The organism is Cobetia sp. QF-1 (genome assembly GCF_002213105.1).
Taxonomy (GTDB): Bacteria; Pseudomonadota; Gammaproteobacteria; order Pseudomonadales; family Halomonadaceae; genus Cobetia; species Cobetia crustatorum.
Window position 1 is genome coordinate 230,687 of record NZ_NBVS01000005.1, and the last position, 115,343, is coordinate 346,029.

The 115,343-nt window shown below is 58.5% G+C and carries 95 protein-coding genes and 1 tRNA gene (2 of these 96 running past the window's edge); 60 read left to right on the forward strand and 36 right to left on the reverse strand.

Features of this window, described 5'->3' with window-relative positions:
- The 14 genes from CFN46_RS11530 to rluF form a co-directional block, all read left to right on the forward strand.
- Positions 1 to 619, forward strand: the 3' portion of a protein-coding gene (locus CFN46_RS11530) for a ParB/RepB/Spo0J family partition protein (protein WP_088743600.1). Its footprint begins 329 nt before the window's first position; 619 of the gene's 948 nt are visible here — the last part of the coding sequence; the start codon falls outside the window, past its left edge; its stop codon occupies positions 617 to 619.
- A gap of 383 nt (positions 620 to 1,002) precedes the next feature.
- Entirely contained in the window at positions 1,003 to 1,407 is a 405-nt protein-coding gene (locus CFN46_RS11535) for an ATP synthase subunit I (RefSeq protein WP_024951969.1), read from the forward strand.
- A 9-nt stretch (positions 1,408 to 1,416) separates the two neighbouring features.
- Positions 1,417 to 2,280 (forward strand): F0F1 ATP synthase subunit A, encoded by an 864-nt coding sequence (atpB, locus tag CFN46_RS11540; protein ID WP_024951968.1) that lies wholly within the window; start codon positions 1,417 to 1,419, stop codon positions 2,278 to 2,280.
- Between the two features lie 101 nt (positions 2,281 to 2,381).
- Positions 2,382 to 2,630, forward strand: coding sequence for a F0F1 ATP synthase subunit C (gene atpE, locus CFN46_RS11545; protein ID WP_011508579.1), 249 nt, complete (start codon positions 2,382 to 2,384; stop codon positions 2,628 to 2,630).
- A 64-nt stretch (positions 2,631 to 2,694) separates the two neighbouring features.
- Positions 2,695 to 3,165, forward strand: coding sequence for a F0F1 ATP synthase subunit B (locus tag CFN46_RS11550; RefSeq protein ID WP_024951967.1), 471 nt, complete (start codon positions 2,695 to 2,697; stop codon positions 3,163 to 3,165).
- Between the two features lie 13 nt (positions 3,166 to 3,178).
- Positions 3,179 to 3,721 carry a F0F1 ATP synthase subunit delta gene (locus CFN46_RS11555; protein WP_024951966.1) on the forward strand — a complete coding sequence of 181 codons (543 nt, stop codon included), beginning with the start codon at positions 3,179 to 3,181 and terminating at the stop codon, positions 3,719 to 3,721.
- A 16-nt stretch (positions 3,722 to 3,737) separates the two neighbouring features.
- A complete protein-coding gene (gene atpA, locus CFN46_RS11560; RefSeq protein WP_024951965.1) occupies positions 3,738 to 5,282 on the forward strand; it encodes a F0F1 ATP synthase subunit alpha in 1,545 nt (514 codons plus the stop codon).
- 67 nt (positions 5,283 to 5,349) lie between these two features.
- Positions 5,350 to 6,216: a F0F1 ATP synthase subunit gamma gene (gene atpG / locus CFN46_RS11565; RefSeq protein WP_024951964.1), complete on the forward strand. Its 867-nt coding sequence runs from the start codon at positions 5,350 to 5,352 to the stop codon at positions 6,214 to 6,216.
- Between the two features lie 56 nt (positions 6,217 to 6,272).
- Positions 6,273 to 7,646, forward strand: a complete 1,374-nt coding sequence (gene atpD / locus CFN46_RS11570) for a F0F1 ATP synthase subunit beta (protein ID WP_024951963.1) — start codon at positions 6,273 to 6,275, stop codon at positions 7,644 to 7,646.
- Positions 7,647 to 7,675: 29 nt separating this feature from the next.
- Positions 7,676 to 8,101: a F0F1 ATP synthase subunit epsilon gene (locus CFN46_RS11575; protein WP_024951962.1), complete on the forward strand. Its 426-nt coding sequence runs from the start codon at positions 7,676 to 7,678 to the stop codon at positions 8,099 to 8,101.
- Positions 8,102 to 8,396: 295 nt separating this feature from the next.
- The gene (gene glmU / locus CFN46_RS11580) at positions 8,397 to 9,767 is read left to right on the forward strand and encodes a bifunctional UDP-N-acetylglucosamine diphosphorylase/glucosamine-1-phosphate N-acetyltransferase GlmU (protein WP_088743601.1); all 1,371 of its coding nucleotides are present in this window, start codon (positions 8,397 to 8,399) and stop codon (positions 9,765 to 9,767) included.
- 186 nt (positions 9,768 to 9,953) lie between these two features.
- A complete protein-coding gene (locus CFN46_RS11585; protein ID WP_024951961.1) occupies positions 9,954 to 10,733 on the forward strand; it encodes a DeoR/GlpR family DNA-binding transcription regulator in 780 nt (259 codons plus the stop codon).
- Between the two features lie 11 nt (positions 10,734 to 10,744).
- On the forward strand, positions 10,745 to 12,592 hold the full coding sequence (glmS, locus tag CFN46_RS11590; RefSeq protein WP_088743602.1) for a glutamine--fructose-6-phosphate transaminase (isomerizing): 1,848 nt from the start codon (positions 10,745 to 10,747) through the stop codon (positions 12,590 to 12,592).
- 181 nt (positions 12,593 to 12,773) lie between these two features.
- Positions 12,774 to 13,922: a 23S rRNA pseudouridine(2604) synthase RluF gene (rluF, locus tag CFN46_RS11595; RefSeq protein WP_088743603.1), complete on the forward strand. Its 1,149-nt coding sequence runs from the start codon at positions 12,774 to 12,776 to the stop codon at positions 13,920 to 13,922.
- Positions 13,923 to 13,925: 3 nt separating this feature from the next.
- Here the strand turns inward: rluF and CFN46_RS11600 are convergent, their stop codons facing one another.
- Positions 13,926 to 14,621, reverse strand: coding sequence for a YitT family protein (locus tag CFN46_RS11600; RefSeq protein ID WP_088743604.1), 696 nt, complete (start codon positions 14,619 to 14,621; stop codon positions 13,926 to 13,928).
- Positions 14,622 to 14,647: 26 nt separating this feature from the next.
- Between CFN46_RS11600 and CFN46_RS17575 the strand changes: the two genes are divergently transcribed.
- The 3 genes from CFN46_RS17575 to CFN46_RS11610 all read left to right on the forward strand — a co-directional run bounded on the left by CFN46_RS17575 (position 14,648) and on the right by CFN46_RS11610 (position 17,548).
- Entirely contained in the window at positions 14,648 to 14,797 is a 150-nt protein-coding gene (locus tag CFN46_RS17575) for a hypothetical protein (protein WP_156941156.1), read from the forward strand.
- Positions 14,798 to 14,972: 175 nt separating this feature from the next.
- On the forward strand, positions 14,973 to 15,800 hold the full coding sequence (locus CFN46_RS11605; RefSeq protein ID WP_035159707.1) for a DUF72 domain-containing protein: 828 nt from the start codon (positions 14,973 to 14,975) through the stop codon (positions 15,798 to 15,800).
- A gap of 380 nt (positions 15,801 to 16,180) precedes the next feature.
- Entirely contained in the window at positions 16,181 to 17,548 is a 1,368-nt protein-coding gene (locus CFN46_RS11610; protein WP_024951957.1) for a sodium-dependent transporter, read from the forward strand.
- 383 nt (positions 17,549 to 17,931) lie between these two features.
- Here CFN46_RS11610 and CFN46_RS11615 read toward each other — a convergent pair whose 3' ends face one another.
- Positions 17,932 to 18,156, reverse strand: coding sequence for a PA3496 family putative envelope integrity protein (locus tag CFN46_RS11615; protein WP_088743605.1), 225 nt, complete (start codon positions 18,154 to 18,156; stop codon positions 17,932 to 17,934).
- Positions 18,157 to 18,322: 166 nt separating this feature from the next.
- Here CFN46_RS11615 and hexR point away from each other — a divergent pair, with 166 nt between their 5' ends.
- The 3 genes from hexR (at position 18,323) to CFN46_RS11630 (ending at position 22,826) form a co-directional block, all read left to right on the forward strand.
- Positions 18,323 to 19,189 (forward strand): transcriptional regulator HexR, encoded by an 867-nt coding sequence (gene hexR, locus CFN46_RS11620; RefSeq protein WP_024953349.1) that lies wholly within the window; start codon positions 18,323 to 18,325, stop codon positions 19,187 to 19,189.
- A 137-nt stretch (positions 19,190 to 19,326) separates the two neighbouring features.
- Positions 19,327 to 21,549: a DNA helicase II gene (gene uvrD / locus CFN46_RS11625; protein WP_088743606.1), complete on the forward strand. Its 2,223-nt coding sequence runs from the start codon at positions 19,327 to 19,329 to the stop codon at positions 21,547 to 21,549.
- A 167-nt stretch (positions 21,550 to 21,716) separates the two neighbouring features.
- Entirely contained in the window at positions 21,717 to 22,826 is a 1,110-nt protein-coding gene (locus tag CFN46_RS11630) for a TRAP transporter substrate-binding protein (protein ID WP_088743607.1), read from the forward strand.
- An 85-nt stretch (positions 22,827 to 22,911) separates the two neighbouring features.
- On the opposite strand, the gene CFN46_RS11635 is transcribed toward CFN46_RS11630, so the two are convergent.
- Positions 22,912 to 23,364: an acyl-CoA thioesterase gene (locus tag CFN46_RS11635; RefSeq protein WP_024953347.1), complete on the reverse strand. Its 453-nt coding sequence runs from the start codon at positions 23,362 to 23,364 to the stop codon at positions 22,912 to 22,914.
- Between the two features lie 530 nt (positions 23,365 to 23,894).
- On the opposite strand from CFN46_RS11635, the gene CFN46_RS11640 reads away from it, so the two are divergent.
- The 6 genes from CFN46_RS11640 to cysZ all read left to right on the forward strand — a co-directional run bounded on the left by CFN46_RS11640 (position 23,895) and on the right by cysZ (position 31,472).
- Entirely contained in the window at positions 23,895 to 24,776 is an 882-nt protein-coding gene (locus CFN46_RS11640; protein WP_176426467.1) for a PstS family phosphate ABC transporter substrate-binding protein, read from the forward strand.
- A gap of 113 nt (positions 24,777 to 24,889) precedes the next feature.
- Positions 24,890 to 27,025 (forward strand): ABC transporter permease subunit, encoded by a 2,136-nt coding sequence (locus tag CFN46_RS11645; protein WP_088743609.1) that lies wholly within the window; start codon positions 24,890 to 24,892, stop codon positions 27,023 to 27,025.
- Positions 27,022 to 28,779 (forward strand): phosphate ABC transporter permease PstA, encoded by a 1,758-nt coding sequence (pstA, locus tag CFN46_RS11650; protein ID WP_088743610.1) that lies wholly within the window; start codon positions 27,022 to 27,024, stop codon positions 28,777 to 28,779. The genes CFN46_RS11645 and pstA overlap by 4 nt, the downstream gene beginning before the upstream one ends.
- Complete coding sequence (pstB, locus tag CFN46_RS11655) at positions 28,776 to 29,615, forward strand: phosphate ABC transporter ATP-binding protein PstB (protein ID WP_084488202.1); 840 nt, start codon at positions 28,776 to 28,778, stop codon at positions 29,613 to 29,615. The genes pstA and pstB overlap by 4 nt, the downstream gene beginning before the upstream one ends.
- A 185-nt stretch (positions 29,616 to 29,800) precedes the next feature.
- Positions 29,801 to 30,526, forward strand: coding sequence for a phosphate signaling complex protein PhoU (gene phoU, locus CFN46_RS11660; RefSeq protein WP_088743611.1), 726 nt, complete (start codon positions 29,801 to 29,803; stop codon positions 30,524 to 30,526).
- Between the two features lie 220 nt (positions 30,527 to 30,746).
- On the forward strand, positions 30,747 to 31,472 hold the full coding sequence (gene cysZ / locus CFN46_RS11665; protein WP_024952849.1) for a sulfate transporter CysZ: 726 nt from the start codon (positions 30,747 to 30,749) through the stop codon (positions 31,470 to 31,472).
- Positions 31,473 to 31,611: 139 nt separating this feature from the next.
- On the opposite strand, the gene phoR is transcribed toward cysZ, so the two are convergent.
- From phoR to CFN46_RS11685, 4 genes are all read right to left on the reverse strand, one after another.
- Complete coding sequence (phoR, locus tag CFN46_RS11670) at positions 31,612 to 32,910, reverse strand: phosphate regulon sensor histidine kinase PhoR (RefSeq protein WP_088743612.1); 1,299 nt, start codon at positions 32,908 to 32,910, stop codon at positions 31,612 to 31,614.
- Positions 32,911 to 32,917: 7 nt separating this feature from the next.
- Positions 32,918 to 33,607, reverse strand: a complete 690-nt coding sequence (gene phoB, locus CFN46_RS11675; RefSeq protein WP_024952847.1) for a phosphate regulon transcriptional regulator PhoB — start codon at positions 33,605 to 33,607, stop codon at positions 32,918 to 32,920.
- Positions 33,608 to 33,768: 161 nt separating this feature from the next.
- Positions 33,769 to 34,659, reverse strand: coding sequence for a 4-hydroxybenzoate octaprenyltransferase (ubiA, locus tag CFN46_RS11680; RefSeq protein ID WP_088743613.1), 891 nt, complete (start codon positions 34,657 to 34,659; stop codon positions 33,769 to 33,771).
- 53 nt (positions 34,660 to 34,712) lie between these two features.
- Complete coding sequence (locus tag CFN46_RS11685; protein WP_254918480.1) at positions 34,713 to 35,441, reverse strand: chorismate lyase; 729 nt, start codon at positions 35,439 to 35,441, stop codon at positions 34,713 to 34,715.
- Between the two features lie 142 nt (positions 35,442 to 35,583).
- On the opposite strand from CFN46_RS11685, the gene CFN46_RS11690 reads away from it, so the two are divergent.
- The 3 genes from CFN46_RS11690 to CFN46_RS11700 all read left to right on the forward strand — a co-directional run bounded on the left by CFN46_RS11690 (position 35,584) and on the right by CFN46_RS11700 (position 37,788).
- The gene (locus tag CFN46_RS11690) at positions 35,584 to 36,768 is read left to right on the forward strand and encodes an NAD(P)/FAD-dependent oxidoreductase (RefSeq protein ID WP_024952844.1); all 1,185 of its coding nucleotides are present in this window, start codon (positions 35,584 to 35,586) and stop codon (positions 36,766 to 36,768) included.
- A gap of 249 nt (positions 36,769 to 37,017) precedes the next feature.
- A complete protein-coding gene (locus CFN46_RS11695; RefSeq protein ID WP_024952843.1) occupies positions 37,018 to 37,293 on the forward strand; it encodes an HU family DNA-binding protein in 276 nt (91 codons plus the stop codon).
- Positions 37,294 to 37,431: 138 nt separating this feature from the next.
- Positions 37,432 to 37,788, forward strand: a complete 357-nt coding sequence (locus CFN46_RS11700) for a hypothetical protein (RefSeq protein WP_024952842.1) — start codon at positions 37,432 to 37,434, stop codon at positions 37,786 to 37,788.
- Positions 37,789 to 37,876: 88 nt separating this feature from the next.
- Here CFN46_RS11700 and CFN46_RS11705 read toward each other — a convergent pair whose 3' ends face one another.
- Complete coding sequence (locus CFN46_RS11705; RefSeq protein ID WP_088743614.1) at positions 37,877 to 38,281, reverse strand: DUF2780 domain-containing protein; 405 nt, start codon at positions 38,279 to 38,281, stop codon at positions 37,877 to 37,879.
- Between the two features lie 196 nt (positions 38,282 to 38,477).
- Here CFN46_RS11705 and yccS point away from each other — a divergent pair, with 196 nt between their 5' ends.
- Entirely contained in the window at positions 38,478 to 40,730 is a 2,253-nt protein-coding gene (gene yccS, locus CFN46_RS11710; protein WP_024952840.1) for a YccS family putative transporter, read from the forward strand.
- A 100-nt stretch (positions 40,731 to 40,830) separates the two neighbouring features.
- Here yccS and recG read toward each other — a convergent pair whose 3' ends face one another.
- Both recG and CFN46_RS11720 read right to left on the reverse strand, forming a co-directional pair.
- A complete protein-coding gene (recG, locus tag CFN46_RS11715; RefSeq protein WP_088743615.1) occupies positions 40,831 to 42,972 on the reverse strand; it encodes an ATP-dependent DNA helicase RecG in 2,142 nt (713 codons plus the stop codon).
- Positions 42,973 to 42,985: 13 nt separating this feature from the next.
- Positions 42,986 to 43,957, reverse strand: coding sequence for a hydrogen peroxide-inducible genes activator (locus CFN46_RS11720; RefSeq protein WP_024952838.1), 972 nt, complete (start codon positions 43,955 to 43,957; stop codon positions 42,986 to 42,988).
- 71 nt (positions 43,958 to 44,028) lie between these two features.
- Between CFN46_RS11720 and CFN46_RS11725 the strand changes: the two genes are divergently transcribed.
- The gene (locus tag CFN46_RS11725) at positions 44,029 to 44,916 is read left to right on the forward strand and encodes an NAD(P)H-binding protein (protein WP_024952837.1); all 888 of its coding nucleotides are present in this window, start codon (positions 44,029 to 44,031) and stop codon (positions 44,914 to 44,916) included.
- Between the two features lie 205 nt (positions 44,917 to 45,121).
- On the opposite strand, the gene CFN46_RS11730 is transcribed toward CFN46_RS11725, so the two are convergent.
- The 4 genes from CFN46_RS11730 to gmk form a co-directional block, all read right to left on the reverse strand.
- A complete protein-coding gene (locus CFN46_RS11730; RefSeq protein WP_024952836.1) occupies positions 45,122 to 45,511 on the reverse strand; it encodes a RidA family protein in 390 nt (129 codons plus the stop codon).
- 231 nt (positions 45,512 to 45,742) lie between these two features.
- Positions 45,743 to 47,908 carry a bifunctional (p)ppGpp synthetase/guanosine-3',5'-bis(diphosphate) 3'-pyrophosphohydrolase gene (locus CFN46_RS11735; RefSeq protein ID WP_024952835.1) on the reverse strand — a complete coding sequence of 722 codons (2,166 nt, stop codon included), beginning with the start codon at positions 47,906 to 47,908 and terminating at the stop codon, positions 45,743 to 45,745.
- Between the two features lie 108 nt (positions 47,909 to 48,016).
- On the reverse strand, positions 48,017 to 48,268 hold the full coding sequence (rpoZ, locus tag CFN46_RS11740) for a DNA-directed RNA polymerase subunit omega (protein WP_024952834.1): 252 nt from the start codon (positions 48,266 to 48,268) through the stop codon (positions 48,017 to 48,019).
- Between the two features lie 331 nt (positions 48,269 to 48,599).
- Positions 48,600 to 49,256 (reverse strand): guanylate kinase, encoded by a 657-nt coding sequence (gene gmk / locus CFN46_RS11745; protein WP_088743655.1) that lies wholly within the window; start codon positions 49,254 to 49,256, stop codon positions 48,600 to 48,602.
- Between the two features lie 382 nt (positions 49,257 to 49,638).
- Between gmk and CFN46_RS11750 the strand changes: the two genes are divergently transcribed.
- Entirely contained in the window at positions 49,639 to 50,826 is a 1,188-nt protein-coding gene (locus CFN46_RS11750) for an MFS transporter (protein WP_024952833.1), read from the forward strand.
- A gap of 101 nt (positions 50,827 to 50,927) precedes the next feature.
- Here CFN46_RS11750 and CFN46_RS11755 read toward each other — a convergent pair whose 3' ends face one another.
- Positions 50,928 to 51,965, reverse strand: coding sequence for a GlxA family transcriptional regulator (locus CFN46_RS11755; protein WP_088743616.1), 1,038 nt, complete (start codon positions 51,963 to 51,965; stop codon positions 50,928 to 50,930).
- Positions 51,966 to 52,236: 271 nt separating this feature from the next.
- On the opposite strand from CFN46_RS11755, the gene CFN46_RS11760 reads away from it, so the two are divergent.
- Complete coding sequence (locus tag CFN46_RS11760; RefSeq protein ID WP_246116464.1) at positions 52,237 to 53,817, forward strand: BCCT family transporter; 1,581 nt, start codon at positions 52,237 to 52,239, stop codon at positions 53,815 to 53,817.
- Between the two features lie 285 nt (positions 53,818 to 54,102).
- Positions 54,103 to 55,683 (forward strand): BCCT family transporter, encoded by a 1,581-nt coding sequence (locus CFN46_RS11765; protein WP_088743617.1) that lies wholly within the window; start codon positions 54,103 to 54,105, stop codon positions 55,681 to 55,683.
- Positions 55,684 to 55,810: 127 nt separating this feature from the next.
- On the opposite strand, the gene CFN46_RS11770 is transcribed toward CFN46_RS11765, so the two are convergent.
- The 3 genes from CFN46_RS11770 to CFN46_RS11780 form a co-directional block, all read right to left on the reverse strand.
- On the reverse strand, positions 55,811 to 56,239 hold the full coding sequence (locus CFN46_RS11770) for an organic hydroperoxide resistance protein (RefSeq protein ID WP_088743618.1): 429 nt from the start codon (positions 56,237 to 56,239) through the stop codon (positions 55,811 to 55,813).
- 102 nt (positions 56,240 to 56,341) lie between these two features.
- Positions 56,342 to 57,196 (reverse strand): DUF3883 domain-containing protein, encoded by an 855-nt coding sequence (locus CFN46_RS11775; RefSeq protein ID WP_088743619.1) that lies wholly within the window; start codon positions 57,194 to 57,196, stop codon positions 56,342 to 56,344.
- A 24-nt stretch (positions 57,197 to 57,220) separates the two neighbouring features.
- On the reverse strand, positions 57,221 to 58,084 hold the full coding sequence (locus CFN46_RS11780) for a YicC/YloC family endoribonuclease (RefSeq protein WP_088743620.1): 864 nt from the start codon (positions 58,082 to 58,084) through the stop codon (positions 57,221 to 57,223).
- Positions 58,085 to 58,296: 212 nt separating this feature from the next.
- On the opposite strand from CFN46_RS11780, the gene rph reads away from it, so the two are divergent.
- Positions 58,297 to 59,043 carry a ribonuclease PH gene (rph, locus tag CFN46_RS11785; RefSeq protein ID WP_088743621.1) on the forward strand — a complete coding sequence of 249 codons (747 nt, stop codon included), beginning with the start codon at positions 58,297 to 58,299 and terminating at the stop codon, positions 59,041 to 59,043.
- 140 nt (positions 59,044 to 59,183) lie between these two features.
- Here rph and CFN46_RS11790 read toward each other — a convergent pair whose 3' ends face one another.
- Complete coding sequence (locus CFN46_RS11790) at positions 59,184 to 59,951, reverse strand: exodeoxyribonuclease III (RefSeq protein ID WP_024952820.1); 768 nt, start codon at positions 59,949 to 59,951, stop codon at positions 59,184 to 59,186.
- Between the two features lie 86 nt (positions 59,952 to 60,037).
- On the opposite strand from CFN46_RS11790, the gene pyrE reads away from it, so the two are divergent.
- The 4 genes from pyrE (at position 60,038) to rep (ending at position 64,121) form a co-directional block, all read left to right on the forward strand.
- On the forward strand, positions 60,038 to 60,712 hold the full coding sequence (pyrE, locus tag CFN46_RS11795) for an orotate phosphoribosyltransferase (protein WP_088743622.1): 675 nt from the start codon (positions 60,038 to 60,040) through the stop codon (positions 60,710 to 60,712).
- 54 nt (positions 60,713 to 60,766) lie between these two features.
- A complete protein-coding gene (locus CFN46_RS11800) occupies positions 60,767 to 61,327 on the forward strand; it encodes a YfaZ family outer membrane protein (RefSeq protein WP_088743623.1) in 561 nt (186 codons plus the stop codon).
- A 145-nt stretch (positions 61,328 to 61,472) separates the two neighbouring features.
- Positions 61,473 to 61,946, forward strand: a complete 474-nt coding sequence (gene trmL, locus CFN46_RS11805; RefSeq protein ID WP_088743624.1) for a tRNA (uridine(34)/cytosine(34)/5-carboxymethylaminomethyluridine(34)-2'-O)-methyltransferase TrmL — start codon at positions 61,473 to 61,475, stop codon at positions 61,944 to 61,946.
- Positions 61,947 to 62,042: 96 nt separating this feature from the next.
- Positions 62,043 to 64,121 carry a DNA helicase Rep gene (gene rep / locus CFN46_RS11810; protein WP_088743625.1) on the forward strand — a complete coding sequence of 693 codons (2,079 nt, stop codon included), beginning with the start codon at positions 62,043 to 62,045 and terminating at the stop codon, positions 64,119 to 64,121.
- 13 nt (positions 64,122 to 64,134) lie between these two features.
- Here rep and CFN46_RS11815 read toward each other — a convergent pair whose 3' ends face one another.
- Positions 64,135 to 64,677 (reverse strand): cytochrome c5 family protein, encoded by a 543-nt coding sequence (locus CFN46_RS11815; protein WP_051511018.1) that lies wholly within the window; start codon positions 64,675 to 64,677, stop codon positions 64,135 to 64,137.
- 142 nt (positions 64,678 to 64,819) lie between these two features.
- On the opposite strand from CFN46_RS11815, the gene CFN46_RS11820 reads away from it, so the two are divergent.
- Together CFN46_RS11820 and CFN46_RS11825 are read left to right on the forward strand one after the other, a co-directional pair.
- Positions 64,820 to 64,896 (forward strand) — tRNA-Arg (locus CFN46_RS11820).
- Between the two features lie 267 nt (positions 64,897 to 65,163).
- Positions 65,164 to 66,774 (forward strand): coniferyl aldehyde dehydrogenase, encoded by a 1,611-nt coding sequence (locus CFN46_RS11825; RefSeq protein WP_254918481.1) that lies wholly within the window; start codon positions 65,164 to 65,166, stop codon positions 66,772 to 66,774.
- 46 nt (positions 66,775 to 66,820) lie between these two features.
- Here CFN46_RS11825 and rnk read toward each other — a convergent pair whose 3' ends face one another.
- From rnk to typA, 3 genes are all read right to left on the reverse strand, one after another.
- Positions 66,821 to 67,234, reverse strand: coding sequence for a nucleoside diphosphate kinase regulator (gene rnk, locus CFN46_RS11830; protein WP_024952816.1), 414 nt, complete (start codon positions 67,232 to 67,234; stop codon positions 66,821 to 66,823).
- A 155-nt stretch (positions 67,235 to 67,389) separates the two neighbouring features.
- The gene (locus CFN46_RS11835) at positions 67,390 to 68,280 is read right to left on the reverse strand and encodes a WYL domain-containing protein (RefSeq protein WP_088743626.1); all 891 of its coding nucleotides are present in this window, start codon (positions 68,278 to 68,280) and stop codon (positions 67,390 to 67,392) included.
- 621 nt (positions 68,281 to 68,901) lie between these two features.
- A complete protein-coding gene (gene typA / locus CFN46_RS11840; RefSeq protein ID WP_088743627.1) occupies positions 68,902 to 70,710 on the reverse strand; it encodes a translational GTPase TypA in 1,809 nt (602 codons plus the stop codon).
- 628 nt (positions 70,711 to 71,338) lie between these two features.
- Here typA and glnA point away from each other — a divergent pair.
- The 7 genes from glnA (at position 71,339) to CFN46_RS11875 (ending at position 81,957) form a co-directional block, all read left to right on the forward strand.
- Positions 71,339 to 72,745 carry a glutamate--ammonia ligase gene (glnA, locus tag CFN46_RS11845; RefSeq protein ID WP_024952813.1) on the forward strand — a complete coding sequence of 469 codons (1,407 nt, stop codon included), beginning with the start codon at positions 71,339 to 71,341 and terminating at the stop codon, positions 72,743 to 72,745.
- A gap of 351 nt (positions 72,746 to 73,096) precedes the next feature.
- Positions 73,097 to 73,798 carry a DUF4124 domain-containing protein gene (locus CFN46_RS11850; RefSeq protein ID WP_254918482.1) on the forward strand — a complete coding sequence of 234 codons (702 nt, stop codon included), beginning with the start codon at positions 73,097 to 73,099 and terminating at the stop codon, positions 73,796 to 73,798.
- A gap of 277 nt (positions 73,799 to 74,075) precedes the next feature.
- Positions 74,076 to 75,158, forward strand: coding sequence for a nitrogen regulation protein NR(II) (gene glnL / locus CFN46_RS11855; RefSeq protein ID WP_024952811.1), 1,083 nt, complete (start codon positions 74,076 to 74,078; stop codon positions 75,156 to 75,158).
- A complete protein-coding gene (glnG, locus tag CFN46_RS11860; RefSeq protein WP_024952810.1) occupies positions 75,155 to 76,564 on the forward strand; it encodes a nitrogen regulation protein NR(I) in 1,410 nt (469 codons plus the stop codon). The genes glnL and glnG overlap by 4 nt, the downstream gene beginning before the upstream one ends.
- A gap of 193 nt (positions 76,565 to 76,757) precedes the next feature.
- Positions 76,758 to 78,095, forward strand: coding sequence for a deoxyguanosinetriphosphate triphosphohydrolase (locus CFN46_RS11865; protein WP_088743628.1), 1,338 nt, complete (start codon positions 76,758 to 76,760; stop codon positions 78,093 to 78,095).
- 204 nt (positions 78,096 to 78,299) lie between these two features.
- A complete protein-coding gene (locus tag CFN46_RS11870; RefSeq protein ID WP_088743629.1) occupies positions 78,300 to 80,051 on the forward strand; it encodes a BCCT family transporter in 1,752 nt (583 codons plus the stop codon).
- A gap of 169 nt (positions 80,052 to 80,220) precedes the next feature.
- A complete protein-coding gene (locus CFN46_RS11875) occupies positions 80,221 to 81,957 on the forward strand; it encodes a BCCT family transporter (protein ID WP_217897818.1) in 1,737 nt (578 codons plus the stop codon).
- Between the two features lie 178 nt (positions 81,958 to 82,135).
- On the opposite strand, the gene CFN46_RS11880 is transcribed toward CFN46_RS11875, so the two are convergent.
- The 7 genes from CFN46_RS11880 to tkt form a co-directional block, all read right to left on the reverse strand.
- A complete protein-coding gene (locus tag CFN46_RS11880) occupies positions 82,136 to 83,056 on the reverse strand; it encodes a nuclease-related domain-containing protein (protein ID WP_024952808.1) in 921 nt (306 codons plus the stop codon).
- A 53-nt stretch (positions 83,057 to 83,109) separates the two neighbouring features.
- The gene (locus CFN46_RS11885; RefSeq protein WP_088743630.1) at positions 83,110 to 83,607 is read right to left on the reverse strand and encodes a YbaY family lipoprotein; all 498 of its coding nucleotides are present in this window, start codon (positions 83,605 to 83,607) and stop codon (positions 83,110 to 83,112) included.
- Between the two features lie 43 nt (positions 83,608 to 83,650).
- On the reverse strand, positions 83,651 to 84,025 hold the full coding sequence (locus CFN46_RS11890) for a translation initiation factor Sui1 (protein ID WP_024952806.1): 375 nt from the start codon (positions 84,023 to 84,025) through the stop codon (positions 83,651 to 83,653).
- Between the two features lie 217 nt (positions 84,026 to 84,242).
- Positions 84,243 to 85,307: a class II fructose-bisphosphate aldolase gene (gene fba / locus CFN46_RS11895; RefSeq protein ID WP_024952805.1), complete on the reverse strand. Its 1,065-nt coding sequence runs from the start codon at positions 85,305 to 85,307 to the stop codon at positions 84,243 to 84,245.
- A gap of 119 nt (positions 85,308 to 85,426) precedes the next feature.
- Positions 85,427 to 86,590 carry a phosphoglycerate kinase gene (locus CFN46_RS11900; RefSeq protein ID WP_088743631.1) on the reverse strand — a complete coding sequence of 388 codons (1,164 nt, stop codon included), beginning with the start codon at positions 86,588 to 86,590 and terminating at the stop codon, positions 85,427 to 85,429.
- Entirely contained in the window at positions 86,587 to 87,717 is a 1,131-nt protein-coding gene (locus CFN46_RS11905) for a type I glyceraldehyde-3-phosphate dehydrogenase (protein ID WP_084488129.1), read from the reverse strand. The genes CFN46_RS11900 and CFN46_RS11905 overlap by 4 nt, the downstream gene beginning before the upstream one ends.
- A gap of 492 nt (positions 87,718 to 88,209) precedes the next feature.
- Entirely contained in the window at positions 88,210 to 90,204 is a 1,995-nt protein-coding gene (gene tkt, locus CFN46_RS11910; protein ID WP_024952802.1) for a transketolase, read from the reverse strand.
- 564 nt (positions 90,205 to 90,768) lie between these two features.
- Between tkt and metK the strand changes: the two genes are divergently transcribed.
- The 5 genes from metK (at position 90,769) to CFN46_RS11935 (ending at position 97,219) form a co-directional block, all read left to right on the forward strand.
- A complete protein-coding gene (gene metK / locus CFN46_RS11915) occupies positions 90,769 to 91,989 on the forward strand; it encodes a methionine adenosyltransferase (protein ID WP_088743632.1) in 1,221 nt (406 codons plus the stop codon).
- 161 nt (positions 91,990 to 92,150) lie between these two features.
- On the forward strand, positions 92,151 to 92,663 hold the full coding sequence (locus CFN46_RS11920) for a YgjP-like metallopeptidase domain-containing protein (protein WP_088743633.1): 513 nt from the start codon (positions 92,151 to 92,153) through the stop codon (positions 92,661 to 92,663).
- Positions 92,664 to 92,802: 139 nt separating this feature from the next.
- Positions 92,803 to 94,074 carry a sodium:proton antiporter gene (locus CFN46_RS11925; protein WP_088743634.1) on the forward strand — a complete coding sequence of 424 codons (1,272 nt, stop codon included), beginning with the start codon at positions 92,803 to 92,805 and terminating at the stop codon, positions 94,072 to 94,074.
- A 1,034-nt stretch (positions 94,075 to 95,108) separates the two neighbouring features.
- Entirely contained in the window at positions 95,109 to 96,188 is a 1,080-nt protein-coding gene (locus tag CFN46_RS11930) for a GGDEF domain-containing protein (RefSeq protein WP_176426468.1), read from the forward strand.
- A gap of 137 nt (positions 96,189 to 96,325) precedes the next feature.
- Entirely contained in the window at positions 96,326 to 97,219 is an 894-nt protein-coding gene (locus CFN46_RS11935) for a UDP-2,3-diacylglucosamine diphosphatase (protein ID WP_088743659.1), read from the forward strand.
- Between the two features lie 20 nt (positions 97,220 to 97,239).
- On the opposite strand, the gene CFN46_RS11940 is transcribed toward CFN46_RS11935, so the two are convergent.
- Positions 97,240 to 98,169 carry an AEC family transporter gene (locus tag CFN46_RS11940; RefSeq protein ID WP_088743660.1) on the reverse strand — a complete coding sequence of 310 codons (930 nt, stop codon included), beginning with the start codon at positions 98,167 to 98,169 and terminating at the stop codon, positions 97,240 to 97,242.
- Positions 98,170 to 98,485: 316 nt separating this feature from the next.
- Between CFN46_RS11940 and metF the strand changes: the two genes are divergently transcribed.
- Positions 98,486 to 99,337 (forward strand): methylenetetrahydrofolate reductase [NAD(P)H], encoded by an 852-nt coding sequence (metF, locus tag CFN46_RS11945; RefSeq protein WP_024952797.1) that lies wholly within the window; start codon positions 98,486 to 98,488, stop codon positions 99,335 to 99,337.
- Between the two features lie 252 nt (positions 99,338 to 99,589).
- The gene (gene sodC / locus CFN46_RS11950; protein ID WP_339378987.1) at positions 99,590 to 100,132 is read left to right on the forward strand and encodes a superoxide dismutase [Cu-Zn] SodC; all 543 of its coding nucleotides are present in this window, start codon (positions 99,590 to 99,592) and stop codon (positions 100,130 to 100,132) included.
- Positions 100,133 to 100,263: 131 nt separating this feature from the next.
- Here sodC and CFN46_RS11955 read toward each other — a convergent pair whose 3' ends face one another.
- Positions 100,264 to 100,515, reverse strand: a complete 252-nt coding sequence (locus CFN46_RS11955) for a YheV family putative zinc ribbon protein (protein ID WP_024953350.1) — start codon at positions 100,513 to 100,515, stop codon at positions 100,264 to 100,266.
- A 200-nt stretch (positions 100,516 to 100,715) separates the two neighbouring features.
- Positions 100,716 to 102,764, reverse strand: coding sequence for an oligopeptidase A (prlC, locus tag CFN46_RS11960; protein WP_088743636.1), 2,049 nt, complete (start codon positions 102,762 to 102,764; stop codon positions 100,716 to 100,718).
- A gap of 309 nt (positions 102,765 to 103,073) precedes the next feature.
- On the opposite strand from prlC, the gene CFN46_RS11965 reads away from it, so the two are divergent.
- From CFN46_RS11965 to CFN46_RS11975, 3 genes are all read left to right on the forward strand, one after another.
- Positions 103,074 to 104,417 carry a sodium-dependent transporter gene (locus CFN46_RS11965; RefSeq protein WP_024953351.1) on the forward strand — a complete coding sequence of 448 codons (1,344 nt, stop codon included), beginning with the start codon at positions 103,074 to 103,076 and terminating at the stop codon, positions 104,415 to 104,417.
- A gap of 71 nt (positions 104,418 to 104,488) precedes the next feature.
- Positions 104,489 to 105,031 (forward strand): gamma carbonic anhydrase family protein, encoded by a 543-nt coding sequence (locus tag CFN46_RS11970; RefSeq protein WP_024953352.1) that lies wholly within the window; start codon positions 104,489 to 104,491, stop codon positions 105,029 to 105,031.
- Between the two features lie 291 nt (positions 105,032 to 105,322).
- Positions 105,323 to 106,030, forward strand: a complete 708-nt coding sequence (locus CFN46_RS11975) for a metal-dependent hydrolase (RefSeq protein ID WP_088743637.1) — start codon at positions 105,323 to 105,325, stop codon at positions 106,028 to 106,030.
- 44 nt (positions 106,031 to 106,074) lie between these two features.
- On the opposite strand, the gene CFN46_RS11980 is transcribed toward CFN46_RS11975, so the two are convergent.
- Genes CFN46_RS11980 through CFN46_RS11990 form a run of 3 tightly spaced genes read right to left on the reverse strand, consistent with a single transcriptional unit; the run spans position 106,075 to position 110,761 of the window.
- Complete coding sequence (locus CFN46_RS11980) at positions 106,075 to 107,514, reverse strand: sigma-54 dependent transcriptional regulator (RefSeq protein WP_088743661.1); 1,440 nt, start codon at positions 107,512 to 107,514, stop codon at positions 106,075 to 106,077.
- Positions 107,515 to 107,543: 29 nt separating this feature from the next.
- Positions 107,544 to 109,994, reverse strand: a complete 2,451-nt coding sequence (locus CFN46_RS11985) for an ATP-binding protein (protein WP_088743638.1) — start codon at positions 109,992 to 109,994, stop codon at positions 107,544 to 107,546.
- The gene (locus CFN46_RS11990; RefSeq protein ID WP_088743639.1) at positions 109,991 to 110,761 is read right to left on the reverse strand and encodes an FCD domain-containing protein; all 771 of its coding nucleotides are present in this window, start codon (positions 110,759 to 110,761) and stop codon (positions 109,991 to 109,993) included. The genes CFN46_RS11985 and CFN46_RS11990 overlap by 4 nt, the downstream gene beginning before the upstream one ends.
- A gap of 424 nt (positions 110,762 to 111,185) precedes the next feature.
- Between CFN46_RS11990 and CFN46_RS12000 the strand changes: the two genes are divergently transcribed.
- Together CFN46_RS12000 and CFN46_RS12005 are read left to right on the forward strand one after the other, a co-directional pair.
- Positions 111,186 to 112,892, forward strand: coding sequence for an L-lactate permease (locus CFN46_RS12000; protein ID WP_088743640.1), 1,707 nt, complete (start codon positions 111,186 to 111,188; stop codon positions 112,890 to 112,892).
- Between the two features lie 96 nt (positions 112,893 to 112,988).
- Positions 112,989 to 115,343 carry the 5' portion of an FAD-binding and (Fe-S)-binding domain-containing protein gene (locus CFN46_RS12005; RefSeq protein WP_246116461.1) on the forward strand. The gene runs 570 nt beyond the window's last position, so only the first 2,355 of its 2,925 coding nucleotides appear in the window; its start codon is at positions 112,989 to 112,991; its stop codon lies beyond the right edge, outside the window.

Here is a 115,343-nt window from a genome sequence, read left to right on the forward strand (position 1 = left end):
CGAGATTATCGCGGGTGAGCGTCGTTGGCGAGCCTCACAACTGGCCGAGCTGGATACCATCCCTGCGGTTATCCGTGAGGGTATCAGTGACGAGGTTGCGCTGGCGTTAGCGCTGATCGAAAACATTCAGCGTGAGAATCTCAATCCCGTCGAAGAAGCGATGGCACTCAAGCGCTTGCTTGAAGAGTTTGAATTGACTCAGCAGCAAGTGGGGGATGCTGTAGGCCGCTCTCGTACCCAGGTCACCAATCTGCTGCGTTTGCTGACGCTGGAAGAAGAGGTGCAGACCCGGCTGGAACGAGGTGAGCTGGATATGGGCCATGCCCGTGCTTTGATCGGGCTCAGTCCGGCACGGCAGCGAAAGTTGGCACATGATGTGGTGGAGCGCGAACTGACTGTACGCCAGACCGAGGCTTTGGTGAAAAGCGTTCAGCAAGGCGAGCAGTCCAAGGCAACGCCAACGCGGCCGAATGCCGATATCCAGCGCCTTGAAACGAGTCTTTCTGAGCGGCTCGGCGCTGCAGTCAGCATTCGTCATGGCAAGAGCGGCAAGGGTAAGGTCACCATCTCTTATACAAGTCTCGACGAGCTGGATGGCATTCTCGGCCACATCAAGTAATCGTCAGAGTTATGTTGGTGCGCTCGCTCTGGAAAACTTTTGTTCTGAAACGCTGCGCGCCCCTGTGACCTATTGTCGCAGGGGCGCGAAAAGTATCTGTCTATTGTTCTTGAATAGAGCGCTTTTAGACGACAGGGTTGTGATTGACGCAACCCTTGGTCGCTCGCGGTGCAAGTGACTGTCAACGTAAGCCAACCGTCATCTGTTTCCTGCAAGATGGTGAGGCTTTGGTCGTAAGCTTGCGAAAGATCAAGGAATTTAGCCGACAGTTTGGTTGATGGCCGTGCAGTGCTCCCCTATAATCCGGCGAGTTTGCTCCTTGGCTGCGTGAAGCGTAGTCACCAGGAATGGCGCTTGCCATCACCGCGATACACAGGCCCAAGATGCACAAGACGACACCCGCTGCACTGCGACGCCCTCAGGTTGCACGACTTCTTTGGGGACAGGCGCTGGTGATTGTGCTTGCCATGTTATTGGCGGGACTGACAAAAGGGAGCAGTGCTGCTATCTCTGCCCTGAGTGGTGGATTAGTCTGCTTGCTGCCTAATCTGTTTTTCGCCTGGCGTTCGCTCCGTGTGACCGGTGCGCGTTACGCTCAGGCAATGGTCAAGGCCTTCTATCAGGCTGAGGCCGGAAAGTTCGGTTTGACGGCCGTATTGTTTGCGTTTTTCTTCATCGCAGTGCCGCCCTCAAACCCCGCTTTATTTTTTTGCGCTTACGTGGCGGCAATGGCAGTTCACTGGCTAGGTCCTTGGCTAGTGAAGCGAACACCGTACACACGAACCTGAGGCAGAGTCATGGCAGGCAATAACCCGAGCTCCTCCGAATATATTCGGCACCACCTGCAGAATCTAACGTTCGGTAATCATCCGGAGCACGGATGGTCGATGGCCCACAATGCTCAAGAAGCGACCGACATGGGTTTCTGGGCGATTCACCTGGATACCATGGGCTGGTCCATCGGCCTGGGGCTGATTTTCCTGTTCGTGTTCCGCAAAGTGGCCAAGACCGCGACGACTGGCGTGCCCAGTGGTCTTCAGAATTTCGTTGAGCTGATGGTCGAGTTTGTTGATCAGTCCGTACGTGAGACCTTCCACGGCCGCTCACGACTGATCGCACCGTTATCACTGACGATCTTCTGTTGGATCTTCCTGATGAACGTGATGGACTTGATCCCCGTCGACTGGCTACCGGGCGTTGCCGCCAAGGTTGGCGAGATGTTCGGCGCCGATCCGGCTCATGTGTTCTTCAAGGTGGTGCCGTCGACTGACATCAATGCCACGCTCGGCATGTCACTGTCTGTCTTCGCGCTGATCATCTTCTACTCCATTCGCGTCAAGGGCCTCAAGGGCTTCGTGGCCGAGCTGACCCTGCATCCATTCAATACCCCGAACAAGCTGGCGCAGATTGCCCTGATTCCGGTCAACTTCCTGCTCGAGTTCGTGACGCTGATCGCCAAGCCGATCTCTCTGGCACTGCGTCTGTTCGGTAACATGTATGCAGGCGAGCTGATCTTCATTCTGATCTCGCTGGTCGGTATCTGGCAGCTGCCGCTACACTTCCCGTGGGCAGTCTTCCATATCCTGGTCATCACCCTGCAGGCCTTCATCTTCATGATGCTGACCATCGTGTATCTGAGCATGGCTAGCGAAGATCACTGATGTTATTCGCCCCACGTCTTGACGGGCGTGGGGCAAGATTTCCGAGCTCTGCTCACACCCTCAACCCTTGACTTAAACTTGACTAAAACTGGAGTTCCACAATGGAAGCACAAGTTCTTGGCATGACCGCTATCGCCGTCTCCCTGCTGATCGGCCTGGGTGCCCTGGGCACCGCCATCGGTTTCGGTATTCTCGGTGGCAAGTTCCTGGAAGGCGCCGCGCGCCAGCCGGAAATGATCCCGCAGCTGCAGGTCAAGATGTTCATCGTCGCTGGTCTGCTGGATGCCGTGACCATGATCGGTGTTGGTATCGCGCTGTTCTTCACCTTCGCCAACCCGTTTGTCGGTTAAACCTCGGCTGGCCCAAGGCCGACCGTGATTTTGACCCAACAATCGTGAAGCGAGAGGTGCTGGCGTGAATCTGAACTTAACCCTGATTGGTCAGGCCATCGCCTTTGCGGTCTTCGTTTTCTTCTGCATGAAGTATGTTTGGCCGCCGGTCACACAGGCTCTGGCAGAACGTCAGAAGAAGATTGCAGATGGTCTGGATGCTGCCAGCCGTGCTACCCGTGACCTCGAACTGGCGCAGGAAAAAGCCAGCGAGACACTACGGGAAAGCAAGGATGAAGCAGCACGCATCATTGAACAGACCCACAAGCGCTCCAACCAGATGATCGAGGAAGCGCGTGAAAATGCACGTGCTGAAGGCGAGCGTATGGTTGCGCAGGCTCGTGCTGAAATCACCCAGGAAATCAATCAGGCCAAGGACGAGCTCCGTGGTCAGGTTGCATCTCTGGCAGTGATTGGCGCAGAGCGCATCCTGGAATCCTCCATTGACGAAGCCAAGCATCGCGAGCTGATTGACAAGCTCGCCGCTGAGCTCTGAGGAGTCTGATTCCATGGCTGAAACGTCTACCTCCACTGCAGCTCGCCCGTACGCCAAGGCGGCGTTCGAGTTTGCACGCGACCAGCAGGCGCTAGAGGTTTGGTCCGGAATGTTGTCGACAGCGGCACTTGTCGCTGTCGACGCAAACGTCAAGGCAGTGCTCGATAATCCGAAGCTCCCTACCGAGCACCGGATCGATATCTTCCTGGACGTCTGTGGCGACGCGCTGGATGACAGCGCACGCAATTTCATCCGGACTCTCGGCGAGCAGGACCGTCTATCGGCCCTGCCGTCCGTGGCCGAATTGTTCGAGGCTCAGAAGGCCGAGCAGGAAAAGCGTGTCGAGGTGACCCTGGTGTCAGCCTTTGCACTTGAAAGTGAGCAAGAAGAAAAGCTCGCTGCTGCCCTGCAAAAGCGTCTGAATCGCGACATCTCCATTACCACTCAGGTGGATAGTACGCTGCTCGGCGGCGTCATCATCCGCGCTGGAGATACTGTCATTGACGGCTCCATTCGCGGCAAGCTGGCGCGGCTTTCTGAAGCACTGAACTCCTGAGTCCGAGGGACATGGCATGCAGCAACTGAATCCTTCCGAGATCAGCGACATCATCAAGCAGCGTATCGAAAAGCTTGACGTCGCATCCGAAGCCCGTAATCAGGGCACCATCGTCAGCGTTTCCGACGGCATCGTACAGATCCACGGTCTCGCAGACGTCATGTTCGGTGAGATGATCGAATTCCCGGGTGGCGTCTTTGGTATGGCGCTTAACCTGAACCGCGACAATGTCGGTGCTGTCGTTCTGGGTGATTACCTGCAACTTGAAGAAGGCATGACCGTGCAGTGCACCGGTCGCATTCTTGAAGTGCCGGTAGGCCCGGAACTCGTCGGCCGTGTGGTCGATGCACTGGGTAACCCGATTGACGGCAAAGGCCCCATTGAAGCCAAGCTGACCGACGCGGTTGAAAAGGTTGCACCGGGCGTCATCGCTCGTGAACCTGTCGATCAGCCGGTACAGACGGGCCTCAAGTCCATCGATGCCATGGTGCCGATCGGCCGTGGTCAGCGCGAGCTGATCATCGGTGACCGTCAGATTGGTAAATCTGCCATCGCGATTGATGCCATCATCAATCAGAAGGGCAAGGGTGTTACCTGCGTCTACGTCGCTATCGGCCAGAAGCAGTCCACCATTGCCAACGTGGTGCGCAAGCTGGAAGAACACGGCGCGATGGAACACACCATCATCGTGGCTGCCGGTGCATCTGATCCGGCCGCGATGCTGTTCCTGGCACCGTATTCCGGCTGCACCATGGGCGAGTACTTCCGTGACCGTGGTGAAGACGCGATGATCGTCTATGACGATCTGACCAAGCAAGCATGGGCGTATCGTCAGATCTCCCTGCTGCTCAAGCGTCCGCCGGGCCGTGAAGCCTATCCGGGTGACGTCTTCTATCTCCACTCCCGTCTGCTTGAGCGTTCTGCACGCGTCAACGCCGATTACGTCGAACAGTTCACCAAAGGTGAAGTGAAAGGCAAGACCGGCTCACTGACTGCACTGCCGATCATCGAGACGCAGGGTGGCGACGTGTCTGCGTTCGTTCCGACCAACGTGATTTCCATCACCGACGGTCAGATCTTCCTCGAGACCAGCCTGTTCAACTCCGGTATTCGTCCGTCCATCAACGCGGGTCTGTCAGTCTCCCGTGTCGGTGGTGCTGCGCAGACCAAGATCATCAAGAAGTTGGGTGGTGGTGTTCGTCTGGCACTCGCACAGTATCGTGAGCTGGCGGCCTTCTCGCAGTTTGCTTCTGATCTGGACGAAGCGACTCGCAAGCAGCTCGAGCATGGTCAGCGTGTCACCGAGCTGATGAAGCAGAAGCAGTACTCTCCGATGTCCGTGGCCGATATGGCGATCTCGCTGTTCGCGGCCAACGAAGGCTACCTGAACGACGTTGACGTCTCCAAGGTGCTGGACTTCGAGAAGGCGCTGTTGGACTTCATGCGCTCAGAGCACGCGGATCTTCTGGACAAGATCAATCAGTCCGGCGGCTACGATGATGAGATCAAGAATGGTCTCAAGGCTGGCGTCGAGAAGTTCAAGGCGACCCAGAGCTGGTAAGTGGCATGGCCCGGTGCAACCGGGCCCTGTCGTTTCCCTTCGGGTGGCATGAATAGGGCAGATCGCTATGGCAGCTGCAAAAGAGATTCGCTCCCAGATCGGGAGCATCAAAAATACGCAAAAGATCACCAGCGCCATGGAAATGGTGGCTGCATCTAAAATGCGTAAAGCGCAGGATCGCATGGCGGCCAGCCAGCCTTATGCTCATCAGATCCGCAAGGTTGTAGGACACATCGCCCGGGCTAATCCGGAGTATCGCCATCCGTATCTGATGGAACGCGATGTGAAGCGTGTCGGTTATATCGTGGTCTCCAGTGATCGCGGCCTGTGTGGTGGCCTGAACGCCAATTTGTTCAAAGCCGTCACCAAGCATGCGAAAAGCTGGCGCGACCAGGGTGTCGAGGTGGACTTCTGTGCCCTCGGCTCCAAGGCCGGTACCTTCTTCCGCAACTACGGTGGCAACCTGCTTGCCGCCAAATCCGGCCTCGGAGATGCTCCGGGCGCCCAGGATCTGATTGGTAGCGTCAAGGCCATGCTGGACGCATTCGACGAGGGCAGCCTCGACCGTCTGTACGTGGTGTTCAATGAGTTCGTCAACACCATGACGCAGAAGCCGGTCGTCCGTCAGCTGCTTCCTCTCGAAGCTGATCAGAACGACGAAGAAACCGGTCCCACTACATGGGACTACCTGTATGAGCCGGATGCCGTCTCGTTGCTCGACAAGCTGCTCAAACGCTATGTCGAGGCCCAGGTCTATCAGGCCGTGGTCGAGAACATCGCCTGCGAACAAGCAGCGCGAATGATCGCAATGAAGAGTGCTACCGATAATGCCGGCGACCTGATCGACGACCTTCAGCTGGTCTATAACAAGGCCCGCCAGGCAGCGATCACTCAGGAAATCTCCGAGATCGTATCCGGTGCCGCTGCCGTCTGATGACAGCGTGGCAACAGGCAAGCAGGTTTCAATCGCAGGTTTAAGAGGAACCAGGAATGAGCGGACGTATCGTACAAATCATCGGCGCGGTGATTGACGTCGAGTTTCCGCGGGACGCAGTGCCCAAGGTCTACGAAGCCCTGAACGTCGCCGATAGTGAGACCGTGCTTGAAGTCCAGCAACAGCTGGGTGATGGCGTGGTGCGTACTATCGCAATGGGTTCGACCGAAGGTCTCAAGCGCAGTCTCGCAGTTGAGAGCACCGGTGCTCCGATCACCGTGCCGGTCGGCACGGCGACTCTGGGTCGCATCATGAACGTGCTGGGTCAGCCGATCGACGAAGCCGGTGACGTGGGTGCTGAAGAGCACATGCCGATCCACCGCGCAGCCCCGAGCTTCGCGGAACAGGCAGCCTCTAACGAGCTGCTGGAAACCGGCATCAAGGTCATCGATCTGGTCTGCCCGTTCGCCAAGGGCGGCAAGGTCGGCCTGTTTGGCGGCGCTGGTGTGGGCAAGACCGTCAACATGATGGAGCTGATCCGCAACATCGCCACCGAGCACAGCGGTTATTCCGTGTTCGCGGGTGTTGGCGAGCGTACTCGTGAAGGTAACGATTTCTATCACGAGATGAAGGAATCGAACGTTCTCGACAAGGTCGCATTGGTCTATGGTCAGATGAACGAGCCGCCGGGTAACCGTCTGCGCGTTGCACTGACTGGTCTGACCATCGCCGAGAAGTTCCGTGACGAAGGTCGCGACGTACTGCTGTTCGTCGACAACATCTATCGTTACACCCTGGCGGGGACCGAAGTGTCCGCACTGTTGGGTCGTATGCCGTCTGCGGTAGGTTATCAGCCGACTCTGGCGGAAGAGATGGGTGTCCTTCAGGAACGCATCACTTCTACCAAGACTGGCTCGATCACTTCCGTACAGGCCGTTTACGTCCCTGCGGATGACTTGACCGATCCGTCTCCGGCGACCACCTTCTCGCACCTTGACGCGACCGTCGTACTGTCTCGTCAGATTGCCGAGCTGGGTATCTATCCGGCGGTTGATCCGCTCGACTCCACCTCTCGTCAGCTCGACCCATTGGTCGTTGGTGAGGAGCACTACAACACAGCCCGTAATGTTCAGGGTGTGTTGCAGCGCTACAAGGAGCTGAAAGACATCATCGCCATCCTCGGGATGGACGAGTTGTCTGACGAAGACAAGCAGAGCGTGGCACGTGCGCGTAAGATCCAGCGCTTCCTGTCTCAGCCGTTCTTCGTGGCGGAAATCTTCACCGGCGCGCCGGGCAAGTACGTGTCTCTCAAGGACACCATCCGCGGCTTCCAGGGTATCCTGGACGGCGAATATGACGAACTGCCGGAGCAGGCGTTCTACATGGTCGGCACCATCGATGAAGCTGTCGAGAAAGCCAAGGGCATGTAATTTCCCTGTTCAGGCATGAGGAAACAGGTATGGCTATGAGCGTCCATTGCGACATCGTCAGCGCCGAGAAAGGCATCTTTTCCGGCCTGGTCGAGCGTCTCGTGGCTGCCGGCAGTGAAGGTGACCTTGGCATCATGCCAGGTCATGCTCCACTGCTGACTGTGCTGCTCCCCGGTCCGGTGCGTATCCAGCGCCAGGGCGGGGCTGAGGAAATCTATTACGTCAGTGGTGGATTCCTTGAAGTGCAGCCGAACCTCGTTTCAGTCCTCGCCGACACAGCGGTACGTGCCGACGACCTGGATGAGGCGGCAGCCCAGGAAGCCAAGGATCAGGCCTTGCAGGCCATGAATAACCAGGCTTCCGAACTGGAATACTCACGTGCCACGGCCGAATTGGCCGAAGCGATGGCTCAGCTGCGCACCGTGCGGCAGCTGCGTGATCGCTACAAGCGCTGAGGTTCACTGGGCCAACACGGCCAGTGGCATGAAAAAGGCGACCTTCGGGTCGCCTTTTTCATGCCTGATTTATGTCTAACAAGAGGTGAAAACTCTCACTTCAGCGCATATCAATAATGTGAGCCATTGGGATCACGATCAGCCGCCCGGTGGGATGTTCCCGCAGGAGTCGGCGCACGGCGACATCAGCGTGGGCAAACCTCGCCACTGGCAGGCAACCCACCAGCTGCTATGATGGCGCCAGTTTTTTTAGGGGCTTCAGGCATGAAGCGCCCATTTCTACAGGAGTTGAAAGATGAGCACTGCAGACCGCACCGATGTTGTCATCCTTGCCGCTGGCCAGGGCACCCGCATGCGTTCCAAGTTGCCGAAGGTGCTGCATCCACTGGCTGGCAAAGCCATGGTGCGGCACGTGGCGGATACTGCTGCAGGATTGAAAGGTGCGCGTCTGAATGTGGTCATTGGTCACGGTGGGGAGCGCGTACAGCAACAGTTGGCTGAGACGGGTGCCAGCTTCGCTGTGCAATCAGAGCAAAAGGGGACCGGCCATGCCGTGGCCCAGGCGCTGGAGGCGATCGGTGACGATAAGGTGTTGATCCTTTACGGCGATGTGCCGCTGATTCGTCGCGAGACGCTGGAGGCATTGCTGGCCGAAGTCAGTGAGCAGACGCTAGGGCTGCTGACGGTGATCCTCGATGATCCGACGGGTTACGGTCGTATCGTGCGTGATGCCGAGGGGCGCGTCAGCGCCATCGTCGAGCACAAGGATGCCACGCCGGAGCAGCTGGCAATTCAGGAAGGCAACACCGGCATTCTTGCCACCACCGGCGCGCAGCTCAAGCGCTGGTTGCCGGCGCTATCTGCTGATAATGCCCAGGGTGAGTACTATCTGACCGATATCATCGCCATGGCAGCAGGCGAAGGTGTCACCATTGCCACTGCACAGCCGGCCGCGGTCGAAGAAGTGCAGGGCGTCAACAATCGTCTGCAATTGGCTGGGCTTGAGCGTGCTTTCCAGCGCCGTGAAGCCGATCGACTGATGACCGAAGGCGCCAGCCTCGCAGATCCGTCACGTATCGATGTACGCGGTGAGCTAAGCATCGGTACTGATATCAGCATTGATGTGGGCTGCGTGTTTGAAGGCAAGGTCAGCATCGGTGACGACGTGGTCATCGGTGCCCACTGCGTGATCAGCAATGCCAGCATTGGCGCAGGCACGCATATCGCACCGCACAGCGTCATTGATGGTGCCGTGCTGGAAGGTGACAACAATGTCGGGCCGTTTGCGCGCCTGCGTCCGGGAACCGAGCTTGCGCGTGGTGCGCGCATCGGTAACTTCGTCGAGACCAAGAATGCTCAGGTGGGCGTGAATGCCAAGATCAATCACCTGAGCTACATCGGCGATGCCACACTCGGCGAAGCTGTCAACGTCGGTGCTGGCACCATCACCTGTAACTATGATGGCGCCAACAAGTTCCGCACTGAAATCGGTGCCAATGCCTTCATCGGTTCCAACTCTGCGTTGGTGGCACCGCTCAAGATTGGCGCGGGCGCGACAGTAGGTGCTGGGTCGACGTTGAGCCGTGACGTTGCAGATGGCGCGCTGAGCGTGGCGCGTGGCAAGCGTGTCGATAAGCCACAATGGCCACGCCCGACGAAGAAGTAAGTGGCGAGAAGTAGCTGTTAGGCATCGTGTGGTAACGCGTGCATGAGGCAGATACGACGGGGGATACCGAGAGGTGTCCCCCGTCGTGCATCCAGAGTATGGATCTCATCATGCAATGTTGTCTTTCGCTTGATGTTTCGTTTTACCTCTTTTATCTTTCGGTTCGAAACTTCATGGGAGTCCCCGATGTCAAAGCGACTGACACCACAACGGCGTCACCAGATCCTCGATCAGCTGGCGTGTGATGGTGAAGTCAGTGTCGAGGCGCTGGCGAGGGAGCTTGCCACTTCGGAGGTCACCATCCGTAAGGACTTGGCCTTTCTCGAGAAAAGCGGTTTGTTGCTGCGTCGCTATGGTGGTGCCGTAGCCATGCCACGTGAGTTGCTGGTACATGACGAGCCGGTGAGTGCCGCCAAACAGGCCATCGCTCGGTTGGCGGCCAGTCGCATTCGTGCCCATCAGCGCATCATCATCGACAGCGGCACGACCACTGTGGTGTTGATTCCCGAGCTCAAGGGTCGTGATGACCTGATCGTGATGACCAACTCGCTGAGCGTTGCCAATGCCATCCGCGAGTTGGAGAACGAGCCGGTATTGCTGATGACGGGCGGTACCTGGGATCCACATTCCGACTCCTTCCAGGGTCAGGTGGCGGAGCAGGTACTGCGCAGCTATGACTTTGATCAGGTCTTTCTTGGCGCGGACGGTCTGGATGTCGAGCGTGGCACTACCACCTTCAATGAGCTGATCGGCCTGTCACGCGTGATGGCCGAGGTGTCGCGCGAAGTGGTGGTGATGGCGGAATCCCACAAGCTGGGCCGCCGCATTCCCAATCTGGAGCTGGGTTGGTCCAGCGTCAGTACCCTGATTACCGATGACGCGCTGCCCAGTGCCGCGCGTGACCAAATTCGTGCCCATGGCGTCGAGGTACTTGTTGCCCCTCTGCCTGCGCACACCCCAGCATAAGGAGATTGCTCATGTGTGGAATCGTAGGCGCTGTCGCCAGTCGTAACGTTCAGAACATCCTGCTTGAGGGGCTGCATCGCCTCGAATATCGCGGCTATGACAGCGCGGGCATGGCAGTGCTCTCGGAAGAAGGGCGTCTGAACCGCGTTCGTGCACTGGGCAAGGTCGGTGCGCTGGAAGCGCGTCTGGGTGATTCGCCGCTCAAGGGTCGCGTGGGTATTGCTCACACGCGCTGGGCCACACATGGTGCCCCGACGGAAGCCAACGCTCACCCGCATCAGTCAGGTGACAGCCTGGCCGTGGTGCATAACGGCATCATCGAGAATTACGAAACCCTCAAGCGTGAGCTGCAAGGTCAGGGCTATGTCTTCACCTCCGAGACTGACACTGAAGTCGTCGCTCATCTGTTGGCGCGCGAATACACCCTGAGTCAGGACCTGCTGACTGCAGTGCAGAAATCCGTTGCGCTGTTGGATGGTGCCTTCGCGTTGGGTGTGATTCATCGCGCTCAGCCAGATGTGCTGATTGGCGCGCGTCAGGGCAGCCCGCTGGTGATCGGTGTGGGTATCGATGAGCACTTCCTGGCCTCTGATCAGCTGGCCCTGCTGCAGGTCACCGACCGCTTCATCTATCTCAAGGAAGGCGACCTGGTCCGCATGACAGCGGAGCAGGTCGAGATCTTTGAGCAGGGCGAGCGCCTGATCACCTCGACCAACGAGCGTCCGATCCAGATCTTCGAACACGCACAGGACGCTGCTTCGAAAGGCGACTATCGCCACTTCATGCTCAAGGAAATTCACGAACAGTCGCGGGTGTTGGCCGCTACGCTGGAAGGCCGCCTGAACGGTGACCGTGTACTGGTACGCAGCTTTGGCAGTGAAGCTGAGACACTGTTCAGTCAGGTCAAACAGGTGCAGATCGTCGCCTGCGGCACCAGCTATCACGCCGGCATGGTGGCGCGTTACTGGATAGAGCGTCTGGCGGGTATTCCGGCAGCGGTCGAGGTCGCTTCTGAATTCCGTTATCGTCCGGTCGTCGTGGCTGATGGCACCCTGTTCGTGACCCTGTCCCAGTCTGGTGAGACCGCGGATACGCTGTCTGCATTGCGCTATGCGCAGTCGCTGGGTGGCTTCCTGGGCAGCCTGGCAATCTGCAACGTACCGGGAAGCTCACTGGTGCGCGAGTCTGACCTCAGCCTGATGACGATGGCCGGCCCAGAAATCGGCGTTGCTTCTACCAAGGCCTTCACTACCCAGCTGGTCGGCCTGATGCTGCTGACCCTGGCGCTGCGCCGTATGCGTGGTGGTGATGACGCGGGCGAAGCCGAGGTCGTACGTGACCTACGTGCGCTGCCGGGTCTGGTGACCAAGGCACTGGCGATGGACAGCGAGATCGAGCGTCTCTCCGAGGCGTTTGCCGACAAGCACAATGCTCTGTTCCTTGGTCGCGGCACCCAGTTCCCTATCGCACTGGAAGGCGCGCTCAAGCTCAAGGAAATCTCCTATATCCACGCCGAGGCGTATCCGGCGGGCGAGCTGAAGCATGGCCCGCTGGCGCTGGTGGATGCTGACATGCCAGTCGTGGCAGTTGCGCCCAATGACGAGCTTATTGAGAAGCTCAAGTCGAATCTGCAGGAAGTCCGCGCGCGTGGAGGTGAATTGTTCGTCTTCGCCGACGAAAATATCAGTCTGGAAGAGAGCGAGGGGGTGCGCGTGTTACGTATGCCTCACGTCAGCGAGCTGTTGGCACCGATTCTCTATACGTTGCCGCTACAGCTACTGTCTTATCATGTGGCCGTGCTCAAGGGCACCGATGTGGATCAGCCGCGTAACCTGGCCAAGAGCGTCACGGTCGAGTAAACCGATCGACAAGACTCACGGGACAGTGCCTGAAACTGGTATGTTCCGAGTCAACGAGGGGCAACTCCTCGTCCGCCAGACGGCAGCCTCAGGGCTGCCGTTTTGGTATCCTGTGCACCTGTCTTCTTATTCCCTTCCGTCCGCTGCGCGTTCATCGCCCGGCGCACGCACGTGACCTGCCATGACTGATCGTGACGCATCGCTTACCCGCCTCAACAAGTTCATCAGCGAAACAGGCTTCTGCTCGCGCCGTGAGGCCGACCGTTACATTGCCGATGGACGAGTGACCATCAATGGTATCGTGCCCGAAATGGGGACCAAGGTGGCGCCGAGTGATGAGGTGCTGGTCAATGGCAAGCCATTGAAAGAAAAGAAAGAAGCCGTCTACCTGGCCTTCAACAAACCAGTGGGCATCACCTGTACGACCGAGCGGCATGTTGATGGCAACATCATCGATTATATCGGGCATCCGCAACGTATTTTCCCTATTGGCCGGCTCGATAAGCCGTCTGATGGTTTGATCTTTCTGACCAGCGACGGCGATATCGTCAACAAGATTCTGCGTGCCGGCAATGCTCACGAGAAGGAGTACGTAGTGCGGGTCGACAGGCCCGTCACGACAGACTTCCTCAAGCGGATGGCGGCGGGTGTACCGATTCTCGACACTGTTACTCTACCGTGTCGTATCGAGCAGATATCGACCTACGTATTTCGCATCACGCTGACCCAGGGGTTGAATCGTCAGATTCGCCGCATGTGCGAGGCGCTGGGCTATGAGGTCTTCAAGCTCAAGCGCGTGCGGATCATGAATATCAGTCTGGAAGGGCTTGGTATTGGCCAATGGCGCTATCTGACCAAGCGCGAGATGGCGAATATCCAGCAGATGATCGAAGGGTCTAGCGGTACTGAGGAAGCTTCGAGAGCGGAGGCTGCTCCTGCACCATCTCAGCATGCGGTGGCTGCGCGTAGCCAGCGTGTCGCACAGGATACTGATGCTAGACGTGGCTCACACAGGGACGCGCCGAGTAAAAAGACGGCTAGCCGAAAATCGACCCAACAAGATGCCTCATTCCGCCGTGAGCGGCCGGCGAAAGATCGCTCTAGCCCAGGGCGTTCTGAACAGGAGCGCTCGCGTGATGCTGGCAGCAATGGGGGGCGCAATAGCAGCAGCGGTCTGGCGGGCGGTCTCAAGCCTCGGACACGTGGGAACGCGACAAGTGGCACGACCAAGAAAGGCAGCAATGGTGGCAATGGCAAGAGCCCTGCGGGTAAGGGGGCGGCTAGCAAGGGCCCTCGTTCACCGTCTGGCGGTAACCGAGGACGTCGCTGAACACTATCCAGCGGCCTGCACACTGTCTTCGCTGCTGTGTGTGATATCCCTCGTTGTTTTTGTAGTCTGTGGTGTACGGCGGTGGTAACGGCCAAGCACGAAGGATAGCGTGGCAAAGGCCAGCGCAGAGCCCACGACCTGTGGCCAGGGATAGGCCAGCGCCGCGAGCGCAATCAGCAGCAGATCAAAACTGAACGTGGTGCGCCCGGCGTGAATACCGAAGCGACGCTCCAGGTGTAGCGATAGAATATTCAGCCCGCCCAGTGAGGCGTTCTCGCGAAATAGCAGCGTCACGCCGAGGCCGATCAACAGCCCGGCAGCGATAGCGGCGACAGGCAAGCTGACTTCGCCCAGGGGCAGGCTGCTGGTCAGCACATCGGACAGTACTGATAGCAGGGTGACGCAGCCCAGTGTGCGTAGGGTGAAGTTAAGTCCCAATTGCTTCCAGGCCAGCCAGTAGAAGGGCAGGTTGATCAGGAAGAACAGGCTACCGAAGCTCAGTGATGTGAGGTCAGCTCCTAGCAGTGATATCCCCGCGGTGCCACTGACCAACAGGCCACCGGCCTGCAGCAGACGAACGCCAAGTGCGACGAGCAAGCAACCCTCAACGAGGGTAATTAGGCTACGTAGCGTGATGGCATTGGCCGCCCATGAGCGTCCGCTATTGGCACGCAGAATAAGACGTTGAAAAGCTGTCATGACAGGCTCCGGGATAAGGGCAGTCAATGGAGATGTCTTCCAGCCCGGCTTGTGGCTGGCAGGAAGAGGGGGCCAAGGCGGTGGATGTACCGCCTGTTGGCACTGCGCGTGGCTCGAGCCTCAGCTGTCGCCATGACGTCGTCATGCAGGAAGCGGACCATAGCATGGGGAAGTGACAGTTATTATTGTGCTTACGTCGCTTTGGTGGCAGAAATATCTGCTATGTCATCAGCAGTTATCAAGTGATATCCATTGGGAATCTAGCTCAAGATGCACCATAAGCGCGCAGTTATATCGCCGAATGCACCGACGGTAGACACAGAGTTTGGTGAGCTGCATCTTGGTCTTGCCATGTGGGCCAATGATGATTGGCGAGGCAGCCTGTTACCGGGCAGTGGCCCGCGTGAGCATCTGGCTGACTATGCTCAGGTGTTTGATTGTGTCGAGGGTAATACCAGTTTCTACGCCCAGCCGACAGCAGAGGCCATCGCCAGCTGGGCACGTCAGGCCCCTGCGGGATTTCGCTTCTGCTTCAAGCTGCCGGGACGTCTGACTCACGAATTACGTATGGTGGGGATCGAGGATGAGCTTGCGGCGTTTCTTGAGCGCATCGCACCACTGAAGGGACGTTTGGGACCGATCATGGTTCAGCTGCCACGCGATCTTGGTGGTGAAGTCTTGCCACGCCTGGAGCAGTTCTTCGTCCATGTGCAGGCAGAAGGATTTGAGTGGGCCGTTGAGCCACGAGACCCGATATTTTTCGCCAAGGGTGAGGTAGAACGTCAGTTGAATCGATTGTTGATAAGTCATGGAGTCGATCGCGTGATGTTGGATGTCCGCCCACTCTTCAGCGGGCCGAACACGATACATCCGGGCCTTGCCGTGGCACGTTCGGAAAAGCCGCATCGCCCACTGCATGTGTTCTCCAGCGCCAGACAGCCCATCGTACGCTTCATTGGCCACTACGATGAAGCGACCAATCTACGTCTGTTCGTTCCTTGGATAGAGCGTCTATTTCTGTGGATAAAACAGGGGAAAAGCCCTTTTCTCTTTGTGCATACTCCTGACAACAAGGCGGCACCGGCACTTGCTCGACTGTTAGCCAATCAGGTGCATTCTCGTCTTGGCTGGCGACCGATAGGCGAGTTTCCCGGGGAGTGCCAGGGCAGCCTGTTCTGATATATCGCGTTTAAGGCGCTTATCAACAGTGATATCTCACGGCGTACAATTCTTCCGTGAGGCGATGGTCTGATGGTGGCTTGCTGGCAGATAGAGAGCCAATCAAGTAACTTTAGCTACATGTTGCCTCTACCACGGCGATATTTACCGGAAATGAGCACAATGTTTGTTCCGGCGTGCCTATAGGCACTAGTTTGCCTGCCTTCCATGACCTACCCGGCCATCGGAAGGCGGTAGATGTATTACTGCAGTGATCCTGCGACGCCATCTTGTCTGCAAGCGGATGATCCGTCCGAATATGCGACAAGATGCAACAAGCACAACAAGGTGCTCATTGTCCTATCTGCGACAGGCACCCTCGCGACGAATCAGGGATTCACATGTCATCTAAACCGCATACCCACGCACAGTGGTCTTCCCGCCTGGCCTTTACCCTGGCCGCCGTCGGTTCTTCCGTTGGCCTTGGCAATATCTGGAAATTCCCGTACATGACCGGCGAGAGCGGCGGCGGCGCTTTCGTGCTCGTCTATCTGGTCTGTATTCTGCTGATCGGCCTGCCGATCCTGATGTCTGAATGGCTACTTGGTCGTCTGGGTCAGAAGAACCCCATCTCGACCATGAGTAATATCAGTGCACGTCTCAAGCGAAGCCCTGCCTGGGTATTGATCGGGGTCGCCGGTGTCTTGGGCGCCTACTTGATCCTGTCCTTCTATAGCGTGATCGGAGGGTGGGCGCTGGCCTTTATCGCGGACGCAGCAACTGGCAGCTTCGAGAGCCTGACCGCTGATACGGCCGGTAGCCTGTTTGGTGGGCTGCTCAGTAACCCGGCCACTCTTTTGGCCTGGCATAGTGCTTTCATGCTGATGGTCATTCTGGTCGTTGCGGGCGGGGTTGCTGGGGGGCTTGAGCGTGCTGCCAAGATCCTGATGCCGTTGCTGGCGGTCATGCTGATCATGTTGGTCGGCTATGCTGCTACCACCGATGGTTTCGGTGAGGCGGCTGCCTGGCTGCTGACGCCCGATTTCTCAAAGCTCGACAAGGATGGCGTGCTGGCGGCGATGGGACATGCCTTCTTCACCCTGTCATTGGGTATGGGCATCATGATGGCTTACGGTTCCTACCTCTCCGATGACGTCAATATCGGTCGCACCGCATTGATAGTGGTGGTGCTGGATACCGTGATCGCATTGTTGGCAGGTCTGGCCATCTTCCCGGTGGTGTTCTCCAATGGACTCGATGCTGCCGCTGGCCCGGGCCTGATCTTCCAGACTCTGCCATTGGCTTTCGGTCAAATGCCCGGCGGCGAAGTGTTTGGTGTGATGTTCTTCGTGTTGTTGGTGTTCGCGGCTTGGACGTCCGGCATCTCGCTGCTGGAACCCATCGTCGAATGGCTGGAAGAGAAGACACCTATGTCACGCGTTGCCTCTGCCTGGGTGGCCGGTATCGCGACTTGGCTGTTAGGTATTGCCACCATCCTGTCCTTCAATGTGTGGAGCGATGTCTCGCCGCTGGGTATGTTCGGCAAGTTTGAAGGCATGACGGTATTCGACTTGCTCGATTATGCGACCAGTAAATTGATGCTGCCGCTGACTGGCTTGGCGACCATCGTCTTTGTTGGCTGGTTCATGGGCCGTGATGAAGTGCGCAGTCAGCTCAACATGAGCGATTCTGCTTTCTCACTATGGAGCTTCGTGGCTCGTTATATTGCACCGATTGGTGTGGTAGTGGTGTTCGCTTCCAGTCTGTAGGAATGGAAGGTAGTCGTTACTGACGAAGGCATGACTTCTGTTGCAGTATTTCCTGGGAAAGTGTCACACGCGAGGCTCGCCAATTTGGCGGGCCTCGCGTGTTTCTGGAGGTCATTATCAGTCGATAGAGGGAGGTGTTTCATTCCACGGCCATGCAACATAAAGGAGTGAAAGCTTGGGTAATCAAGAGCGTGTTGCACCGCAATAGCGCGATGAGAGTCGTGAAAGTGTTGAGATAAGGACTGTCGAAAAAAATAGAGAAAGACTGTCATGCGCTGCTGGGGGGGATGAAGGAATGCGCGTAAATCACCTGTCCACTCAGAGAGAGTAGACGGAAGGCATTGCTGTAACGGCGGGAAGCGTATCGCGTTCCCGCCAGAAATTCAGTGGGTGTCGATGTCGCTAGCGGTATCCATTTCCAGCACTTCGATGTCGCTTAAATCCTCGCTTAGGCGCTTGATTTCGTTGTGCATTTCAATTCCGCGGCGCGCGCGGAGGTGGCGGACTTCGCTTTGCTTTTTACGGGCCTGATGTTCGTCGGCACCCAGGGTCATGAAAATATCGAGAAGCTCTTTCTTGAGCGTATCTACTTGCTCTGAACTACGCATGATTCGACCTCCATGGCATCCAAAGGATGTGGGCTTTCATTGGCGCCACACCGTTTTACTATAGCGCACTTGACAAAATTGTGACTACAGCCTGCCTGCAATGGCGACACCCCTGAATGGATGACGTAAGCTCAGGCATGCCTATGATGTCTGCAAGGAGTGTGCCGTGAGTCATGCCATCTTCGACGACCTGAGAAGCCGGATGGAAAATTTCCGTCGCTCAGAACAGAAGGTCGCCCGCTATGTTCTCCGTAATCCGGAGGAAGTGATTCACATGCGGATCGTGGATCTGGCCAGTGAGTCATCTGTCAGTGAGCCGACCGTCGTACGCTTCTGTCGAGCGATGGGGTTTGCTGGCTTCCAGGACTTCAAGCTTCAATTGGCCCAGCGTCTGGCGACGGGTACCCAGTTTGCCCAGTTCTCGATGAACGATTCTGACAGCGTGGCGGAGTTCTCCCACGCGTTGTTCGACTCCACCATCGGTACGCTACTGTCAGTACGTGACCGTCTGGATGCCGAGGCCGTTGCCCGCGCGATTCACGCACTGGCTTCTGCCAGCCGGGTTGAGTTCTACGGTTATGGTGCGTCGGGTGCGGTGGCACATGATGCCCAGCACAAGTTCTTTCGCTTGCAGATTTCCACCGCGGCCTACACTGACCCGCACATGCAGAACATGTCGGCGGTGACGCTGGGGCCACGTGATGTCGTCGTTGCCATCTCTCAGACCGGGCGCACCAAGGCGTTGATCGCGAGTGTCAGACTGGCACGCGATGCTGGTGCCACAGTGATTGGTCTGTGTCCGAGCGGCTCGCCGCTGGCGGATGAGGTGACTCTGCCGCTGCATATCGATGTGCATGAAGATACTGAGATCTACACGCCGATGAGTTCGCGTATTGCACACCTGGTCATCGTCGATACGCTGGCTGTTGGCGTTGCCAAGACTCGGGGACCCAAGCTCAAGGAGCAGCTTGAAGCAGTCAAGAAGAGCTTGGCGACACTGAGGTTTGATGAGCATGATTTCGACGCTCATTGATCAAACGGGCACCGCTTGAGAGGTAGTGGAGAGGGGAGAGTGACAGCGTAGCCATGTGATAAGGTGGATGTCTGAACAGGGGCGGCGATTGACGGGCTGCTCCGATCCTCGACCCTCTGCCCTGTGGTGAGCCCTGCATGTCTGAATCGCCCCTTCTTGACCATCTCAACACGCATCAGCGCGAGGCCGTGTCCGCGCCGCCTGGCAACATGCTGGTGCTGGCCGGGGCCGGTTCCGGCAAGACCCGCGTACTGGTCCATCGTATTGCCTGGCTGATGGACCAGCATCAGATGTCGCCCTACGCCATCCTGTCGGTGACCTTCACCAACAAGGCATCCCGCGAGATGCGCACGCGGCTTGAAGCGCTCAACGGTGCCAGCCTGCGTCATATGTGGGTCGGCACCTTCCACTCGATCAGTCACCGACTGCTGCGCACTCATTGGCAGGAGGCGCGCCTGCCTGAACACTTCCAGATCATCGACAGTGATGATCAGCTTCGGATGGTCAAGCGGCTGCTCAAACAGCACAACGTCGACGATGAGCGCTGGCCGCCCAAGCAGGTTCAGTACTTCATCTCCGGCTGCAAGGAAGAGGGGCTGCGGGCCCATCAGGTGCAGACCCACGGCGATGCCTATATGGGCAAGATGGTCGAGATGTATGAGCTCTATCAGCTAGCCTGTGAACGTGGCGGACTAGTGGATTTCGGTGAGTTGTTGTTGCGCTCGCTGGAATTGCTGCGTGATACCCCACCTCTACTGAACCACTATCGTGAGCGCTTCGCTCATATCCTGGTCGATGAGTTCCAGGACACCAACACCTTGCAGTATGCGTGGCTGAAGCTGCTGGCTGGCAATCGTGAATGCATGACGGTGGTGGGTGATGATGACCAGTCCATCTATGGCTGGCGTGGCGCGCGCGTCGAGAATATCCAGCGTTTTACCGATGAGTTCGCCAATACCCGCGTGGTACGCCTGGAACAGAACTATCGCTCGTCCAGCGCAATTCTCGAAGCTGCCAATGCCCTGATCAGCAACAACGGCGGGCGGATGGGCAAGAATCTGTGGACCGATAGCGGGCGTGGCGAGCGCATTCGCATCTATGCCGGCTTCAATGACATTGATGAATCACGCTTCATCGCTGACACCATTCGTGAGCTGGTCAACGAGCATGGTTATAGTCGTGATGACGTGGCGATTCTCTATCGCTCAAACGCTCAGTCTCGCGTGCTTGAGGAGACGCTGATTCGTCAAGGTATGCCGTATCGCATCTATGGTGGCCAGCGCTTCTATGAGCGTCTCGAAATCAAGAATGCACTGGCGTATCTGCGGTTGATGAACAATCGCGAAGATGATGCCGCTTTGGAGCGCGTGATCAACGTGCCCGCACGCGGTATCGGTATGCGGACTGTCGAGCAGCTGCGCGAACGCGCCCGTTACGGCAATCTCACGATGTGGCAGGCGATGAGCGATGCTGCTGCTGATGGCGCGCTCAAGGGACGCGCTGCCACTGCCGTGCGTGCCTTCAGTGATCTCATCGATGGCCTCGACAATGATACTGCCGGCATGGCACTGCACGAGCTGGTCGAACATGTCATCCATGTCTCGGCGCTGCGCGAGCATCACGCCGCCGAGAAGGGCGAAAAGGGTCAGGCACGTCTCGAGAACCTGGCCGAATTGGTCAATGCCTGTCGTGCTTTCAGTCAGGGCGAGCGAATGGATCCGAATGCTGTCAGTGAAGGTGCTGAGGCACTGGAGCCATTCCTTGCTGAAGCAGCGTTGGATGCGGGGGATCATGAGGCTGCCGAAGGCGAAGAATGCGTACAGATGATGACGCTGCACTCTGCCAAGGGCCTGGAGTTTCCGGTGGTCTTCGTCGCGGGTGTTGAGGAAGGTCTTTTCCCGCACAAGATGTCGTTGGAAGAGCCGGGTCGTCTCGAGGAGGAGCGCCGGCTGTGCTACGTCGGCGTCACGCGTGCCATGCAGCGTCTCTACCTCACCTATGCTGAACTTCGCCGCATGCACGGCAAGGAAACCTTCCAGCGTCCCTCACGCTTCCTGCGTGAGCTGCCGGAGGAGCTGCTGGAAGAGGTTCGTTTGCGTGGCCAGATTTCGCGTCCGGTCTCGACGCAACGTGCGACTCCGAATCGTCGTCCGTCCGGTCCGCGTCAGGAAGGTGTCGATGCCAGCGATGGCATGCCTGCACTATCACTGGGCAGCATGGTGCGCCATCCGCTGTTCGGGGAGGGTGTGGTCATCAATGCCGAAGGACAGGGCGAGCGCGCTCGAGTGCAGATCAGCTTCGAAGGTGAAGGTGACAAGTGGCTGGTGCTCGGTTTTGCCAAACTTGAAGTGCTGAGCTGAAGATATGGACTGAGCAGAGGCAAGTTAAAGCATCGGACTACGGCCTTGGTGCAGTTGTGGGCGGTACATTAGCGACGGCATAGTGGAGGTAGACGCTCTACTTTCAGATTGTGCCATTCGTATCGCCCAGTAACTCGAAAACCAATAACTCGAACAAGGACTGTGCCATGCAACGCCGTCATTTTCTCACAGCTCTCGGTGCGGGGGCTGCTGGCATCGCAGCCGCGCCTTTCGTTACCACGGCCAAGGCTGCCGAACCTGAGACCATTCACTGGAAGATGGTGACCTCCTGGCCGAAGAACTTTCCGGCGCTAGGCACGGGTGCCAACGAATTCGCGCGCTTGATTGGCGTGCTGTCTGGTGGCCGTCTGCAGGTCAAGGTCTACGGCGCCGGCGAGATGGTGCCGGCAATGGAAGTCTTTGATGCGGTGTCTTCTGGCACGGCCCAGATGGGCCACTCGGCGTCCTATTACTGGAAGGGCAAGGTGCCTGCTGCACAGTTCTTTACCGCCGTACCCTTTGGTATGAATACCACCGAGACCAATGCGTGGCTGTATCACGGCGACGGCATGGCGCTGTGGGATGAAATTTATGCGCGTCATAATCTCAAGCCACTGGCCGTTGGCAATACCGGCACGCAGATGGCTGGTTGGTTCAACAAGGAAGTGAAAAGTCTGGCTGACATGAAGGGACTCAAGATCCGCCTGCCCGGACTTGCTGGTGAGGTGATGAATCGGATTGGCGCCAGTACGCTGACATTGCCGGGCAGCGAGATATTCACGGCGATGGAAACAGGCGTCATTGATGCAGCGGATTGGGTCGGGCCCTACAACGACCTGGCCTTTGGGTTGCATCAGGTCGCCAAGTATTACTATTCACCGGCCTGGAATGAACCATCCGCAATTCTGGAGGGTACCGTCAACATGGACGCCTGGCAGGCGCTGCCGGAAGACCTTCAGCAGGTGGTGATGCAGTCGGCCAAGATTGCCAATCACGCCATGGTCGATGAATTCGCGCTACGCAATGCCACCGCTCTGACCTCGCTGGTAGAGGAGCATGGTGTGCAACTGCGCGAATTCCCGGACGATGTCTATGCTGCGCTGTATGAGGCCTCCAACGAGGTGCTGGATGAATTTGTCGCCGAAGACGCCGATGCCAAGCGAGTCTATGACTCCTACCGTGCTTTCCAGCAAAAGATCGCGCCTTGGACCAGAACCGGCGAACGCGGCTATCTCGATGGTCGTGCCCGTGTGCTGGGAGAAGATGCGACGTCTTGAGCCAGGCCCTGTTGAGCTTGGACTCATTGATAATATAAAAGGCCGCCCCGATCTGGGGCGGCCTTCTTGTCTTCTGGCATTCACCTCATTCCGCTGAAGGAAGAGGGGGAGTCAGTAGCGATGACTGCTCTACGGGAGCCGCAGGGACGGCACGAATACGGCCATTCTCGTCGAGTGCCACCATCACGTAACATGCCTCTGTCACCTTGGTTAGAGCGCGATGATTACGCTCCTGAGGTGGACGGATCCAGACCTCGACGGATAGGCGGATTGAACTACGCCCCACCTCGGCGACGTGAGTGAATACGTTGACGACCGAGCCAACACGCACCGGCGACAGGAAGTCGAGGCCTTCCACGGCGACGGTAGCAGTGCGGCCATTGGCGACTCGGCCGGCCGCCAGCTCACAGGCCTCATCCATACGATGCATCAACCAACCACCGCTAATATCGCCATAGAGATTGGTATCATGACGCTGGGCAATTAGCTTGAGCGTCAGGGTGCCATTGGGCGTTGGGGCGTCATCCAAAGCTTGCATGATGTGACTCGCTATCTTGTTGTTATGAAAATTATTGTGCTGGCAGTAATGGTTATAGCACTTGCGATGATGGCCCTTGTGCCACAGGCATGACATGTTCAAGGCGGTACTTGGCGTAATGGATCATCAGGCTCACAGGGTGAGCACTAGGGTTTATATCCTACTCTCCCTGACGAAGGGCTGTCAGGCTGCTTTTTGCACTGCAGCATAATGTCATCGGCCCTCAACGCAGCAAAGGCGGATACTCTTAGCTTGTACGTCATATATTAGACATCATCGATTAGATGATGTTCGTCAGGACGATTATTGCGTCCGGAGTGTCTCTGTATTTTTCATCACCCAGTCTGGGGATAGCCATGGTCATGTCATCAGCAGGTCACCCGCTGCAGCGTCTTTTGCGCTTTCTGCCCCCGGCGCGTTCCCCTTTACTGTGCCTGTTCTACGTGTGCTTCGCCGCGACAGTGACAGTGGTAAGGCCTGCTTCTGCCTCGGCTGTTCCGGAGTCCCCTTCTGTTCCAGTGTACCGGCCCGTGCCGGGTGTGGTTGGCAACTTGACGGCTGTCGGTTCCGATACCCTGTCTTCGCTAGTCACGCGCTGGGCATCGCAGCTGCATCGCTATCATCCCGGAGTGCGAGTGCAGTTACAGGCAGCAGGGTCTTCGACGGCGCCTCCGGCACTGGTTGCCGGCACGACACGCATTGGCTTGATGTCGCGACCCATGCGTGAACAGGAGCAGAGGGAATTCGAGCACAAGTATGGTTACCCGCCACTGGGGATTCCGGTCGCGTTGGATGCGATGGGTATCGTGGTGCATCGTGATAATCCACTAGAAAAAATTAGCCTGCGTCAGCTGGATTCCATTTTCTCAGCCACACATGCCTGTAACAGCAATCCGTCTCTTGAGTGGGGAGATCTTGGCCTGAGCGGGCAATGGGCGGCGCGGCAGATCAGTCCTTATGGGCGCAGTGCGACGTCTGGCACCTATGGCGCCTTCCGGCGTATTGCCTTGTGTGGCGGTGACTTCCGGCTTGATGTCAGTGAGCAACCGGGCTCGGCCTCCATCATTCAGGCAGTGGGTGCCACGCCTGGTGGCATCGGCTATGCCAGCTTCAGTACGGCCTCTCCGATGGTGAAGCAGCTACCGGTCAGTACAGAAGAGAGCCCGATGGCTATTTCACCTAGCCGTACAAGTATTCGCGATGGTCGCTATCCTCTGACGCGCGCGCTGTATATCTATGTCAATCGTGTTCCGGGTCAGCCACTGCCTACGCTTGAACAGGCCTTCCTGTCACTGATCATGTCGCGTCAGGGCCAGCAATCCATCTTGCGTGAAGGCTACGTTCCGCTACCGGAAAGCCAGCTTGATCACTGGCGCGCGCAACTGGGGCTGGATAACGTGCCCGCTAGTTGAGACGGTCATGTCATCTATTTGTCATCTTACGGACATAATCTTGCTGAAATCCTTGCTCACCGCCTTATCGGATGGGCCTCTTTTGAGTGCAATTTATCGCGTGGTACCTATTCATGTCGGCAGTTGATGCCTCACGAATGCAGCGTCGTCGCCTACGACGCGACCGTCTGGCCAGCCTATGGCTGACCGCGTCGGGTCTTGGCGTAATGGCAGTGGTCATCGTGATGCTCGGCTATCTGTTCAGTGTGTCATGGCCGTTGCTCATGCCGGCCAGCACTCGACCGATGACACCGCAAGGCATCACGGCCACTGTCGATGATGAGTCTCGACAGCTGGCTGACTTACTTGCTTTACCCACGACCTCGCCTATAGCTCGTGCTGCAGCAGCGCCGCTGATCGCGACCGGCTCCGAGCGGCTGGAGCTGGCCGGTATCTGGCTGGCGGATGGCCGGCTGCAGCCCGTACAGATTGATGACTCTGCAAAGATACCCACTGTGAAACGCCTTGCGACGCTCACTGTTCCCACAGGGCTATCGCGCTCGTCTACTCACTTGATGATCAATGATGATCAGCTGTGGATGAGTGCGTCTGAGTCTTCTGGCTCTCGCCTGTGGCTGGCACGGCTCTCGTTGAGCGACTCGGATGCTATCTGGCAGCAGCAATGGCTTGAGAAGGCTGGAGCACAGGCCAGCATGGCGGGGCGACTGCTGATCACGGCCGGTGAGCATGACTTCCAGCAGTGGCAGTTGGCAGGCGTCGCGAACGAACAAGGCCCGCTGGCACATATCATCAGTCGTGGTACTCATGTGCCTGCGCGCATTACGGCACTGCGTGTGTTGCGTGGCGGTGAGAGTCTGATTCTTGGCGATGACACCGGCGGCCTGACGCATTATCTGCAGCCTGGTCATGCGCTGCCGCTGGTCGCCGTGGGTACCTTCGATAGCGGACTGAACGCGCCCATCGTTGCGCTTTCAGCCGCCCACCGCAGTCTCGGTTTCGCCGCGCTCGATGCCACGGGGCGCCTGGGCCTCTATCAGGCGACTGCAGAACGCAAGCGTCTGGTGCAGGACTGGCTGACGGCGCAGACGGTTGCCGAGGGTGTAACACTGGCCTTCAGTCGCAATGATCACCAGCTGGTAGCGACAGGATCGACAGCAGCGGCAAAGCCCACAGAGACGACAGCACAGGCCCTTGTCATCGACGATCCGCATCCGGATGTCGGGTTATCCACGCTGCTTGGCAAGGTCTGGTATGAAGGGCGCCCGGCACCGGAGTGGATCTGGCAGATGGGTGATAGCAGTAGTGAGCCACGTCTGTCGCTGGTGCCTATCGTGTGGGGCACGCTCAAGGCCGCGCTGGTCGGCTTGCTGTTCGCTGTCCCGCTGGGTCTGGGCTGTGCGATCCATGTGTCCTGTTTCATGGCACCGCGTCAGCGGTCTCGCATCAAGCCATTGCTCGAAATGATGGAGGCATTGCCGACCGTCGTGATCGGCTTCATCGCCGCACTGGTGGTGGCACCGTTCGTCGAGCGCGAATTGATGGCCGTGTTGTTGGGGCTGGTATTGATCCCGCTGGGTACCATGGTGGCAGGCTTCGTGTGGACTCTCGCACCGCGTGACTGGCGAGTATTGTTGCCGGAAAACATGGCCGCTTTCGGGCTGCTCCCGCTGCTGGTACTGCTGCTATGGCTGGATATCACTATTGCTAACCATGTTGAGCATTGGTGGTTCGAAGGCGATATCAAGCAGTGGTTATTCAGTCATTACGGCATTGGTTATGCCCAGCGAAATACTCTGGTCACGGGCATGGCCTTGGGGCTGGCGGTGATGCCGACCCTGTTCACGCTGAGTGAAGATGCGCTGTCCTCCGTGCCCAGAGGACTTGCCGCAGGCTCTGCTGCACTGGGGGCGACCCCGTGGCAAAGTTTGCGCCGCGTGATCTTGCCTGCTGCCGCTGTTGGCGTGTGTTCTGCGCTGATGATCGGCATGGGGCGTGCGGTCGGTGAAACCATGATCGTGCTGATGGTGGCCGGCAATACACCGCTGGTCGATGCCAGCCTGTTTGAAGGGCTGCGCTCGCTGGCAGCTACTATCGCGATCGAGCTACCAGAAGCTGATGTCGGCAGTAGCCACTATCGACTGCTGTTTCTCGCGGCACTGGCATTGTTTCTGTTCACCTTCATCGTCAACACGTTCGCCGAAGTGCTGCGTCAGCGCTTTGCACCGCCCACGCGGGGAGGTTGGGGATGAGGCACGCGCACACGTCACGTACACCGTCGAAGACTTCCTTGTTACGCCCACCGGAGCACCTGTTGGCGCGGCTGTCCCGTTACTGGCGCGATGGCGGCCCCTGGGGCTGGCTGAATGCGATGGCCGTCAGTGTCTCGCTGTTGTTGATGATGGGATTGATCAGCCTGCTACTGGTCGGTTCATTGGGCCATTTCTGGCCCTCACGGCTCGTCGAGATAGCACTGCTTGAACCGATGACGCAGACGAGCGAAACAAGTGATGCCGATTCGGCAGCCATCGGCAACGGTCAGCATCTGCTCGGTGAGTTGATGCGAGAGGAGGTCCGTCATGTGCAGACGGCCAGCGGTACTTCCCGGCCTCGGCAATGGTGGTTGCTACAGACCTCTTCCGAGCAGAGCGCCGCCGCTAGTTGGCGATGGTTACCCAAGGACATGCTGAATGCGCTGACCTTTCCTGAGCAGGCGCTGGCGCTGGAATTGCGCGATGGCCGTGTGCTCTATGGCATGGCACAAGCACTGAGCGATCCCACGACAGGCGAGCTTGTCACCACCGATGTATCAGGTAGCGGCAAGCCATTGGCAGAAGATGCTACGCCATTGTTTGTACGCCTTGATGATATCGAGAGCCAGCGACGCAATCTGGCGGCGTTGCGCAGCCATGGTGAGCAACTGAGCAAGCAGCTGACGGCGCTCACGCAGCAGTACGCTGCTCGCCACGACAGCGGGACGGTAACGGCGGAATTTGAGGAAGAAATAAACGCAGCGCGCCAAGCACTCATCACACGAGAACAACAGCTCATGTCGTTGCGGGATGCGTTGACAGCAGGCCAGTTGCAACTTGCTGGTCGCGGCGGCCATGACGGACAGATCGCGCTGGAGGAGATCAAGCGTGCCTGGCAGCCCAATGCACTGGGCTTTGGTGGGCGGTTGTCGCTGACGCTGAACCGGTTCGCGGACTTCATCTCGGACACGCCCAATGATGGCGGCGAAGGAGCCTGGCCGGCGATCTTCGGCACCGTACTGATGGTGGTCTTGATGTCGGTAATCGTGATGCCCTTTGGCGTCATGGCGGCCCTTTATCTGCATGAGGTCGCGCATCAGGGACGGCTGACGCAGCTGACGAGGATTGCACTGCGTAATCTGGCGGGTGTGCCGTCGATCGTTTACGGCGTCTTCGGGCTCGGATTCTTCGTCTATGGCGTGGGAGCGGGGATAGATCGTCTGTTTTATGCTGATCAACTGCCGACGCCTACCTTCGGGACCGGCGGTATTCTCTGGGCATCACTGACGCTGTCGTTGCTGACGTTGCCGGTGGTGATCGTGGCAACGGAAGAAGGGTTGGCGCGTGTTCCTCGCCGTCTGCGCGAAGGAGCACTGGCACTGGGCGCGACACGCTTTGAAACCCTCTGGCGCGTGGTGTTGCCTGCCGCGTCGCCCGCGCTGATGACAGGGCTGATTCTGGCAGTGGCGCGCGCGGCGGGTGAGGTGGCGCCGTTGATGCTGGTCGGCGTGGTCAAGCTGGCCCCGGAACTGCCCGTCGATGATAGCTTCCCGTGGCTGCACCTCGACCGCAAGTTCATGCATCTTGGGCATCAGGTCTATGACCTGGCGTTTCAGAGCAGCGATGCCTTCAGCAATCGCCCGCTGGTCTACGCGACCGCACTGGTGCTGGTCGTCGTGATTCTGTGCCTCAATCTGAGTGCCATTCGCCTGCGACATCTGCTGGCACAACGCTACAAGGGAGCCACCGAATGAGCCGTGATGACGTGCTGATGCCCGCTGAGGATTCGTCGCGCAATGATTCGACGTACATTGACGCGGGCGATGTCTGTCTGGAAACGCGCGGCCTTTCTCTGGGCTATCACTCGCGGGGAGGGCGTCGTCAGAGCGCATTGGATGACATCAGTCTGTGTATTGAGCGCAAGCGCGTCACGGCTTTCATTGGCCCGTCGGGCTGTGGCAAATCGAGCCTGCTGCGGACGTTCAATCGCATGACGGACCTCGATGAGCAGTCACGCCTGACGGGCGAGGTCCGATTGGAAGGCGAAGACATTCATGCGCGTGGCGTTGATGTACCGATGCTGCGCCGCCGAGTGGGCATGGTGTTCCAGACGCCCAACCCCTTCCCGATGTCAGTCTATGAGAATGTCGCCTTCGGACTGCGCCTCGTTGGAGAACGCGACAAGCGCCATCTGGACGATAAGGTCGAGGCTTGTCTACGGGCCGCGGCGTTGTGGGATGAGGTGAAAGATCGTCTGTTCGACAGCGCGCTGGGCTTGTCGGGTGGCCAGCAGCAACGTTTGGTGATCGCCCGCACCCTCGCGGTAGAGCCCGAAGTGTTGTTGCTCGATGAGCCTGCTTCGGCACTGGACCCCATCTCGACCCTCAAGATCGAGGAGTTGATCCGCTCGCTGCGTTCACGCCTGACATTGGTCATCGTCACTCACAACATGCAGCAGGCTGCGCGCGTCTCTGATGCGACCGCCTTCCTGCACGATGGCCGACTGGTGGAATATGCGCCAACTGATCAGTTGTTCACCAATCCTCGTCGTCGCCAGACCGAGGACTACATCACGGGCCGCTTTGGATGAGGGAGGCTTGTGGCAGATCTGCTTGATGACAGTTTTATCTCACTGCAGTGCAACAAAACTGTCATCAAGCCTTGGCATGCTGAGAGGGAGCCATCTGCGCCAAGTCATGCTGCACGGCCCATACTTGTAATGTCATTCATGTCAGAGACCGCCTGCCTCGGCGGACGACTTCCCGGGAGAGGGTAATGGATATCACCAGCGATTCGCACGGCAAGCACATATCTCAGCAGTTCAATCACGAACTGGATGCGCTGAAGACACATCTGCTGGCCATGGGCGGTCTGGTAGAGAAGCAATTGCAGGATGCCGTCACCGCGCTGCTGGAAGGTGACAGTGAGTTGGCGACGCGTGTGCGTGACAATGACAAGGCCGTCAACGACATGCAGCTCAAGATCGATGACGAGTGCACTCGCGTATTGGCGCGCCGTCAGCCGGCGGCCTCCGACCTGCGCCTGGTGCTGGCTGTCATCCGCGCCACGTCTGATCTGGAGCGTATCGGTGATGAGTCGAGCAAGATTGCACGCAACGCCCTGTCGCTGGTCGAGAATGGCCAGAGTCCACGTGGCATGGTCGAGGTACGTCACCTCAGCCAGCATGTGCGCAGCATGGTGCGTGATGCGCTGACAGCCTTCGCGCGCTTTGATACGGATCTGGCCCTCAAGGTATTGCGTGAAGATGCCTCGGTCGATCAGGAATACCAGAGCGCGATGCGCTCGCTGATGACCTTCATGATGGAAGATGCCCGCCAGATCACGCCGGTGCTCAATGTGATGTGGATTCTGCGCGCGCTGGAGCGTATCGGGGATCACGCCGACAACCTTGCCGAATACGTCATCTTCCTGGTCAAGGGTGTGGATGTGCGTCATACCGATACCCACGACCTCAAGCCGCAGGATTTCGACAAGCGTTGAGCGACATCGTCAGTCCTGTAATTGCGCCTCACGCGTGAGATGACGATGGATCGCCACGGTGATGAGTCGTGACGTAAAACGCCCCGCAGCTGCTCTCACGAGTGCCTGCGGGGCGCTTGTCTCTGGCAGTCTCGCAGCTGCGCACTGCGGTCGGGAATGCTAGGGTGTGGCTCCGGCCGCCACAGGGCAGCCACTTCATTCGAGATGACGAGGACGTCGCATGATTGATGCCGTATCGGCGCTGGTCCGCGGGACCCGCATGGTCTATACCCCAGGGCTGCGTCGCTTCGTGTTCGTGCCGCTGGCGATCAACCTGGTGCTTTACAGCGTCACGCTGTGGCTGCTGTTCAGCCACTTTGGTGGCTGGATCGATTACTGGATGCTCAAGGTGCCTAGCTGGCTGGAATGGCTCAGCTGGTTGATCTGGCCAGTGTTGGTGTTGAGCCTGTTATTGGCCGTATTTTTCACCTTCAGTCTGGTGACCAATCTGATTGCTGCGCCCTTCTACGGCATTCTGGCCGAGAAGGTCGAGCACCGTCTTGATGGCACTCTGATCGAAGATGACCGTGGCTTGATGAAGATCGGCATTGATTCGCTGAAGCGTGAAATGGCCAAGCTGGGTTATTTCATTCCCCGCATGATCGCGCTGTTCATCATCGGCTTCATTCCGGGCCTGAATCTGATTTCGCCGCTGCTATGGGGCTTGTTCTCGGCCTGGAGCATGGCGATTCAGTACCTCGACTATCCGATGGACAATCATCAGGTCAGCTTCGGTGACATGAAGCAGCGCCTCAAGGCGCGCTGGTGGCCATCACTGACCTTCGGCGCGGTGGTCTTTGTCGTCACGTTGGTGCCGCTGGCCAATCTGCTGTTCATCCCCGGTGCCGTCGCTGCTGCCGTGTTGATGTGGCAGAGCCACTATCGTCAGTTGCCTGCGCCGGTGTGATAGCGGCTGGCAGGTGTGGTGACATGCAGTAATAAGTGCAGCGATAGATGAAAACAACAACGCCCCGTAGTGGCCTCATCATGAGGTGGCTACGGGGCGTTGTTGTTTTTGCAGGACAGGAGAGGGGTTTGCGAGCCCCTCATCTGGTATCCGGCGCACAGCGGCGTGATGCCGGGAAACGGCATCGGAAGCGTGCCCCTTCACCGGGATGGCTATCGATGTCCAGATGGCCCTGATGGCGGATCAGCACATGCTTGACGATGGCCAGTCCAAGGCCGGTACCGCCCGTGGCCGTGCTGCGGCCCTTGTCGATGCGATAGAAGCGTTCGGTCAGGCGCGGCAGGTGCACGGGGTCGATGCCATCACCGTCGTCTTCGACTTCCACCACCAGGTCGTCTGCGGTTGCATGCCAGCGCAGGGTGATATGACAGCCTTCTGGAGTGTAGCGTACGGCATTGAAGACCAGGTTCGAGATCGCGCTGCGCAGCTCCTGCTCCTCACCGCATAGTGACAATGTGGCATCTGCCTCCACTGAGAAGGTGTGGCGCCCTTGTGAGAGTCCCGCTGCATCTTCGCGGATCTGCTCCAGCAATGCTGGCATGTTGAGGCAATGCCCTTCGCCAGACAGCTCATCCGTCTCCAGCCGCGATAGGGTCAGCAGGTCTTCGACCAGATGCTGCATGCGATCGGTCTGGCTCTGCATCTGCCCAAGACCACGTTGCCAGCGCGGTGGCAAGTCGCTGGCATAGTCGCTGTAGGTTTCCAGATAGCCCGCCAGCACCGTCAGCGGTGTGCGTAGCTCATGCGAGACGTTGGCCACGAAATCGCGACGCATCTCTTCCAGTCGATAGAGACGCGTCACGTCACGTGCCATCACCAGCCGCTCATTATCGCCGAACAAGGTAATGGATACCTGAAGAATCAGGTTGTCCGACAGCGGTGACTGCAGTGTCAGCGGTTCGCGATAGTCGAGGCGATTGAAGTAATCGATGAAAGCGGGGTCGCGCAGATAGTTGGTGACGTGCTGGCCGCGATCATGACTGACCTTGAGGCCGATCAGCTGCTCTGCGGCGCTGTTCCACCACTCCATGTCACCGTGGTTATCCAGCATCACCAGGCCATCACGCATCGCCTCCGAGGATTCCTGAATACGGTTGAGGATACTGCGCAAGCGCTCCTGTGCCTTGCGCTGGCCCTTCTGGTAGCGATACAGGCGATCGAGCAGATCTCCCCATACGCCATCACCGGGCGGGGGTTCTTCGTGGGGATTGGTGATCAGCCAGTGATAGAGACTCTTGAGATGGCGAAGATGCACGAACAGATACAGCGCCAATCCCAGCGCCAGCCCCCAGCCGAGAAAGCCGAGCAAACCACCAATCAGTCCGAAGCCACCGGCCAGATAGCCGAGTCGCCATAGCTCGTTTGTCCAGTAGCGCATCCGCGCCTCAGGCCTGGGCGCTGAAGCGGTAGCCGGTACCACGCACGGTCTGAATCAGGTGCTGATGCCCTTCGCCCAGTGCCTTGCGCAGACGGCGGATATGCACATCCACGGTGCGTTCCTCGACATAGACATTGCCGCCCCAGACCTGATCCAACAACTGACTGCGCGTGTAGGCACGCTCCTGATGGGTCATGAAGAACTGCAGTAGCCGATATTCAGTCGGGCCGACTTCCAGCGAGCTGCCGTGTGCCGTGACGCGATGGCTGGCGGGATCAAGCATCAACCCTTCAACTTCCACTGCTTCTTCGATGCCCTTTGGGGTCGTGCGGCGTAGTACGGCCTTGAGACGAGCCACCAGCTCGCGCGGCGAGAAGGGTTTGGTGATGTAGTCGTCGGCGCCCGCTTCCAGACCCTGAATCTTGTTGTCTTCCTCGCCCTTGGCGGTCAACAGGATGATGGGCAGCTCGGCGGTGGTCTCGTCACGCTTGAGGCGGCGTGCCAACTCAAGTCCGCTGGTGCCTGGCATCATCCAGTCCAGCAGCAACAGGTCAGGCTTTTCATCGACCACGATGGCGTGGGCGTCCTGGGCATTATCAGCTTCCAGTACGCGGTAATCTGCCATTTCCAGTGCGACGGCGATCATCTCGCGTATGGAGGATTCGTCGTCGACAATCAGTACGGTCTTGGAGCTCATCGCTAAATCCCATGCAGCAGTCGGCGCAGGCGCCAGAATGACAAGTCGATGACGATTACACCCCGCTTATATGACAGTGGGATGACAGTGGCCAGCATGGCAGCTTGCAAGTCTGGCTGCCAGCAGGCCTCTCAACCGTGGTAAGCAAGGCGTACCGGGGGTTAGAGCGTCGGCCAGGTGGCCAGCACGATACCGACGAAGATCAACAATCCCGACCAATGATTATTGAGAAATGCCTGGAAGCACGGACCGCGTTCGCGCTCATGAATCAAGCACTGTTGCCAGACGAAGGTAGCTGCTGCTGCCGTCAGGCCCAGCCAGTAGAAGATTCCCAGCGCCAGGTGCAGGCCGATGCCAATCAGCACCGCCAGCATGCCCAGTTGCAGCAGGCCGATCATCAGCTTGTCGGCACGGCCAAACAGCACGGCGGTAGATTTGATCCCGACTTTGAGATCATCATTACGATCTACCATGGCGTACGCGGTGTCGTAGGCCACGGTCCACATCAGGTTGGCAGCGAATAGCCACCAGCCGTAGCTCGGTACGTCTTCCAGTGTGGCAGCGAAGGCCATCGGGATCGCCCAGCCGAAGGCCGCGCCCAGCACGACTTGCGGCAGATGATGGAAGCGCTTCATGAACGGATAGCTGGCCGCGAGCAGTACTGCGACGATGGACAGCAGCATGGTGGTCAGATTGGTGAAGCACACCAAAATGAAGGATGCCGCGACCAGCACACCGAACAGCGTCAGCGCCTCGCGTTCCGAGATGCGCCCTGAGGTCAGCGGTCGGTCGCGCGTACGCTCGACATGCTTGTCCCAGTGGCGGTCGGCGTAGTCGTTGATCACGCAGCCTGCCGCTCGCATCAGATAGACCCCTGCCATGAAGATCAGCAGGGTATTGCGCTGTGGCAGGCCATCAGCCGCCAGCCACAGTGCCCAGAGCGTCGGCCACATCAACAGCCAGGTACCGATCGGACGATCAAGGCGAGTCAAGGCGAGGTAGTCGGCCAGTCTGGATGGACGAGCAGCGGGCGAAGTGGATGAAGCGGACATCAGGACTCCTGGACGGACGATGCAGAGTGAAAGTGGGCGCGGAGCAAGACTTGTCAGAGGCCGAGAGCGGCTGCAAATTCCGGCGTGAAGCCTTCCTGTACCAGCACGCGGAAGCGTCCATGCGAGAACATCGAACGGCGCATCCACACGCTGCCGACAGTGGCCATGGCCTGCTGGCTCGAGAGGCGTAACGGCGCACGACTGACATCGATGGCGCTGCGCTCCAGGTCCGGCTGGCGGAATAGCCAATGCCCCAGAGAACGCTCACCGAGCGTCGAGAGACGGTGACCATGCGCGAGATCCAGCGCTGCCAACGAACGGGCAATCACCCACGGTGTGTTGCCGTGACACAGCGCGACCTCGCGGCGCCAGACATGTCGCCGGCCGCTGACTCCCAACAGGCGGGCTTCGTCACAGCGGGCTGGGCCGGTGTCTTGCAGCAATAGTCGCACACGCAGGCCGACACCATCGCTTGCCCGCATGGCGCTATCAAGGCGCTGGGTCAGCGAATCGCGCGAGGACAGCCATGGCCACCATCCCGTAGGCATCACGCCGTGCAAGCCTGCTGCCGGTTGCCAATGGCGACGTGGTGTAGAGACATTGCTCGCTATCGGCAGCTCTGTTGCGGATTGACCGCTGGCTGCCGCGAGGCGATTGAAGCGCGAACCGTCGTGCGCTGCCGATGGGAGTGGTGGCATGGAAACGGTAAGCGAAGGAGAGTGACAGACCACGATGAATTCCCTGTCAGGGTGACAAGGGGCGAGTCTAGCATGCTCGGACAAGCGCGCCGTCCTCATCATCTTGGCGGTACATCGGCAGCAGTCAGGCAGATCAACTCGGCTCAGCATGTGGCATGCCGAGGATAGTGGCAGGCTGGTATGCTGTGACTCCCTAGCCTTCAGATCGACTTCAGGAGACGGCACCATGCGCGACCCCCGCACCCTTGTCATCATTGGTACTGGCATGGCCGGTATCGGTCTGGCCCGTGCTTTGCGTGCCCGTGACGAGGACAGCCGGCTGATACTGATCAGTCAGGACAGCGGCCATGACTACTCCAAACCGCTATTGTCGACGGCTTTTGCCAAGGGGATGACGGCTGAAGCACTATCGCGACAGGCACCGGTCGCGCTGGTGGATGAGCTGAATGCAGAGCTACGCACTCATCAGCGCGTGACAGTCATCGATACAGCGAGCCGGCAGCTGTGGCTCGGGGAAGAATGTCTGCATTACGATGAATTGGTGCTGGCGGTCGGTGCCGCACCGCACCGGCCCTTTCCGGTTGAGGCTGCTGCCGCATCGCGCGTGATGAGCATCAATGACCTGGATGACTATGCCGCCTTCAGCGCCGCACTGACGACGGCTTGTGAGCAAGGCGAAGCGGGACATGTAGTGATTGTCGGCGCTGGCCTGGTGGGTTGTGAATATGCCAATGATCTGAGCGCTGCCGGGCACTCCGTCACGCTGGTGGCGCCGGAAGAGACACCGCTGGATGGTCTGTTGCCTCAGGCGCTCGGGCAGCGGCTGGGCAAGGCGTTGGACGGCATTGGTCTCAAGCGTCTGCAGGGTGAGATGGTCGAGTCGATCACGACGCATGCAGACGTTACTGCGCCGATCGCGGTTCACTTGCAGAGCGGTCAGCAGTTATCGGGCTCGCTGGTACTATTGGCCACTGGGCTCGCGCCGCGCATTCGCCTGGCGCAGGAAGCCGGCCTGAGCGCAGGCGGTGACGGCATCCGCGTTGATCGTCATCTGGCGACCTCGCAGCCTCATGTCTGGGCATTGGGTGACTGTGCGAGTGTCGAGGGCGTCAATGCCATGTACGTTCAGCCGCTGCAGATGGCTGCGCGTACCTTGGCTGCGAATCTGTGTGGCGAGAGAAGCGTGCTCGACTGGAAAGCCTGGCCGGTGCTGGTCAAGACACCTGCTCTGCCAGTGGTAGCTTACCCACCGCGCACGGCGGTGGCACGCTGGGAAATCAGTGGCGAAGGCGATGATCTGGAAGCGCGCGCACTGGATAAAAACGAACGCTTGATCGGATATGCATTGACAGGCGCCGCCGTACGCCGGAAAGTCGAGCTAGCGCGGCAAGCGCCGCCATTGTTAGGCTAGGGGCGTCATGGCCGATGGTCGCAAGCCCCTTGCTGTCAGCGCGGTCAGGCACGATAGTGAAGATTCCGCCAGAGAGAGTGCCGAGCGGACATCGTATGACGCGTTACTGTCGTAGGCCGTCATCCAGCGGAAAAGTTTACGGGTGACGAATCGTGTCAGAGCCATGCGTTATCGCTAGCAAGAGCAAGAACAACAATGAAATCGGCGGCTTAGCCGCCCGTGCATAATGCCAAACCAGGAGGGCTTTTCATGCGCAAGCCAGAACTCGCTGCGGCCATCGCCGAGCGTGCGGACCTGTCCAAGGACAAGGCTAGTCAGGTGCTGAACGTGATTCTCGACGAAATCACTCACACCGTCGCCAAGGGCAATGATGTATCACTGATCGGTTTCGGTTCATTTACCGTGCGCCAACGCGCGGCACGTACAGGCAAGAATCCCCAGACAGGCAAGCCGTTGACGATCCCCGCCAGCAAGACGGTGGCCTTCAAGCCAGGCAAGTCGCTGAAGGATGCGGTGACCAAGTAACGCTGGCACGCGGCGACGCGCCCTTGCTGAGAGTCATTGACGATGCCATCGGCTCCGCCTTGCGGGTCCGATGGCATTTTCATGTATTGCTCGGCGACCGCCAGTCGTTGACTCCCCTGTTGTTCAAGGAATGACGCCATGAAGCTCAAGATACTGCTCTGGGTACTGGGCCTGCTGCTCAAGCGGGCTTTCAAGCGTGACCCCGAGTTCCGGGCGCAACTGGAAGCGCGCTCGTTGGACTGGGGCGTCGCGACGGAGAATCTGAGTATTGCCCGCCACTATCGCATGTCAGAGGCCGGTATCACGTCAGCCCCCGGCCTGCCTGTGGATACGGATCTAGAGCTACGCTTCGCTGATAGCGACAGTGCGATTGCCTTCCTGCTCAAGCCATCGCCCCGCGCTTTCTTGCAAGGGCTGATTGATCAGCGTGTGCGATTGGTCGGTGACTCTGCTCAGCTCAATCGTTTGCAGTCACTGCTCAAACGCATTCGCTAGCGAGTGACCTGCGCGATGTGAAAGCCAAATAAAACGCCCCGCTGATCAAACCAGCGGGGCGTTTTTTGTCATGTGCAGAGCGGCTGGCTCACAATAGCTGCTTGAGCCCTGGAATGCCGTCGAGTACCTGATCAACCACACCATCGCCGGCTTCTTCGCGTGCATAGGTGAGAGTTTCATCGGCGACACCACGCGCTTGGTCCATGCTCAAATCCAGCCCCATCAGCTTCTGGCCCAGCGCCATGGCGCCACCACCGCCCGTGAAGGCACTGGCGGCCCCCATCAGGCCGCCCAGCAGGCCACCGCCATCGGAATCATCCTCTCCTGCACTGCCTATCAGGCCTTCAGCGCCCGGGATTGCATTCAGCAGTGATGCTGCCGGGCCATCGGGACCTTGTTCACGGATAAATTTGAGAATCGTGCCGATCGCCTGTTCGGCAATGTCCGGTGATAGACCAAGAGAGCCAGTGACGCGTTCGATAAGGGGATGCATTGAGAGTCTCCATGACAGTCAGTGAAGGTCGTTGGTGCCATGTCAGGGTGCCACGATTGATGGCGTGTGCCGCTCACGGGGCTACCAACGCAGTGGAGATCGAGCAGTGCTCGGACGCGGCTCGACAGGATGATATGCTAGCGATATAAATCTAAAGTCTAATGCGCGGCTCGGCGCTCTTGTCACGGAACACTTCATGACTCATTCCCTTTGGCACTCCCTTCTGCATTCGTTGCGTCGCTTATGGACGCTGGATGCCTTCAGTTACTCTCTGCGCATGCTGATCGCGTTGGGCGGTGTGATGGGGGTCGGTTTCTGGTTCGATGAGATGGCGCTGGTGATTCCGCTATTTCTCGGCGTGATTGCCTCGGGACTGGCTGAAACCGATGATCACTGGCGCGGCAGATTACGAGCACTAGGCATGACGCTGGCGTGTTTCAGCATTGCCTCAGTGTCGGTCGAGCTCCTGTTCGGCATGCCGGTACCCTTTGTGATCGGACTGGCGCTGGCGACCTTCTCGATGATCATGCTGGGCGCGGTGGATGCCCGTTATGGCGCCATTGCGCGGGCATCGCTGATTCTGGCTGTCTACACCATGATCAGCCTGGAGCAGCAGCACGGCGATGGCAGTATCGCCTTGCTGGAGCAGAGCTTGCCGTCATGGCTGCGCGAGCCGGGCCTTGGCATCAATCTGGTACAGCCGCTGCTGCTGGTGATCGGTGCGACCTGGTACGGCCTGTTGTCGGTGCTGTGGTGCGCGCTGTTTTCACGTCAACCACTCAAGCACAGCATGGCGATGCTTTATCGTGAGCTGGGCCGCTACCTGATTCTCAAGGCGCAATTATTCGAGCCGCTGCGCAATGTCGATCAATCCGCGCGTCGTCTGGCACTCGCCGAGCAGAACGGCCGCGTGGTCGTGGCGCTCAATCAGACCAAGGAAATGGTATTCCGGCGACTGGCCGGTCGGCGTGATACCACCAAGCTGGACCGCTATCTGCGGCTCTATTTCATTGCTCAAGATCTGCATGAGCGTGCCAGTTCCAGCCACTACCCCTACGGTCAGCTGACGGATGCCTTCTTCCATCACGACATCCTGTTCCGCTGTCAGCGGCTATTGGAGCAGCAGGGCCGTGCCTGCAAGGGGCTGGGGAAGGCACTACTGATGCGCCAGCCGTTTGATGCCAGCGACAGCCAGCAGGCATTGGAAGACCTCAATGCCTCTTTGAACTATCTCAAGCAACAGCAGCGACCGGAATGGCAGCACTTGATGCAGGCGCTGGAAGGACTGACCAGCAATCTTCGTCTGATTGAAGGGCAGATCGCGCGATTGAGTGATCTTGAAGCTGTGACACATGAGAGCGATAACAGCCTGTTTGATCGCTCTCCGAGTGGTGCCAAGGACATTGTCGAGCGCATTCGCAACCATCTGAATACGCGCTCCCCCATCTTTCGTCATGCATTGCGACTGACGGCCACGCTGGTTGCCGGTTATGGCGTACTGTTGGCCGTGCACCCGACACAGGGTTACTGGATTCTGCTGACCGGACTATTCGTGTGCCGTCCTAGCTACGGGGATACCCGCCGCACGTTGGCACAACGGATACTCGGTACCTTGGTCGGGCTGGTGGCAGGCTGGGCGTTGATCAGTCTGTTTCCCTCCCCCACCATGCAGGCCGGTATTGCGGTCGTTGCGGGGGTGCTGTTCTTTGCGACCCGTGGCACACGCTACACACTGGCGACGGCTGCCATCACCTTGATGGTACTCGCCTGCTTCAATCAGGTAGGGGATGGCTTCGATCTCATCTGGCCGCGACTGTTTGATACGCTGGTGGGAGGGCTGCTGGCGGGGCTTTCCGTCGTGCTGATTCTGCCGGATTGGCAAGGGCGCAAGCTCTATCGACAGGCTGGTATCAGCCTCAAGACCAGCGGCCGTTATCTGGGCGAGGTATTGTCGCAATACCGTCATGGCAAGCGCGATGACCTGGCCTATCGCCTGGCGCGGCGCAATGCTCATAACGCCGATGCTACCTTTTCCAATCTGCTGGCAACTGCCCGCAAGGAGCCAGGCCACTTCCGGCGCGATGTAGAGCCGGGCTTCGGGTTCCTGCTGCAAGCACACACGCTGCTGGGGTATCTATCTGCACTGGCGGCACATCGTGGCGAGTTGGAAGCGACGGCGGCCGCCAGTAGCGGGATCAAGACGCTATTGCATCATGGCGATCTTCTCAGCCAGCAGTTGACGGCGCTGGGCGAGCAGCTGGAAGCGGGAGAAGATGTGGTGCTGACGTTGGATAGTGAAGGTGAGGCGGATGCTCTGGATAGCGAGGCCGAGCAGATTGAAGCTGCCAGCGGACGTCAGGCCGCGGCACAGCTGGCCTTCATCCTGCGTCAGCTCAAGCCGTTGGAGGCAGCTGCCGAAGCATTGATCAAGTCCAGTCGCGCCAGCTGATACCTGTGTTGGCCACGCCGGTGGCTGAGCGAAAAAGAGGACTGATGGCGAAGGCCACAGTCCTCTTTTCGTTTAGATATGCACTTAAGCTGCGGCGTACTTAAACCGCACCGTATTGACCCGCCGCTTCGCCCAGCCAGCGGCGAATCAGTGGCTCAGCGGCCTGAGGTGCCTCATTCAGCAATGCATCTGCCAGCGTGGTCGTGATAGCGATCAGATCACTGTCACGTTCGAGGTCAGCGATCTTCATGTTGGCAAGGCCGGTCTGGCGGGTGCCGAGTACCTCGCCAGGCCCGCGCAGCTCGAGGTCTTTCTCGGCAATCTTGAAGCCGTCCGTTGTCTCACGCATCACGGCCAACCGCTGCTTCGAGTTCTGCGACAGCGGTGGATGGTAGAGCAGCACGCAGAAACTTTCGGTGCTGCCGCGCCCGACCCGTCCGCGTAGCTGGTGAAGCTGCGACAGGCCGAGCCGTTCAGGATTGTCGATCACCATCAGACTGGCATTGGGGACATCGACCCCGACCTCGATCACCGTGGTGGCGACGAGCAAATCGAGTACGCCATCCTTGAATTGCGCCATCACCTCGGCTTTCTCGGCGGCTTTCATGCGGCCATGGATCAGCCCGATGGACAGTTCAGAGAGTGCCGTCGTCAGCTCGTCACGCGTGACCTCGGCAGCCTGACAGGTCATCACCTCTGATTCCTCGATCAATGTGCATACCCAATACGCCTGACGACCTTCGGCACAGGCAGCGCGGATGCGCTCGATCACCTGTGGGCGCCTTGGGTCGGCCACCGCGACGGTCTGCACCGGAGTGCGCCCCGGCGGCAGCTCGTCGATCACCGATAGATCGAGGTCTGCATAGGCGCTCATCGCCAGCGTGCGCGGAATCGGCGTCGCGGTCATGATCAGCTGATGCGGTGTCAGGCCACCGGCTTCCCCCTTCTCGCGCAAGGCGAGACGCTGATGCACACCGAAACGGTGCTGCTCATCGACAATCGCCAATCCCAACCGCTGGAAAGTCACATCGGCCTGAAACAGTGCATGCGTGCCGACCACCATACGTGCACGGCCATCGGCAATCGCAGCCTTGGCATCCAGACGCGCTTTGCCCTTGAGCTTGCCCGCCAGCCACGCCACCTCGATGCCCAGTGGTTCAAGCCACTCGCGGAAGTTGCGATAGTGCTGCTCGGCCAGAATCTCGGTGGGTGCCATCAGTGCAGCCTGACAGCCACCGCCAATCGCGATCAGCGCTGCCATCGCGGCGACGACTGTCTTGCCTGAACCGACATCACCCTGTACCAGCCGCAGCATCGGGATCTCGCGCGCCAGATCACGCCGCACCTCATCGAGCACACGCCGCTGGGCGCCGGTCAGTGAGAAGGGTAGCTGGGCGAGAAAGCGTGCACTCAGGCCGCCCGTGGCAGTCAACGGCGGCGCGCCATCCTTCTGAATGCGTGCTCGCACCTGACGCAGGCTCAGCTGATGCGCAAGCAACTCTTCCTGTGCCAGGCGTCGCTGACTGGGATGCACGCCGTCGCTCATCTGATCGATGGGCGCATCCGGTGGCGGTTCATGCAGAAAGCGTAGGCACTCGATTACGCCCGGTAGACGGAAACGAGTGCGTAGCACTTCGGGAATCAGGTCCGGCAGGTCTTGCGGCGCCTCTTCCAGCTGCTTGAGTGCCTGTGCGATCAGTGCCCGCAAGCGTGCCTGATTGAGACCCTCTGTGGTGGGGTAGATGGGAGTGAGATGGTCTTCCACCGGTGCCGCACCCTGTCCGATCAGACGGTACTCCGGATGGTAGATCTCAAGCCCCGTCGCCCCCGCGCGCGCTTCACCGAAACAGCGCAGTGTGAAGCCACGCTGAAATTGCTGCTGTTGAGCGGGCGAGAAATGGAAGAAGCGTAGACTGAGAATGCCGCTGCCATCGCGCAGACGCACCAATAGGCTGCGCCTGCGTCCTGCAACGACATCACAGGCGGTCACCTCGCCTTCGACCACGGCTTCCATACCGCTCTTGAGTGTGCCGATGGGTGTGACACGTGTGCGGTCCTGATAGCGCAACGGTAGATGGAACAGCAAGTCCGCAACGCGCTCCAATGCCAGTCGCGACAGCTTCTCGCTCAGTGCCGGGCCCACGCCTGTGAGGCTATCCAGTGGCTGTGCCAGCGCCCCTTTGGCGAATACGCCGGCGCTGGCAGGCCCGGTATGCGTGGCATCCGTGCCTGCCTTACTCATATGGTTTCGATGCTCATACGGTGTCGTTGCTCGGAGCGGGAGATGTCTGCCCGTGCAGGCCATTCTCGTTACTGTGACGCGCGCGATTCTGGCACTCGGCGATCGATTGGCTGATCACGTCGATGGCCTTGGGGCGCGGGAAGCTGGCACGCCAGGCGAGCGCTACGCTGCGGCTGGGCGCGGGGTCCTTGAAGGGACGTGTTTCGAGCACGCCGGCCTCATAGTGGCCGGTACCGGTCGCGGAGTAGGGCAATACGGTAATACCAAGTCCGGAGGCTACCATGTGACGAATGGTCTCGAGTGAGCCGCCTTCGGCGATCAGGGTGTTCTCGGGATTGTTGATCTGGTGGCCGATGGCGGGGCAGGCTTCCAGAATCTGGTCGCGGAAGCAGTGGCCCTCGCCGAGCATCAGCAGGCGTTCGCTGATCAGCTGCTCCTTGGCGATGGACTCCTGTTCCAGCAGCGGATGACCTGACGGCAGCAGCACCTCGAAGGGTTCTTCATACAGCGTCTTGGTCAGTACGTCGGTTTCGGTGAACGGCAACGCGATGATGATCACGTCCAGCTCACCGTTTCTGAGCTTGCGCCGCAGATCACCGGTCATGCCTTCTTCGATGTAGAGCGGCATTTTCGGCGCGCGGCGCGTCAGTTCCGGTACCAGGTGCGGGAACAGGTAAGGTCCAATGGTATAGATGGCGCCGATGCGTAACGGGCTGGAGAGCTGATCTTTACCGGAGTTGGCCAATTCCTTGATCACGCTGGACTGTTCCAGCACGCGCTGGGCTTGCTGAACGATCTTCTCGCCGAGCGGCGTGACCTGTACGGTGGACTTGGAACGCTCGAACAGCGCGACTCCCAGCTCCTCTTCCAGCTTCTTGACGGCCACCGACAGGGTGGGTTGCGAGACAAAGCAGCGCTCTGCGGCGCGTCCGAAATGACGCTCCTGAGCCAAGGTTACGACGTAGCGGAGTTCTGTTAGAGTCATTATTCCTGCCCGGAACTGGCATCCTGGGATGCGGTGGGTACCGATTCGTTTTACCAAGGAGCATGGCAAAGGTGAAGAAGACGAGTCTCATCCTCGGTTGTGGCGATGTTGGCAGCGCGCTCGCACGTGAGCTGCTCAAGGCCGGTCAGCATGTCATCGGTGTCAGACGCGATGTGTCATCACTCGCTGATCTCGGCATTGAATCGCTGGCGCTCGACATCACTGCCGAAGGCGCACTGGCCAGCTTGCCAGATGCCGACACGGTGGTACATGTGTTGAGTGCCGACCGTTTCGACGAAGATGCTTATCGTGCCGCTTATGTCGACGGTATTCGTGCATTGGTCACGGAGCTCGAGTCGCGCGCCAATCCGCCGACACGTGTGCTTTTCGTGTCCTCAACGTCCGTCTATGCCCAGAAAGAGGGTGAAGAGGTCGATGAGCAATCCATTACCGACGCTACCAGTTTCTCTGGTCAGTTGATGCGTGAGGGTGAGCAGGTACTGCTCGACTCCTCGCTCAACGGCACCGTGGTGCGCTTCTCCGGCATCTACGGACCGGGCCGCGACATGCTGATTCGCCAAGCGCGTGATGGGCGTATTGCCGCCAGCAATCCCCCACTGTACTCCAACCGAATCCACCGCGACGACTGCGCCGGTGTACTGGCGCATCTGATTGCGCTGAGCCTGGCAGGCAAGCCGGTACAGCCTATCTATCTAGGCACCGACTGCGATAGCGCGCCGTTGCATGAAGTGATGGCGTGGCTGGCGCGTCAGCTCAAGGTCGAGTCGACTCAGGTCATCCAGTCGCCGCTGCGGCGGCGTTCCAGCAAGCGCTGTGGCAATGCCCAACTGCTTGCCAGTGGCTACACCTTCCGTTACCCGACCTACCGTGAGGGCTATGCCGAAGTGCTCAAGGAACATGGCGTGAATGTGGCCGACAGTGAGCTGTCCGGCGCCTGAGCAACTCTAGACGCTGACACATGACTTATCCACATGCGGTTGCCGCGCTCATGGCACGCACCGGGTGTGGATAAGTGGATGGGCCATTAATAGACAATGCCCGCCTCGGGACTCCGGGGCGGGCATTTCTGCTTCTACTGCATCATTTCTGCTGCATCGTCTCTGAAGTTCTCGTCATCAGTGGTTGATGGCGAGCGTCAGAGGATCAGTCACCGATGACCATCACGCCTTCTGCCTCGAAGGCCACGCCCTTGGGCAGTGCCTTGACGCCCACGGCGGCGCGCGCCGGGAACGGGGCGCTGAAGTACTCTTCCATCACCGCATTGACGCGTGCGAAGTCGTCGAGATCGGTCAGATAGAGGTTGAGCTTGACGATATCGCCCAGCGTGCCAGCCGCTTCTTCGCATACGGCGCGCAAGTTGGTGAACACCTGATGTGCCTGTGCCTCGATACCGCCTTCAACGACTTCCATCGTCTTCGGGTCCAGCGGAATCTGGCCGGACAGGTAGACGGTGTTGCCGGCCTTGATGGCCTGGGAATAGGGTCCGATCGCGGCCGGGGCCTTGTCGGTATTGATGATCGCGCGATTGCTCATGACATGCTCCTTGTGACTGTCCGGAAGCGCAGGGCGACCGGCAGTGAGTTGCGATTGTGTTTGTAAGGTATCGCCATCCTCGGCGATATCGGGTGTGAGCCCGAGATGTCCAGTCGCTGCTCTATGGCAGCTTTGGCATGGCGTCATGTTGTCTCTGCACAACAAGCGCCATGCCTTGAAAACAAAAGCCGCGCCGCCCGCACATGGCGGACGGCGCGGCCAGTCATTCGATCAGCTGATGACGCGGGTGATTCGCTCCACGTGCAACAGGTTACGCATGCGCTTGATGATGCGTGCCAAGTGAATACGATCGCGCACGGCCAGCGTCAGATTGACGATGGCGAGGTGTGCGTCACGCTCTTCGATACCGATACGTTCGATATTGGCTTCGGCATCGGTGACCATCTCGGCCAGCTCGGCAATCAGGCCACGCTGCGTCTGGGCTTCAATGCGCAGTGCCACGGTGAAGTCGCCTTCGACCTGCTCGGCCCACGCCAGCGGGAAGACCCGCTCAGGGTCGCCGGCCAGCTCGGCCAGGTTGCTGCATTCTTGACGATGAACCACCAGTCCCTTGCCAGCCGATAGATGACCCATGATGGGCTCACCGGGCAGTGGGTGGCAGCAGCGTGCATAGCTGGTCACCATGCTATCGCCGCCGCTGACTCGCATCGGGCCTGTACCATCGATCTCCGGATGGACGTTGCCATCCTTGGCCGAGAATTCCTGACGATTGACGTTCTGCGGCGCGCCGTCACTCAGTAGCTGCTGGGCGACGCTGTAGGCAGCACGCGTGCCAAGACCGATGGCCTCCAGCAGGTCGTCGCGTCCGCCCGTTAGCTCCAGCTCTGTTGCCAGTGCGTCAAGACGTTGTGTTGGCAGCTGTTCAAAGTTCAGCTCCAGTCCGGCCAGTGCCTTGATCAGCAGGCGTTGGCCCAGTGCCACGGATTCACTGCGCTGCTGATGCTTGAGGTAATGGCGAACGGCCGAGCGTGCCTTGGCGGTGGTGACGAAGTTGAGCCACGCCAGATTGGGCTTGGCGCCCGGTGCCGTGATCACCTCTACGGTCTGGCCGCTTTCCAGCGGTGACGACAGCGGTGCCAGATGACGGTCGATGCGACAGGCGATGCAGCTGTTACCGACATCGGTGTGCACGGCATAGGCAAAGTCGACGGCAGTCGCGCCACGCGGCAGCTCCATGATGTCGCCCTTGGGGGTGAACACATAGGTGTCGTCGGGGAAGAGGTCGTTCTTGACGTGCTCGATGAACTCCAGCGAGTTGCCCGCATGGCGTTGCATCTCCAGCAGTCCACGCACCCATTCTCGCGCACGGGCATGGCTGCCGGCCCCGATGGGACGATCCGTCTGGCCAGCCTTGTACAGCCAGTGCGCCGCGATGCCATTGTTGGCCATCGCTTCCATCTCACGGGTGCGAATCTGCACCTCAATGGGCATGCCGTTCATGCCGAACAACGTGGTATGCAGGCTCTGATAGCCATTGGCCTTGGGGATCGCGATGTAATCCTTGAAGCGCCCCGGCACCGGCTTGTAGAGGTTGTGCACCACGCCGAGAATGCGATAACAGCTGTCCACGTCATCGGTGATGATGCGGAAGCCGAACACATCCATCAGTTCATTGAAGGGTTTCTGTTGATCGCGCATCTTGCGATAGATGGAGAGCAGATGCTTCTGACGGCCAATGACTGAGCCGGGTAGCTGGTCCCGTTCCAGCGCATTTTGCAGGCTGGCCTGAATCTCGCGCATCAGCGTACGACGATTGCCGCGTGCGGCGGTGACGGCCCGCTTGATACGTTCGGAACGCATCGGATACAGCGCCTGGAAGGAGAGGTCTTCCAGCTCGACCCGAATGGTATTGATACCGAGGCGATTGGCGACCCGTGCGTAGATCTCGAGGGTCTCGCGTGCGATGCGACGTTTCTTCTCCGGACGCAAGGCCCCGAGCGTACGCATGTTATGCAGGCGGTCTGCCAGTTTGACGATGATGACGCGAATGTCCTGAGACATTGCCAACACCATCTTCTGGAAATTCTCGGCCTGGGCGACAGCCTTGTCTTCAAAGGTGATCTGCGTCAGCTTCGAAACACCATCGACAAGCGCAGCCACTGGCTCGCCAAATTGGGTTGCCAGTGCCTCGAAGGTGACACTGGTGTCTTCGATGACATCGTGCAGCATGGCCGCCATCAGGCTCTGATGGTCCATGTGCATATTGGCGAGAATGTTCGCCACCGCAAGCGGGTGGGTCACATAAGGTTCGCCGGAACGCCTGCGCTGGCCATCATGGGCCTGCTCGGCGTAATAGAAGGCGCGCCTAACCTGACGGATCTCTTCCTCGGGAAGATAACCGCCCAGGCGGTCTGCCAGGTCATCGATCGTGAACATTCAGCGCCCTTGGTTCGGGGGAATTCCGGGCCCGCACCTCAGGTCTGGCGTATGGCCACGTGAGAGGTGCGGATCAGCACACATGCAGGCAGCGGAATGAGCCTGGGCTCAGTCCTCGATCTGCGGCAGTACCGGCTTGCGCTGAATCGGCGCTTCAACCGGCTCGTTCAGGATGTCGCGGCTTACCAGACCAGCGGCCACTTCACGCAGGGCCAGGACGGTCGGCTTGTCGTTTTCCCACGGAAGCTGGGCATTGCGGCTGCCACGGGCCAGCTGGCGGGCACGACGGGTAGAGACCATTACCAGCTGAAAGCGGTTATCGACGTGTTCGAGGCAATCTTCAACAGTAACGCGAGCCATGGCGGAGTACCTGTAAATAGCGGGAGAATTCGAAAGATGCAGGCGTCGTGCGCAGCTGGATGCCAGCCAATCAGGGAGAGCGCGTAAGCGACGACTCTCCCATGTACCTGACAGTATCTTGCACACGACGCAATCACAATGCCGCTGCGCCAGCCCGCCAGGGGCGAGACAGCGCAGCGGCCAGTTGTTCTGAAAGGGAATCGAGTCTACTCGACGGCCTTGTGGCGTGACAAGTACGGCGCGATATCGCAGCGTGTCGGCGCTTTATGCGGCGCCACCGCTCACGTTGCGTGCACAATGCGCCTGCAGCGATAGTCCATGCACGGGGCTTTCATTCCGCCAGTAGCGACGCGAGCAGTGCTGTCTGCTCGCGTTGAACGCGCGTGAGACGGGCACGCTCAGCAGTAACCAAACCGCAGAGTTCATCGAGAGCTACGTCGAAGTCGTCGTTGATGATGATCAGACCGTACTCATCATAATGTGACATCTCACTGACAGCATCGCGCATACGGCGATCAATGATGTCGGCGCCATCAGTGCCACGACCGGATAGACGTTCAAGCAGCGCTTCACGTGACGGCGGGAGGATGAAGATGGAAACCGCTTCCGGCACTTGGTTGCGTACCTGCTGAGCACCCTGCCAATCGATTTCCAGAATCACGTCTTCGCCTGCGGCCAGACGTGCCTCCACGGCGGAGCGAGAGGTGCCATAGAAGTTGTCGAAGACCTGGGCGTGCTCGAAGAAGTCGCCCTGTTCGATCATGGTCTTGAAGTGATCGACGTCTACGAAGTGGTAGTTGACGGTGTTCTGCTCACCCGGACGCTGAGCGCGAGTAGTGTGCGAGACGGATACGCCGATGCCGTCCATGCGCTCCAGCAATGCCTTGACCAGCGTGGTCTTGCCGGCACCGGAGGGCGCGGAAATGATGTAGAGCGTGCCACGCGCGGTGCTGGCCACAGAGGAGAGTGCTGATGATGTCGAAGACATGGAAGAGATCCGCTTGCTGTCGCTGAATCGGCGCATTATCGCATAATCTGTACCGCTTCTGCTGCACACGACAGCGGTGTGAGTCCGTGGTAGAACCCGCGGCAAGAGAGGGTGTTGCACCGTGGGCACCAGAGTTGTCGTTGCATGGTGGCTGTGTCGATGCCACGTTATCTGCAACAATGGTCGTATACTTTAGTGAATACGCAGCGACCCGAGAGCAGGAATCCCAAGAGATTTCACTCCCGAGCATGCCATCGGTTATCCGTGACGCGCGCCATCCTCCTTAGCCATTCGGCTCTGGACGGGTGGCGCGCGGCCTTTTGGCTTGTTGTTGGCGAACGTCGCCTCGCTTCCCTACCCTCGGTTTTCAGGAGACCCCGACATGCCTGCTTCTCACGTTGCGCGACACCCGCGCATGGCCGAATTGGCGCTGGCGCTTGGCGCCTTTGCCATCGGGACCACGGAATTCGTGATCATGGGCCTGATGCCCAATATCGCGGATGCCTTCAGTGTCAGCTCGCAGCAGGTGGGCTACGCCATCAGCGCCTATGCGATGGGTGTAGTAGTCGGTGCTCCGCTGATTTCGGCGCTGGGAGCTCGCCTGCCGCGCCGCGGCCTGTTGATTGGCCTGATGCTGCTATTTGCCATCAGTAATGTGGCGAGTCTGTTGGCACCTTCGCTTGCGAGCTTTGCGGCGCTACGCTTCATTGCAGGGTTGCCGCATGGGGTTTATCTCGGTGTGGCAGCATTGGTCGCAGCAGATGCTGCCCCTGTCGGTGAGCGAGGGCGAGCCGTTGGCCGCGTGATGATGGGCCTGACGGTGGCTATTCTGGCTGGGGCACCGGTCGCGACCTGGATCGGCAGTCTGTTTGGCTGGCACGCCGCCTTCATTGTGGTGGGCATATTGGCGCTGATCACGGCTGCGCTGGTACGTAGCTTCGTGCCGTATCAGCCGGGCAATCGGCATGCCACACCGTTGACCGAGCTGGCCGCGCTGATCAAGCCGCGTGTGCTCTATACCCTCGGGATTGCCTGCATCGGTTTTGGTGGCATGTTCAGTGTCTACAGCTATGCCGTGCCGACGCTCAATGCGCAGGCAGACTTAGCTCCCACACTGGTGCCGATGGTATTGGCAGTGTTTGGTGTGGGTACCATCCTGGGCAATCTGGTCGGTAGCCGCGCGGCGGATATCGATCTGATGCGCACCATTCCAGCACTGTTGATCTGGAGTGCATTGGTTCAAGGGGGCTTCTACTTCGCCGCCGATGGTGTCTGGAGTGGTCTGCTGTTTGTTGGGCTGGTCGGCACGGGTGTTGGCCTTGCGCCAGCACTACAGATGCGATTGATGGATGTCGCAGAAGACGCTCAGACGATGGCCGCGACGCTCAATCATGCCGCCTTCAACATCGCCAACGCACTGGGTGCCTGGTGTGGTGGTCTGGCCTTCGCTTATGGGCCGAGTCATTCCACCATCGGTCTGGTCGGTGTCGTGATGGCCTTGGCGGGTCTGGGAGTCTTCCTGATGGGCCAGCGCCATGAGCGCCGTCAGCTGATGACTGCCTCAGCCTGAGAGTTGCCTGCACGGATTGAATGCCGAGCAATAAGAATGCTGGGCAAGAAGAAAGAACGCCGGCCCTTGGGGCGGCGTTTTGCGTTGGGCGCGTGTGGTCGTCAGCTGCGCTGGCGCGCCCGTGACGGTGACATGCCGAAGTAATCGCGGAAGCAATGACTGAAGTGTGTCGTGCTGACAAAGCCACACGCGAGCGTCACCTCGGTAATGCTGGCATTGCCTTGTGTCAGTAGCTGGCGGGCCCGTGTCAGGCGTAGCTCGAGATAATGACGCGAGGGTGTGGTGTCGAGATGCCGGGTGAAGAGGCGCTCGATCTGACGGCGTGACAGTGTCACATAGCGTGACATCTCACTCATGCTCAACGGCTCTTCGAGATTGCTGCTCATCAGCGTGAGAATGGTACGTAGCGCTTCTGGCAAATGGCTGTCAGGGACTGGCAACTGCTGCTCGACGTGCCAGGCACAGGGCTGAGCGGGCCGATCGCAGGCCAGAATCTCCTCGACACTGCGTGCCAGATCATCTCCCAGCCGCTGGCGCATGGCTTCCAGCATCATGTCCAGCGCACTGCCTGCACTGGCGCTGGTGAAGCGTGCGCCTTCAACGACCAATGGCGCGCAGGACAGCTCCAGTTGCGGAAATGTCTCGTTGAATAACGCCACATTCTCCGGATGAATGGTGCAGGTGTGGCCTTCCATCACACCGGCCTCGGCGAGGAAATAGCTACCGTTCCATAGACTGCCTAAGCGACAGTCGTGTTGAGCCGCTCGACGCAGTGCCTCATTGAGAGTGGGCAGCGTTTCCAGCCGTACGCGATAGCCGCCGCAGACCACGACCAGATCAACCTGCGCATGAAGCAGTTCGGCCAGCTCGCCTCCCACCATGATGTCGATACCCAGGTCGCTACGTACGCTGCCGCCCGTCACTCCATATGTCTGCATACGATAGAAGGGCATCTCACGCAGCAGATTCGCCGTGACCAGAGCATCCAGTGCCGTGGTGAAGGCTGGCATCGAGAAATGCTCCAGCAGGATAAAAGCCACATTCAAGGGGCCTGCTCGCGGGCAGTCCACATCCTGCAGCAGACGCTGATTACGGAGTTTCATTGAAGGAGTGAAGTCGCGGCGGCGTGAGTCGGTCATGGTGGGTGGCTAACGTGAGCAGTGGCAAGAAGTGGTGAGCAACACGGCTTCACCGTAGCACCTTGTGGATGGCAAGAGGCGAATGTTTGCATTGATTCGTTGGCCGCGCCATTTGCCACTCAAGTGTTACGTCGTGAGGCTGAATGTAAAACGTACGTGGACTTGCTGAAACATCCGGTTATCTAGGCGTAAAAACATAAGCTTACGTTGAAGTCATGACTGTCATGGCTGGTAGACTGCGCGGCCTTTTGTACGATGGCCGAGGCTGAACATGATGGATACCTCCCGGACTTCTCCGTCCGGAACCGTGACACAAGCAGTACCGGATGCGAGTGCCACTCCTCAGCACGGCGGGCTTGATTGGCCTGTTTTCATCATCAGTGGTGGCGCCATGGCAGTGTTCGTCATTGCCGCACTGATCAATCTCGAGGGTGTTTCGGCACTGATCGAGCACGCATTTGATTTCTCGACGACTTACTTCGGTGCTTATTGGCAGGCGCTGATGATCGTGACCTTCCTCGTCGCCGTCGGAATGACGTTTGGCCGGACGGGCCGGGTGGTGCTGGGAGGGCTGGACAAGCCGGACATTTCCACGCCGCGTTGGATGGCCACTATTCTGTGCACCCTGCTGGCCGGCGGTGGTGTGTTCTGGGCGGCCGCTGAGCCCATTGCCCACTTTACGTCGCCGCCGCCCGTGTTCGGGCCTGATGCCCCAGTCGGCAATATCGATGCCGCCTACAATGCACTGGCGCAGAGCTTCATGCATTGGGGCTTTCTTGGCTGGGCTGTGCTTGGCAGTTTGACCGGTGTGGTCTTCATGCATCTGCATTACGAGAAAGGTTTGCCGCTCAAGCCTCGTACGCTGCTCTATCCGCTGTTCGGTGAACGCGTCATGCATGGCCCCATCGGCACGCTGGTTGATGTCTGCTGCGTACTGGCGGTTATCGCGGGTACCGTGGGACCGGTCGGTTTTCTCGGCATCCAGCTCAGTTACGGGCTCAATGCGTTGTTTGGCATTCCGGATACCTACGCGACCCAGCTGGTGTTGTTGGCCATCCTGACCGTCGTCTATACCTTGTCAGCAGTGAGTGGCGTGACGCGCGGCATTCAATTCCTGAGTAGCGCCAACGTGTTGATCGGTGGCGCGATGCTGCTGTTCATCGTGATCATGGGCCCGACGGAATTCCTGCTCAAAGCCTTCCCGCTGGGCATGGTGGATTACCTGAAGCACATCGTGCCGATGGCCGTCTTTCGCGCTGACAGTGGCTGGTTGGATAGCTGGACACTGTTCTTCTGGGGCTGGTTCATCGGCTTCGGGCCGCTGATGGCGATGCTGGTGGCGCGTATCTCGCGTGGCCGCACACTGCGTCAGATGGTATTGCTGATCACCATTCTGTCGCCGCTCGCGACCTGTGTGTGGTTCACCATTCTCGGCGGCAGCGGATTGGCCTTCGAGCTGGAGACACCTGGCAGTGTCTCTGGCCCGTTTACTGGCTTCAATCTGTCGGCAGCATTGATCGCCATCACTCAGCAGCTACCGTTCGGCTTCATCATGTCGGTACTGTTCCTGATTCTGTCGGCGCTGTTCGTCGCCACGACAGGTGACTCGATGACCTATGCCATCTCGATGGTGATGAGCGGTCACGACAACCCGCCGCGCGGCGTACGCGTATTCTGGAGCTTGATCATGGGTATCGTGGCCGCACTACTGATTTCGATGGGGAATGGCGGCATCAATGCACTGCAATCCTTCATCGTCGTCACTGCCGTACCGGTATCATTGGTGCTGCTGCCAAGCTTGTGGAATGCACCGCGCATTGCGCGCCAGATGGCACGTGAGCAGGGGCTCTAGAGGCGGATGTGACGCTAGACGTTAGCTTCTGTGAGAGTAACGCCGCCCTTGATGGGCGGCGTTTTCGTTGTGGGGTATACATTCTCATGAGCAAGTCGACATCACGTCATGGATAGCGCGGTAAGCGCTATCAAAGTGTTACGTCACGAGGGTGAATGTAAAACACGCGTGGGATTGCTGATACGCCGCGTTACACGTGTGTAAAAACAATCGGCTGTATCATATTCCATGACTTCAAGGCTGATAGACTGCGCCGTCACTCAGATCATGCCTAGAGGCTGACTAATGACGGATACCTCCCGGACAGCATCGTCCGGTCCTGCAACACCCGAAGAATCTGATGCCGATTCTGGCCCCCTGCGTGGCGGGCTCGACTGGCCAGTCTTCATCATCAGTGGCGGTGTATTGGCATTGTTTGCCATCGCTGCACTCGTTGATCTCAAGGGTGTCTCCGCGCTTATTCAGAGCGCTTTCTCCTTCTCAACTCACTACTTCGGTGCCTACTGGCAAGCGCTGATGCTGGCGACGTTCGTCATCGCCATCGCGCTGACCTTTGGCCGTACTGGCCGTGTGCGTTTGGGGGGATTGGCAGCCCCCGACATTTCCACCCTGCGCTGGATGGCCATCATTCTGTGCACGCTGCTGGCCGGTGGTGGTGTGTTCTGGGCAGCTGCTGAGCCGATAGCTCACTTCACTTCGCCGCCGCCTGTGTTCGGTGCTGATGCACCGACGGGCAATGTAGATGCCGCGTACAACGCACTCGCACAGAGCTTCATGCACTGGGGCTTTCTGGCTTGGGCAATGCTCGGCAGCCTGACCGGCATCATTTTCATGTATCTGCACTACGAAAAGGGTCTGCCGCTCAAGCCGCGCACGCTGCTCTATCCGCTATTCGGTGACCGTGTCATGCGGGGCCCCATCGGTTCACTGGTCGATGCCTGCTGTGTACTGGCAGTCGTCGCCGGTACCGTAGGGCCGATCGGCTTCCTCGGCTTGCAGGTCAGCTATGGTCTCAATGCGCTGTTTGGCATCCCTGATACCTACGCGACCCAGCTGGCGCTGCTGACAGTGCTGACCGTCATCTACACTCTATCCGCCGTGAGCGGTGTGACGCGCGGTATTCAGCTGTTGAGCAGCGCCAATGTCCTGCTCGGTGGTGCGTTGTTGCTGTTCATCCTCGTCATGGGGCCGACAGGCTTTCTGCTCGACGCCTTCCCGCAGGGTCTGACGCGCTATGTCGGTAACTTCGTCTCGATGGCGGCCTTCCGTGAAGACGGCGGCTGGCTGAATAGCTGGACGTTGTTCTTCTGGGGCTGGTTCATCGGCTATGGCCCGCTGATGGCGATGTTCGTGGCGCGTATCTCGCGTGGCCGTACTCTGCGTCAGATGGTGCTGTTGATCGCGGTCGTTTCACCGCTGATCACCTGCCTGTGGTTCACCATCATCGGCGGCAGCGGGTTGGCGTTTGAATTGAGCAATCCGGGCAGCGTCTCTGGCCCGTTCACGGGCTTCAATCTGCCAGCGGCGTTGATCGCCATCACTCAGCAGCTACCGTTCGGCTTCACCATCTCGGTGCTGTTCCTGGTGTTGACCACGCTATTCGTCGCCACCACAGGTGACTCGATGACCTACGCCGTCTCGATGGTGATGAGCGGACATGACAACCCGCCGCGCGGCGTGCGCGTGTTCTGGAGCCTGATGATGGGCGTCATCGCCGCACTGCTGATCTCGATGGGGGATGGCGGCATCAATGCGCTGCAATCCTTCATCGTCGTTACTGCCGTGCCGGTGTCGCTGATCTTGCTGCCCAGTCTGTGGAATGCTCCGCTGATTGCGCGCCGGATGGCACGTGAGCAGGGCGTATAAGCACGCTGTAGTGAAGAGCTGTGTAATACGTGCAATAAAAAACGCCGCCCCATGGGGCGGCGTTTTTGTATCTCGCCATCGAGATCTGAACTGGACCGTCAGTGGCTAGATTGGCAAGGTCTGGCGATCAGACGCTGACGTTAAGTGTCACGTCGATATTGCCTCGTGTCGCATTGGAGTACGGGCACACCTGATGCGCCTTCTCGACCAGTGCATCTGCCGCGGCCTTGTCCATGCCCGGCAGGCTGATGTCTAGCTCGACTTCGATACCGAAACCAGCCGGAATCTGGCCAATCCCGACCTTGCCCGTCACTTCCAGGCCTTCCGGCAGCGTCACATCATCAGTGCCGGCAACGTGCTTCATGGCACCGATGAAGCAGGCAGAGTAACCCGCCGCAAACAACTGCTCCGGATTGGTGCCTTCACCGCCACCGCCACCCAACTCTTTCGGGGTGCTCAGCGTAATGTCGAGCGCGCCGTCAGAAGAACGAGACTTACCTTCACGACCACCTGTCGTAGTGGCTTCTGCACGATACAGCACTTGTTCGATGGACATGCCTGACTCCTTGAGCATAAGGCCCTCAGCTGAGGGGTGAAAACAAGATGGTGCCTGTTGGGCAGAGTTTCAATTGCCGTTTAGGGAGCGAGTAATTCTCACCTAAAGGACTTGAGCGCGGTAGCTTTGTGGGTTGAGCGTCAATTGCGGGTAGAGATCACCCTTGAGACAAAACATATTAGGTCTTTTTAAGAAACTAAATACGCGGAATAGATGGTAGTGATCGGGATTGTCTTGTGAGCATTTGAGTTCATTTGGCGTAATGAAAAAGGCACACTCTTTGGCAAAGGCTGTTGTCTTCACCTCAATCCAGCGCTCTTGGCCATGAGCATCAAATGACAGCACGTCATAACCCAAACCATCGCCTTGTGTTTCGGCTACATGCTCAACTTTCTCAGCGAGCTTCGGCTGTCCTTCTCGCGTTAGACGCATCTTTTCGAAGGCGACCACAAAGCGCTCGCCTGCGATACCTAGGTCATGATTACGCGCTTCACGCGCTAAATAGTCACGCTTGATAGGAGCAGCGGTGTAGCTCTTTTTAGCCTCATGGATAGTATCTTGCGGGGGTTTCGGCTCTGGGGGCAGTACTATGATTGAAGTGTCCTTGGGCGTAGGGGCATCTGCCACCGGGCGAGTTGCCGCCCTCAGTGCTGCACGATCAAATAGCTCAGTACTCAGTAGATAACGCTCTACGATATTAACGAGCATACCCTGATAGTTACTCATCGGCTTGTAGCCATTGATGTAGGGGCAGTCGGCATCTCGTAGTACGGCACTAATATTCTGATGCTTAAATTCGATAGAGGCTTTCGAGCGATTATTTAACTTCTCGGCAAGTTCGCGATTGTGGTCTGTCTTCACGTAATGCTGACCGCATAGCTCCGCAATCAGCATCATCTTGTACGTTTCGACAATCGCAATGACTTCTTCACCACTCCATGGTTCAGGTCTGCTCATCTAGTTAACTCCTTTAACGAGATATCACTCGATATTCTGAATCTGCTCGCGCATCTGTTCGATCAGTACCTTGAGCTCCACGGCGCAGCGAGTGGTTTCGGCGACGACGGATTTGGAGGAGAGGGTGTTGGCTTCGCGGTTGAGTTCCTGCATCAGGAAGTCGAGGCGGCGGCCGATGGGCCCTTTCTGGGTGAGCTGGCGACGCACTTCATGAGTGTGCGTGGCGAGGCGGTCGAGTTCTTCGTCAACGTCGGCTTTCTGAGCCATCAGGGTCAGTTCGGCTTCAAGGCGTTGCGGGTCAAGGGTGGCACGCACTTCTTCGAGGCGGGCGAGCAGAGCGTCACGCTGACGGGTCAGAATCTCCGGCATCAGGCGGCGGACTTCGGCGACGTGGGTATCCACGCCATCGAGGCGTGCGACGATCAGCTCGGCGAGACGCTCGCCTTCACGAGCGCGGCCTTCGATGTGCTCATCGAGGGCACGTTTGAAGAGACTGAGGGCGTCGGCTTTGATACGTTCGTGATCGGCACCTTCACGCACCAGCACGCCGGGGTAGTCGAGCAGTGCGAGGCGTGACGGTTGGGGAGCATCCGGGCAGTGCTGGCCGACTTCGGCGAGTACGCGACTGAGTTCACCCAGGCGGCTGGCATCGACGGCGAGGCTGTCGGCACCGGCTTCGGCATCAAAACGTAGTGAGAGCTCGACCTTGCCACGATTCAAACGCTTGCGCAGGCCGTCACGGAAGGCGCTTTCGAGTTCGCGCAGGCTATCTGGCAGGCGGAAGTGCGGTTCGAGGTAGCGCTGATTCACCGAGCGCAGTTCCAGTGTCAGGGTGCCGTAGTCAGCTTCGTGGGTCTGGCGGCTGAAGGCAGTCATACTGTGGACCATGACATGCTCCTTGTCGGTTGAGAGAAAGAATAGGCAAAGAGGGTGGTGCGGGCAGGCATGCCACAAGAATATGTCAGTATGCCCGCGATGATTGCCTGAATTGTACGCTCGCCATCATGCAGCGCCCAGTCTGTACAGTGCGGGAGGAGGTCGTCGCCTATGGCTGTGGCGTGTAGACTCTGGCCTCCCGAACACTGCAACAAGGAATCCCCATGAGCGAAGCCAACGTGACCCGTCCCAGTGGCCGCACCCCGGAGCAGCCGCGCGAGATCCGTCTGACCCGTGAGTTCACTCGGCACGCCGAGGGCTCGGTATTGGTGGAATTCGGGGAAACTCGTGTGCTGTGTACCGCGTCTGTCGTGCCGGGTGTGCCGCGCTGGCTGCGCGGGTCTGGCAAGGGCTGGCTGACCGCCGAGTACGGCATGTTGCCGCGTGCAACGCATACCCGGAATGATCGCGAAGCGGCGCGTGGCAAGCAGGGTGGCCGCACGGTAGAGATTCAGCGTTTGATTGGTCGTGCACTGCGTGCCGCGATCGATCTCAAGAAGCTGGGCGAGTTCACCATCACCATCGATTGCGATGTGCTGCAGGCCGATGGCGGTACCCGTACTGCAGCGATTACCGGTGGCTGCGTGGCGCTGGTGGATGCGCTGCAGGGGCTGCAACGCGATCGCAAGATCACCACTGATCCACTGGTGAGTCTGGTCAGCGCCATCTCGGTGGGCATCTACAAGGGCGTGCCAGTCACCGATCTCGACTATCCGGAAGACAGCAAGGCCGATACCGACATGAACGTGGTGATGGCGGAAGGCAAGGGGCTGATCGAGGTGCAGGGCACCGCAGAAGGGGCGGCCTTTGATCGTGCTGAGCTGAATGCACTGCTCGACCTTGCCGAGCGCACTGGTGCTGAGCTGTTTGCCGCACAGCGTGCCGCGCTGGGTATTCCCGCAAGCGCCTGATTGATTGACGGTAGTCTGCCGTAAAAAGAAAACGCCCCCATCGCTTGCGCGGTGGGGGCGTTTTCGTGAGTGCCAGATGGCACTCCATGCGACTGGCAGGGTGGCACAAGGCCGGTAACCTCAAGGCGTGACGGTAATGATCACAGCTCGAGGTCGTACTCGACAATAACCGGTGCGAACTCGCTGAAGGTCGCCTCGGTGTCGATCCACGCATCCTTGATATGGCGGCGCAGATTCGGGTCGATGACCTGATAATCCAGGCGCCAGCCTTCTTGGCGGGCGCGCGGCTGGTCGCTATCCAGTGCCGGCCACCAGGAGTACTGGTGCGCCTCACGGTTGACTTCGCGGAAGGCGTCAATGAAACCGATCGGGCCGAAGACCTGATCCATCCATGCGCGCTCTTCCGGCTTGAAGCCCGGCGTCATCTGGTTGTCGGACCAGTTGGCTAGGTCGACGGTCTTGTGGGCCACATGCCAGGTGCCGCAGATCATGTAATCACGACGCTTGCGGCGTAGCTTGTTGAGATATTCCTGATACTGCTCCATGAAGGCGCCTTTGGCGACCGGATCACTACCATCAGGCATCAGGAAGGAGCAGATGCTGAAGCGGTCGTAATCGGCCTGCAGGTAGCGGCCTTCGTTGTCGCATTGCTCGAAGCCCAGACCATACATGATGGCCTTGGGAATCTTGCGACAATAGAGCCCGACACCGGAGAAACCCTCTTTCTCGGCGTCAAGGAAGTAGCCTTCATACCCTTCCGGATAGAGGACATTGTCGTCGAGCTCGAAGCTCTTGGCCTTGAGGTTCTGGATGCAGACGACGTCGGCGTCCTGACTGGCAAGCCAGTCCAGGAAGCCGCGGCTGACCGCTTCTCGAATACCATTGACGTTAACTGTAGCGATTTTCATACGTAGTCCCTGGTTCGTCGCGCCTGTATGATACCCGAGCTTTAGACGATTTGGTAAATGGCTAACGAATTCAAAGGTGATATCGGATGCAGGACTACCAGCGGGAGTTCATTGAGTTTGCCATCGAGCAGGATGTGCTGCGTTTTGGCGAGTTTACGCTCAAGTCCGGACGGGTGAGCCCCTACTTCTTCAATGCTGGCCTATTCCGCTCCGGTCAGGCGTTGGCACGTCTCGGTCGTTTCTACGCGCGGGCCATCGTTGACTCGGGTCTTGAGGCGGATGTGCTGTTTGGTCCGGCCTACAAGGGCATCCCGTTGGGTGCTGTGACGGCGGTGGCGCTGGCCGATCATCATGGTCGTGATATGCCGTTTACCTTCAATCGCAAGGAAGCCAAGACCCATGGTGAAGGTGGCTCGCTGGTCGGCGCGCCCCTCGAAGGTCGTGTGATGATCATCGATGACGTCATCACTGCCGGTACCGCGATCGGTGAAGTGATGGAGATCATCCATGCTGCCGATGCCAAGGCAGCGGGTGTCGTGATCGCTCTCGACCGTCAGGAGCGAGCTCCCGATGGTCAGGGTGGCCTGAAAGCGAACAGTGCCATCCAGGAAGTGGAGGCACGTTTCTCCATGCCCGTGGTCAGTATCGTGACGCTCGACCAGGTACTGGAGTATCTTGAGACATACGCACAGCAGGAACTGTCTGGGCACGCGGCAGCTATCCGCGACTACCGTGCGCAATATGGTCTCCAGAGCGCCTGAGAGCGCTCACGACCCGCACACATCTACATTCCAGCCCACAGTAGAGAGATACACATGACAGCTCACCGTAACATTCTCGGCCTTTCCGCAGCCATCCTTGCCGCCAGCCTGTCTGCCCCGGCTCTGGCTGGCAATGCTGATCTCAACCTCAACACTGAAGCCGTACAGGGCGAGTTGAATGGCGAGATCAGCAACGGCGTCCAGCTCGGCGGCGGTATCCTGTCCAGCGACGACCACGACGATGTCACTGCTGGCCACATCCAGCTGCTGGGCACCGAGCGCACCAGCGAATACGACGTGGGCCTCGGCGCACGTTGGAGCCAGTATGACACCGACCACGGCGACGGTGGCGGTCTGGGTCTCGGCGGCTATGGCTACTACTATCTGCCGGGCGCCCCGCGCGTCTCGCTGGGTGGCTACGGCTACGTGACCCCGGATGTCGCGACCAGCAATGATCTCGAGCACAGCTACGAGTACGGCCTGCGCGCCCGTTATCAGGTCATCGACAATGTCGAAGGCTATGTCGGCTATCGCAAGGTCAAGGCTGACTTCGAGAACCGTGACGAACGCACGCTGGATTCCGGCCCGCTGGTCGGCATGCGTCTGCAGTTCTGATCCTCGTACTGCATCATCGTTCCCTGCGAGATTACGGCGCAGTGCGGTAAGATGGCGGGCCCTTCGGGGCCCGCTTTTTCGTTGTCGCGGCGCATGATTTCTGCCCGCTTACGCCCTGTCTTCGCTTTCCGCTGCGAGTCTGCTCATGCTCGATATCGTGCTCTATCAGCCCGAGATTCCGCCCAATACCGGCAATATCATCCGGCTGTGTGCCAATACCGGCTATCGCCTGCATCTGATTGAGCCGCTGGGCTTCGAGCTGGATGACAAACGTCTGCGGCGTGCCGGACTCGATTATCATGAGTGGGCACGTGTGCAGCGCCATGCCAGCCTCGAGGCCTTCGTGGCAAGTGTGGCCCCGACGCGGATCTTCGCGCTCTCGACGCGGGGCCGCACCGCGCCGCATGAAGCCAGTTTCCAGGCCGGTGATGCACTGGTGTTTGGCCCCGAGACACGTGGCCTGCCACAGGCACTGCTCGATAGCCTGCCGCGCGAGCAGGTATTGCGTCTGCCGATGCTGGCTGACAGCCGCAGCATGAATCTGTCGAATGCAGTGGCTGTCGTCGTCTACGAGAGCTGGCGTCAGCTCGACTTCGCCGGTGCCGTCCAGCTCGATTGATGGGCTGCATCATCGTGCGTTTTGCCGTATCGCTGACCGAGCAATGGTCAGTGTGATGTGTTTTCCGCTTATTCCTTCGCCCCGCAGGACACCGTGATGACCGAGATCCGTGATCGCCTCGCCAAGCTTAATCCCCGCCAGCAGGAAGCCGTGCGTGCCATTGATGGCCCCTGTCTGGTGCTGGCCGGTGCTGGGTCAGGCAAGACCAGCGTGATCACGACCAAGATCGCCTATCTGGTCCAGGAATGCGGCATGAAGGCGCGCAACATCGCCGCGGTCACCTTCACCAACAAGGCGGCGCGCGAGATGAAGGAGCGTGTCGGCAAGATGCTCAAGGGCCGTGAGGGGCATGGTCTGATCGTCTCGACCTTCCACACCCTCGGCCTGACCATCATTCGCAGTGAGCTGAAGACGCTGGGCTACAAACCGGGCTTCTCACTGTTTGATACCGATGATGCCAAGGTGTTGATCAAGGAGCTGATGCACAAGGAGGCTGACACTGACGCCGAGCAGATCAACGCGGTGCAGAGCCAGATTTCCACCTGGAAGAATGACCTGATCTTGCCCGGCGCGGCGCTGTCGTATGCCGAGGATGAAGACGCCCAGTACGCCGCCGTGATCTACGAGGCCTACAACCGTCACCTCAAGGCCTACAACGCGGTCGATTTCGATGACCTCATCCTGTTGCCGGTAGTGGTGTTCCGTGATCATCCTGAAGCCTTGGCACGCTGGCAGCGGCGCATCCACTACATGCTGGTCGATGAGTATCAGGACACCAACATCAGTCAGTATCTGCTGGTGAAGATGCTGATGCAGGACCGTCAGACCTTCACCGTCGTGGGCGACGATGATCAGTCGATCTACGCCTGGCGCGGGGCGCGACCGGAGAATCTGGTCACGCTGGGTGAGGATTTTCCGCGTTTGAATCTGATCAAGCTGGAGCAGAACTATCGCTCCACCGGCATCATCCTGCGCGCGGCCAACACCCTGATCGCCAACAATCCGCACGTCTACGAGAAGACGCTGTGGTCGCAGATGGGCGATGGTGACCCGATCCGCATCATCATGAATCGCAACGAAGAGGCGGAGGCCGAGCGCGTCGCGGGCGAGATTCTGACCCGTCGCATCAAGGAAAGCGCCGAATGGCGTGACTTCGCGGTGCTCTATCGCGGCAATTTCCAGGCGCGCCTGTTGGAACTGAAGCTGCAGCACTACCAGATTCCTTACAAGCTCTCCGGCGGCACCTCCTTCTTCGGCCGCAATGAGATCAAGGACGCGATGGCGTATCTGCGCCTGCTGATCAATCCGGCCGATGACAACGCCTTCCTGCGTATCGTCAACGTACCGCGGCGTGAGGTTGGGCCTGGCACACTTGAGAAGCTGGCCAACTACGCTACTGGGCGGGAAGTCTCGCTGTATGCGGCATGTAGCGAGATAGGCCTGCGCGAACAGCTGAGCGAGCGGGCGCTGGATCGCCTTGGCCGCTTCACCCACACGCTGGACCGCGTGCGTCGCGAGATGGACGCTGGTCAGTCGATCAGCGCCATTCGTGAGCTGTTCCGCGAGGTGGACTATGAAGGCTGGCTGTATCAGAACGCGAGTGCGCCCAAGATCGCTGAGCGCCGCATGGCCAACGTGTGGATTCTGATCGATCAGCTGGAGAAGTCGATCAGCGGCAATCCACAGGAAGTGGAGGAGGTCGAAGGCGGCGAGGACATGGTCGGTGACACTGAAACCGGTGATGTGGCGGCGGCCATTTCACGGCTGGTACTGCGCGATATCCTCGAGCAACAAGCTGAGGAAGACGACTCGGACCGCGTGCAGCTGCTGACGCTGCATGCCTCCAAGGGCCTCGAGTTTCCGCATGTCTACGTGATGGGGCTGGAAGAAGACCTGCTGCCACACCGTAACTCCATCGAGATGGAGACGGTGGAGGAGGAGCGTCGCCTCGCCTACGTCGGCATCACGCGGGCACGGCGCACGCTGGTGCTGACACTGGCCCGGCAGCGCAAGACCTACGGCGAGATGATGGACTGCGTGCCGAGTCGCTTCCTGGACGAGCTGCCACCCGAGGATCTCGAGTGGGAAGGGCGTGCCGACAAGCCGCAGGATCAGGAAAAGAAGGTGGCCCGCGGACGGGATGCCATCGCGGGCCTGCGCTCCCTGCTCGGTTAGTACCGCTCGAGGGTCAGCGCACGGAGTCGAGCAGATAATCCACGGCGGCCTTCACTTCGTCATCGGACAGCGCCGGGTTGCCGCCCTTGGCCGGCATGGCATTGAAACCGTTGATGGCGTGGCCGTAGAGGGTGTCGGTGCCCTTGCTCAGACGTGCTTCCCAGTCGCTGGCCTCGCCAAGACGGGGTGCACCGGCCGCCCCGGTAGTGTGGCAGGCCATGCAGATACCACCATAGACTTTCTCACCATCGATCGTGGCGTCTGCGCTAGCGGTGCTGTCCTGATCGGAGTCGCTCGGCTCAGCTTGCTGGGCGCCCGCGGCGGACGTATCTCCCGCGCAGGCTTCGCCCTTGAGGCATAGCTCGCCCACGGGCTTGAGGCGTTCGGCAATCGCTTCTCGCGAGTTGTCTGCAGCGAGGCTGGCGGTGCTGTAAGCAGTCCCGAGGAGACTGCCGGCCAAGCATACGCTGAGCATGAGTGAGCGGCGCACCATGAAAAGAGAGCGTGTGCTGACAGAGAGCAATGCAATAGAAGCAGGAAGTGAGCGAACACGCATGGCAGGCACCTTTAGGGCAGTATATCGAGCCAGTATAGCGCTACCCTGCACCTCGGCAACCGTGCGGCTGCCGTGACATCTCGACAACGTAGAATCAAGGCGTTACCATAAGCGCGCCTGACTGGCAGCAGTCATGGCATGCGCGCCCATAGCTCAGCTGGATAGAGTACTGCCCTCCGAAGGCAGTGGTCGCAGGTTCGAATCCTGCTGGGCGCGCCAGACGAATTCCGGGACATGATCTTTCACGATGATGTCCCTTGTAAAAAGCCCTCGCACCCCACGGTGTGAGGGCTTTTTACGTTGCTGATAGTGAAATCATGCCGAGCGGGCAAGTTGCACTTTTTTTGACGAAATCAAACGAGTGTTCTAAAACTGAAGGCTATTAGAACAGCATGCATCGGTGTTTTCATTGCTTGCCGCCATATTGGCCACTCCGCCTGTGCTGATCCTGCCTGTTGTTTCCTACTGCCACTATCGGATACGCCCATGCCGCACGATGCCACTGCCTCGCCTTCTGATGCTTCTGCCATGCCTCCGTTCGCTGCTGATAGCGATACGAACGAAGAGACCACAACGACGACCGCAGAGAGAGAGCAGGTGCGCATGCAGCAGCTGTTGGTCGATCAGCGTGCAGCCTTTGCTATTACTCCCATGCCGAGCGCTGAAGTACGTCGTAGCTGGTTAGCTGCACTGCGTGACGCGCTCAAGCACCATGAAGCCGCACTGATTGCGGCTATCAGCGCTGACTTTGGCCACCGCAGCGCCCATGAGACACGCTTGGCAGAAATGGTGCCCAGCTTCGAAGGCATTCGCCATGCGCGTAGTCATCTCAAGGGGTGGATGAAGCCGTCAAAACGCCATGTCAGCGCAGCCTTCCAGCCAGCCAGTGCTCGAGTGGTGTATCAGCCGCTCGGCGTGGTCGGCATCATCGTGCCGTGGAATTACCCGCTATATCTGGCGCTGGGACCGCTGATTACCGCGCTGAGCGCTGGTAACCGCGTCATGATCAAGATGAGTGAGTTCACACCGGCCACGGCAGCTGCATTGCGCACCATGCTGGCGGACGCCTTTGATGAGATTCAGGTCGCAGTGGTGACCGGTGAGGCCGACGTTGCAGCAGCCTTCTCGGCGCTGCCTTTCGATCACTTGCTGTTCACGGGGAGTACGGCAGTGGGCAAGCATGTGATGCGCGCCGCTGCCGAGAATCTCACGCCGGTGACGCTGGAGTTGGGCGGCAAGTCACCAGTCATCATGTCGCGCGAGCTGATGGCGGATGAAACACAGCGTCGAGAGGCGGCATCACGGCTGGCCTTCGGCAAGGGTATGAATGCGGGCCAGACCTGTGTCGCACCGGATTACGTGCTGTGCGCCGACGACCAGGTTGACGATCTGGTGCATGCCCTGGGCGATAGCTTCAAGCGCTTCTATCCGCACTTTGCCGAGACGGCGGATTACTCGTGCATTATCAATCAGCGTCAATACGACCGTCTGTGCGAGGCGCTCAATGATGCGCTCGCGAAAGGTGCGACGGTCATACCACTGGTCGCAGGGCCAGGCTGGGATGATCCTGCGTTGGTCGAAAAGCGCCTGATGCCGCCTATGGCGCTGCTCAATGTTACGGATGATATGCGGGTGATGCAGGACGAGATCTTCGGGCCTCTACTGCCTATCGTCGGCCTGCCCGCGATCGAGAATGCCTCGGCAGAAGCGATGAAGAGCAAGTTGCTCGAGGGGTCAGCAGACGAGTTGGCTGCTGCCATGGCCTACGTGAATGCACGCCCCCGGCCGCTGGCGCTCTATTACTTCGGTTACGACAAGGCCCAGCAGCAGCGCGTCACCGAAGGTACTCATGCGGGGGGCATGTGCCTGAATGACACCTTGCTGCATGTCGCGCAGGATGACATGCCATTTGGTGGCATCGGGCCGTCAGGCATGGGCCATTATCATGGGAAGGAAGGCTTCCTGACACTGAGCAAGGCCAAGGGTGTCTTTGCCAAGGGGCGGCTGAATGGAGCGAAGCTGATGTACCCCCCTTATGCCGATGGTGTGGCGGGGCGCGCCATTCATGGCCTGATTCGTCGCCTGCTGATGCGCTAGACCAGTGCATTGTGTTCGGCGAGAGAGGGGCGCGCCCGTTGAGATATCAGCGATGCAGGTCGCCGGCACTCTCGGGCTGATAGAGCAGGGCATCAATGCGCACTTGACGCTGACTACCATCCGGCAGGGACCATTCGATATGGCTACCTACCTTGAGGCCCAGTAGAGCAGCACCGAGCGGCGCCAACACCGACAGACCATTTTCTTGATCCGCTAGTGCATGCGGGTAAACCAGCGTGCGTACCAGCGTCTGCTGGCGGGTCAGGTCGGTGAATTCCACACGACTGTTCATGCTGACAACATCGGCCGGCACTTCATGTGGTTCGACGATCTCGCCGCGCTCCAGCTCGTCTTCCAGCTGCTCCGCCACATGGCGATCGGCGTCCGTGGCCCGATCAATCAGGCGCTGGAGGCGATCGGCGTCAAGGCGGTTGATGATGATACCGGGAAGTGTAGCCATGAGACCTCCTGTCAGTGATGGCACCCAATGGCTTGTTTCAGCGCAATGATGGATACCAAAAAAATAGTCCTCCACCCGCGAGGGGTGAAGGACTGTGTGCAGAAGCCATCATATAAACTTCAGTCATCGCTGGATAGTGCTGGAGCGTATTATGTTCAGGCACTGGAGCTGACGAATAGCCAGTCGGTAATCTCGTCATGATTGAGCACGATCAGCTGCTGGGCACGCGGCGATTCGTCCAGATAATCTGGATTGATGCCCAGCTCGCGCAGTACGTACTGTACTAGCGCGCCCCGGGTCGGGAGGTGTAACTCGCCATCCACCATGCCGTGATCCTGTTCGATCAGCCCGCGCTCATCCGGTGATAGCCGCGGGTCTGCGCCGAGACGCAAGGTGACGCGTGTTTCCCAGCCATTATCGAACTTGCGCTGGCCGCCATCGAGTGTTTCACCGAATAGCTCCGGCACTGCGCGGAATCGAGACAGCACAAAGTCGCGGAAAGCCCGGTGTTTTTCACAGAAAGCACGCACATGCCAACGGCCTGCTGCATAGACCAGTGTGTGTGGGCACAGAATACGCTCCTCACCTTGCGGCGAGTTGAGCGAGGCATAGGTCACTTCGAGACGTGCGCCCTGGCTGGCAGCCTCGATCAGTGTTCTCACCACCGGCGGGCTTGCACTGCGAGATGGTAATCGAAGTGCTTCAGTATTCGCCTGCCCCAGGCCAAGTCCCGTGAAGTGCGGGTTTAGATTGTCATGGTTCCCCAGCAGCTGAAGATACTCATCAACCTCTCCTCGAGTCAGCTGGGGATGGAAATTCGCCGAGGGACGATAGCCCTTGATAACGGGGTCGTACTCGAGATTATGCTCGGCAATGGTTTCGCGGTAGGTTTTCATGACGCGCGATGCCTGTTGCCGAGCAATGCCAAATGCATTGCCAAGGTGACGTGATGTGACGCGACCTTCCCATAGGGCAATGATCTCGATCAGACGGTAACGGGCAAGCGTATCCCACGGCAGGGTTTCCAAGCGTTCCTTGATGCTCATTGCTGAATCCTTTCATACGGGTCTTCTGGGGCATGCTTATGCCGCATTGCATGAGAATTGCCCTGCAATGTTGATATATGGCTAGCGCCCACGATGATCGGGAAGATGACCCGGCTCCGGGTTTCTTGTAACGGGTGAAGTTCTGCTGACTGCTGGACATTCATGAAAAAGTTCCGGCAGAAGATACCTGTTCAGGTGCGCTGACCCTAGTCGGTGCCAAGTGGTGTCTCATTATTGCGTCGTCAGAACGCGACGCAGAGTCCAGTAGTGAAGATTTTATCGTTCTATCCGATAAAAAAATGCGCAGATTTATTTTTATGTGAAATTTTGTTGTTGCCGAAGATCCATCGATTTTTTGGCGATCAATAATCACAGTCGCTAAATTCGCAACACCGTAAGACTTATATACGCTCTATTTAAGAGGTTAGAGCGGGGTAGGCCAAGCAAAAGACTGAGATGCTGCTGATTTGCCAGCCTTAATAGCGACGCACCTTGTGACATGACATGCTTGAGTGCCAGAAAAATAGTCCTATAGAAATGCAAAAGACCCGCCCGAAGGCAGGTCTTTTGCATTTCTATAGCCGGCCTCTGTCATGCTGACAGAGGCCGGGAGCGGGCCATTTACTTGGCGGCGCGCTTACGCTCATTTTCTTTGAGGTGCTTCTTGCGGATACGAATGTGTACTGGGGTCACTTCCACCAGCTCATCGGTATCCAGGAACTCGATAGCCTGTTCCAGGGTAAAGCGAATCGGCGGCGTCAGAACGATATTTTCGTCGTTACCGGTGGAGCGCATGTTATCCAGCTTCTTGGCTTTGGTCGGGTTGACGACCAAGTCATTGGCACGGTTGTTGATGCCTACCAGCATGCCTTCATAGACCTCGGTGCCGTGACCGAGAATCAGCTTGCCGCGTTCCTGCAGAGTGAACAGTGCGTAGGACAATGCCTTGCCTGTCACCATGGATACCATCACGCCGTTACGACGCTCGACAGCTGCGCCCAGTTTCAAGTCACCGTAGTGATCGAAGCGGCTGGTCAGGATGCCTGTACCGGAAGTCATGGTCAGGAACTGACCACGGAAGCCGATCAGACCGCGAGACGGAATGATGAAGTCAAGACGCACACGACCCTTGCCATCCGGGTTCATGTTGGTCATCTCACCCTTGCGGTAGCCAAGCTCTTCCATGATGGAGCCTTGATGCTGCTCTTCACAGTCGATGGTGACTTCTTCGTAAGGTTCCTGCTTCTGGCCATCGACTTCCTTGATGATGACTTCCGGACGGCCTACGGCCAGCTCGAAGCCTTCACGACGCATGGACTCGATCAGTACGGAGAGGTGAAGCTCACCACGACCGGATACCACGAACTTCTCGGGAGTCTCGCCTTCTTCAACACGCAGGGCGACGTTGTGAATCAATTCCTGCTCGAGACGCTCACGGATGTTACGGCTAGTGACGTACTTGCCATCCTGACCTGCGAACGGAGAGTCATTGACCTGGAAGGTCATGGAGACGGTCGGTTCGTCAACAGTCAGCGGCGGCAGAGCTTCGACAGTAGCGTTGTCGCAGATGGTGTCGGAGATCGCGAGGTTCTCGATACCAGTGATGCAGACGATATCGCCAGCAGTCGCCTTGTCGGTCTGCACACGATCCAGACCCATGTGCGTCATGACCTGGCCGATCTTGCCCTTGCGGACACCGCCTTCCTTGGTGATGACAGAGACCTGTTGCCCCGGGCTGACTGCGCCACGCTTGATGCGGCCCAGACCGATGACGCCAACATAGCTGTTGTAGTCCAGTGCGGAGATCTGCATCTGGAACGGTCCGTCCAGTTCAACCTTCGGCGGCTCGACGATATCGACGATAGCCTGGAACATCGGGTCCATGCTGTCTTGCAGGTCTTCCGGGTCCATACCCGCAATGCCGTTGAGGGCAGAGCAGTAGATGATCGGGAAGTCGAGCTGCTCGTCAGTTGCGCCGAGGTTGTCGAACAGATCGAAGATCTGGTCAACGACCCAGTCAGGACGTGAGCCCGGACGGTCGACCTTGTTGACGACGACGATCGGCTTCAGGCCCTGGGCAAATGCCTTCTGGGTCACGAAGCGTGTCTGCGGCATCGGGCCATCAACGGCATCGACCAGCAGCAACACGGAGTCAACCATGGACATCACGCGCTCGACTTCGCCACCGAAGTCAGCGTGCCCAGGGGTATCCACGATGTTGATGTGATAGTCGTTCCACTGGATCGCGGTATTCTTCGCCAGGATGGTGATGCCGCGTTCTTTTTCCTGGTCGTTGGAATCCATGATGCGTTCCTGACCCTCGGCCTTGCGGTCCAGGGTGCCAGACTGACTCAGGAGCTTGTCGACCAATGTAGTCTTACCATGGTCAACGTGGGCGATGATGGCTATGTTGCGAAGTTTCTCGATCACGACGGGAACCTGTGCTGAAAATGGGCGCTCGCGTACCGGGCGCTTGTGATTTGGGGCGCATTATAGGGGGCATGGCATGCCTCCTGCCAGCATCCCGCATTCGCGAGCCCTACTTGTAGACGTCATGAAATGGCTTGAAACGGCCAAATGGTTGTCTCTCAAGTCTTTTCCCTTCTTTTATTCAAGATGAAAAAAACTTGTGAAAGAACAGAAAAACGGCAGGAAAGCGAAGAAGTGTCAGTAAAACGTCGCGTTATTGACCAGATCAAAAGGAATGTTCATTTATGGATAACGACGCAATGCACCAAAATGGACCAGAGATCCTTTTTTATGCACTAAAATAGTCAGTGGCGGGCATCAGAAAGGATTTTTTGCACCTTCTAGGGTCAAATCATATCGAGATAAGCGTTTCTTTGCGTTCTCTGTATATGTTTTTCTTCATTATTTTCATTGGCTTATATGGTTGTTGCATTGTTGTTGCGCCATTCTGGCACGCTCGCTGCATTGTTAGGGCATCCTGTCTGATGACTGGCATCAAAACGCTGGTCATGAGAGAAAAGAGATACAAACGACAGACAACGCTGACACCAACTGTAAACCGAGCCGCCGGCTCCATCGGAGAATTACCATGGCTGAGAAGACACTTGCCCTGATTGAAGAACACGAAGTCAAGTGGGTTGATCTGCGCTTCACCGACACCAAAGGCAAGGAGCATCACGTCTCCGTCCCGGCGCGCACAGTTGACGACGAATTCTTTGAAAATGGTCAGATGTTCGATGGTTCTTCCATTGAAGGTTGGAAGGGCATCAACGAATCCGACATGATCTTGATGCCGGACGATGGCACGGCCTTCCTCGACCCGTTCACCGAAGACACCACCCTTGTGCTGCGTTGTGATGTCATCGAGCCGGCCACCATGCAGGGTTATGAGCGTGATCCGCGTTCTGTCGCCAAGCGCGCTGAAGAATTCCTCAAGTCTACCGGCCTGGGCGACACCGCCTTCTTTGGCCCGGAGCCGGAATTCTTCATCTTTGATGAAGTGCACTGGAAGAACGAGATGAACGGTTCCATGTTCAAGATCTCTTCCGATGAAGGTGCATGGGCGACTGATTCCACTCCGGAAGGTGGCAACCTTGGCCACCGTCCGCGTCTGAAAGGCGGTTATTTCCCGGTGCCGCCGGTCGACAGCTTCCACGATATCCGTGCTGCGATGTGCAACACGCTGGAAGCCATCGGCCAGGAAGTTGAAGTTCACCACCACGAAGTGGCGAACGCAGGTCAGAACGAAATCGGCGTCAAGTTCAACACCTTGGTGAAGAAGGCCGACGAAGTTCAGGAATTGAAGTACGTGGTTCACAACGTGGCGCACGCTTACGGCAAGACCGCGACCTTCATGCCCAAGCCGCTGGTCGGTGACAACGGTTCCGGTATGCACGTGCACCAGTCTTTCTGGAAAGGTGGCGAGAACCAGTTCGCCGGTGAAGAATATGCTGGCCTGTCTGAAATGGCGCTCTACTACATCGGCGGCATCATCAAGCACGCCCGTGCACTGAACGCCTTCACCAACGCGTCCACCAACTCCTACAAGCGTCTGGTGCCGGGCTTCGAAGCGCCGGTCATGCTGGCTTATTCTGCTCGTAACCGCTCTGCTTCCATCCGTATCCCGTACACTGCTAGCCCGAAAGGCAAGCGCGTCGAGGCACGCTTCCCTGATCCGACAGCCAACCCGTACCTGGCGTTCTCTGCGATGCTGATGGCTGGTATCGACGGTATCAAGAACAAGATTCACCCGGGCGATGCGATGGACAAGAACCTCTACGATCTGCCGGCTGAAGAAGCCAAGTCCATCCCGACCGTGGCCGAGAGCCTCGAACAGGCGATGGAAGCACTGGATGGCGATCGTGAGTTCCTGACCCAGGGTGGCGTGTTCACCGACGACATGATCGATGCCTATATCGAACTGAAAGGCGAAGACGTTCTGCGCTTGCGCATGGCGACTCACCCGCTCGAGTTCGACATGTACTACAGCGTCTAATCACGCTTCATGTGATGACGCCGTCTTTCTTGTCGTGCCCGCCGTGAATGGCAGGGCGTCGCGTAGAAGACCACAGCAGGGCCATGCCGAGAGGTATGGCCCTGTTTTATTGTGTCTTTGTTTTTATGTCCATGTTGTATGACGTCGTCTGAAGGATTGAGCTCAAGGAGCGTTCAGACGATGGTCCTGCATGGCTGGCGATGTGATGAAAGGGTTTTCTCAGGGAATCCAATGCTGGCGTCAACGCGATAAGCTTTGTAACTTGGCAGCCAGGACAGCTTGTTTACCTAACCAATCCGCAGGAGCCGCTCGCGGCTTCTGGCCTCCCATGACTCTCTCAGGAATCTTCGGATGTGGCCCTTCGTATCCTCTTTGTACGTCGCCAGTACTGCGACTGAACACACAGCACTGTCTGGCGCATCAGCGCGTACCGGATGGGTGGGCGGCCTGTTGCTGGCATTGATGCTGGTGCTGTCGAGCGTATCTCTTGAGCTTCAGGCGGCGCAGATCTACCGTCACGTGGATGCCAATGGCAACGTGGTGTTCAGTGACCATCCAGCCGGAGGCAGCAAGGTGAAGTTGACACCGTTGAGCGTAGTGCCCTCGACGGAGTCTTCGTCAGTGCCGCGCTCGCCGGTGCGCGTCGCGCCATCCGCTTCTTCCGAGTCGTCTTCGCGCACTCGCTCAGCCCCTGCGGTGGACGTGCGATTCCGAGGCTATACCCGCTTCACCATCCAGAGCCCGGCCAATGAGGAGACATTGCCGACAGGACGAGCCGGTAACCTGGCGGTGCGTCTCGGGATAGAGCCGCAGCTGCGTCCCGAAGACAAGGTGCGTGTAACCGTCGATGGCGCACCGTCGCAATCCGCGATGAACAGCAGCGTTTTCATGGTGCCAGCGCTGGCACGGGGTAAGCATGTCATTCAGGCTGAACTGTTGGATGCGTCAGGTCGCGTGCGTCAGACCAGCGAGCCACGTGTCATCTATGTGCAGCGTGCCAGCGTCAATCTGCCCCGCAATCCTAACAATCCCGCCAATGGTGGTGGGAGCTGATCGCGATGTGCGTGAGCGCTCATGGATATCAACAGGCCGCCTTCGGGCGGCTTCTTTGTTTCTACAATCTCGTATTTCTGGCGCTCTCCACGCTGATGCAGATGCGTCCACCAGCGTGAAGAACATGGCAGCACGCATCACCAATGCACCATAATGATGCAATGAACGGAGTGCGATATGGCCTGCACAGCATCGGATGCCACGCACACGTCACCTGCACCAGACTGGCGCGGTTATTGCAGAACAGGGAGACGTACCGCGAATGGCGAACAAACTCATGCACCAACGATTGCTCGAACACCTCAATACTGCCGTGGTGGTGCTGGATGCACAGCTGCGAGTGGTATGGATGAATCCGGCGGCAGAGACACTGTTGGCGGTTAGTCTGGTGCGTGTAAAAGGCCACACGCCAGAGCATCTGACCGGCATGGATGCCGAGCCCATCAAGGTCTTGCGCAAGGCGCTTGATGAGCAGCACCCCTACACCCAGCGTGAAGCCGAAATCGTCAACGTGGCCAGTGAGGTACTGACGGTCGACTTCACAGCGACCCCGATCAGCCGCGATGAGCTGCTGGTAGAGATAGAGCCGCGAGATCGCCTGATGCAGATTTCGCGCGAAGAGGCACTGATTGCGCGGCAGGAAGCCGTCAAGGTGCTGACGCGCGGGCTGGCCCATGAGGTCAAGAATCCGCTGGGGGGCATTCGTGGCGCTGCTCAGCTGCTGGAGCGCGATCTGCCTGAGCCCCAGATGGTGGAGTTCACGCGGATCATCATCGAGGAGGTCGATCGTCTACGTGACCTCGTTGATCGCATGCTGGGTCCGAATCGTCCTCCCTTGCAGGTGCCCGTCAATATCCATGCTGTCACTGAGCGAGTGCGTTCGCTGCTGCTGGCCGAGGGCGACAGCATCACCATGGTGGCGGATTACGATCCGAGTCTGCCCGAAGTTATCGGTGACGAGGGACAGCTGATTCAAGCTGTGCTCAATATCACACGCAATGCGACCCAGGCACTCAATGAGCAGCCGCAGGGTGAGGATCAGACCGAAGGGGAAGCTCCGCATTACGAGATCACGCTGCGCACCCGCGCGCGACGTCAGTTCACCTTGGGTCATGAGCGCCACCGGCTGGTCTGTGAGCTGGCGATCATCGATAACGGCCCGGGCATCCCCGAGACGCTGCGCGAGACGCTGTTCTATCCGATGGTCTCCGGGCGTGCCGAAGGGTCAGGTCTTGGGTTATCGATAGCCCAAGGCATCCTGCACCAGCACCAGGGGTTGATCGAGTGTGACTCGCGCCCCGGCCATACCGAATTCCGCCTACTTATTCCGCTTGACGGCACTTCTGGAGATCACACATGAGCGAGACTGCCCGCGTCTGTATTGTTGATGACGACCGCGCCATCCGCTGGGTGCTGGAGCGCGCTTTGGCCCACCCCGACCTGGAAGTGGAGTGCTTTGAGCGTGCTGATCTGGCGCAAGCCAGCATCATGCGTCAGTGTCCTGATGTATTGGTGACCGATATCCGCATGCCGGGTATCGATGGCCTTGATCTGATGGCGCGCGTACGTGAGCAGTACCCCGATCTGCCGGTGATCGTGATGACGGCACACTCCGACCTCGATAGTGCCGTGGCGTCCTACCAGGGCGGCGCTTTTGAATACCTGCCCAAACCCTTCGATGTGGATGAGGCGTTGGCATTGGTGCGTCGCGCAGTGGCGCACTCACGTGAATCCAAGGCACCTGTCGCCGTACCGGAAGGCCTCACCAAGGAGATCATTGGTGAAGCGCCAGCCATGCAGGAGGTGTTCCGCGCCATTGGCCGCCTGTCTCAGTCGCATATCACCGTGTTGATCAATGGTGAATCCGGTACCGGTAAAGAACGTGTCGCCCAAGCGCTGCATCAGCACTCACCGCGCGCTGCCAAGCCTTTTATCGCGCTCAATATGGCGGCGATTCCGAAAGACCTGATGGAATCCGAGCTGTTTGGTCACGAAAAGGGGTCTTTCACCGGGGCCACGGCACTCCGGCGTGGGCGCTTCGAGCAGGCTGATGGCGGCACACTGTTTCTCGATGAGATTGGCGACATGCCCGCCGAGACCCAGACACGTCTGCTGCGTGTGCTGGCCGATGGTGAGTTCTATCGTGTGGGCGGTGTCACGCCGGTCAAGGTTGACGTGCGTATCATCGCCGCGACGCACCAGCATCTGGAGCGGCTGGTGGAAGATGGTCGCTTCCGTGAAGATCTCTTTCACCGCCTGAATGTCATTCGCGTGCATCTGCCGCGCTTGTCGGAGCGGCGTGAGGATATTCCACGCCTGATGAGCCACTTTCTCGGTGAAGCCGGACGTGAACTCTCGACGGAGCCCAAGATATTGACTGAGGCGGCCGAGAAGCACCTCACACGCTTCGATTGGCCCGGCAACGTGCGTCAGCTCGAGAACACCTGTCGCTGGCTGACAGTGATGGCCTCTGGGCGTGAGGTGATGGTGGAAGATTTGCCGCCGGAGCTGCGTGACGCCAGCGGCACCGAGGCCGCGTCGGGCGATTGGCGGGGGGCCTTCCGTGAGTGGGCGGACCGTGCCCTGGCGGCTGGCCATACCCATCTGCTGGAAGAGGCCGTGCCGGACTTTGAGCGCATCTTGATCGAGACGGCGCTCAAGCACACCGGCGGACGCAAGGGCGAAGCCGCAGAATTGCTGGGCTGGGGGCGCAACACATTGACGCGCAAGCTCAAGGTGCTGTTGCCTGCACTGGCGGAAGACTGACAGTGTCAGGGCGCGCGCCATTGTCGTGCATTGCTCCCGCCTTGGTCATGATTGGCTGAGGCGGGATGAGGGAGAAGCTGGAGAGCGAGAGGACAGGGTGCCACAATCCCCTGTTCTCTTTTTTTGTGCGCGTGTTTGCCCTCTGTCGTCTGCTTTCGCTGTCTTGTATGGACGATCGCCAAGGAGTCTTTTGATGTCATCAATGAGCTGGGAACGCTTGCTGGAGCCGAGCCGTCTACACGATGCGCCAGGTGCTGCGCCACGTGAAATGGGGCGTACACCATTCCACAAGGATCACGATCGTATCGTATTCGCTGGCTCGTTCCGTCGGCTGGGCCGCAAGACCCAGGTACATCCGCTGACCGATAATGATCATATCCATACCCGCCTGACTCACTCGCTGGAAGTCGGCTGTGTCGGGCGCTCGCTGGGCATGATGGTCGGTGAGAAGCTGCGTGATCGGCTACCTGAATGGATCACGCCCGCGGATCTTGGTGTCATCGTGCAGACCGGTTGCCTGGGGCATGACATCGGCAATCCGCCCTTCGGTCATGCGGGCGAATATGCCATTCGTGACTGGTTTGCCGCCGAGGCTGCCAGTGATCATGGTCGCCTCGACGGACTCAGCGAGACCGAGCGCGCTGATTTGCTTACCTATGAAGGCAACGCTCAGGGCTTCCGGATCGTCACCCAAATTGAGTACAACCAGTTTCACGGTGGCATGCGCCTGACGGCAGCCACATTGGGTACGCTGCTCAAGTATCCGTGGACGGTGGAACATGCCACTGCTGGCGGCAAGTTCGGTTGCTACCAGAGCGAGCGTAAGTTGCTGGAAGGGGTTGCTGAGCGCTGCGGCCTAATACAGCGTGCCGACGGCCGATGGTGTCGCCACCCGTTGGCATGGCTGGTCGAGGCCGCAGATGATATCTGCTACGCACTGCTGGATCTGGAAGACGGCCTCGAGATGGGCATTCTCCAGTTTGCAGAGGTGTTCGACATCCTCACGGGTATCAGTGGCGGTGAGCCGCGCGAGTATGCCGAGATGGAAGCCAGAGGCACCTCTCAGCGGCGCAAGGTGGCCGCATTACGTGGTGCCGCGATGGAGCGTGCCGTGAAGGATGTCGCTGAGGTCTTTGTACTGCATGAGCATGCACTGCTCGCAGGCACACTCGCTGAAGACCTGCTGGACCTCTGTCATCCTGATCTTGGCTGGGGCGTGCGCGAAGCCAAGAATCTGGCGCGCCAGAAGATTTTCCGCAACGAGCGTAAGGCCAAGCTGGAAATCGGTGCCTATACCACGCTGGGTATTCTGCTCGAGGCCTTTATTGGTGCGGCGCATGAGCTGCATACCACCGGGCGTTCCAGCTTCAAGCATGAGCGGGTACTGGCGCTGATCGGGGAAAATACGCCCACTCGTGACTGGGATCTCTATCGCAGCTATCGGCGCATGCTCGATTTCATCGGTGGCATGACGGATCACTTTGCCGTTGATCTCGCGCAGGAGATGGGAGGACGCCTGCGGAGTGAGTAAAACATACGCTTGGGATTTGGTGGCATCGTGGTGTAGCAGCGACGCGATGCCCGTAAAAATTATGCTAACAGTAGCTTGAATTAACTTTACGGAAACTATCAAAGTGTTGTACTAGGATTGTACGGAGGTGGCGCAAGGCTGCTCTCCGGCAATCCATGATTAAACGATGGTCATGGAGGGTTAAAATTATAACGAGGCTTATTAATGAGCACGAAACCTCCCAAAACCTCCGCCACTTCTTCCGATGGAGGTGTGCGAAACTCCTTCGATATGATCGACAAACCGACCTTCTTCGGGTCTATCTTCCTGTTGCTGGCAGTGACCGTGCCGCTACTGATCTTCCCCGAGCAGGGAGCGTTGTGGGTTGCCGCTGCCAAGGACTTCGTCACGACTAAGCTCGGCGTGTTGTACCTGTTGCTGGGCGTGGGTGCGGGTGGCTTCATGATCTACATCATCTTCAGTGATATCGGACAGATCAAGCTGGGTGAACCCGAAGAGAAGCCCGAGTTCTCGATTATCTCCTGGGCGGCGATGCTGTTCTGCGCGGGTATCGGTGCTTCGATTCTGTATTGGTCGATGATCGAGTGGGTCTATTACTACCAGGCACCGCCGTTTCATATTGAAGGCGGCACACCGGAAGCTGCCAAGTGGGCAGCGGCCTATGGCATCTTCCACTGGGGGCCGTTGGCATGGGCTATCTACCTTATCCCTGCTGTACCGATCGCCTACTTCTACTATGTGCGTCATCACAGTGTGCTGAAGATATCTGAAGCACTGATGCCGGTACTGGGCGAGAAGCTGGCGCGTGGCTGGCTAGGCAAGCTTGTCGACGTCACCTTCATCTTCGGCATGTTGGGTGGGGGAGCCACTACGCTGGGCCTGGCCGCGCCGATGATCAACGAAGGAGTACATGAGTTATTCGGAGTGCCGAAGACGCTCACCACACAGATCATAGTACTGCTGGTGTGTACTTCGCTGTTTGGCTACAGCGCCTTTGTCGGCCTCAAGAAAGGCATCAAGCTGCTATCGGATATCAACTTCTGGCTGGCGATCAGTCTGTTGTTATTCATCTTTATCGCAGGGCCCACCCTATTCATGGCCAATACTGGGCTGGATGCACTGGGCCGTGTACTGAGCAACATCATTCACATGGCAACCTGGCTTGAACCCTTTGCTGAGTTTCAGGGTTTTGAAGACACCCACTTCCCGCAAAACTGGACCATCTTTTACTGGGCGTGGTGGCTGGTGTTTGCGCCAAGTGTCGGGTTGTTCATTGCGCGTATCTCGCGTGGGCGTACTATCCGCGTGATGGTGGCAGGCTCGATGTTCTTCGGCACTCTGGGGTGCTTCCTGTTCTTCATGGTGCTGGGTAACTACGGCCTGTATCTACAGCTATCGGGCACGTTGGATGTAGTGAGTATCCTGAATGAGCAGAGCCCGACCGCTGCCATCTTTGCCATGCTGCACACTCTGCCGTTGGATTATCTGGTGATCTTTGCCTTCACTCTATTGGCGCTGATCTTCACGGCGACCACCTTCGACTCCATCTCTTACATCCTTGCGGCTGTGGTACAGAAGGAAGTGGATGAGGAGCCGATGCGCTGGAATCGTCTTTTCTGGGCTTTTGCGCTGTCCTTCATGCCAATCGTACTGATGTTTGTCGGTGGACTGGATACCTTGCAGACCGCCTCGATCATCGGTGGTGTTCCGCTGCTACTTGTCGCCGTACTGCTGTGTATTTCCATCGTGCGTGCGGCGCATTATGACCTACGTTATCAGCCGGATTACTCGGTGAAAGAGATCAATATCGAGGAATTCCCAGCAGATGACCCCTGGAGCGAGGACGGTAGCTGGGAGTTGCCGGAAAGCGATATTCCTGCTGCCGGTAAGCCGACTGCAGATGGTCCGAAGGACCATATTGAAGGAGACCCGCATAGCCGCCCTTCACGACTGTGATCCCAGTGACAGATATTGGAAAGCCGCCCTCAGAGGCGGCTTTTTTGGGCGCAAAATACCAATATTGCCAAGTTGAATATTAGTAAATTTACATTGATGCTATGGCTATCAGGTATATTGATATAACATTCTGCGCACAAATATCTAGCAATCAATAAGAGAGGATTATTTGAGTCACCTGGCACCCGCTTTTGCAAAGCTCGACAAGCCGACGTTCTTCGGTACTTTGTTCCTGTTACTGGCCTGCACGATTCCCTTGGTGATCTTCCCTGAACAAGGGGCGTTATGGGTTAAATCAGCCAAGCAATTTGTGACTCATGAACTGGGAACGCTCTACCTGATATTAGGTCTTGGTGCCGGTATCTTTATGATTTACATAATCTTTAGTGACATCGGGCAGATCAAGCTTGGCGAGGTCGACGACAAGGCCGAGTTTTCGACCTTGTCGTGGGCCGCGATGTTGTTCAGCGCGGGTATCGGTGCCGGTATTCTCTATTGGGGTGCCATCGAGTGGGTCTACTACTATCAGGCACCGCCCTTCCATGTGGCGCCCAAAAGCAGCGAAGCGGTGCGCTGGGCGACCTCTTACGGCATCTTCCACTGGGGGCCGCTAGCCTGGGCTATCTATCTGGTGCCTGCCTTGCCGATCGCTTATTTCTACCATGTGCGTCACCAGAACGTGCTCAAGATCTCCCAGGCGCTACAGCCGGTGCTGGGTGAGAAACTCGCAGCAGGCGGGCTGGGAAAGTTGATCGACGTGTTGTTCATCTTTGGCATGCTGGGTGGCGGTGCCACGGCACTGGGGCTGGCTGCGCCATTGATCAACGAGGGAGTGCATGAGTTATTTGGCGTTCCCAAGACCCTGACGACGCAGATCGTCGTGCTATTGGCCTGTACGGCGTTATTTGGTTATAGCGCCTTTGCTGGTCTCAAGAAGGGTATCAAGCTGCTCTCGGACATCAACTTCTGGTTGGCGGCGAGCTTGCTGCTGTTCATCTTTATCGCGGGCCCTACACTCTTCATGGCCAATACCGGGCTGGATTCGTTGGGCCGCATGTTCGGTAATATCGTACACATGGCAACCTGGAGTGAGCCCTTCGCTCAGTTCGATGGTTTTGAGAAGACGGACTTCCCGCAAGACTGGACCATCTTCTACTGGGCGTGGTGGCTCGTGTTTGCCCCTAGTGTGGGGCTCTTCATTGCGCGTATCTCGCGCGGACGTACCGTGCGCACCATGGTGGCCGGTTCGATGTTCTTCGGCACACTGGGCTGTTTCCTCTTCTTCATGGTACTGGGTAATTACGGCCTGTATCTGCAGCTGTCCGGTACGCTGGACATGGTCAATGTGCTCAATACGCAAGGACCGACAGCCGCCATTTTCGCCATGTTGGGCAGCCTGCCTTTCAGTCAGGTAGTGATCTTCCTGTTCACCCTATTGGCGCTGATCTTCACTGCGACGACTTTCGACTCCATCTCCTACATTCTGGCGGCGGTGGTGCAGAAGGATATTGACGAAGAACCGATGCGCTGGAATCGTCTTTTCTGGGCATTTGCGTTGTCGTTCATGCCGATCGTACTGATGTTCCTGGGTGGGTTGGATACCTTGCAGACGGCCTCTGTCATCGGCGGCGTACCGTTGTTGCCGGTCGCGGTATTGTTGATGATTTCCTTTGTACGCGCGGCGCATTACGACCTGCGTTATCAGCCGGAATATACCGTCAATGAAATTCATATCGGCGAATTCCCCGAGGATGACCCCTGGACGGAAGAGGGAAGCTGGGAGTTACCCGATGATGTAGTGGCAGTAGATATTGATGCTGGGGGCGCTACGCCTGGCGGCGATGACGAAAGTGTCGCGCCCGCCAAGCGCAAGGCGCACTCGCCAGCGGTCGATTCGGCTAGCTGAAAATGGATGTGCCGGGCCAAGGTTGGGAGCAAGGATGAAGAGCAGGAGTTAAGGGCGAAACCTGGAAGAGGAAGCGAGCTATCTTGATATTGCCCTGAACCCTAAAAAGCCCTCGATGCATTAGCATCGAGGGCTTTTTCTATCAAGACGAAGCTGTTTCAGGTGCTGTCTTGTTTGGCTAGATGTTGGCGAGTCGCTCGGCCTGAACACGATCGAGAATTGCCTCATTGATGCGTTGCTTGAGCGGCTCATCTAGCTTCGGGCAGCCAGCTTCTGGCGCCATGCAATGAGTGTTCAGCCACTCGGCCAGCCCCTCACCATTGACGACATCAGGGTCGCCCTTGCGCTGTTCACCTTGCGGGATGATCTGCCAACCGGGCAGTGCCAGCACACCATGTACCGGAACCTCGACCCCACACTCGCGCTTTAGCCAAGCGGCTGTCCAATCGCGGGCGATACGGGTCTCGCGTAGCGGCTTGCGCTCGCGGCTACCCGGGAAGTACAGGCGGCCATCCTTCAGCTTGACCTCATTCTTTATCGCACCCAAGGCATCCAGTGGCCGTGAGCGGGCTTTGGTGCGGATAGCGTAAGCGCCGGCCGGTGTCACCACTAGATGATCAATATGGAAGCCATCGGCGGGTACATCGTGATAGACCACACTGGTGAGCTGTTCCGGACGTATCAGCTGGTCCAGTTCCTGTCCGATGGAAAGCTCGCAGGCCAAACCTAGCTTGAGCTTGCGGATACGCTGGAAGTGACGCGTCAGGCGCAGGGCAAAGATCAGCACGAACAGTGCGCAGGCTAGTCCGTAGCCTGACCACTCCAGCCAGTTCTGTTGCTCGCCGAACACCATGCGCCCCATGCCATAGACTAGCGGGCTGAGCGTGATCAGTGGCCCCAGCGCGCCATCGAGGAATAGCGCCTGGAAGGCATCATCCAGGCGGTCGCGCAGGCTCTGGCCTGGTTCACGCAGCTGGCGGCGGGTGAGCGGTGACTGGATACGCCGTTCATGCAGGCCGCGCATGCCCAGCACCACCAGCGCGATGGCGCCCAGTGGTGTCAGGAAGAAGACGGGGAGCAAATATTCCAGCCATTGCATGGTGTTGTCCTATCTAGCAAGAAGAGAGCGGGTAATGCAGGGAGAGGGACGGCTCAATGCCCCAGTGCGCGTGGCAATGGCACGAGGGGAATCTCGACCTCGCGCTCTGACGTGCTGTCGGCACCCAGTACCGGGACTGCCGTGTCGTTGATCCAGTAAAGCTGCCCCTCACTGCGTACATCCGCCTGCAATGCATAGCGGTGCCCTTCCTCGATGGCATTGCGATCGTACTGCAGGCTGACCGGGAAAGGCCCCTGACGCAGGCCACCATAGCGCGTGCTGGCAATCAGGCCGGCAGGTGCGTCTGCTTTGGAGACATCCACCAGTCGCACTTCAAGCTGGGCATCGGCTGGTGCGCTGAAGGTTTTCTGCGGCACCACACGTGCTTCCAGCTGCGTGAAGTCCGGGCCTGTCATGCAGCCACTCAGACCCAATACTCCGACCAGCAGCGCCGTGAGGGTGACCGCACGCGCCGAGATAATGCTGATGGCGCGAGTTGGTGCGGCATTACGGACCGAGCGTGAAAGACGTTGTGTGTCTGAATGCGGCATGTAAATCCCTTTTGAGTCTCGTGAGAAAGATGGCGTGTGCAGCTCAGCCGCCGGCTAACTTGACGGTATAGCCCAGTCGCGTGAGTTCGGTCTTGAGCGTATCGCGATGATCGCCTTGAATCTCCACGATGCCGTCCTTGAGGCTACCGCCGGTACCGCATCGTTGCTTGAGAGTCTTGGCGAGGGACTTGAGTTCCTTCTCTGCGAGCGGAATTCCCGTCACGGTGGTGACACCCTTGCCCTTGCGGCCGCTGGTTTCACGGCGAATACGCACTACACCATCGAGATTCTCCAGCCGTTCACGCTCGGCCAGATCAGCACACTCGCACTCTGCCTCGGCGCGCCGGCATTCAGGGCAGGTTGCGCCATGTTCGGTGGAATAGACAAGCCCGGATAGCTGGTCCTTGAGCGAGGCCATGATGACTCCTGATGTAACGACAATTAAGAGAGTAGCCCGCGGCGTATATGCCGTATGGCGTCAAGACAAGGATACCTGCGCGCGTGCGAGGCAGCGAGTGTCTGACCTCGTGTGATCGTAACCACTCAGACATTCGAGGATAAAAAAAGGCGACCCATTCGGGCCGCCTTTTCAGTGCTTCATGTGTATCAGTGTTGCATCTGCGGGTGCTGGAAGATCAGTTGATCTTCGGGTCCAGCTCGCCACGACCGTAACGCTCGAACATCTGCTCGAGATTCATCGGCTTGATCTTGCTGCCGTGTCCGGCGGCACCGAAGGCTTCATAGCGTGCGATACAGATATCGCGCATCGCCTTCACTGACGCACTCAGATACTTGCGCGGGTCAAATTCAGACGGGTTCTGCGCCATGAAGCGACGGATGGAACCGGTAGAGGCCAGACGCAGATCGGTATCGACGTTGATCTTGCGCACGCCGTGCTTGATGCCTTCGACAATCTCGTCGACCGGCACGCCGTAGGTTTCCGGAATCTTGCCGCCGTATTCGTTGATGATTTCCAGCCAGTCCTGCGGCACAGAGGAAGAACCGTGCATGACCAGGTGTGTCTCCGGGATGCGGGCGTGAATTTCCTTGATGCGCTGGATGGACAGGGTGTCACCTGTCGGCGGCTTGGTGAACTTGTAGGCGCCGTGAGAAGTCCCGATAGCGATCGCCAGTGCATCGACGTGAGTCTTCTTGACGAAGTCGGCAGCTTCTTCCGGGTCGGTCAGCATCTGGTCGTGATCCAGGACGCCTTCCGCACCAACGCCATCTTCTTCACCGGCCATACCGGTTTCCAGCGAGCCGAGGCAACCCAGTTCGCCTTCGACGGACACGCCACAGGCGTGAGCCATCTCGACGGTACGACGGGTCACTTCGACGTTATATTCGTAGCTGGTCGGGGTCTTGCCATCTTCGCCCAGCGAGCCGTCCATCATCACTGAACTGAAGCCCAGCTGGATGGAGCGCTGACAGATCGCGGGTGAGGTGCCGTGATCCTGGTGCATGACGACCGGGATATGCGGGAATTCCTCGATGGCAGCCAGGATCAGGTGGCGAAGGAACGGCGCGCCAGCGTATTTGCGTGCACCTGCGGAGGCTTGAACGATCACCGGAGAATCGGTGTGATCGGCAGCTTCCATGATGGCGCGCATCTGCTCGAGGTTGTTGACGTTGAACGCCGGAATGCCGTATCCGTACTCGGCTGCGTGGTCCAACATCTGGCGCATGCTGATCAATGCCATGACATCACCTGTCTTCTTGAGGAATTAAGTGGAGGAGCGTCGGGTGCTCCCCGCCCGTGGCGGAGAGCGACCTTATTGCTTTATCTCTAATGCCCGCGTCGGTCAGGACACAGGTGGGTTTAGCGTGCAGCGGCTTCCAGAGCCGCCACAGCCGGTAGGGTTTTGCCTTCCACGTACTCAAGGAAGGCACCACCACCGGTAGAAATGTAGGACACACGCGACTCGACGTCGTACTTGTCGATGGCCGCCAGCGTGTCACCGCCGCCCGCAATCGAGAAGGCGTCGCTCTCGGCGATGGCGTAAGCCAGCTTCTCGGTACCGTTGGCGAATTGCTCAATCTCGAAGACGCCGACCGGGCCGTTCCATAAAATGGTGCCAGCATCCTTGAGCAGTGCGCCGAAGCGCGAGGCAGTCTCAGGGCCGATATCGAGAATCATCTCATCGTCACGCACGTCAGAAACGGCACGCACGATCGCTTCTGCCTTGTCGGAGAACTCGGTGGCGACCACGACATCTGTCGGCAGCGGAATTTCCACCTTGTCCATCAGCGCACGCGCGGTGTCGAGCAGGTCAGCTTCATAGAGTGACTTGCCGACGTTGTAACCGGCTGCCGCGATGAAAGTGTTGGCAATGCCGCCACCGACAATCAGCTGCTGGCACTTGTCAGATAGTGCCTTGAGGACTTCAAGCTTGGTCGAGACCTTGGAGCCCCCCACGATGGCGACCATCGGTGAGCGCGGTGCAGCCAAGGCTTTTTCGAGTGCTTCAAGTTCTGCTGCCAACAGCGGGCCAGCGCAGGCGTCCGGCGCGAAGCGTGCCACGCCATGAGTCGAGGCTTGCGCGCGGTGTGCGGTGCCGAAGGCGTCCATCACGTAGATGTCGCACAGCGCTGCATAGGCGCGCGACAGAGATTCTTCGTCCTTTTTCTCACCAGTATTGAAGCGCACGTTTTCCAGTAGTACGACTTCTCCGTCAGCGACTTCCGGTGCACTGTCGAGATAGTCACTGATCAAACGCACCGGGCTGCCAAGCAGTTCGCCCAGGTGAGTCGCGACAGGTGCCAGTGAGAACTGGTCTTCTGGCTGGCCTTCCGTCGGGCGCCCCAGGTGACTCATCAGCATGACGCGCGCACCAGCATCACGAGCAGCCTTGATGGTCGGCAGGCTGGCACGGATACGTGCATCGCTGGTCACCTGGCCATCACGGACCGGCACGTTGAGATCTTCGCGGATCAGGACGCGCTTTCCGGACAGGTCGAGGGCAGTCATCGTTTTCACGTTCATGACGGGTTCCTTGGTCGTGAATCAGTGGGGAGAACTCCCGTCGCCGGATCGCCGGAGCACTGGGGCGCCATCTCGCAGGCGTGCCAGTGAGTGGCCACGTCCAGCATGCGATTGGCAAAGCCCCATTCGTTGTCGAACCAGCACAGCAACTTGATCAGGCGATCACCGGCAACGCGGGTCTGGGTTGCGTCCACGATACCCGAGCGCGGATCGTGGTTGAAGTCGATGGACGCCGTTGGCTCTTCACTCAGCCCCATCAGCCCCTGCAGGTGACCCGTACAGGCGGCACGCAGCAGATCATTGACCTCTTCCTTCGTCACATCACGCTTCACTTCAATCGACATGTCCATGCATGAGACGTTGATGGTCGGCACGCGCAGGTGCAGGCACTCGAAGCGGCCTTCCAGATGCGGCATCAAACGATTGATGCCCTTGGCCAGTCCAGTGTCGACCGGCACGATCGAGCCCATCGCGGAGCGTGTCAGACGCAAGTCAGTCTGATGGTAGGCATCGATCACCGGTTGATCATTCATCGCCGAGTGTACGGTCGTCGTCACGCCACGTTCCAGCCCGAAGGCTTGCTCCAATACGGTCAATACCGGGATCAAGCAGTTGGTGGTACAGGATGCGGCAGAAACGATGCGCAATCCTGAGCACAATGCGGACTGGTTGATGCCGCACACGATGGTGGCGTCCACATCGGCGTCGGTATCGCCTGGCTGGGAGAACAGCAGGCGTCCTGCCCCCGCCGCCAGATGGCGCTCAGCGGTGGCGCGGTCCTTGAAGCTACCTGAACACTCGAGTACCAGATCAATCCCGAGTGCCCGCCATGGCAAGCAGTCTGGATCAGCCTCGGACAGGATAGTAATGGCATGGCCGTTGACCACCAGCTGGCCGTCACGCTGTTCCACAGTGCCTGGGAAGCGGCCATGCGTGGTGTCGTAACGAGTCAGATAGGTGATGGTGTCGAGATCCGACAGCTCGTTGATTGCCACGACCTCTAGCGGCAATGACTCGCCGCGAGCATCGCGCTCGATCAACGCCCTGAGCACACACTGACCGATACGGCCATAACCATTGATGGCGACGCGTAAGGGCGATCGGCCATGGTCGGCGTTCTCGAGCAAGTCATCGAGGGCCGTGTGTGTGTGTTGGGGGCTGCTGTTGCTCAAAAGTATCTCGTGACCATCCCGTCAGTGGACAGACATGGTAGCGCATCAAGCGTGTCGGCGGGATGTGCTAGCGGGGCGCAAGCGACTGATTTTGGAGTTTTTTCGTCTAGAGCCGCGTAGTCAGACTACGCATAAGGGCGAGTTATGTAGTCGATGAGGCGAGTGTCGCAATGCACGCGACGCGACGTTAGATGGCGGGATGTGCATGTCAGCGTAAGTTGACACGTGTCACCTGGGGGCGAGGGTCATCATCAGGCGTCGACTACAGGCGACAGTGAGTGACGCCGTTGGGTGGCGAGCAAGAATGACGCTGCCATGTATAGGAGAAATGCCATGAACACGAAAACGCCGCCATCCCCTTTCGGGAGACGGCGGCGTCGATAGCGCTGTGATGCTGGCACTGATTTTCAAGCACCCATTCTCTAGCGCTGACTTTCTATTGTGGCATCAGCCCAGTAGCTTGCTGGCGCGCTCGACCACGTTCTCGACCGTGAAGCCGAAGTGCTTGAACAGGTCACCGGCCGGTGCGGATTCCCCGAAGGTTTCCATGCCGACGATATCGCCGTTCAGGCCGACATACTTGAACCAGTAATCACGGTGACCGGCTTCGATTGCCACGCGTGCAGTAACCGAAGACGGCAGTACAGATTCGCGGTATTCCAGGTCCTGGGCATCGAACAGATCGGTAGCCGGCATGGAGACGACGCGAACAGCACGACCGGAAGCTTCCAGTTCGGCTGCAGCATCCATCGCCAGGCCGACTTCAGAGCCGGTCGCGATCAGAATCAGTTCCGGCTGGCCATTGGCAGCATCCTTCAGCACATAACCACCGCGGCTGATGTTGGCCAGTTGCGCCTTGTCACGGTTCTGATGCGGCAAATTCTGACGCGACAGGATCAATGCAGTCGGGCCTGCATGACGCTTGATGGCAGCATCCCATGCTGCTGCGGTCTCAACGGCATCCGCCGGACGCCAGGTAGAGAGGTTCGGCGTGGTGCGCAGACTGGTCAGCTGTTCGATCGGCTGGTGTGTCGGGCCGTCTTCGCCCAGACCGATGGAGTCGTGAGTGAAGACGTAGATAGCCTGCTGGCCGATCAAGGCGGCCATGCGTACGGCATTGCGCATGTATTCCATGAAGATCAGGAAGGTGGCGCCGTAGGGAATGAAGCCGCCGTGCAGGCCAGCACCATTCATGATCGCACCCATGCCGAACTCACGCACACCGTAGTGCAGGTAGTTGCCACTGAAATCTTCGTGGGTGATGGCCTTGGCGCCCTTCCAGAAGGTCAGGTTGGACGGAGCAAGGTCAGCGCTGCCGCCGAGCAGTTCCGGCAACTGCGGACCCAGCTGGTTCAGACACTCGAAGGAGGCCTTGCGGGTCGCGGGGCTGTCGCCTGCGGCCTGCGCTTCTTCAATCATCTTCTCGCTGGTCAGGTTGTGCGGCAGCTTGCCAGCCAGGCGACGAGTGAACTCGGCGGCCAATTCCGGGTGCGCTTCCTGATAACGGGCGAAGCGGATATCCCACTCGCTCTCGAGCTTGGTGCCGCGCTCGCTGGCATCCCATCCCTTGTAGATGTCTTCCGGAATGTGGAACGGCGCGTGATTCCAGCCCAGCTTCTCGCGGGTAGCCGCGACTTCGTCGTCACCCAGCGGAGCACCGTGGCAGGACTCGGTACCTTCCTTGTTCGGCGCGCCAAAGCCGATCACGGTCTTGCAGATGATCAGGCTCGGCTTGTCGTCGTGGCTCTTGGCCAGCGCGATAGCGGCATTGATCTCTTCCGGCTTGTGGCCGTCGACGTTAGCCACGACGTGCCAGCCGTACGCTTCAAAGCGCTTGGCGGTATCGTCGGTGAACCAGCCGTCGACTTCACCATCGATTGAGATGCCGTTGTCGTCATACAGTGCAATCAGCTTACCCAGACCCAGAGTGCCCGCCAACGAGCTGACTTCGTGAGAGATGCCTTCCATCAGGCAGCCGTCGCCCAGGAAGCACCAGGTGGTGTGATCGACGACGTTATGACCTGGACGATTGAACTGTGCCGCCAGTGTCTTCTCGGCGATCGCCATGCCGACAGCATTGGCCAGACCCTGCCCCAACGGACCAGTGGTGGTCTCGATGCCCGGCGCATAGCCGTATTCCGGATGACCAGCGGTCTTGGAGTGCAGCTGACGGAAGTTTTGCAGGTCTTCGAGGCTCAGCTGGTAGCCCGTGAGGTGCAACAGCGAGTAGAGCAGCATGGAGCCGTGGCCATTGGACAGCACGAAGCGGTCACGGTCGGCCCAGTTCGGGTTGGCCGGGTTGTGCTTGAGGTGATCGTTCCAGAGCACTTCAGCGATGTCGGCCATGCCCATGGGGGCGCCGGGGTGGCCAGACTTGGCCTTCTGAACGGCGTCCATGGAAAGTGCACGGATGGCGTTGGCCAGGTCAAAACGGGAAGGCATGCAGTAGCTCCTCGCCTGCGGGGCGTCAAGAGTGGGGGCAATGAATCACGGCGATCTGCTGGTGGCGCATGGCGTCGTGAAGGACTGTGCGCTGATATAGACAGAGGCGTCGCGTGAACCTTGTAACGCGCGGACAAGTGCCGAGCGTGATCTCCGAGCGAGTATTGTCACCGAGATGGCAAGGCGCGGCAAACCCCATTCCGCCAGTGTAGCGGTCCATAAGGATATATAGAGGTATCAGGAGCGATCATGCCACACCAGCGAGCGGACGATGAGACATGCTTTACGACACGGGATTCTGGTATAGCATGGCAATGGCTCTCTATTGAGCGCACTTATTACTCAGAGCAACGCTCTTGTCACAAAAAGGTCTCGATATGACCATTGCCGGTGGCCCATGACGCTAGGCACTCACATAAGTGGCGTGTAAACTCGCCCCCCCGAGGCTTGGCCATCTGAGCCAAGTCTTATCGTGCGCCGCAAGCGTGTTTCTACTCGGTCGTCAACGCAGTCTGCCGTCAGTGGCCGAATCATCCCCGCATCCGAAAAGAGGGTCGAGGACAAATGAGCGAATACTCACTCTTCACATCTGAGTCCGTGTCTGAAGGTCATCCGGACAAGATTGCTGATCAGATTTCCGACGCCGTGCTCGATGCCATCATCGCGCGCGACAAGCACGCACGTGTCGCGTGTGAAACGCTCGTCAAAACCGGTGTCGCTATCGTGGCCGGTGAGATCTCCACCACTGCGTGGGTCGATCTCGAGGAGCTGGTACGTCGTGTCATTACCGATATCGGCTACACCTCTTCCGACGTCGGCTTCGACGGCGAGACCTGTGGTGTTCTGAATTTGATCGGCAAGCAGAGCGTTGACATCGCCCAAGGCGTTGACCGCAGCAAGCCAGAAGATCAGGGCGCGGGTGATCAGGGGCTGATGTTTGGCTATGCCACCAACGAAACTGACTCCTTCATGCCGGCGCCGATTCACTACGCCCATCGTCTGGTGGAGCGTCAGGCTGAACTACGCAAGAACGGCATGCTGCCGTGGCTGCGCCCAGATGCGAAGAGTCAGGTCACTTTCCGTTACGACGAAGCCGGCAAGCCGATTTCCGTCGAGGCGGTGGTGCTCTCTACCCAGCACGATCCGGAAGTGTCCCAGGAAGATCTGCGTGCGATGGTCAAGCGCGAGATCATCGAGCAAGTGCTGCCGGCTGAGTGGCTGACTGAGTCGACTCAGTATCACATCAATCCGACGGGCAACTTCGTCATCGGTGGCCCGGTGGGCGATTGTGGCCTGACGGGGCGCAAGATCATCGTCGATACCTATGGCGGCATGGCGCGTCACGGTGGTGGTGCCTTCTCTGGCAAGGACCCGTCCAAGGTCGATCGCAGCGCCGCTTATGCCGGTCGCTACGTGGCCAAGAACATTGTCGCCAGTGGTCTCGCTGAAAAGTGCGAGATTCAGGTCTCCTACGCTATCGGCGTGGCTGAACCGACTTCTGTCGCGATCAATACTTTCGGCACTGGCAAGATCAGTGATACCAAGATTGTCGAGCTGGTGCGTGAGCACTTTGATCTGCGTCCGTATGCCATCACCACCATGCTGGATCTGGCACATCCGATGTATCAATTGACGGCAGCCTACGGTCACTTCGGTCGTGAGCCGTTCGAGCACAGCTACAGCTGGACAGACGTGAATGGCGAGCAGAAGACTGAAACCTTCACCGCCTTCCCGTGGGAAAAGATTGATCGTGCCGATGCACTGAAAGCCGCTGCAGGCATCTAAGTCCTGCCGTCTCCGGTCAACGGGCGCTTCACTGCCCGTGACGTTGAGAGGCCTTTCGCGAGGCAGATGCGTTTCAAGGAAAACCCGCTTCGGCGGGTTTTCCTGTTTCTGGCGTCGTGATGCCCGACAGATACGATGACATGTAAAGGAGTGGTCACAAGGTGCCCGAGCTACGTTATCTCAACGCCTACAGCCCGCAGCTTCAGCAGCAAGCGCAAGATTTGCTGGAGGCAGAAAAGACGGCTGACTTTTTCTTGAAGAAATACCCTGGCATCCATGGCATCCATGGCATCCACGGCACTCGCCCGCTGTATGAGTATACGATGGCCTTGAAGAACCAATACATGCGTAGCTCCGCGCCGATCAGCAAGGTGATTTACGATGACAAGATTCATGTCATCAACAATGCGTTGGGGTTGCATACGTTTGTCTCTCGAGTGCAGGGTAATAAACTCAAGGCCAAGAATGAGATTCGCATCTCTTCTTTATTTCGACGTATTCCTGAACCGCTGCTAAAAATGATCGTCGTGCATGAATTAGCGCATTTGCGTGAAAAGGCACATGATAAGGCATTCTATAAATTATGCTGTTATATGGAGCCGGACTATCATCAGCTTGAGTTCGATCTACGTCTTTATTTATGTCATCGAGATCGCTTTGGAGACCTTTGGTAACTTGTCCATCCAAGCTAAGATCACGCGGTCTATTTCTCCGCTCGTGGAATAGTCGATAAGTGAACGATCCCATTTCCCAGTATCATGGAAGAACCATGCTGTGTGTGCTGGCAGCATCACCATAAAGGAATGTATTTAGATGCTTAATCTCGCCGCACTGTTCATTACCATTACTGCCGTGTGCATGTGGTTCAACCAGCGGGTGCTGCGACTGCCGCCGACCATCGGCGTGATGGCTATCGGGCTGGTGCTATCACTGGGTGTGATCGGATTGGATCATTTCTCGATGACTACCGCCGTCGCGGATAGCGCTGAAGACTGGCTGTCGCGCATCAACTTCAATAGCTTGCTGATGGATGGCATGTTGTCTTTCCTGCTGTTTGCCGGCGCATTGCATGTCGACCTCTCACGGCTGAAAGCCTATCGTCGCTCCATTGGCTTGCTCGCAACGCTGGGCGTGCTGGTCTCGACTATCGTGATTGGGTCAGCTGCCTGGTGGCTGTTTCAGTGGGCGAGCATCGAAGTTCCCTATCTTTACTGCCTGGTCTTTGGTGCACTCATTTCGCCAACGGATCCCATCGCGGTCCTCGGCATCATGCGCAGTGCGGGGGCGCCGGCGGATATGGAGATTCGTATCGTCGGTGAGTCGCTGTTCAACGATGGCGTGGCGGTGGTGCTCTTTACTGCATTGCTCGGCACGGCCTCTATCGGTAATGGCGAGATTGATCTGGGTCACATGGGTCTGCTATTCGTTGAGGAGGCCGGTGGCGGTATTCTGATGGGACTGGCACTGGGTGGACTGGTATATCAGCTGATGCGAAGCATTGATCAGTATCAGGTGGAGGTGATGCTGAGCCTGGCACTGGTGCTCGGGGGGTACGCGCTCTCTTCGGCACTACACGTTTCTGGCCCCATCGCGATGGTGGTGGCAGGGCTTATCATTGGCAATATGGCCCGCGCTGGGGCGATGTCGGATAACACGCGCCGCTATCTGGATGGCTTCTGGGAGTTGGTCGACGAGATTCTCAATGCCGTGCTGTTCGTATTGATTGGTCTTGAGCTGGTACTGATGCCGATCAGCCTGACTGCCATTGGGGTCGCGCTGACATTGGTGGCTGTCATCCTGCTGTCTCGTCTGGTCATCATTGGTGTGCCACTACGAATTCTGCGCCGCTGGTACACCTTCCGTAAAGGCACCACGCGAGTGCTGACCTGGGGTGGCCTACGCGGTGGTATCTCGGTAGCACTGGCGCTGGCGATCCCCGAAGGCGAATTTCGTGAGCCGCTGGTGGTGACGACTTACATCATCGTGTTGTTCTCGATTCTGGTACAGGGTTTGACCATCGGCAAACTGGTCAAGATGGTGGTCGGAGATCGATGCCACACGGAGTCGCAAGACGATAAGCATTGAGCTGTAGTTGAAAACCAAGTCATAGCTGAAAATTGAGTCATGGCTGAAAAACGCAACGCCCCGATGCTTTCCACAAGAGTATCGGGGCGTTGCGGTGTATAGCGCTGCTAATCCAGATGCACGGAGCCCCCTCGGCATCTTGCTCTGATGTGGCTCCGAGTGAAGGGGGGCCGGACTGATGTAGTAGCGCCAGCAGTAGAATGGCTCTATCAATAATAAATCCCCTTGAAAATTATCTTGAAATATCTGATGTGGTTATAACCATGAAATAATGATGAGCGCTATGGGAAAATGTTTATAATTCAATATGGTCAAAAGTCAGATGGGATATTTTATTTATATCCATAGTGCTGGATTACTCTATTTTCCAGACAACATCATCTATTTCTATCAATTGCGTATCTTGGGGGCCATACTGAATCGTTATGCTTCAGCCTGTAGCGCTAGTGCGTCATCTCGGCATGAGAATGACCAACACTGACTTCAGCTTAGAATTTACCTCAAAAGGAAAATGTCATGAGTAAAGGTCAAGACAGTAAAAAAGCGACTAAAAAGAAGCCCCTTTTAACAGCAAAAGAGAAAAAAGCGGCAAAGACGACTGCCAAGAAGCCCAGCAGCTCTTCTTTGATTCATTAAGCATGAGATGGCCATCATGTTATGTGATGGCCTTTTGGGCCAGACATTGGCGTAGCTCCGGGCAGAACTCCTCCTCGATAGAAGGCTGTTTTTGAGAGCCTCGTCACGAGGAGAGATGTTCTGGGGGCACAGCGCCATCCCTGCCTCTGAATGACACCTCGCTTTCGCATTGAGGCGTTACGATTTTCATCTCTGGCCTTCAGAGCTTCTGGCGTAGCGTTAACAAATCAGCCAACACCGAGATAGGGGCATTCCTGCGTGGGGTGTAGCATTAGAGAACGCTAGTTATTGCCTGAGGGTGTGCCGTGCCTTTTCATGACCATCTCATGCCGCCAGGCAATCCTGGCTCTGATAGCGAGTCTCGCCGGTATTGTGCTCGGCTAAATTACACGTTCGTCATGTTCGCGATTGCCGGACTATCCTGCTTTCTGCTCTTCGATTACTTCGAGGTGCCGAACGCTTGGCAGCTATTATGGGCAGGGCGCTTCCTGCTGATCGGAATCTGTTTGCTGTGTGTTTTCCTGTTGCGCAGGAATCCGCAGAATCCTAATGGCATCGTGCTGTTCGGGGCGATAGCGAGCAATCTCTTCTTCTGTTTTGGTGCTGCGATGATTGATAACGTCATCGCGCTATCGCTGTGGAACCTGAGTTTTGCGACCTGTATGTTGATTGCCATGCCAGCTTGGCTGGTATGGGGCTGGCGCTATCAGCTCGCCAGTAGTCTGCCCTTGATTGTGTTCTATATCCCCATCTTCACCTGGCTAAGCCCCCTGCAGTTGACCGACTTGGTCGGGGCTGGCGGTGCCTATCTGATGACGACGCTGTGTATCGCACCGGCGCTTGCGCATGCACGTTTCTCCACGTTTCAGCGTACGGTCATGCTGCGATTGGCACTGGAAGGACGCAACACCGAGCTGAATCGCGTCAACCAGCAACTGCTGACGCAACAGCACGAGCTTGAATACCGCGCTAATCACGACCTGCTCACCAGTCTGCCGAATCGACGTTTTGGTCTCGAGTTCTTCGAGCAGGTGCTGTTGGATAGCACGCGTGTGCGCCGCTGCCTGTCAATTCTGTTTGTGGATGTTGATCGGCTCAAGCACGTCAACGATAGCTTTGGACATGCCGAGGGCGACCACTTGATTCAGCTGGTCGCTGAGGGTGTGGCACAGGCGGCGGGGGATCAGGGTATGGCGTGCCGATTGGGTGGTGATGAGTTTCTGGTCGTACTGCCGGGCGCTTGTGACATGGCCAGTCAGCAGGCAGCAACTCAGTTGATGCGCCGCTTGCAGGAGCGCCGTCTGCGAGAGGGAATCGCCTTCCCGGTTGATATCAGCATCGGGCGCGTAACTCATGACCCTGTACTGCAGAGCGATGTGGACGTGGATGATCTGATCCAGATCGCCGATGACCGCATGTATCGCCAGAAGCGCGCGCGTCGCCGTGCCGCGGCGGGCCTGAGTGATCGTCAGGCCTGAGCTACCTCGATATCCTTTGGATGCATGGCAGTTGTCACCGCGTGTTCATCTGCTTGTTACGTTCATGTCACTAGCCCATGTCACGCTATCTCGGTGTGGCCCTTCTGGCCGCATTCATTGGTTCAGAGGTGACAGACATGACCGCGCCGCGCTTTCCCTCTCAAGATGATTCCTGTTCTGGAGCTGCCTCTCTCGGGCAGGTTCGTACTCTGTTTATTTCTGATCTACATCTAGGCACCCCGGATTGTCAGGCAGCGCTGCTTTCCAAGTTGCTGCGTCGCGTGCGCCCTGAGCGACTCTATCTGGTGGGCGATATCGTTGATTTACTGGCGATGCGCAAGCGCGCCGTGCTCGACAAGGATCAGCAGGCACTGGTAGCCCGTGTGCTGCGCTTGGCGCGTAGCGGCTGTGAGGTGATCTATATTCCCGGCAATCACGATGCATCGTTTCGTCGGCTCTGTGGCGTGAAGCTGCATAACGTGAGCATCGAGCGCCGCGCGATTCATGTCACTGCTAGCGGTCGTCGTCTGTTGGTCTCACATGGCGACGAGTTTGATACCCATGTGCGCATCGCACCGTGGTTGCTCACATTGGGTGATGGCATGCACGGCTTCATCTTGTCACTCAACCGCTGGTGCAATCGTGGCCGCTCACTGCTTGGGCTGCCTTACTGGTCGCTCGCCAGCGCACTCAAGCGTCGTAGTGGGACGGCGCAGCGTTATGTCGCACAGTTCGAGGAAGCGGCCATGCGCCAGGCACGTCTTGAGGGTCTCGATGGCTATATCGGTGGACATATTCATCAGGCAGGGTTTCGGGTTGAGGATGGTGTGCTCTACTGCAACGACGGTGACTGGGTCGAGCATTGCACCGCACTGGCTGAGGATGCGGACGGTGCCTTGCATCTGATTGATTGGCAGGGACAGATCATTGAAAGCGCGCCACGCTTCGTGATGTCACGCCAGGCCGTGATAGACCCGGCCATTCAGCAGCCTGTCATGGCATGCAAGCCCCCGGAGATGACGGGGGCTTGAGCCCATTTCTCCCGTATTTTCTAGCCCAGCCCGCTGATCGCCAGCATCCACGAGAGATATAGTGGGATAACCAGCGGGGCGGCCAGCGTGGTCAGCATCACTGCGATGGCGCCCTTGGCCGGTTGGATATTCAGTTCGATGGCCAGCACCACGACGTTGGCGGCCATGGGTACCACGCCCAGCAGTAGCAGTGCCTGTGCCAGTACAGGGTCGAGCGTCGTCAGGCTACCCAGTAGCATCACGCTGCCCAGACTCAGCAGTGGCCACATCACGAAGCGCAGCGCCGAAGCCGCAAGAATGAAGCGCGGGTCTACCTCGCGCAGGCTGATGCCGCCGAGTGTCATGCCGATGATCATCATGCCCAGTACCGTGTAGCTGTACTTGAAGTAGTTCAGCCCCTCCAGCACGGCGTCCGGAATGCCAATCCCCAGCGTGCTGACCAACAGGGCGGCGAGGAAGGCGTAGATCAGCGGTAGACGCACGATCTTGGTCAGACTTTCGCGCATCGAGAATTGTCCACGCGCACTGACGTAGAAACCCAGCGTGAATTCATAGAGCGTGATGCCCAGCAAACAGAAGAGATACTGGGTCACGCCTTCTGGCGGCAGCAGCAGCATGGCGACAGGTAGGCCAAAGTAACCGGTATTGCCGGTGCCGGCAGAGAAGGCCAATAGCGCCGCTTCCTGTGGTGGGAAGAACATCGCCGCCAGCGGTCGGGTCAGTAGGCAGAGCACGCTTGAGATCGTGAACAGGCCGAGTGTCAGACCGAGATCACTGAGCGATGGCTCACCGAGTACGAGTCCACGAAAGAAGGTCAGTGGTGCAATCACGTAGATAAGCAGGGTAGCGATAGGGCGCGGGTCAATCGCGAGTCGGCGTGCGCATAGCCAGCCAATGGCAACAAAGGTAATCAGCATCCAGAGGGGCTGCTGTAGATCGATATGGTCCATCACCTGTCCTTGTGAATGTTGTTGGCTATTCTCATCATGCCGCGCGACATGTGCCGGCGTCATCCAGTGAATGATGACAATCAACACGCAAGTCTCGTGCTAGAGCCTCTGGTGAGAATACTTCGATACGTGAAAGATTATGGTTATAAGAAAGAAGATTCTTATATGAATGATATTGATGTTGAGGCGAAAACCTTTCATTAGCCGAGACTCGCGGCTCAGTTCAGAATGCAATGCATGCTGTAGCACGCACACCTTGAAGTGTGCGGCGAAAAAACATCAATGCTGGACACGATTGACCACAGAGGGTTATCCCATGAGCGCAAGCGAGCATCCATTAGGTATCAGCTTCGAATTTTTCCCACCGAATACCGAGGTGGGGCACGAGAAGTTGATGGATGTCCGCGATCGTCTGGCAGTCATCGACCCGACATTCTTCTCCGTGACCTACGGTGCCGGTGGCTCCACCCGTAAACGTACCTTCAATACCGTCAATGCGGTCAGCAGCAGTGGTGTCTGCACCGCTCCGCACCTGTCTTGCATAGGGAGTGATCGTGGTGAGCTGCGCGAAATTCTGAGCGAATATCGCGAGCGGGGCGTCAAGCGTTTGGTTGCTCTGCGCGGTGACCTGCCGTCTGGTATGGGCGCACGTAGTGAGCTGCGCTATGCCAACGAGCTGGTCGAATTCGTGCGTGAAGAGACCGGCGATCATTTTGAGATAGCCGTGGCTGCCTATCCGGAATGTCATCCACAGGCGGACAACTATCAGCGTGATCTCGAGAACTTCGCTCGCAAGATGAATGCGGGGGCCAACATCGCCATCACTCAGTACTTCTTCACTGCCGATGCCTATTTCCATTTCGTGGAGCGTGCGCGGGCCATTGGCATCGAGCAGCCGATCATTCCAGGCATCATGCCGATCACCAACTACACCAAGCTGGCGCGTTTCTCCGACTCCTGCGGTGCGGATATTCCGCGTTGGGTTCGCAAGCAGCTTGAGAGCTACGGCGATGACAGCGAGAGCATCCAGAAATTTGGCACCGAGGTGATCTCACGCATGAGCGAGCGCCTGCTGGATGGCGGTGCGCCGGGCCTGCATTTCTATACGCTCAATCAGGCTGAGCCGAGCCTCAATGTCCTCAGGAATCTGGGCATCACCAGCGCATGATTATCCGCTGATCATGACGATAACCATGATCTGGCGCGTCGTGCCGAAAAGCCTTTGATAACACGCCCTTGCCAGCTTCTGGTGGGGGGGGGGTGCGTTTCGCAACGGGATTTCTTTTCTCGTAAGCATTGAACATGTTGGCTCAGGCCCCGAGGTTGTGATGAGTAGCACCGACCACTCACCACTTCGACATCCAGTATCGAGCTTTGATCTCACATTCGGGTGTCGGCCTACGTGCTGGAGAGATTGCTTATGAACATCATGACACAGCGTCCCTTGCTGAAAACATGTGCTGCACTTGCTCTGGGTACATGCCTGGCCAGTGGTGCGGCTCAGGCATCTACCGAGATCGAGATGCATCGTGTGAATGCTGAGGGTATCGGCGAGGCCGTGGGGAGCATCATGGCCGAAGATACTCAGAATGGACTGTTACTGACACCGAAGGTCGAGGGTCTGGAGAGCGGTATTCACGGCTTCCACCTGCATGCCAAGGCTAGTTGTGAGCCTGCCGAGAAGGATGGTGAAACCGTTGCTGCAGCCGCAGCCGGCAGCCACTTCGACCCGGAAGGCACAGAGACTCACCAAGGGCCGTATGGCGATGGCCATCTCGGGGATCTCCCGGCGCTGAGCGTCGATGCCGATGGCAAGATTTCACTGCCAGTGTTGGCACCGCGTCTTGAGGAAAGTGACCTCAGCGGCCATGCGCTGATGATTCACTCCGGTGGTGACAACTACACCGATACGCCCAAGCTTGGGGGTGGTGGCTCGCGTGTTGCCTGCGGTGTGATCCAATAGCACTTTGCTTGATTGGCTCGTGCCGAGAAATGATACCTATCGGCACGTGATTGATATGACATGAAAAAGCCCCGCCAGCTGGCGGGGCTTTTTCATGGTTCATTATCAGCGACAGCTTATCCATTCAGGCATCAGTGACGTTTACCGGGGTCGAGGATTCTGACCGGCTGAACCTCGCCGACTGCCGGTGCCTCGCGCGGCGCATTGACCCGTGTGGCGATCTCGGCCAGCGTTGGCGGTTCCTCTATGGCCTGCTGTTCGAAGAAGTCACAGGATACGCAGTCACGGTAACGCGTGTCGTGCTGCTCCCAGGTGCGCAGGCGGTCCATTTCTCCGCAGCGCGGGCAGACGGCGCCAGCGATGAAGCGCTTGATGGCAGACATGGAGCCTCCTATTTAGTCAGGTCAGTGTCAGTCGGGCCAGTATCAGTCAGCTCTGGATCAACCTCAGGCAGGTACGAGGCTGGCGGGCAGATCATACGGATGGTCAGGATCGGACAGGGTATTCAATGCCCCATATGATACGCCCCCGACCGATAAAGGTCAGGGGCGTGTAGACGTACTGGCGGGTGCATGGCTCTTGATCAGGCCGCTTGCGCACCGATACCAGAGTGACGCAGCAGAGCATCGACCTGCGGATCACGGCCACGGAAGGCACGGAACAGCTCGGCGGCATCACGTGAGCCACCGCGTGCCAGGACTTCTTCCCGGAAGCGCAGGCCTGTTGCCGTATCGAAGACGGCGCTTTCCTCAAAGGCGCTGAAGACATCGGCTGACAGGACTTCTGCCCATTTGTAGCTGTAGTAGCCCGCCGCGTAGCCGCCAGCAAAGATATGGCTGAAGCCATTCTGGAAGCGGTTGAAATCGACGTGCGGCACTACGGCAACCTTGCCGCGAACTTCGTCGAGCAGTGCCTGAACTTCTGTCGCGGACGGCTTGTCGAGTTCGTGGTGCAGGCGGAAGTCGAACAGCGAGAACTCCAGCTGGCGAACCATGGTCATCGCGGCCTGGAAGTTACGTGCAGCCTGCAGGCGTTCGAGCAGGTCATCCGGCAGGCGGTCGCCGGTATCGACGTGACGCGCGATCAGGTCAAGGCCTTCACGTTCGTAGCAGAAGTTTTCCATGAACTGGCTAGGCAGCTCGACGGCGTCCCACGCCACGCCATTGATGCCGGAGACTTCGGCGACTTCCTGACGGGTCAGCATGTGGTGCAGACCGTGGCCGAATTCGTGGAACAGCGTGACTACTTCATCGTGCGTCAGCAGTGCCGGACGCTCGCCCACCGGACGGGTGAAGTTGCAGGTCAGGTAGGCGACCGGTAACTGCAGGCTGCCATCTTCACGGCGGCGACGTACGCGGCACTCGTCCATCCACGCACCGCCACGCTTGCCTTCGCGTGAATAGAGATCGAGATAGAAACCGGCGATCGGCGCGCCATCTTCCAGCACTTCGTAGTAGCTCACGTCTGCGTGCCATACCGATACGTCGCGCTGCTTGAATGTAATGCCGTAGAGGCGATTGACCACTTCAAACAGGCCATCGATGGCTTGCGGCGCCGGGAAGTAAGGGCGTAGCTGTTCTTGGTTGATTGCGTAGCGTGATTCGCGCAGTTTCTCGCTGGCAAAACCGACATCCCACGGCTGCAGGTCATCAATACCGAGACTCTCGGTGGCGTAGGCGGCCAGCTCGTTGAATTCTTCACGCGCTTGCGGCACCGCTCGGGTCGCCAGATCATCAAGGAAGGCGATGACCTGAGCCGGCGAGTCCGCCATCTTGGTCGCCAGCGACAGGGCAGCATAGTCGTCAAAGCCGATCAGTCCTGCCAGCTCCTGACGCAGTGCCAGAATCTCTTCGATCACCGGGCCGTTATCGTAATCACCCGACTGCGGTCCCTTGTCGGAGGCACGTGTCACGAAGGCGGTATAGACCTCTTCGCGCAGCTCGCGATTGTCGGCGTAGCTGAGCACGGGGAAGAAGCTCGGGAAGTCGAGAGTGATACGATAGCCTTCCAGCCCTTTCGCTTCAGCGTTGGCCTTGAGCGCCGCGAGGCCGCTTTCCGGCACGCCCGTCAGCGCCTCTTCCTCGACATCCTTGTGCCAAGCCTGGGTGGCATCCAGCACATGGTTGGAGAAGGTGTTGGACAGCTCCGACAGGCGCGCCTGGATCTCGCCATAACGCTGCTTCTTGTCGTCCGGCAGATCGACACCGGCGAGACGGAAGTCGCGCAGGCTGTTGGTGATCGCCTTCTGTTGCGCTTCATCGAGAGTCGAGAACTCGCTGCTGTCTGCCAGACGCTGATACGCCGCTGCCAGATCACTGTTCTGACCGACCCAGGTGGAGTAGGCCGACAGCTTGGCGAGACAGGCTTGATAGGCTTCACGCAGCTCAGGTGAATTCATGGTCGAATTGAGGTGCGAGACTGGCGACCACGCCTGACTGAGGCGATCACCTAGAGCTTCCAATGGCGCCGCGAAGTTGTCCCAGCGCGTATCGTCGCGCGTGGCGTCGATCAGACGCTCCATCTCCTGCTGGTTATGCTCCAGCAGCTCGCTGATCGCGGACTCGACGTGCTCGGCCTTCAGGCTATCAAAGGGCGGCAGAGTGTTGTGTTCCAGCAGGGGATTGATCGACATGCGATACCTCACGCTATTCAGATGAGCGGCAGCGGGGAGAGATAAAAAAGTGCCATGCACTGATGTGCATTTGAAAACATGACCACCGTTGCCGCGGGGATACCCTGAATGTGAGGCCTATGCGCGCGTTATTCAATCTATCGACGTGATAGGGGCGCCTGAGAGTGACTGGCATGAGCGTTGGCATGAGCATCGCTCAGACGTACGCGTCGCATTGGCCCTGACCCGCGCGGCTGCTATCTTGCAGCCCTTGATCATTGTTACTGGATCACACCTCTTCATCACCGTCCCTTGACCACGAGAGCAGACATGAGCGAAACCACCGAACGCTGGGGCAGCCGCCGGGCCTTCATTCTGGCAGTGACCGGCGCCGCCGTCGGGTTGGGCAACATCTGGCGTTTCCCTTACATGACCGGCGAGAACGGCGGCTCGGCGTTTTTGTTGCTCTACATTGGCTTCGTCGTATTGCTGGGGCTGCCGGTGATGATGGCTGAAATCATGATCGGGCGTGCCGGACGCCGTGGGCCGATGCAGGCGCTGGCCTATCTGGCCACTGCGGGCGGCAGCTCACCTCATTGGCGTTGGTTGGGGCTATTCGGCGCGCTCACCATGTTTTTCATCCTGTCGTTCTATTCGGTGGTGTCGGGCTGGTCGATCGAATATCTGGTGGATTCACTCAAGGGCGATTTCAGTGGCATGACGCCGCCGCAGGTCGGCGCGGCGTTCAATGGCTTCCTTGATGATCCGATTTCGATGACCTTCAACCACACCCTGTTCATGTTGATGACCATGAGCGTGGTTGCGGCGGGTATCTCCTCCGGGCTTGAACGCCTCAACAACCTGATGATGCCGATGCTCTACGTGCTGTTGCTGGCGTTGGCAGGTTACAGCGTCAGCACGCCCGGCTTTGGCCCTGCGCTCAGCTGGCTGTTCATGCCCAACCCGGAGGCGATTACGCTGGATGTGGTGCTCAATGCGATGGGGCATGCCTTCTTCACGCTGGCCGTCGGTGCCTGCGCACTGATGGCATATGGTGCTTATATGCCGGAGCGCCAGAGCCTACCGACAGCCGCTGTGGCGGTTGCAGCACTGGATATCGGCGTGGCACTGCTGGCGGGTATCGCCATCTTTGCCGCCGTTTTCAGTCAGGGTATGGACCCCGCGTCTGGCCCCGGCTTGATGTTCGTCAGTTTGCCGATCGCCTTTGCCAACCTGCCCGGTGGCGCACTGCTGTTGTCGTTATTCTTCCTGCTGCTGTTGCTGGCGACCTGGACCAGCTCAATCAATATCGCCGAGCCCATCGTCGAGGTGCTGGAAGGCTGGGGACTGACACGTCGTCGTGCGGCGCTGGTCGTGGGTATCTGTGTGTGGGCAGCGGGGCTGTTGTCCGTATTGTCATTCTCCAGCCTGAAGGACGTGCATGTGCTAGGTGAGATGAACTTCTTTGACCTGGTGACGACGATTCCGCCTGACTTCTTTCTGCCGGTCGGCGGGCTGTTGATCGCGATCTTCGCGGCTTGGGTGATGCCGCAGCATCTGGCACTGGCGGGGCTGGGGACGTCGCGGCGCTTCTTCCGCGTCTGGCGGGGAGTATTGCGCTGGGTCTCGATTCCGCTGGTGCTGGTCGTGCTGGCATGGAGCTTCCTCAAGTGATCGCTGAAGCACGGGATTGGCGCCAAGCGCTTTCTGGCAGTAGTCTGGGCGCCTAAATCAGGAGGTAAAGCATGAGCATTCGATCCTTCAAGGGCTTGACGCCGCGTCTTGGCGAACGGGTTTTCATCGACCCCACCAGTGTGGTGTTGGGCGATGTTGCGCTCGGCGATGACAGTTCGGTATGGCCGCTGGTCGTGATTCGTGGCGACATGCACCGTATCCGTATTGGCGCGCGTACCAGCGTGCAGGACGGCGCGGTGCTGCACATCACCCACGCCAGTGATTTCAATCCGGGCGGCTATCCGCTGGAAATCGGAGATGACGTGACGATTGGTCACAAGGCCGTGCTGCATGGCTGCACCATCCACGACCGTGTGCTGATCGGCATGGGCGCTATCGTGATGGATGGTGTGGTAGTGGAAGATGAAGTCATCATCGCGGCTGGCGCGCTGGTGCCGCCGGGCAAGCGTCTGGAGGGCGGGCATGTCTACGCCGGTAATCCCGCGCGGGCATTGCGTCCCATCAAGGAAAGTGAACGTGAGTTCTTCGCCTATTCGGCAGTGAACTACGTCAAGCTGAAGGATCAGCATCTGGCCGAAGGCTATCCCGAGTAGCTCACGGCACGAGGTTCTGGTGTTAGTCCGGAGACCTCGTCAGGCGGCTCGCCTGGCCTGTAAACGCACACTCCCCCGTTGGCTCGCGCTGACGGGGGAGTGTGCGTTTACAGGTATATATCTGGGCCATAAGAGACTAGAGCGCGAGGCGGGAGGAGTCATCTCAACGTTGATTATCCTACAAGCCATTGTTTTTCATGAAATGACTGCGTCATAATCTGGACATATATCCAGTGCCTGCACGTGGTGGCTGGTCCAGTGACCTTGGCGAGGGCTCGCGACCCGTATCTCATGGCCAATTTTCGTACCCATATTACCGTTGCTGCCTTTGCGGGCGGCATCGTGGCGGCTGCTGGTTGGCAGGGCGGCCTCTGGTCGCTGGTCGATGGCATTCCGCTGGCCGGTCTGACGACCTTCGGCGGCATTCTGCCGGATATTGATTCCGACAACTCGCGTGCCATTCGCATCCTGTTTACTCTGTTTGCGGTGCTGGCCACCATGGCCTGTGTGCTATTGCTGCAAGACCGTCTGCTGGCTGGCCCCTTGCTGATGGCGGGCGGCGGTACCTACATGGGCGTGCGTTATGTCGCCAGCGCGATCTTCAAGCGCTTTACCGTTCATCGCGGTATCTGGCACTCGCTGTTGGCGTCGCTGCTGTGTGCACTGGGCGTGACGGCGGCGAGTTTGCATCTGCTCGGTCAGAGTGAAGAGCAGGCATGGTGGCAGGGCGCGGCGCTATTGTTCGGTGCAATGATTCACCTGCTGCTCGACGAGATGTATAGCGTCGACATGGTGGGGGCGCGTCTCAAGAAGAGCTTCGGCACCGCCTTCAAGCTGTTCGATTATCGCCAGCCAGGCAACTCGTTGGCGATGGTGATAGTGATCGGTGCGATGAGTCCGTGGCTGCCACCATTGCAGGTGCTGGTGGATATCCTGCACCTGCAAGTGCCGCTATCTATCTTTGGTGCTGGTTTGTCTCGTCTGATGGCCGGTATCTAAGGGCTGTTGTTTTCCAGCTTGGCGGCATGTGATATCGGTGGAGCCTAGCGACGATAAGGTTCGGCACTCAAGCCATGTTTCTTGAGCTTGTCGTAGAGTGTCTTGCGCGGCAGGCCCAACTGTTCGCAGACCATCACCACCTGACCCTGACAGGCCGCCAGTGCCTCACAAATCAGCGCTGCCTCAAAGGCTTCCATGCGTACTGGCAGGGGCTGGCCTTGAGTCGCAGCCGTCATGCTGCCTTCCAATGAGGCGGGCACCTCCTCGGTGGCTCGGTCTAGCGAGCGGCCCAAGGGGCGTCCCTCCGCCATGCTGTCACCGATATTGCCCTCCAGTCCGCCGAGCAGCACATGACGTTCGGCGCAGTTGCGCAATTCGCGCACATTACCTGGCCAGTCGTGAGCCAACAGTGCCTGGAGTGTCGTGGCGTCCAAGGGTGGGACTTCCAGGCTGGTGCGCTCACTGGCGAGAATCGCGAAGTGGCGAAACAGTTGCAGGATGTCTTCTGCGTGTTCACGCAAGGGCGGTAGATAGAGCGTGACGACATTGAGTCGATAGTAGAGGTCTTCGCGGAATTCACCGGCGCTGGCGGCCTCACGCAAATCACGCTTGGTCGCGGCGATTACGCGAATGTCGATCGGGTGCGGTGTATTGCTGCCCAGTCGCTCGATACTGCGCTCCTGCAGGACACGCAGCAGCTTGATCTGCAGTGACAACGGCATCGATTCAATCTCGTCGAGAAACAGGGTGCCACCGTCGGCGTGTTCCAGCTTGCCGATGCGACGTGCGCTGGCACCGGTAAATGCGCCTTTCTCATGGCCGAACAGCTCCGACTCGATCAATGTCTCTGGCATGCCGCCGCAGTTGAGCGCCACGAAGGGCCTGCTGGCGCGGGCACTGCGTTCGTGCAGGCAGCGGGCGACGCGGTCCTTGCCGGCACCGGTTTCGCCAAACAGCAGCGTATCGGCATCCACGCGTGCTAGTCGTGACACCTGAGCATCCAAGCGCTGAATCACTTCACTGCTGCCCACCAGCCGTGGCCCAGCGCTATTACGCTGAGTCTCCAACTGTTCGCGTAGCGAGCGATTCTCCAGCGCCAGTCTGCGGGCAGCGACTGCACGGCGTACTCCATCCAGCAGGCGCTCTCGATCGAAAGGCTTTTCGATGAAGTCCCAGGCGCCGGCCTGCATCGCGGCAACCGCGGTATCGATGTCGCCGTGGCCGGTCATCACGATCACCGGTAGCTCGTCATCCAGCTCACGCGCAGCACGCAACAGACTCAGGCCGTCCATGCCCGGCATGCGGATATCGGTAATTACCACGCCGTAAAAGGGCGTGTCGCGGCGGAGCAACTCGAGAGCCTGCTCGGCGCTCGCCAGTGGCAGGGTGGTGTAGTCGGCCAGCATCAGACTCTGGCTCAGGCTGTCACGTAGAGACGGTTCGTCATCAATCACCAGCACCTGCATGACGGCGGATGAGGCCATGGCATCGTTGGTGTGCGCGGGTGATGGGCTCATGTCGACTCCTGTGGTGTTGGGGGGAGAGTAGGCGATAGCGATGCTGTCATGGCGGGAAGGGCAGCCGGCAGTGTCAGCCGGAAGAGTGCGCCGCCCAGCGGTGAAGGATGTGCCTCCAGCATGCCCCCGAGGTCATTGACGATACGAGCACTGATCGACAAGCCCAGCCCCAGTCCTTGGCCGTCGGCGCGTTGGGTGTAGAAAGGCTCGAAGACACGCGCGAGTTGCGCCGGTGCGAGCCCGGGACCGTTGTCATGTACTTCCAGTACGATCTGAGGGGAGGCGTTGGGCGCCATCTGCTGCTCGCTCAGCGTGATGGTGATGCGAGGCTGGCGGAAGGTGGCTGGCATGCCGGCCAGCGCATCCAACGCATTACCGACCAGATTGACCAATACCTGCTCCAGTCTGACGGGCTCAGCACGCACACTCGCGAGTGGCGGTGTCTGCTCATCCAACGGTCGGCCATCCTGTTGCAGCTCGACCACCACGCCCAGCATGTCGCTGCGCGCGTGAAGCAAGCGCAAGGCGTAGTTGAGACTGGTGGCGAGATCGACGGCTTCGAGGCGGTCTCCGCTCTTGCGTGAGAACTGACGCAGCTGAGCGCTGATCTCGCCCATGCGCTGGGTCAGCTCGGTAATCTGCGCCAGATTGGCATCGACCTGTTGATGCTGGCCACGGGCAAGGAAGGCAGTGGCATTCTCGGCATAGGCACGGATAGCGGCCAGTGGCTGATTGAGTTCATGATTGATGCCTGCTGCCAGCTCACCCAGTACTGCCAGTTTGGCGGTTTGAATCAGCTCATCACGGGTGGTGCGCAGTTCACGCTCGGCACGCGTACGCTCCTCCACCTCACCACTCAGGCGCGCATTGCTGGCGGCGAGGTCACGGGTGCGCTCGACTACGCGTTGCTCAAAGGCATCGCGCGCCTGGGCGAGGGCCTCGGCCTGCGCCCGCCGTTCGCTGACATCGAAGACCGTGACCAGCCAGCGTGCACCATTGGGGCTTTGCAGTGGTGAGCAGGATAGCTCCAGCGGGATTGCCATCCCGCCACGTAGGCCATGTAGCTCTAATGGCCCGATGGCGTGTGGGCGGGTCAGGGAGTCGAGTTGCTGGCGCTCGGCGGGCAGAAATAGTTCGCGCAGATCACGCCCTTCACGTGCACTGGGAGGATGCGCGCTGCTCAGGGCTGCGCCGAATAGCTCAACCGCCGTGGGATTGAGATACACCAGACGCGTGTGCTCATCGAGAATGCACAGTCCCGCGCGAGTGCGGTCGATGATGCCACGTACGCGTTGTTGGCTTGCGGCGAGACTCAGACGTTCACGCTTCGCAAACAGTTGTCGCTCGCGAAGGATACGTAAACGCTGCCAGCCCAGCCCGGCTAAAAGGCACAGTAAGGCGTAGACCCCCGCCGCTAGTCCTGCGGCTTGCCAGATACCCCCGCGTAACGGGGCGAGAGGCTTGAGCACATGCAGGCGCCAGCCGATATCCGGCAACGGGCGCGACAGACTCAGCCAGGCATGCCGCCAGAGATCGCCCGGGGTTAGCTGCAGCAGCTCGGCGGGGCTGTCATAAGCGCTGTCATGAGAACTGTCACCGGCGCTATTGCGAACCTCAGTGATAGCACCGCCGTCATCATTAGCCTCACTCGGAGACTCGACATTCAAGCGCTCGAGTGTCTGTGGCAGAGCTTCACGATGATAGAGGCGCAAGGGGAGCAGGCGTTGATTGGCGTAGCGCTGGGTGTCGAGCAGGCGATTGCGCGTTGCTTCGCTAAGAGGGTCCAACGTATGCAGCACCATGGACGGTTGGCTGGCGATGAAGATGACGCCATGTGGGTCAGTGACCATGATGTCGGCATTCTGGTCCAGCCAGCTGGCTTCCAGGTCGGCGATTTGTACCTTGACCACCACGACTCCGCGACGGCCAGAAGGACTGATGACCGATGCACTGAAGAAGTAACCACGCTCACCCGAGCTGGTGCCGAGTCCATAGAAGCGGCCTTCGCCACCGCCGATGGCGTCTTTCCAGTAAGGACGGAAACGATAATTCTGACCGATGAAGGTGGAAGGCGAGCGCCAGTTGCTGGCGGCAATTGTGGTGCCGCGATCGTCCACCAGATAGAGGTCCGATACGCCAGCGAGCGCCCGCATGCGGTCCAGACGCTGATTGAGTGCCACTTCGGCGCTGGGGTCACCCGGATGATCGAGAAAGGCACGTAATTGATCATTCTCGGCGACCAATCGTGGTAGATAGGCGTGACGGCTCAGCTGGCCGCGCAGACTGGCGGCCGTCAAGCGTAGCTCGTTATCTGCCTCGTGAGTCAGGCGCTCAATCCCCTGGTTACGCGCCACCTCCACCGCCTGCCACACACATAGCATCAGCCCCAGTGGCAGGACTATCGCGAGAGCAAGACGCCAAATGTGCGGCAGACGGGTGGCCTTCATGAGCGATCCGGCATGGCCTGGGCACGACGCAAGGCACGTTGGGCGCGGGTTTCAGCACGCTCCAGTTCCAGCAGGGAATCCTCAACGAAAACCAGATGTTCGTGCGCGGCGTTGCGTGCGTCTTCGGCGCGCCCTTCCATGATGGCCTCGAACAGCGCGCGATGCTGCTGAATCAAGCGTGGACGAGATTCCGGCTTCTCGAACAGATGGCGCAAATTGGCCACGATGCTCTTTTCCAGCAACTGGAACAGGCTGCGCATCGAGTGCAGTAGCACCACGTTGTGGGCAGCCTCGGCGATGGCGAGGTGGAATCCGGCATCAGCCCTGGCCTCAAGCTCCGGGTTTCGTCCCTCGAAACTGCGCTCCAATGCCTCGAAGCGCTGACGCAGCATCTCCTTGTCGGCAGGGGTGGAGCGCAGCGCTGCGTAATAGGCGCTGATGCCTTCCAGTGCGTCGCGAAACTCCAGCAAGTCGAGATTGAACTCGTTATGGCGGCCGAGTAATTCGCTGAGTGGGTCGGACCAAGCGCGTGATAGGGCTTCGGAGACGTAAGTGCCTCCGCCTTGGCGCGAGGTTAACAGGCCTCGGGCCGCCAACTTCTGGATCGCTTCTCGCACCGAGGGGCGCGATACAGCGAACTGCTCGGCGAGCGTGCGCTCGGGAGGCAGTCGCTCACCGGGCTTCAGGCTGCCTTCGATAATCATGCTCTCGAGGCGTTCGGTCAGCACGTCGGCAATACGAGGCTGGCGAACGGGGGCATAACGCATGGGATTGTCCTTGCTGCGATGTTGATGCGCGCTTTTTGATCAAGCAGTGCGTGTGGCGATGACGCCTATAGGCACTATCTCGACGAGTGTGGCGTTTGGATGGCAGGCCACACAGCCAGACATTGGTCTTACCAATATGGCTGACAACCACGCCCTGCATGAAGGAATGCACTATCAAATAATTGGTATTACCAATTATCGCCCACCAATAGGCTTTGACCAATGTCTATTACGCATATTCTTCAAGGGGTTTGACCTGTCTTGGAGTGAGGCCTAGATTATGCCGACGCACAGCAAGGTAAATTGGTAAGACCAATTATCTGATGCGAGATGCCTCTCGCCCATTGGGTACGCCAAGCCCACGGTTCTCGTCATCACTGCGCCAAGACAACAATCAAAACAATATGCCTGTGGAGTCCCCGTCATGTCCGAGCCCCTCCTGGCCTTGCTGGCCTTTACCCCTATTCTGCTGGCGGGCGTACTGCTCGTCGGCCTGCATTGGCCTGCGCGCCGCGCCATGCCGTTGGTCTTCCTGGTCACGGCGGCCATCGGCTACTTTGCATGGCACATGTCGCTGATGCGTATTCTGGCGTCCACGCTGCAAGGCTTGCTGGTGACGGTCTCGGTGCTATGGATCATCTTCGGCGCCATCTTCCTGCTCAATACGCTCAAGCATTCCGGGGCGATCGCGGTGATTCGCAGTGCTTTCACCACCATCAGCCCGGACCGCCGCGTGCAGGCGATCATCATTGCCTGGCTGTTCGGTAGTTTCATCGAGGGTGCGTCAGGCTTTGGTACACCGGCCGCGATTGCCGCCCCGTTGCTGGTCGCCATCGGATTCCCTGCACTGGGAGCAGTCATGGTGGGGATGATGATTCAGTCGACGCCGGTCTCGTTTGGCGCGGTCGGTACACCTATCGTGATCGGCGTGAATGCCGGCCTGGACAAGGCTGGCCTTAGTGAGCAACTGCTGGCGAACCATTCCAGCTGGGATGTCTTCCTGCAGTTGATCACCTCTGAGGTGGCAATCGTGCACGGCATCGTCGGCCTGCTGATGCCACTCTTCATGACGGTCATGATGACGCGCTTCTTCGGAGCGAAGAAAAGCTGGACCGAGGGGCTCTCGATTGCTCCCTTTGCCCTGTTCGCGGGTCTTTGCTTCACGCTTCCGTATGTCGCGGCCGGTGTATTTCTCGGTCCGGAATTCCCATCGCTGATCGGGGCATTGGTTGGATTGATTATCGTGGTACCCGCTGCCCGCGCAGGCTTCCTGTTGCCGAAGGACAGCTGGGACTTTCCGCCACAAGCCGAATGGCCGACGCACTGGCTGGGAGATCTCAAGCTGGAGCGTGATGATGTCGAGGTGGCCGCTGCTGGTACGCGTCGCTTGCCGCTGTGGTTGGCATGGCTACCGTATGGTCTGATCGCATTGCTGCTGGTGGCATCGCGGGTATCGGCAGACTTCAAGGCGCTGCTGGTCAGTGTGCAGTTCAGTGTGACGGATTTGCTGGGGGCGAGCGGGATTTCCGGCTCGGTGCAGCCGCTGTATCTGCCGGGCGGCATCATGGTGTTTGTGGCACTGATCACGCTGGTACTGCATCGCATGCAGGGGCGTCAATTGGTGGCTGCAGCCAGTGAGTCGTGGCGCACGCTGCTCGGTGCCGGTTTCGTGTTGATCTTCACCATTCCGATGGTGCGTATCCTGATCAACTCCGGCGTCAATCTGAATGATCTGGCCTCGATGCCGGTGATGATGGCCAACGTCGTCTCTGATGGACTAGGGCAGATGTATCCGCTGTTCGCGTCAACCATTGGCGCGATGGGCGCTTTCATTGCGGGCTCCAACACCGTTTCCAACATGATGCTGTCGCAGTTCCAGTTCAACGTGGCAACGCAGCTTGGCTTGTCCGGTGCACTGATGGTGGCGCTGCAGGCGGTGGGGGCTGCGGCAGGTAACATGATTGCCATCCATAATGTCGTGGCGGCATCGGCGACTGTCGGCCTGCTTGGACGTGAAGGACGGACACTACGCATGACCGCCATTCCGACGGCCTACTATCTACTCGCTTCGGGTGTGCTGGGAATGCTGGCCTTCCACCTGATCGGAGTAAGTGATCCGTTGTCTCTCTAGGCATTGGGCCCGAGGCGCTGCGCTGACTGTTCAGGGAATGCAGCGCCTCGGGCCAGGCCTTCCGAATTCGTAACTGTATATAAGGAGAGGCTAGCCATGACTGCCGCTGCCCCGATCGATGTGTCTCTGATGGCCGAGCGGGCTGACGCCTATCGGGCACTGCGTGAGGCGCTATCGCTCCATATCCCTGATGAGCGCTTGATCCATGATGCACTGCGCACTTTGGCGTATGGCACGGATGCCAGCTTCTATCGGTTGATTCCGAAGCTGGTGGTGCGCGTTCACGATGAGCAGGAGTTGGGCCATGTGCTGCGCGAATGTCGTGTGCGCAAGCTGCCGGTCACGTTCCGTGCGGCAGGAACATCGCTGTCAGGGCAGGCGGTAACGGATTCAGTGTTGATTCAGCTGGGGGGAGAGTGGCGTGGTGTCGAGATTCTCGAGCAAGGCAATCGCATTCGGCTGCAGCCGGGAGTCATTGGTGCACGGGCCAATCAGTTGCTGGCACCTTTCGGACGCAAGATCGGGCCCGATCCCGCCTCCATCAATAGCTGCATGATCGGTGGCATCGCGGCCAACAATGCGTCGGGCATGTGCTGCGGCACAGCACATAACAGTTATCGTACCGTCGAAGACATGCGCGTCATTCTTGCGGATGGTAGTTGCCTGGATACGGCAGACCGCCATAGCGTGGCAGCCTTCCGTAAAAGTCACGCGACGTTGCTGGCGTCACTGGAAAAGATGGCGGATGAGATACGTCACGATACGCCGCTGGCAGAGCGCATTCGTCACAAGTATCGCCTCAAGAACACCACCGGCTATAGCCTCAATGCGTTGGTTGACTATGTCGATGGCCTCGAGATTCTCAAGCACCTGATGATCGGATCGGAAGGGACGCTGGGCTTCATTGCGTCCATTACCTATCGCACGGTAGTCGAGGAGGCGCACAAGGCTGCCGCGCTCGTCTATTACCCGAATATCGATGCGGCCTGTCGTGCCACCATGCTGCTCAAGCAGGCACCGGTTGCAGCCGTGGAGTTGATGGACCGCGCTGCGCTGCGTTCGGTCGAGAACGAACCGGGCATGCCGGAGGTGCTGCGTCAGCTGCCGGAAGCCTCGGTCGCACTGTTGATTGATGTACGCGGTACGCAGCTACATGAGCTTGAGGCTCGCATGACGGAGGTAGGACGAGTACTTGCGGATATCGCTACCTGCGAGCCATGGGGCTTCACTCAGGACCCCGCGCGCTATGCGCTTTACTGGAAAATCCGCAAAGGCCTCTTCCCGGCCGTCGGTGCAGTGCGTGATGTCGGCACGACCGTGATCATCGAAGATGTCGCCTTCCCTATCGAACGATTGGCGGAGGGCGTCGGTGCGCTGACGGAGGTCTTCCAGCGTCACGGATATCCCGAAGCGATCCTGTTCGGCCATGCACTGGAGGGCAATCTGCATTTCGTCTTCCCGCAGGGATTCGAGCGCGATGGCGAGGTGGAGCGCTATCAGGGATTGATGGACGAGGTGGCACAGCTGGTCGGGCAGGAATATGGCGGCTCGCTCAAGGCCGAGCATGGTACGGGACGCAACATGGCACCTTACGTCGAACTTGAGTGGGGCACGGATGCCTATGCGCTGATGTGGCGTATCAAGGCGGCTTTCGATCCGGACAACCTGCTCAATCCTGACGTGATTCTGAGTCGCAATGCGCGACTGCATCTGGAAAACCTCAAGCCACTGCCGGCGGCGGACCCACTGGTGGACCGTTGCATCGAATGTGGCTTCTGTGAATCAGTGTGCCCCTCGAAGAATCTCAGCCTGACGCCACGGCAACGTATCGTCATCCGTCGCGAGATTGCGCGACTGACAGCGCTCGAGGCTCCCGATGCCGAACAGCTTTCCCTGCTGACGGCGCTCAAGAAGGATTATGCCTATCAAGGTATGGAGACCTGCGCCGGTGATGGATTGTGTGCGACGCAGTGTCCGGTCGGCATCAACACAGGTGATCTGATTCGCGGTCTGCGTCACGACGAGAATGCCGGTGATGCGCATCCCGGCAAGGTAAAGGTCGCGCGCTGGACGGGTGAGCACTTCACGCGCGTCACTAGTGGCATGCGTGGCGTGCTCAGGCTGGCAGATGGACTGAATGGCATACTGGGAGCGCGTAACATGCAACGCCTGAGTGATATGGCGCGCAAGTGCTCGGGTGGTCAGGTACAGCAATGGACACCGAGCATGCCCGCCAACGCGCCGCGCCCCTATATAAAGCACTTGGCGCAGCCGCTTGGACGCAGTGATGCACCCAGTGGCCATGTCGTCTACTTCCCTTCCTGTGCCACGCGCGTGTTTGGCGCTGCTCGCGAGGATCGTGATGCACGCAGCGTAACCGAGATGGCACTGGCGCTGATGGATAAGGCGGGCTTCGAGGTAGTGGTGCCGCAGGGAGTGGATAGCCTGTGT

What these genes read in the sequence shown, in the direction of transcription:
- CFN46_RS11755 (WP_088743616.1), bottom strand. Translation starts at nt 51,965, where the DNA reads ATGACCGACTCACGCCGCCGCGACTTCACTCCTTCAATGAAACTCCGT.
- CFN46_RS11930 (WP_176426468.1), top strand. Translation starts at nt 95,109, where the DNA reads ATGTTCGCGATTGCCGGACTATCCTGCTTTCTGCTCTTCGATTACTTC.
- fba (WP_024952805.1), bottom strand. Translation starts at nt 85,307, where the DNA reads ATGGCATTGATCAGCATGCGCCAGATGTTGGACCACGCAGCCGAGTAC.
- CFN46_RS11695 (WP_024952843.1), top strand. Translation starts at nt 37,018, where the DNA reads ATGCGCAAGCCAGAACTCGCTGCGGCCATCGCCGAGCGTGCGGACCTG.
- tkt (WP_024952802.1), bottom strand. Translation starts at nt 90,204, where the DNA reads ATGCCTTCCCGTTTTGACCTGGCCAACGCCATCCGTGCACTTTCCATG.
- uvrD (WP_088743606.1), top strand. Translation starts at nt 19,327, where the DNA reads ATGTCTGAATCGCCCCTTCTTGACCATCTCAACACGCATCAGCGCGAG.
- yccS (WP_024952840.1), top strand. Translation starts at nt 38,478, where the DNA reads ATGACTCATTCCCTTTGGCACTCCCTTCTGCATTCGTTGCGTCGCTTA.
- sodC (WP_339378987.1), top strand. Translation starts at nt 99,590, where the DNA reads ATGAACATCATGACACAGCGTCCCTTGCTGAAAACATGTGCTGCACTT.
- CFN46_RS11555 (WP_024951966.1), top strand. Translation starts at nt 3,179, where the DNA reads ATGGCTGAAACGTCTACCTCCACTGCAGCTCGCCCGTACGCCAAGGCG.
- cysZ (WP_024952849.1), top strand. Translation starts at nt 30,747, where the DNA reads ATGATTGATGCCGTATCGGCGCTGGTCCGCGGGACCCGCATGGTCTAT.
- CFN46_RS11865 (WP_088743628.1), top strand. Translation starts at nt 76,758, where the DNA reads ATGTCATCAATGAGCTGGGAACGCTTGCTGGAGCCGAGCCGTCTACAC.
- atpB (WP_024951968.1), top strand. Translation starts at nt 1,417, where the DNA reads ATGGCAGGCAATAACCCGAGCTCCTCCGAATATATTCGGCACCACCTG.
- rnk (WP_024952816.1), bottom strand. Translation starts at nt 67,234, where the DNA reads ATGGCTACACTTCCCGGTATCATCATCAACCGCCTTGACGCCGATCGC.
- CFN46_RS11825 (WP_254918481.1), top strand. Translation starts at nt 65,164, where the DNA reads ATGCCGCACGATGCCACTGCCTCGCCTTCTGATGCTTCTGCCATGCCT.
- CFN46_RS12000 (WP_088743640.1), top strand. Translation starts at nt 111,186, where the DNA reads ATGTCCGAGCCCCTCCTGGCCTTGCTGGCCTTTACCCCTATTCTGCTG.
- CFN46_RS11965 (WP_024953351.1), top strand. Translation starts at nt 103,074, where the DNA reads ATGAGCGAAACCACCGAACGCTGGGGCAGCCGCCGGGCCTTCATTCTG.
- glnG (WP_024952810.1), top strand. Translation starts at nt 75,155, where the DNA reads ATGAGCGAGACTGCCCGCGTCTGTATTGTTGATGACGACCGCGCCATC.
- trmL (WP_088743624.1), top strand. Translation starts at nt 61,473, where the DNA reads ATGCTCGATATCGTGCTCTATCAGCCCGAGATTCCGCCCAATACCGGC.
- atpG (WP_024951964.1), top strand. Translation starts at nt 5,350, where the DNA reads ATGGCAGCTGCAAAAGAGATTCGCTCCCAGATCGGGAGCATCAAAAAT.
- rpoZ (WP_024952834.1), bottom strand. Translation starts at nt 48,268, where the DNA reads ATGGCTCGCGTTACTGTTGAAGATTGCCTCGAACACGTCGATAACCGC.
- CFN46_RS11935 (WP_088743659.1), top strand. Translation starts at nt 96,326, where the DNA reads ATGACCGCGCCGCGCTTTCCCTCTCAAGATGATTCCTGTTCTGGAGCT.
- CFN46_RS11730 (WP_024952836.1), bottom strand. Translation starts at nt 45,511, where the DNA reads ATGAGCAATCGCGCGATCATCAATACCGACAAGGCCCCGGCCGCGATC.
- rep (WP_088743625.1), top strand. Translation starts at nt 62,043, where the DNA reads ATGACCGAGATCCGTGATCGCCTCGCCAAGCTTAATCCCCGCCAGCAG.
- CFN46_RS11980 (WP_088743661.1), bottom strand. Translation starts at nt 107,514, where the DNA reads ATGGCCTCATCCGCCGTCATGCAGGTGCTGGTGATTGATGACGAACCG.
- ubiA (WP_088743613.1), bottom strand. Translation starts at nt 34,659, where the DNA reads ATGTCCGCTTCATCCACTTCGCCCGCTGCTCGTCCATCCAGACTGGCC.
- phoR (WP_088743612.1), bottom strand. Translation starts at nt 32,910, where the DNA reads ATGCGCTACTGGACAAACGAGCTATGGCGACTCGGCTATCTGGCCGGT.
- CFN46_RS11985 (WP_088743638.1), bottom strand. Translation starts at nt 109,994, where the DNA reads ATGAAGGCCACCCGTCTGCCGCACATTTGGCGTCTTGCTCTCGCGATA.
- CFN46_RS11890 (WP_024952806.1), bottom strand. Translation starts at nt 84,025, where the DNA reads ATGGCCTCGCTCAAGGACCAGCTATCCGGGCTTGTCTATTCCACCGAA.
- CFN46_RS11720 (WP_024952838.1), bottom strand. Translation starts at nt 43,957, where the DNA reads ATGACTCTAACAGAACTCCGCTACGTCGTAACCTTGGCTCAGGAGCGT.
- CFN46_RS11575 (WP_024951962.1), top strand. Translation starts at nt 7,676, where the DNA reads ATGGCTATGAGCGTCCATTGCGACATCGTCAGCGCCGAGAAAGGCATC.
- CFN46_RS11750 (WP_024952833.1), top strand. Translation starts at nt 49,639, where the DNA reads ATGCCTGCTTCTCACGTTGCGCGACACCCGCGCATGGCCGAATTGGCG.
- atpA (WP_024951965.1), top strand. Translation starts at nt 3,738, where the DNA reads ATGCAGCAACTGAATCCTTCCGAGATCAGCGACATCATCAAGCAGCGT.
- CFN46_RS11815 (WP_051511018.1), bottom strand. Translation starts at nt 64,677, where the DNA reads ATGCGTGTTCGCTCACTTCCTGCTTCTATTGCATTGCTCTCTGTCAGC.
- pstB (WP_084488202.1), top strand. Translation starts at nt 28,776, where the DNA reads ATGAGCCGTGATGACGTGCTGATGCCCGCTGAGGATTCGTCGCGCAAT.
- CFN46_RS11585 (WP_024951961.1), top strand. Translation starts at nt 9,954, where the DNA reads ATGTCAAAGCGACTGACACCACAACGGCGTCACCAGATCCTCGATCAG.
- CFN46_RS11885 (WP_088743630.1), bottom strand. Translation starts at nt 83,607, where the DNA reads ATGCCGCATTCAGACACACAACGTCTTTCACGCTCGGTCCGTAATGCC.
- CFN46_RS11630 (WP_088743607.1), top strand. Translation starts at nt 21,717, where the DNA reads ATGCAACGCCGTCATTTTCTCACAGCTCTCGGTGCGGGGGCTGCTGGC.
- pstA (WP_088743610.1), top strand. Translation starts at nt 27,022, where the DNA reads ATGAGGCACGCGCACACGTCACGTACACCGTCGAAGACTTCCTTGTTA.
- CFN46_RS11605 (WP_035159707.1), top strand. Translation starts at nt 14,973, where the DNA reads ATGTGGGCCAATGATGATTGGCGAGGCAGCCTGTTACCGGGCAGTGGC.
- CFN46_RS11990 (WP_088743639.1), bottom strand. Translation starts at nt 110,761, where the DNA reads ATGCGTTATGCCCCCGTTCGCCAGCCTCGTATTGCCGACGTGCTGACC.
- CFN46_RS11635 (WP_024953347.1), bottom strand. Translation starts at nt 23,364, where the DNA reads ATGCAAGCTTTGGATGACGCCCCAACGCCCAATGGCACCCTGACGCTC.
- CFN46_RS11880 (WP_024952808.1), bottom strand. Translation starts at nt 83,056, where the DNA reads ATGCAATGGCTGGAATATTTGCTCCCCGTCTTCTTCCTGACACCACTG.
- CFN46_RS11600 (WP_088743604.1), bottom strand. Translation starts at nt 14,621, where the DNA reads ATGACAGCTTTTCAACGTCTTATTCTGCGTGCCAATAGCGGACGCTCA.
- CFN46_RS17575 (WP_156941156.1), top strand. Translation starts at nt 14,648, where the DNA reads ATGGAGATGTCTTCCAGCCCGGCTTGTGGCTGGCAGGAAGAGGGGGCC.
- CFN46_RS11770 (WP_088743618.1), bottom strand. Translation starts at nt 56,239, where the DNA reads ATGTCCATCGAACAAGTGCTGTATCGTGCAGAAGCCACTACGACAGGT.
- CFN46_RS11955 (WP_024953350.1), bottom strand. Translation starts at nt 100,515, where the DNA reads ATGTCTGCCATCAAGCGCTTCATCGCTGGCGCCGTCTGCCCGCGCTGC.
- CFN46_RS11835 (WP_088743626.1), bottom strand. Translation starts at nt 68,280, where the DNA reads ATGAGCATCAAGGAACGCTTGGAAACCCTGCCGTGGGATACGCTTGCC.
- CFN46_RS11735 (WP_024952835.1), bottom strand. Translation starts at nt 47,908, where the DNA reads ATGTTCACGATCGATGACCTGGCAGACCGCCTGGGCGGTTATCTTCCC.
- recG (WP_088743615.1), bottom strand. Translation starts at nt 42,972, where the DNA reads ATGAGTAAGGCAGGCACGGATGCCACGCATACCGGGCCTGCCAGCGCC.
- CFN46_RS11975 (WP_088743637.1), top strand. Translation starts at nt 105,323, where the DNA reads ATGGCCAATTTTCGTACCCATATTACCGTTGCTGCCTTTGCGGGCGGC.
- CFN46_RS11645 (WP_088743609.1), top strand. Translation starts at nt 24,890, where the DNA reads ATGTCGGCAGTTGATGCCTCACGAATGCAGCGTCGTCGCCTACGACGC.
- CFN46_RS11705 (WP_088743614.1), bottom strand. Translation starts at nt 38,281, where the DNA reads ATGCATCCCCTTATCGAACGCGTCACTGGCTCTCTTGGTCTATCACCG.
- CFN46_RS11850 (WP_254918482.1), top strand. Translation starts at nt 73,097, where the DNA reads ATGTGGCCCTTCGTATCCTCTTTGTACGTCGCCAGTACTGCGACTGAA.
- CFN46_RS11800 (WP_088743623.1), top strand. Translation starts at nt 60,767, where the DNA reads ATGACAGCTCACCGTAACATTCTCGGCCTTTCCGCAGCCATCCTTGCC.
- CFN46_RS11775 (WP_088743619.1), bottom strand. Translation starts at nt 57,196, where the DNA reads ATGAGCAGACCTGAACCATGGAGTGGTGAAGAAGTCATTGCGATTGTC.
- phoB (WP_024952847.1), bottom strand. Translation starts at nt 33,607, where the DNA reads ATGAGCTCCAAGACCGTACTGATTGTCGACGACGAATCCTCCATACGC.
- CFN46_RS11900 (WP_088743631.1), bottom strand. Translation starts at nt 86,590, where the DNA reads ATGAACGTGAAAACGATGACTGCCCTCGACCTGTCCGGAAAGCGCGTC.
- phoU (WP_088743611.1), top strand. Translation starts at nt 29,801, where the DNA reads ATGGATATCACCAGCGATTCGCACGGCAAGCACATATCTCAGCAGTTC.
- gmk (WP_088743655.1), bottom strand. Translation starts at nt 49,256, where the DNA reads ATGTCTTCGACATCATCAGCACTCTCCTCTGTGGCCAGCACCGCGCGT.
- CFN46_RS11700 (WP_024952842.1), top strand. Translation starts at nt 37,432, where the DNA reads ATGAAGCTCAAGATACTGCTCTGGGTACTGGGCCTGCTGCTCAAGCGG.
- CFN46_RS11790 (WP_024952820.1), bottom strand. Translation starts at nt 59,951, where the DNA reads ATGAAAATCGCTACAGTTAACGTCAATGGTATTCGAGAAGCGGTCAGC.
- CFN46_RS11765 (WP_088743617.1), top strand. Translation starts at nt 54,103, where the DNA reads ATGACGGATACCTCCCGGACAGCATCGTCCGGTCCTGCAACACCCGAA.
- CFN46_RS11760 (WP_246116464.1), top strand. Translation starts at nt 52,237, where the DNA reads ATGATGGATACCTCCCGGACTTCTCCGTCCGGAACCGTGACACAAGCA.
- rph (WP_088743621.1), top strand. Translation starts at nt 58,297, where the DNA reads ATGAGCGAAGCCAACGTGACCCGTCCCAGTGGCCGCACCCCGGAGCAG.
- pyrE (WP_088743622.1), top strand. Translation starts at nt 60,038, where the DNA reads ATGCAGGACTACCAGCGGGAGTTCATTGAGTTTGCCATCGAGCAGGAT.
- atpD (WP_024951963.1), top strand. Translation starts at nt 6,273, where the DNA reads ATGAGCGGACGTATCGTACAAATCATCGGCGCGGTGATTGACGTCGAG.
- atpE (WP_011508579.1), top strand. Translation starts at nt 2,382, where the DNA reads ATGGAAGCACAAGTTCTTGGCATGACCGCTATCGCCGTCTCCCTGCTG.
- glnL (WP_024952811.1), top strand. Translation starts at nt 74,076, where the DNA reads ATGCACCAACGATTGCTCGAACACCTCAATACTGCCGTGGTGGTGCTG.
- CFN46_RS11690 (WP_024952844.1), top strand. Translation starts at nt 35,584, where the DNA reads ATGCGCGACCCCCGCACCCTTGTCATCATTGGTACTGGCATGGCCGGT.
- CFN46_RS11925 (WP_088743634.1), top strand. Translation starts at nt 92,803, where the DNA reads ATGCTTAATCTCGCCGCACTGTTCATTACCATTACTGCCGTGTGCATG.
- CFN46_RS11780 (WP_088743620.1), bottom strand. Translation starts at nt 58,084, where the DNA reads ATGGTCCACAGTATGACTGCCTTCAGCCGCCAGACCCACGAAGCTGAC.
- prlC (WP_088743636.1), bottom strand. Translation starts at nt 102,764, where the DNA reads ATGTCGATCAATCCCCTGCTGGAACACAACACTCTGCCGCCCTTTGAT.
- rluF (WP_088743603.1), top strand. Translation starts at nt 12,774, where the DNA reads ATGACTGATCGTGACGCATCGCTTACCCGCCTCAACAAGTTCATCAGC.
- glmS (WP_088743602.1), top strand. Translation starts at nt 10,745, where the DNA reads ATGTGTGGAATCGTAGGCGCTGTCGCCAGTCGTAACGTTCAGAACATC.
- glnA (WP_024952813.1), top strand. Translation starts at nt 71,339, where the DNA reads ATGGCTGAGAAGACACTTGCCCTGATTGAAGAACACGAAGTCAAGTGG.
- CFN46_RS11870 (WP_088743629.1), top strand. Translation starts at nt 78,300, where the DNA reads ATGAGCACGAAACCTCCCAAAACCTCCGCCACTTCTTCCGATGGAGGT.
- CFN46_RS11615 (WP_088743605.1), bottom strand. Translation starts at nt 18,156, where the DNA reads ATGCGTAGTTCAGAGCAAGTAGATACGCTCAAGAAAGAGCTTCTCGAT.
- metF (WP_024952797.1), top strand. Translation starts at nt 98,486, where the DNA reads ATGAGCGCAAGCGAGCATCCATTAGGTATCAGCTTCGAATTTTTCCCA.
- glmU (WP_088743601.1), top strand. Translation starts at nt 8,397, where the DNA reads ATGAGCACTGCAGACCGCACCGATGTTGTCATCCTTGCCGCTGGCCAG.
- metK (WP_088743632.1), top strand. Translation starts at nt 90,769, where the DNA reads ATGAGCGAATACTCACTCTTCACATCTGAGTCCGTGTCTGAAGGTCAT.
- CFN46_RS11970 (WP_024953352.1), top strand. Translation starts at nt 104,489, where the DNA reads ATGAGCATTCGATCCTTCAAGGGCTTGACGCCGCGTCTTGGCGAACGG.
- CFN46_RS11535 (WP_024951969.1), top strand. Translation starts at nt 1,003, where the DNA reads ATGCACAAGACGACACCCGCTGCACTGCGACGCCCTCAGGTTGCACGA.
- CFN46_RS11610 (WP_024951957.1), top strand. Translation starts at nt 16,181, where the DNA reads ATGTCATCTAAACCGCATACCCACGCACAGTGGTCTTCCCGCCTGGCC.
- CFN46_RS11940 (WP_088743660.1), bottom strand. Translation starts at nt 98,169, where the DNA reads ATGGACCATATCGATCTACAGCAGCCCCTCTGGATGCTGATTACCTTT.